97 protein-coding genes and 3 pseudogenes (2 of these 100 running past the window's edge) are annotated in these 115,343 nt (G+C 71.6%); 47 read left to right on the top strand and 53 right to left on the bottom strand.

Annotated features, from left to right (window positions below; translation table 11 throughout):
- A protein-coding gene (locus tag ABZ783_RS11185; RefSeq protein ID WP_357436250.1) for a P1 family peptidase crosses the window boundary here: on the top strand, positions 1 to 79 show its final stretch. 1,055 nt of this gene lie to the left of the window's left edge; the window shows 79 of its 1,134 coding nt (coding positions 1,056-1,134); its start codon lies off the left edge, out of view; it ends in the stop codon at positions 77 to 79.
- A 117-nt stretch (positions 80 to 196) separates the two neighbouring features.
- Complete coding sequence (locus ABZ783_RS11190; protein ID WP_357436252.1) at positions 197 to 949, top strand: alpha/beta hydrolase; 753 nt, start codon at positions 197 to 199, stop codon at positions 947 to 949.
- Positions 950 to 1,028: 79 nt separating this feature from the next.
- Here the strand turns inward: ABZ783_RS11190 and ABZ783_RS11195 are convergent, their stop codons facing one another.
- Positions 1,029 to 1,577, bottom strand: a complete 549-nt coding sequence (locus ABZ783_RS11195; RefSeq protein ID WP_357436254.1) for an alpha/beta hydrolase — start codon at positions 1,575 to 1,577, stop codon at positions 1,029 to 1,031.
- A gap of 255 nt (positions 1,578 to 1,832) precedes the next feature.
- Between ABZ783_RS11195 and ABZ783_RS11200 the strand changes: the two genes are divergently transcribed.
- Positions 1,833 to 3,236, top strand: a complete 1,404-nt coding sequence (locus ABZ783_RS11200; RefSeq protein WP_357436255.1) for an N-acetylmuramoyl-L-alanine amidase — start codon at positions 1,833 to 1,835, stop codon at positions 3,234 to 3,236.
- A gap of 79 nt (positions 3,237 to 3,315) precedes the next feature.
- Here the strand turns inward: ABZ783_RS11200 and rho are convergent.
- A pseudogene (gene rho / locus ABZ783_RS11205) lies at positions 3,316 to 4,422 on the bottom strand (transcription termination factor Rho); the annotation flags it as partial.
- Between the two features lie 748 nt (positions 4,423 to 5,170).
- Positions 5,171 to 5,875, bottom strand: a complete 705-nt coding sequence (locus tag ABZ783_RS11210; protein ID WP_357436257.1) for an SH3 domain-containing protein — start codon at positions 5,873 to 5,875, stop codon at positions 5,171 to 5,173.
- 109 nt (positions 5,876 to 5,984) lie between these two features.
- On the opposite strand from ABZ783_RS11210, the gene ABZ783_RS11215 reads away from it, so the two are divergent.
- The 3 genes from ABZ783_RS11215 (at position 5,985) to ABZ783_RS11225 (ending at position 10,568) form a co-directional block, all read left to right on the top strand.
- Complete coding sequence (locus ABZ783_RS11215; protein ID WP_357436492.1) at positions 5,985 to 6,713, top strand: NBR1-Ig-like domain-containing protein; 729 nt, start codon at positions 5,985 to 5,987, stop codon at positions 6,711 to 6,713.
- A 383-nt stretch (positions 6,714 to 7,096) separates the two neighbouring features.
- Positions 7,097 to 8,482: an FAD-binding protein gene (locus tag ABZ783_RS11220; RefSeq protein WP_357436258.1), complete on the top strand. Its 1,386-nt coding sequence runs from the start codon at positions 7,097 to 7,099 to the stop codon at positions 8,480 to 8,482.
- 226 nt (positions 8,483 to 8,708) lie between these two features.
- Complete coding sequence (locus ABZ783_RS11225) at positions 8,709 to 10,568, top strand: potassium transporter Kup (RefSeq protein WP_357436260.1); 1,860 nt, start codon at positions 8,709 to 8,711, stop codon at positions 10,566 to 10,568.
- A gap of 122 nt (positions 10,569 to 10,690) precedes the next feature.
- Here the strand turns inward: ABZ783_RS11225 and ABZ783_RS11230 are convergent, their stop codons facing one another.
- Complete coding sequence (locus ABZ783_RS11230; protein WP_357436262.1) at positions 10,691 to 11,779, bottom strand: hypothetical protein; 1,089 nt, start codon at positions 11,777 to 11,779, stop codon at positions 10,691 to 10,693.
- Positions 11,780 to 12,234: 455 nt separating this feature from the next.
- On the opposite strand from ABZ783_RS11230, the gene ABZ783_RS11235 reads away from it, so the two are divergent.
- From ABZ783_RS11235 to ABZ783_RS11245, 3 genes are all read left to right on the top strand, one after another.
- Positions 12,235 to 12,573, top strand: coding sequence for a hypothetical protein (locus ABZ783_RS11235; RefSeq protein ID WP_357436263.1), 339 nt, complete (start codon positions 12,235 to 12,237; stop codon positions 12,571 to 12,573).
- Positions 12,570 to 14,210: an amidase gene (locus ABZ783_RS11240; protein ID WP_357436265.1), complete on the top strand. Its 1,641-nt coding sequence runs from the start codon at positions 12,570 to 12,572 to the stop codon at positions 14,208 to 14,210. Before ABZ783_RS11235 ends, ABZ783_RS11240 begins: the two co-directional genes overlap by 4 nt.
- 465 nt (positions 14,211 to 14,675) lie before the next feature.
- Positions 14,676 to 17,159, top strand: coding sequence for a M14 metallopeptidase family protein (locus ABZ783_RS11245; protein WP_357436267.1), 2,484 nt, complete (start codon positions 14,676 to 14,678; stop codon positions 17,157 to 17,159).
- Positions 17,160 to 17,229: 70 nt separating this feature from the next.
- On the opposite strand, the gene ABZ783_RS11250 is transcribed toward ABZ783_RS11245, so the two are convergent.
- A complete protein-coding gene (locus ABZ783_RS11250; RefSeq protein WP_357436268.1) occupies positions 17,230 to 17,664 on the bottom strand; it encodes a methyltransferase domain-containing protein in 435 nt (144 codons plus the stop codon).
- A 97-nt stretch (positions 17,665 to 17,761) separates the two neighbouring features.
- The gene (locus ABZ783_RS11255) at positions 17,762 to 18,634 is read right to left on the bottom strand and encodes an LLM class F420-dependent oxidoreductase (RefSeq protein ID WP_357436270.1); all 873 of its coding nucleotides are present in this window, start codon (positions 18,632 to 18,634) and stop codon (positions 17,762 to 17,764) included.
- A 166-nt stretch (positions 18,635 to 18,800) separates the two neighbouring features.
- Here ABZ783_RS11255 and ABZ783_RS11260 point away from each other — a divergent pair, with 166 nt between their 5' ends.
- Entirely contained in the window at positions 18,801 to 20,177 is a 1,377-nt protein-coding gene (locus ABZ783_RS11260; RefSeq protein WP_357436271.1) for a transaminase, read from the top strand.
- A 112-nt stretch (positions 20,178 to 20,289) separates the two neighbouring features.
- Positions 20,290 to 20,652 carry a nuclear transport factor 2 family protein gene (locus ABZ783_RS11265; protein ID WP_357436272.1) on the top strand — a complete coding sequence of 121 codons (363 nt, stop codon included), beginning with the start codon at positions 20,290 to 20,292 and terminating at the stop codon, positions 20,650 to 20,652.
- Between the two features lie 51 nt (positions 20,653 to 20,703).
- On the opposite strand, the gene ABZ783_RS11270 is transcribed toward ABZ783_RS11265, so the two are convergent.
- The 3 genes from ABZ783_RS11270 to ABZ783_RS11280 all read right to left on the bottom strand — a co-directional run bounded on the left by ABZ783_RS11270 (position 20,704) and on the right by ABZ783_RS11280 (position 24,877).
- Entirely contained in the window at positions 20,704 to 21,927 is a 1,224-nt protein-coding gene (locus tag ABZ783_RS11270; RefSeq protein WP_357436274.1) for an epoxide hydrolase family protein, read from the bottom strand.
- A 291-nt stretch (positions 21,928 to 22,218) separates the two neighbouring features.
- On the bottom strand, positions 22,219 to 23,130 hold the full coding sequence (locus tag ABZ783_RS11275) for a GNAT family N-acetyltransferase (protein WP_357436276.1): 912 nt from the start codon (positions 23,128 to 23,130) through the stop codon (positions 22,219 to 22,221).
- A gap of 55 nt (positions 23,131 to 23,185) precedes the next feature.
- Entirely contained in the window at positions 23,186 to 24,877 is a 1,692-nt protein-coding gene (locus tag ABZ783_RS11280) for a right-handed parallel beta-helix repeat-containing protein (RefSeq protein ID WP_357436277.1), read from the bottom strand.
- Positions 24,878 to 25,288: 411 nt separating this feature from the next.
- On the opposite strand from ABZ783_RS11280, the gene ABZ783_RS11285 reads away from it, so the two are divergent.
- The 3 genes from ABZ783_RS11285 (at position 25,289) to ABZ783_RS11295 (ending at position 30,531) form a co-directional block, all read left to right on the top strand.
- Positions 25,289 to 25,420 carry a hypothetical protein gene (locus ABZ783_RS11285; RefSeq protein WP_357436279.1) on the top strand — a complete coding sequence of 44 codons (132 nt, stop codon included), beginning with the start codon at positions 25,289 to 25,291 and terminating at the stop codon, positions 25,418 to 25,420.
- Between the two features lie 246 nt (positions 25,421 to 25,666).
- Positions 25,667 to 27,436, top strand: coding sequence for a thiamine pyrophosphate-dependent enzyme (locus ABZ783_RS11290; RefSeq protein WP_357436281.1), 1,770 nt, complete (start codon positions 25,667 to 25,669; stop codon positions 27,434 to 27,436).
- Complete coding sequence (locus tag ABZ783_RS11295) at positions 27,433 to 30,531, top strand: FAD-binding and (Fe-S)-binding domain-containing protein (RefSeq protein ID WP_357436283.1); 3,099 nt, start codon at positions 27,433 to 27,435, stop codon at positions 30,529 to 30,531. The genes ABZ783_RS11290 and ABZ783_RS11295 overlap by 4 nt, the downstream gene beginning before the upstream one ends.
- Positions 30,532 to 30,574: 43 nt before the next feature.
- Here the strand turns inward: ABZ783_RS11295 and ABZ783_RS11300 are convergent, their stop codons facing one another.
- Positions 30,575 to 32,368: a glycoside hydrolase family 15 protein gene (locus tag ABZ783_RS11300; protein WP_357436285.1), complete on the bottom strand. Its 1,794-nt coding sequence runs from the start codon at positions 32,366 to 32,368 to the stop codon at positions 30,575 to 30,577.
- Positions 32,369 to 32,498: 130 nt separating this feature from the next.
- Between ABZ783_RS11300 and ABZ783_RS11305 the strand changes: the two genes are divergently transcribed.
- Positions 32,499 to 33,518, top strand: coding sequence for an SDR family oxidoreductase (locus ABZ783_RS11305; RefSeq protein WP_357436286.1), 1,020 nt, complete (start codon positions 32,499 to 32,501; stop codon positions 33,516 to 33,518).
- A gap of 252 nt (positions 33,519 to 33,770) precedes the next feature.
- Here ABZ783_RS11305 and ABZ783_RS11310 read toward each other — a convergent pair whose 3' ends face one another.
- Entirely contained in the window at positions 33,771 to 34,502 is a 732-nt protein-coding gene (locus ABZ783_RS11310) for a methyltransferase domain-containing protein (protein ID WP_357436288.1), read from the bottom strand.
- 185 nt (positions 34,503 to 34,687) lie between these two features.
- On the opposite strand from ABZ783_RS11310, the gene ABZ783_RS11315 reads away from it, so the two are divergent.
- Complete coding sequence (locus ABZ783_RS11315; RefSeq protein WP_357436289.1) at positions 34,688 to 35,809, top strand: DUF3103 family protein; 1,122 nt, start codon at positions 34,688 to 34,690, stop codon at positions 35,807 to 35,809.
- 171 nt (positions 35,810 to 35,980) lie between these two features.
- Here the strand turns inward: ABZ783_RS11315 and ABZ783_RS11320 are convergent, their stop codons facing one another.
- Both ABZ783_RS11320 and ABZ783_RS11325 read right to left on the bottom strand, forming a co-directional pair.
- The gene (locus ABZ783_RS11320; RefSeq protein WP_357436291.1) at positions 35,981 to 36,541 is read right to left on the bottom strand and encodes a snapalysin family zinc-dependent metalloprotease; all 561 of its coding nucleotides are present in this window, start codon (positions 36,539 to 36,541) and stop codon (positions 35,981 to 35,983) included.
- Positions 36,542 to 36,607: 66 nt separating this feature from the next.
- Positions 36,608 to 37,531 carry an aminoglycoside phosphotransferase family protein gene (locus ABZ783_RS11325; protein WP_357436293.1) on the bottom strand — a complete coding sequence of 308 codons (924 nt, stop codon included), beginning with the start codon at positions 37,529 to 37,531 and terminating at the stop codon, positions 36,608 to 36,610.
- 218 nt (positions 37,532 to 37,749) lie between these two features.
- Between ABZ783_RS11325 and ABZ783_RS11330 the strand changes: the two genes are divergently transcribed.
- Genes ABZ783_RS11330 through ABZ783_RS11340 form a run of 3 tightly spaced genes read left to right on the top strand, consistent with a single transcriptional unit; the run spans position 37,750 to position 39,358 of the window.
- The gene (locus ABZ783_RS11330) at positions 37,750 to 38,178 is read left to right on the top strand and encodes a hypothetical protein (protein ID WP_357436295.1); all 429 of its coding nucleotides are present in this window, start codon (positions 37,750 to 37,752) and stop codon (positions 38,176 to 38,178) included.
- Between the two features lie 11 nt (positions 38,179 to 38,189).
- Positions 38,190 to 38,396: a helix-turn-helix transcriptional regulator gene (locus ABZ783_RS11335; protein ID WP_357436493.1), complete on the top strand. Its 207-nt coding sequence runs from the start codon at positions 38,190 to 38,192 to the stop codon at positions 38,394 to 38,396.
- Positions 38,393 to 39,358 (top strand): NAD(P)-dependent alcohol dehydrogenase, encoded by a 966-nt coding sequence (locus ABZ783_RS11340; protein ID WP_357436296.1) that lies wholly within the window; start codon positions 38,393 to 38,395, stop codon positions 39,356 to 39,358. Before ABZ783_RS11335 ends, ABZ783_RS11340 begins: the two co-directional genes overlap by 4 nt.
- 45 nt (positions 39,359 to 39,403) lie before the next feature.
- Here ABZ783_RS11340 and ABZ783_RS11345 read toward each other — a convergent pair whose 3' ends face one another.
- Entirely contained in the window at positions 39,404 to 40,024 is a 621-nt protein-coding gene (locus ABZ783_RS11345) for a maleylpyruvate isomerase family mycothiol-dependent enzyme (protein WP_357436298.1), read from the bottom strand.
- Here ABZ783_RS11345 and ABZ783_RS11350 point away from each other — a divergent pair.
- Genes ABZ783_RS11350 through ABZ783_RS11360 form a run of 3 tightly spaced genes read left to right on the top strand, consistent with a single transcriptional unit; the run spans position 40,017 to position 41,268 of the window.
- Positions 40,017 to 40,562, top strand: a complete 546-nt coding sequence (locus ABZ783_RS11350; RefSeq protein ID WP_357436299.1) for a hypothetical protein — start codon at positions 40,017 to 40,019, stop codon at positions 40,560 to 40,562. The two genes, ABZ783_RS11345 and ABZ783_RS11350, sit on opposite strands and share 8 nt — an antisense overlap.
- Before the next feature lie 10 nt (positions 40,563 to 40,572).
- A complete protein-coding gene (locus ABZ783_RS11355; protein ID WP_357436301.1) occupies positions 40,573 to 40,776 on the top strand; it encodes a rhodanese-like domain-containing protein in 204 nt (67 codons plus the stop codon).
- A gap of 3 nt (positions 40,777 to 40,779) precedes the next feature.
- Positions 40,780 to 41,268: a CBS domain-containing protein gene (locus tag ABZ783_RS11360; RefSeq protein WP_357436303.1), complete on the top strand. Its 489-nt coding sequence runs from the start codon at positions 40,780 to 40,782 to the stop codon at positions 41,266 to 41,268.
- Positions 41,269 to 41,309: 41 nt separating this feature from the next.
- On the opposite strand, the gene ABZ783_RS11365 is transcribed toward ABZ783_RS11360, so the two are convergent.
- Complete coding sequence (locus ABZ783_RS11365) at positions 41,310 to 41,645, bottom strand: TraR/DksA C4-type zinc finger protein (protein ID WP_357436305.1); 336 nt, start codon at positions 41,643 to 41,645, stop codon at positions 41,310 to 41,312.
- A 190-nt stretch (positions 41,646 to 41,835) separates the two neighbouring features.
- Positions 41,836 to 43,098: an FAD-dependent oxidoreductase gene (locus ABZ783_RS11370; protein ID WP_357436307.1), complete on the bottom strand. Its 1,263-nt coding sequence runs from the start codon at positions 43,096 to 43,098 to the stop codon at positions 41,836 to 41,838.
- A 135-nt stretch (positions 43,099 to 43,233) separates the two neighbouring features.
- Between ABZ783_RS11370 and ABZ783_RS11375 the strand changes: the two genes are divergently transcribed.
- The gene (locus ABZ783_RS11375; RefSeq protein ID WP_357436308.1) at positions 43,234 to 44,790 is read left to right on the top strand and encodes a helix-turn-helix domain-containing protein; all 1,557 of its coding nucleotides are present in this window, start codon (positions 43,234 to 43,236) and stop codon (positions 44,788 to 44,790) included.
- A gap of 115 nt (positions 44,791 to 44,905) precedes the next feature.
- On the opposite strand, the gene ABZ783_RS11380 is transcribed toward ABZ783_RS11375, so the two are convergent.
- The 8 genes and pseudogenes from ABZ783_RS11380 to ABZ783_RS11415 form a co-directional block, all read right to left on the bottom strand.
- The gene (locus ABZ783_RS11380; protein ID WP_357436310.1) at positions 44,906 to 45,715 is read right to left on the bottom strand and encodes a rod shape-determining protein; all 810 of its coding nucleotides are present in this window, start codon (positions 45,713 to 45,715) and stop codon (positions 44,906 to 44,908) included.
- Between the two features lie 232 nt (positions 45,716 to 45,947).
- Entirely contained in the window at positions 45,948 to 46,262 is a 315-nt protein-coding gene (locus ABZ783_RS11385) for a hypothetical protein (protein WP_357436311.1), read from the bottom strand.
- 9 nt (positions 46,263 to 46,271) lie between these two features.
- Positions 46,272 to 47,723, bottom strand: a pseudogene (locus ABZ783_RS11390) (alpha/beta hydrolase).
- A gap of 155 nt (positions 47,724 to 47,878) precedes the next feature.
- Positions 47,879 to 48,232 carry a hypothetical protein gene (locus ABZ783_RS11395; RefSeq protein ID WP_357436312.1) on the bottom strand — a complete coding sequence of 118 codons (354 nt, stop codon included), beginning with the start codon at positions 48,230 to 48,232 and terminating at the stop codon, positions 47,879 to 47,881.
- Positions 48,233 to 48,258: 26 nt separating this feature from the next.
- Positions 48,259 to 49,494, bottom strand: coding sequence for a Cmx/CmrA family chloramphenicol efflux MFS transporter (locus ABZ783_RS11400; RefSeq protein ID WP_357436314.1), 1,236 nt, complete (start codon positions 49,492 to 49,494; stop codon positions 48,259 to 48,261).
- A gap of 283 nt (positions 49,495 to 49,777) precedes the next feature.
- Positions 49,778 to 51,184: an aminobutyraldehyde dehydrogenase gene (locus ABZ783_RS11405; protein ID WP_357436316.1), complete on the bottom strand. Its 1,407-nt coding sequence runs from the start codon at positions 51,182 to 51,184 to the stop codon at positions 49,778 to 49,780.
- A gap of 9 nt (positions 51,185 to 51,193) precedes the next feature.
- On the bottom strand, positions 51,194 to 52,633 hold the full coding sequence (locus tag ABZ783_RS11410) for an FAD-dependent oxidoreductase (RefSeq protein ID WP_357436318.1): 1,440 nt from the start codon (positions 52,631 to 52,633) through the stop codon (positions 51,194 to 51,196).
- Complete coding sequence (locus ABZ783_RS11415) at positions 52,630 to 53,925, bottom strand: nucleotide disphospho-sugar-binding domain-containing protein (RefSeq protein ID WP_357436320.1); 1,296 nt, start codon at positions 53,923 to 53,925, stop codon at positions 52,630 to 52,632. Before ABZ783_RS11415 ends, ABZ783_RS11410 begins: the two co-directional genes overlap by 4 nt.
- A 117-nt stretch (positions 53,926 to 54,042) precedes the next feature.
- Here ABZ783_RS11415 and ABZ783_RS11420 point away from each other — a divergent pair, with 117 nt between their 5' ends.
- On the top strand, positions 54,043 to 54,693 hold the full coding sequence (locus ABZ783_RS11420) for a TetR family transcriptional regulator (protein ID WP_357436495.1): 651 nt from the start codon (positions 54,043 to 54,045) through the stop codon (positions 54,691 to 54,693).
- A gap of 24 nt (positions 54,694 to 54,717) precedes the next feature.
- On the opposite strand, the gene ABZ783_RS11425 is transcribed toward ABZ783_RS11420, so the two are convergent.
- From ABZ783_RS11425 to ABZ783_RS11440, 4 genes are read right to left on the bottom strand one after another with little or no spacing between them, the layout of a single operon-like run.
- Positions 54,718 to 55,785, bottom strand: coding sequence for an ABC transporter ATP-binding protein (locus tag ABZ783_RS11425; protein ID WP_357436322.1), 1,068 nt, complete (start codon positions 55,783 to 55,785; stop codon positions 54,718 to 54,720).
- Positions 55,782 to 56,552 carry an ABC transporter permease gene (locus ABZ783_RS11430; RefSeq protein WP_357436324.1) on the bottom strand — a complete coding sequence of 257 codons (771 nt, stop codon included), beginning with the start codon at positions 56,550 to 56,552 and terminating at the stop codon, positions 55,782 to 55,784. Before ABZ783_RS11430 ends, ABZ783_RS11425 begins: the two co-directional genes overlap by 4 nt.
- Positions 56,545 to 57,468 carry an ABC transporter permease gene (locus ABZ783_RS11435; protein WP_357436325.1) on the bottom strand — a complete coding sequence of 308 codons (924 nt, stop codon included), beginning with the start codon at positions 57,466 to 57,468 and terminating at the stop codon, positions 56,545 to 56,547. The genes ABZ783_RS11430 and ABZ783_RS11435 overlap by 8 nt, the downstream gene beginning before the upstream one ends.
- Complete coding sequence (locus tag ABZ783_RS11440; RefSeq protein WP_357436327.1) at positions 57,465 to 58,580, bottom strand: spermidine/putrescine ABC transporter substrate-binding protein; 1,116 nt, start codon at positions 58,578 to 58,580, stop codon at positions 57,465 to 57,467. Before ABZ783_RS11440 ends, ABZ783_RS11435 begins: the two co-directional genes overlap by 4 nt.
- Before the next feature lie 112 nt (positions 58,581 to 58,692).
- On the opposite strand from ABZ783_RS11440, the gene ABZ783_RS11445 reads away from it, so the two are divergent.
- The 6 genes from ABZ783_RS11445 to ABZ783_RS11470 all read left to right on the top strand — a co-directional run bounded on the left by ABZ783_RS11445 (position 58,693) and on the right by ABZ783_RS11470 (position 74,188).
- Positions 58,693 to 59,781: a hypothetical protein gene (locus ABZ783_RS11445; RefSeq protein ID WP_357436328.1), complete on the top strand. Its 1,089-nt coding sequence runs from the start codon at positions 58,693 to 58,695 to the stop codon at positions 59,779 to 59,781.
- Between the two features lie 14 nt (positions 59,782 to 59,795).
- Positions 59,796 to 60,773 (top strand): SIS domain-containing protein, encoded by a 978-nt coding sequence (locus ABZ783_RS11450; RefSeq protein WP_357436330.1) that lies wholly within the window; start codon positions 59,796 to 59,798, stop codon positions 60,771 to 60,773.
- Between the two features lie 121 nt (positions 60,774 to 60,894).
- Positions 60,895 to 62,505, top strand: coding sequence for an FAD-dependent oxidoreductase (locus ABZ783_RS11455; RefSeq protein WP_357436332.1), 1,611 nt, complete (start codon positions 60,895 to 60,897; stop codon positions 62,503 to 62,505).
- 269 nt (positions 62,506 to 62,774) lie between these two features.
- Positions 62,775 to 65,582, top strand: a complete 2,808-nt coding sequence (locus ABZ783_RS11460; protein WP_357436334.1) for a family 78 glycoside hydrolase catalytic domain — start codon at positions 62,775 to 62,777, stop codon at positions 65,580 to 65,582.
- 77 nt (positions 65,583 to 65,659) lie between these two features.
- On the top strand, positions 65,660 to 70,318 hold the full coding sequence (locus tag ABZ783_RS11465) for a family 78 glycoside hydrolase catalytic domain (RefSeq protein WP_357436336.1): 4,659 nt from the start codon (positions 65,660 to 65,662) through the stop codon (positions 70,316 to 70,318).
- 21 nt (positions 70,319 to 70,339) lie between these two features.
- Positions 70,340 to 74,188 (top strand): family 78 glycoside hydrolase catalytic domain, encoded by a 3,849-nt coding sequence (locus ABZ783_RS11470; RefSeq protein WP_357436338.1) that lies wholly within the window; start codon positions 70,340 to 70,342, stop codon positions 74,186 to 74,188.
- A gap of 136 nt (positions 74,189 to 74,324) precedes the next feature.
- On the opposite strand, the gene ABZ783_RS11475 is transcribed toward ABZ783_RS11470, so the two are convergent.
- Positions 74,325 to 75,353: a LacI family DNA-binding transcriptional regulator gene (locus ABZ783_RS11475; protein ID WP_357436339.1), complete on the bottom strand. Its 1,029-nt coding sequence runs from the start codon at positions 75,351 to 75,353 to the stop codon at positions 74,325 to 74,327.
- Positions 75,354 to 75,679: 326 nt separating this feature from the next.
- Between ABZ783_RS11475 and ABZ783_RS11480 the strand changes: the two genes are divergently transcribed.
- The 12 genes from ABZ783_RS11480 to ABZ783_RS11535 all read left to right on the top strand — a co-directional run bounded on the left by ABZ783_RS11480 (position 75,680) and on the right by ABZ783_RS11535 (position 88,573).
- Positions 75,680 to 77,203: a sugar ABC transporter ATP-binding protein gene (locus tag ABZ783_RS11480; protein WP_357436341.1), complete on the top strand. Its 1,524-nt coding sequence runs from the start codon at positions 75,680 to 75,682 to the stop codon at positions 77,201 to 77,203.
- The gene (locus ABZ783_RS11485; RefSeq protein WP_357436343.1) at positions 77,200 to 78,261 is read left to right on the top strand and encodes an ABC transporter permease; all 1,062 of its coding nucleotides are present in this window, start codon (positions 77,200 to 77,202) and stop codon (positions 78,259 to 78,261) included. The genes ABZ783_RS11480 and ABZ783_RS11485 overlap by 4 nt, the downstream gene beginning before the upstream one ends.
- Complete coding sequence (locus ABZ783_RS11490) at positions 78,251 to 79,312, top strand: ABC transporter permease (protein ID WP_357436345.1); 1,062 nt, start codon at positions 78,251 to 78,253, stop codon at positions 79,310 to 79,312. The genes ABZ783_RS11485 and ABZ783_RS11490 overlap by 11 nt, the downstream gene beginning before the upstream one ends.
- Positions 79,313 to 79,347: 35 nt before the next feature.
- Positions 79,348 to 80,430 carry a rhamnose ABC transporter substrate-binding protein gene (gene rhaS, locus ABZ783_RS11495; RefSeq protein ID WP_073838427.1) on the top strand — a complete coding sequence of 361 codons (1,083 nt, stop codon included), beginning with the start codon at positions 79,348 to 79,350 and terminating at the stop codon, positions 80,428 to 80,430.
- A 64-nt stretch (positions 80,431 to 80,494) separates the two neighbouring features.
- The gene (locus ABZ783_RS11500; protein ID WP_357436346.1) at positions 80,495 to 80,848 is read left to right on the top strand and encodes an L-rhamnose mutarotase; all 354 of its coding nucleotides are present in this window, start codon (positions 80,495 to 80,497) and stop codon (positions 80,846 to 80,848) included.
- Positions 80,845 to 82,026 carry an L-rhamnose isomerase gene (gene rhaI / locus ABZ783_RS11505; RefSeq protein ID WP_357436347.1) on the top strand — a complete coding sequence of 394 codons (1,182 nt, stop codon included), beginning with the start codon at positions 80,845 to 80,847 and terminating at the stop codon, positions 82,024 to 82,026. Before ABZ783_RS11500 ends, rhaI begins: the two co-directional genes overlap by 4 nt.
- 36 nt (positions 82,027 to 82,062) lie before the next feature.
- Complete coding sequence (locus ABZ783_RS11510) at positions 82,063 to 84,096, top strand: bifunctional aldolase/short-chain dehydrogenase (RefSeq protein WP_357436349.1); 2,034 nt, start codon at positions 82,063 to 82,065, stop codon at positions 84,094 to 84,096.
- Between the two features lie 29 nt (positions 84,097 to 84,125).
- Entirely contained in the window at positions 84,126 to 84,332 is a 207-nt protein-coding gene (locus ABZ783_RS11515) for a LuxR C-terminal-related transcriptional regulator (protein WP_073838431.1), read from the top strand.
- Positions 84,329 to 85,759, top strand: a complete 1,431-nt coding sequence (locus ABZ783_RS11520; protein WP_357436352.1) for a rhamnulokinase family protein — start codon at positions 84,329 to 84,331, stop codon at positions 85,757 to 85,759. The genes ABZ783_RS11515 and ABZ783_RS11520 overlap by 4 nt, the downstream gene beginning before the upstream one ends.
- Before the next feature lie 2 nt (positions 85,760 to 85,761).
- Positions 85,762 to 86,535, top strand: coding sequence for a (Fe-S)-binding protein (locus ABZ783_RS11525; protein ID WP_357436497.1), 774 nt, complete (start codon positions 85,762 to 85,764; stop codon positions 86,533 to 86,535).
- A gap of 17 nt (positions 86,536 to 86,552) precedes the next feature.
- Positions 86,553 to 87,953 carry a lactate utilization protein B gene (locus ABZ783_RS11530; RefSeq protein WP_357436498.1) on the top strand — a complete coding sequence of 467 codons (1,401 nt, stop codon included), beginning with the start codon at positions 86,553 to 86,555 and terminating at the stop codon, positions 87,951 to 87,953.
- Positions 87,950 to 88,573, top strand: a complete 624-nt coding sequence (locus ABZ783_RS11535; RefSeq protein WP_357436354.1) for an LUD domain-containing protein — start codon at positions 87,950 to 87,952, stop codon at positions 88,571 to 88,573. Before ABZ783_RS11530 ends, ABZ783_RS11535 begins: the two co-directional genes overlap by 4 nt.
- Before the next feature lie 12 nt (positions 88,574 to 88,585).
- Here ABZ783_RS11535 and ABZ783_RS11540 read toward each other — a convergent pair whose 3' ends face one another.
- From ABZ783_RS11540 to ABZ783_RS11580, 9 genes and pseudogenes are all read right to left on the bottom strand, one after another.
- Positions 88,586 to 89,518, bottom strand: coding sequence for an ion transporter (locus tag ABZ783_RS11540; RefSeq protein WP_357436356.1), 933 nt, complete (start codon positions 89,516 to 89,518; stop codon positions 88,586 to 88,588).
- A gap of 217 nt (positions 89,519 to 89,735) precedes the next feature.
- The gene (locus ABZ783_RS11545; protein WP_357436358.1) at positions 89,736 to 90,710 is read right to left on the bottom strand and encodes an ABC transporter permease; all 975 of its coding nucleotides are present in this window, start codon (positions 90,708 to 90,710) and stop codon (positions 89,736 to 89,738) included.
- 67 nt (positions 90,711 to 90,777) lie between these two features.
- Positions 90,778 to 92,430 carry a transposase gene (locus tag ABZ783_RS11550; protein ID WP_357436360.1) on the bottom strand — a complete coding sequence of 551 codons (1,653 nt, stop codon included), beginning with the start codon at positions 92,428 to 92,430 and terminating at the stop codon, positions 90,778 to 90,780.
- Positions 92,431 to 92,459: 29 nt separating this feature from the next.
- Positions 92,460 to 92,929, bottom strand: a pseudogene (locus tag ABZ783_RS11555) (hypothetical protein).
- 60 nt (positions 92,930 to 92,989) lie between these two features.
- Positions 92,990 to 93,139 (bottom strand): hypothetical protein, encoded by a 150-nt coding sequence (locus ABZ783_RS11560; protein WP_357436362.1) that lies wholly within the window; start codon positions 93,137 to 93,139, stop codon positions 92,990 to 92,992.
- Positions 93,140 to 93,223: 84 nt separating this feature from the next.
- Positions 93,224 to 93,532, bottom strand: a complete 309-nt coding sequence (locus ABZ783_RS11565; protein ID WP_357436364.1) for a BON domain-containing protein — start codon at positions 93,530 to 93,532, stop codon at positions 93,224 to 93,226.
- Positions 93,526 to 94,149: an STAS domain-containing protein gene (locus ABZ783_RS11570; RefSeq protein WP_357436365.1), complete on the bottom strand. Its 624-nt coding sequence runs from the start codon at positions 94,147 to 94,149 to the stop codon at positions 93,526 to 93,528. Before ABZ783_RS11570 ends, ABZ783_RS11565 begins: the two co-directional genes overlap by 7 nt.
- Positions 94,146 to 94,505: a hypothetical protein gene (locus ABZ783_RS11575; RefSeq protein WP_357436367.1), complete on the bottom strand. Its 360-nt coding sequence runs from the start codon at positions 94,503 to 94,505 to the stop codon at positions 94,146 to 94,148. Before ABZ783_RS11575 ends, ABZ783_RS11570 begins: the two co-directional genes overlap by 4 nt.
- A 30-nt stretch (positions 94,506 to 94,535) precedes the next feature.
- Positions 94,536 to 94,958 (bottom strand): STAS domain-containing protein, encoded by a 423-nt coding sequence (locus ABZ783_RS11580; protein WP_357436369.1) that lies wholly within the window; start codon positions 94,956 to 94,958, stop codon positions 94,536 to 94,538.
- 152 nt (positions 94,959 to 95,110) lie between these two features.
- Between ABZ783_RS11580 and ABZ783_RS11585 the strand changes: the two genes are divergently transcribed.
- From ABZ783_RS11585 to ABZ783_RS11600, 4 genes are all read left to right on the top strand, one after another.
- Positions 95,111 to 95,785, top strand: a complete 675-nt coding sequence (locus tag ABZ783_RS11585; RefSeq protein ID WP_357436371.1) for a response regulator transcription factor — start codon at positions 95,111 to 95,113, stop codon at positions 95,783 to 95,785.
- Positions 95,782 to 97,134, top strand: a complete 1,353-nt coding sequence (locus ABZ783_RS11590; RefSeq protein WP_357436372.1) for a HAMP domain-containing sensor histidine kinase — start codon at positions 95,782 to 95,784, stop codon at positions 97,132 to 97,134. The genes ABZ783_RS11585 and ABZ783_RS11590 overlap by 4 nt, the downstream gene beginning before the upstream one ends.
- A complete protein-coding gene (locus ABZ783_RS11595) occupies positions 97,131 to 97,694 on the top strand; it encodes a GerMN domain-containing protein (protein ID WP_357436373.1) in 564 nt (187 codons plus the stop codon). The genes ABZ783_RS11590 and ABZ783_RS11595 overlap by 4 nt, the downstream gene beginning before the upstream one ends.
- A 691-nt stretch (positions 97,695 to 98,385) precedes the next feature.
- The gene (locus ABZ783_RS11600) at positions 98,386 to 99,972 is read left to right on the top strand and encodes a DHA2 family efflux MFS transporter permease subunit (RefSeq protein ID WP_357436374.1); all 1,587 of its coding nucleotides are present in this window, start codon (positions 98,386 to 98,388) and stop codon (positions 99,970 to 99,972) included.
- Between the two features lie 261 nt (positions 99,973 to 100,233).
- Here ABZ783_RS11600 and ABZ783_RS11605 read toward each other — a convergent pair whose 3' ends face one another.
- Positions 100,234 to 100,890: a TMEM175 family protein gene (locus ABZ783_RS11605; protein WP_357436375.1), complete on the bottom strand. Its 657-nt coding sequence runs from the start codon at positions 100,888 to 100,890 to the stop codon at positions 100,234 to 100,236.
- Between the two features lie 163 nt (positions 100,891 to 101,053).
- On the bottom strand, positions 101,054 to 101,569 hold the full coding sequence (locus ABZ783_RS11610) for a DinB family protein (protein ID WP_357436377.1): 516 nt from the start codon (positions 101,567 to 101,569) through the stop codon (positions 101,054 to 101,056).
- A gap of 235 nt (positions 101,570 to 101,804) precedes the next feature.
- Here ABZ783_RS11610 and ABZ783_RS11615 point away from each other — a divergent pair, with 235 nt between their 5' ends.
- Complete coding sequence (locus tag ABZ783_RS11615) at positions 101,805 to 102,638, top strand: alpha/beta hydrolase (RefSeq protein WP_357436379.1); 834 nt, start codon at positions 101,805 to 101,807, stop codon at positions 102,636 to 102,638.
- A 171-nt stretch (positions 102,639 to 102,809) separates the two neighbouring features.
- Here ABZ783_RS11615 and ABZ783_RS11620 read toward each other — a convergent pair whose 3' ends face one another.
- The 13 genes from ABZ783_RS11620 to ABZ783_RS11680 all read right to left on the bottom strand — a co-directional run.
- Complete coding sequence (locus tag ABZ783_RS11620) at positions 102,810 to 103,586, bottom strand: Stf0 family sulfotransferase (protein ID WP_357436380.1); 777 nt, start codon at positions 103,584 to 103,586, stop codon at positions 102,810 to 102,812.
- A gap of 56 nt (positions 103,587 to 103,642) precedes the next feature.
- Complete coding sequence (locus ABZ783_RS11625) at positions 103,643 to 104,548, bottom strand: helix-turn-helix domain-containing GNAT family N-acetyltransferase (protein WP_357436381.1); 906 nt, start codon at positions 104,546 to 104,548, stop codon at positions 103,643 to 103,645.
- A gap of 299 nt (positions 104,549 to 104,847) precedes the next feature.
- Complete coding sequence (locus ABZ783_RS11630; RefSeq protein ID WP_357436382.1) at positions 104,848 to 105,534, bottom strand: DNA alkylation repair protein; 687 nt, start codon at positions 105,532 to 105,534, stop codon at positions 104,848 to 104,850.
- 91 nt (positions 105,535 to 105,625) lie between these two features.
- Positions 105,626 to 106,654 carry an alcohol dehydrogenase catalytic domain-containing protein gene (locus ABZ783_RS11635; protein ID WP_357436384.1) on the bottom strand — a complete coding sequence of 343 codons (1,029 nt, stop codon included), beginning with the start codon at positions 106,652 to 106,654 and terminating at the stop codon, positions 105,626 to 105,628.
- Positions 106,641 to 107,291 (bottom strand): GntR family transcriptional regulator, encoded by a 651-nt coding sequence (locus ABZ783_RS11640; RefSeq protein ID WP_357436386.1) that lies wholly within the window; start codon positions 107,289 to 107,291, stop codon positions 106,641 to 106,643. The genes ABZ783_RS11635 and ABZ783_RS11640 overlap by 14 nt, the downstream gene beginning before the upstream one ends.
- Complete coding sequence (locus ABZ783_RS11645) at positions 107,288 to 108,148, bottom strand: 2-deoxy-5-keto-D-gluconate 6-phosphate aldolase domain-containing protein (RefSeq protein ID WP_357436388.1); 861 nt, start codon at positions 108,146 to 108,148, stop codon at positions 107,288 to 107,290. Before ABZ783_RS11645 ends, ABZ783_RS11640 begins: the two co-directional genes overlap by 4 nt.
- The gene (locus tag ABZ783_RS11650; RefSeq protein ID WP_357436500.1) at positions 108,145 to 109,134 is read right to left on the bottom strand and encodes an alcohol dehydrogenase catalytic domain-containing protein; all 990 of its coding nucleotides are present in this window, start codon (positions 109,132 to 109,134) and stop codon (positions 108,145 to 108,147) included. Before ABZ783_RS11650 ends, ABZ783_RS11645 begins: the two co-directional genes overlap by 4 nt.
- 5 nt (positions 109,135 to 109,139) lie before the next feature.
- Positions 109,140 to 109,955 carry a carbohydrate ABC transporter permease gene (locus ABZ783_RS11655; RefSeq protein WP_357436390.1) on the bottom strand — a complete coding sequence of 272 codons (816 nt, stop codon included), beginning with the start codon at positions 109,953 to 109,955 and terminating at the stop codon, positions 109,140 to 109,142.
- Positions 109,952 to 110,905, bottom strand: a complete 954-nt coding sequence (locus ABZ783_RS11660) for a sugar ABC transporter permease (RefSeq protein ID WP_357436391.1) — start codon at positions 110,903 to 110,905, stop codon at positions 109,952 to 109,954. The genes ABZ783_RS11655 and ABZ783_RS11660 overlap by 4 nt, the downstream gene beginning before the upstream one ends.
- 5 nt (positions 110,906 to 110,910) lie before the next feature.
- A complete protein-coding gene (locus ABZ783_RS11665) occupies positions 110,911 to 112,206 on the bottom strand; it encodes a sugar ABC transporter substrate-binding protein (RefSeq protein WP_357436393.1) in 1,296 nt (431 codons plus the stop codon).
- Between the two features lie 11 nt (positions 112,207 to 112,217).
- Positions 112,218 to 113,321, bottom strand: a complete 1,104-nt coding sequence (locus ABZ783_RS11670; protein ID WP_357436394.1) for a 6-phosphofructokinase — start codon at positions 113,319 to 113,321, stop codon at positions 112,218 to 112,220.
- A gap of 2 nt (positions 113,322 to 113,323) precedes the next feature.
- Positions 113,324 to 114,775, bottom strand: a complete 1,452-nt coding sequence (locus tag ABZ783_RS11675; RefSeq protein WP_357436395.1) for an aldehyde dehydrogenase family protein — start codon at positions 114,773 to 114,775, stop codon at positions 113,324 to 113,326.
- Positions 114,772 to 115,343: the 3' portion of a mandelate racemase/muconate lactonizing enzyme family protein gene (locus tag ABZ783_RS11680; RefSeq protein WP_357436397.1), read on the bottom strand. It continues 556 nt past the right edge of the window; 572 of the gene's 1,128 nt are visible here — the last part of the coding sequence; its start codon lies off the right edge, out of view; its stop codon occupies positions 114,772 to 114,774. Before ABZ783_RS11680 ends, ABZ783_RS11675 begins: the two co-directional genes overlap by 4 nt.

The raw sequence follows: 115,343 nt of genomic DNA on the forward strand, positions 1-115,343 counted from the left end.
GACCGGCCGCGACGGGCATTTCGTACCCGGGCTCCCACACCGGCGAGTGGCGGAACTGCTGCGCACCGCCGCCCGCTGACCGGCCCCAGGTCCCGCGACTGACCGCAGTGGGGAACTGCCAGGCCGAGGTGCTCCTGGCCGGCCGCTCGCCCAATGGGGACAGCGTCCACCGGCCCCTATGTGCCAGACTCTGATCATGGAAGAGGTGCCCGGTTACCTTCGCCCCTTCGTGCTGAGCCCGGCCGATTGTCGACACGAGCGCGAGTCGAACCTCGACTGGTACCTACCGGAGAGCGGCGAGCCGCAGCCCGCCGTGATCCTCGTCCATGGCGGCCCGCTCCCGCCCGAGCTTCATGCGACACCGCGCGACTGGCCCGTCTATCGCGGCTACGGCAACCTGCTCGCCTCGCTCGGCCTGGTCGCGGTCACCGTGGAGCGCCGGATGCGGGTGGTTGCCACCGCGCAGGGCCCGGCCACTGATTGCGCTACCGCTGTCCTCGACGTCGCCTCGGCCGTGGAGCGGATACGTGCCGACCCGCGCGTCGACCCCGAACGCATCGCCCTCTGGTTCTTCTCCGGCGGGGGTCTGCTGAGCACGGACTGGCTCCGCGAGCGGCCCGCGTGGTTGCGGACCGTCGCGCTGACGTACCCGGTCCTCGCGCCGATGCCGGGCTGGGGCGTCGACCCGCGATTCGAGCCGTCCGCCGCGATCACCGAGCCGGGTACGCCCGTACCGCCGCTGCTGCTCACCCGGGTCGGCCTGGAGGCGGACGCGGTGGCCGGGACGGTCGCGGTGTTCCTCAAGGCGGCGGCCGACACCGGCGTGCCGGTGGAGGTGATCGACGTACCGAACGGGCACCACGCGTTCGACATGCTGGACCACACCGACGAGTCTCGGCGGGCGGTCGAGCAGGCGGCCAACTGGGTCTCGGCGAGACTGACCCGGTGAGTGCTCCTGCCGGCCCGGTCCAGGACGGACCGACCGGCGGGGCAGCCGCTGTCGGTTGAGCGCGGGAGCGATGCCGCGGCTACCGCCGCTCGTCGGGCCAGAGAACCCGGTCGAGGAAGCCCTCCACCGCCGTGGCCAGCTCGCCCAGCACCGCTGCCGACCGCGCAAGTGGTCCCGGTACGCGCAGCCCGTGATCCGCACCGTCTGCTTCGAACACGTGCGGGGACAGTTCGCGGGCGAGACCCGGACGCCAACTGCTGTCGGCCGTGCCGCCGATCAGCAGGCAGGGTGCGCTGGCCCGGCGAAGGCCCTCGACGACCTCCGGGCGGTGCAGCAACGGCGTGATCCAGATCGCGGGCAGTCCTTGGTCGGCGGCGAGACCGGCGGCAACGGTGCCCAGCGAGCTGGCGATGATCAACGGTCTCGGTAGTCCACGCAGCGCCGCTGCTATCTGTTCGGCCGCCCATGGTCCCCGCGCCTCCGGCGCGGTCGGCACCTCGCCGCGCCACGACACGTGCTGCAGCTGCGCACCACGAAGCCGCGCCGCATCGGCCGCGAACAGCTGGTGGGGCAGGTGCCAGCAGCCACCGCTGCCCGGGATGACCAACACCGCGCGCTGTGCCGGCACGACATCCTCCCGCCTGTTGAACCGTTGGCCACAAGCCGTCCTGGCAGGCCGTGGAACGCCTCGCCAACGGCAACCTACCCGTCGGGCGGCCGGTGGGTTGTCCCTCGCGTCGAGGTACAACCGGGCCTGATGGAAGTTTTCGCCGGGATGATCGACATGATCGCAAGAACTATACATCGACGACCGTCACAGTGTACGGTGCGGCCACCCGGCTTTCCCGGCCGGAAACGTCCGGTCATCCGGAAAGGAGCTACTGTGCGCCTTCGGTTCCCGCTGCGCCGACCGAATCGCCTGGTCGGCACCATGCTGATCCTGACCCTCGGTCTGTCCGCCCCGCCCGTCCTGGCCGCCGGGCCCGCCTTCGCCGCACCGGGCGGCGCCGCGGCCAGCCCGCTGAGCGCCGCCTTCGCCACCGCCGCCGCCCGCTACGACGTGCCACGGGATCTGCTCGTCGCGCTCGGCTACGCCGAGACCCGGCTGGACGGGCATGGCGGCACCCCGAGCGCGTCGGGTGGCTACGGCCCGATGCACCTCACCACCAACCCGTCCGTGCACACCCTCGACGAAGCAGCCACGCTGACGGGACTCGAACGCGCGGCACTGCGCACCGACCCGGCCGCGAACATCACCGGCGCCGCCGCCGTGCTGCGGTCGTACGCCGACCGCGCCGGCCTGACCGCCGCCGACCGCAAGGACATCGGCCGGTGGTACGGCTCCGTCGCCCGGTACGGCGGCGCGACCGACCCGGCAGTCGCCCGGCTCTACGCGGACACCGTCTACGACCTGCTCGCCGCCGGATTCACGCCCACCAGGGAGGGCACGGTGACGGTCACCGGCCGGCGGGTCGTGCCGCAGCGGGGCGAACTGGCCCGGGTGCCGGCCCTCGGCACGGGCGGCGTCGGCACCATGAGCACCGACTACGGGCCCGCCGCCTGGGCGCCCGCCTACTCCGGCAACTACACCGTGGCGAACCGCCCCTCCGACTACCGGATCAACTACGTGGTCATCCACGTCACCCAGGGCTCCTACGCCGGGTCGATCAGCTGGTTCCAGAACCCGTCGGCCAAGGTGAGCGCGCACTACACGTTCCGGTCCTCCGACGGGGCCGTCACCCAGTCGGTCCGGGAGAAGGACATCGCCTGGCACGCCGGCAACTGGACCTACAACACCCAGTCCATCGGCATCGAGCACGAGGGTTACGTCGACGACCCCAGCTGGTTCACGGACGCCATGTACCGCGCCTCGGCGGCGCTGACCCGCAACGTGGCGAACAAGTACGGCATCCCGAAGGACCGGGCGCACATCATCGGCCACATCGAGGTGCCCGGCGCGACGCACACCGATCCCGGCCCGAACTGGAACTGGACGTACTACATGCAGCTGGTGAACGGCGTGACCGGCATCGGCACCGGCACGGTGAACACCGGCGGGGGCGGGACCCTCAACGTCCGCTCCGGACCCGGGACCAGCTACGCCATCGTCGGCTCCGTCGCCAACGGCGCGAGTGTCAGCATCTACTGCCAGACCACCGGCACCACCGTGACCGGCACCTACGGCACGAGCAACATCTGGAACCGCATCGGCACCAACCGGTACATCGCCGACGCGTACGTGCTCACCGGGTACAACGGCTTCATCCCCAACGTGCCACGCTGCTAGACCGGCCTGCCCGTCCGTCGCCTCGGCAGCGAAGCGCCGAGGCGACGGCCACGCCCGCCACCACTCGGGCTGCTGAGCTCTAGCCACGAACGACGGTGCCCAGCCGGCCGAGGAAGGCCAGGTTGTCAGGAGTAGCGGCCAGTTGATGAAGCAGTTGGTCGAGGGCCGGCTGGCGATCCAGTTGGGACAGCGCGGACCGCAGGCCGCGCAGCACGTGCCGCTCGCCGTCGCCCAGCAGCAACTCGTCGCGTCGGGTACCGGAGGCGCGGACGTCGACGGCCGGATACGTACGCCGGTCGGCGAGCGTCCGATCCAACCGCAGCTCGGCGTTGCCGGTGCTCTTGAACTCCTCGTAGATGAGCGTGTCGGCGGCGGAGCCGGTCTCCACCAGCGCGGACGCGAGCATGGTCAGCGAGCCGCCTTCTTCGGCCTTGCGGGCAGCGGCGAGCAGCCTTTTCGGCGGGTTGAGCGCGGCGACGTCGACTCCACCCGAGAGCGTACGGCCGGCCGAGCGCACGGAGAGGTTGTAGGCGCGGCCCAGCCGGGTCAGTGAGTCGAGCAGCACGACCACGTCGTGCCCCAGCTCGACCAGGCGCTTCGCCCGCTCGATCGCCAGCTCCGCCACCGTGGTGTGGTCCTGCGGCGGACGGTCGAACGTGGCCGCGATGACCTCGCCCTTCACCGACCGCTGCATGTCGGTGACCTCTTCCGGCCGCTCGTCGACCAGCACCACCATCAGGTGGCACTCCGGGTTGTTGCGGGTGATCGCATTCGCGATCGCCTGCAGCACCATCGTCTTACCGGCCTTCGGCGGCGAGACGATCAACGCCCGCTGACCCTTGCCGATCGGCATCACCAGGTCGATCACCCGGGTCGTCAGGATGTGCGGCTCGGTCTCCAGCCGCAGCCGCTCCTGCGGGTACAGCGAAGTGAGCTTGTAGAACTCCGGCCGGCGCTTCGCCTCGTCCGGCTCCATCCCGTTGATGGTGTCCAGCCGGACCAACGGGGCATGTCGGCCCCGGTGTGGTGCGGTGGCGGCCGCGCCGGTGATCAGGTCCCCGCGACGTAGGCCGTAGCGGCGCAGTTGGGCGGCCGTGACGTACGCGTCGGCGGCGGAGGGCAGGTAGCCGTCGACCCGGAGCAGGGCGTGGTCGTCGACGGTGTCGAGGATGCCGCTTACCGGGACCGGTGAGGTTGACACGGTGTTCATCGGGTGCCTTTCGGTGTGGTGGGTCCGGTCGCCCGCCGGAGACTGGCGGCGACGGGCTGAAACGCCGGGTTCCGGGCGTGCCGGTGCCAAGGACGGCGCGACGGTCCCGGCGGTTGGTGAGGGTGAGCAGCCGGGAGCGGAAATGGATGCTGTGCGAGCGGGGAGCGCACCGGCGGACGCTGGCGGGAGCGGGGCTCCGGCCACACCTGGTCGCCACCTCGCCGGCCCGCGGTCAGCCGCCTGATCCGCGAGATGCGGGCGCTGCCCGCCTGCTTCGCCACTAGCGGGCGTTATGCACAGCGACGAATCGCTGGGGCTCCCGGATCGGCTGCGGCTCAGAAGTTCGGGCCGAGGCGTCCGCGGTGTGGCGGGCGGTGCGCCGGCGGGAAAGTGCGGAGATCAGACTCCGGGTGGCGCTGCGCGCCGGCATCCGGGCCCGTCGGAAGGCTAACCCAGGGCCGCCGGGCTGGGCAAGCAGGTTGCCCAGGTGGACGATCCCTGCAGTGCGGGACGCGCCGACGGGGACACGAGCTCCGTTGGCTGGACGCGGCGTCCGCGCTGGGGCGCGCCGCACCCGTCCGTCGCTGGTCGAGCGCGGGTCGGCTACCGGCCCGGCGCCGCTACCTCGAGGCGTCGGCGAGGCAGAACAGGCCGCCGTTCCCCAGGGATCTGGTGGGACGGCGACGGGACGGGCGGCGGTTCGGCCCGCCGCCCGTCCACCAGGTCAGAAGTTCGGCCAGCTCCAGCCGAGGTAGTTGGCGTAGTAGGGCAGCCGGGCGGAGCCGATCCGCCCGTTCACGCTGGTCGCCACGAAGCTGCCGTCACCACGGGAGATGCCGACGTGCCCGTACGGGGCGCTGATGTTCCAGAAGACCAGGGCGCCGCGGGGCGCGTTCAGGTCGCCCCGGTGGGCGGTGCCGCGAGCCACGGCGTCGTTCCAGTCCGCCATCGCGGAGGCGTAGATGCCGGTCCGGCCGTACGCGTTCTCGGCTGCCATCTCGCAGTAGCCCTCGTACGCGGTCGACCCGAACCGGGCTTCGTACCAGGCGACCGCGTTGTCAGCCCGACTGCTGGTACAACTTGGCGCGACCTGGCCGTTGCTGCCGGTGTAGACGAAGCCGTCGGAGACGTACCCGCCGTTGTCCAGCCGGTCCCAGATGTTCGTGGCGCCCCAGTTGCCGTTGATCCACTCGCCGGTCGTCTGGCAGGTGATGTTTACCGTGGCGCCGTTGGCCACGCTGCCGACGACCGAGTAGCCGGTGCCCGGACCGGAGCGGACGTAGAGGCCGCCGGATGCCTGGACAGTGCCGGTGGCGGCGAGCGCCGGCGCGGCCAGGCCAAGCGTGGTGGCGGTGGTGACGACCAGTGCCAGGACGGTGCGGGCGAGCCAACGGGTGGTACGTCTTCTCGGCCTCTCCAGCAGTGTCATGCCCTTCCCCCAGATCCATTGATTCCTATATAACGGGCCTGTCTGCCGAGGATCGGGGACGGGTCGCCGGTTGGCGAGGTAGGCAACGGTCGGGGAGGGCGTGACGCACATGCGGGCGGCGCAGGCGCGTGAGGTGATCGGGGCGCGGATGCGGGAGCTGCGTGAGTCGGCGGAGACGTCCCTGACCCGGGCTGCGGACCTGTCCGGGTGGGGAAAGGGACACCTGTCCCGGGTGGAGCGAGGGCTGACCAAGCCCAGCCGTGGCCTGGTGGAGTGGTACGACGCGACGTTCGGGGCGGGGCAGGCCCTGCTCGGCCAGTTCCTGGATCTGGAGGCGGCGGTCCGGGTCGGCCGGGAGACGTCGCTGCGGGACGCCCGGCTACGCCAGTTGGGCGGCGTCGCCTGCTTTCCGGCGGTGGCCGGGGGCAGTGTGCCGGTCGACCACGATCCGGCCGACTGCTGCCTGCTCATGGCCGAGGATCCACCGGACGGCACGGTGTTGTCGGTCGGCCAGGCGTTCGACAAGACCTGGACGGTGCGCAACGTCGGCCCGGTGCCCTGGCGCGGGCGGTGGCTGACCCGGCAGGGCGCACCGGGGGTGGCCGGCTGGCTCCAGTCGCCGATCCGGGTGCGACTCGGCGAGGTGGATCCTGGCGCCGAGGCGGTGATCCGGGTTCGGCTGCGCGCACCGCACGTCGAGGCTGCCTGCACGGCATACTTCAAGATCACCGACGCGACGGGACGGCTCTACTATCCCGGTTCCCAGTCGCTGCCGCTGCACTGCACCATCTACGCCGTGCAACCGGACACCCGTCGCGACAGCCGATGGTCACCCTGACGACGACGGTGCTCGACGGCCGGTTCGAGAGGTCCTGCCAATTTGACGGGGTGCTGACCGTTCGTCTCCGCGGGCAGTTGCCTTTACGCCTTTTCGAGGTGCCTGATCGGCCGGGTCGCCCTCTCCTCCTTTCGGTGAGCTGATAGCCGGCAACTACTGACCGGTAGACGACTGAGATGTCGGTCACCACGCCCGCCGCGAGGTCCATCGTTGCGGGCTGAGCAGCGATTTTGTCCGCCGGAAATCGATCGGTCGACAGATCGGAAAAGGTGGGGCTGCTGACGGGAAATTCACTGTCAGCTAGCCGTCCGCCAATTCGCTTTCCCTGCGGCGACGCTGTGCCGCTGACTGTAGACATCCATTTGATTGAAACGGAGTCAACCGTGTCCACCACCAATGAGACCGGGCGGGCGGTCGTCCTCGGCGGCAGCATCGGCGGTCTGCTCACGGCGCGGGTGCTGAGCGAGTCGTACGCGAAGGTGACCGTCTTCGACCGGGACGAGTTGCCGGCGGAGGCCGCCGACCGCAAGGGTGTGCCGCAGAGCGGGCATTCGCACGGCCTGCTCGCCCGGGGCCGGCAGATCCTGGAGGAGCTCTTCCCCGGTCTGACCGTCGACCTGACCGCCCAGGGGGCCGTCGCCATCGACATCCAGCGGGACTGCCTCTGGATCAACGACGGCCACCGGATCCCGCGGGTCGCCTCCGGGCTGCAGGGACTCTGCGTCAGCCGGCGCGCCCTGGAGGCGTACGTCCGGGACCGGGTCCGTGCCCTGCCCAACGTGGAGATCCGGGACAGGTGCGAGGCGTTGGGGCTGCTCGTCGACGCCGACGGCGGCAGCGTCACCGGCGCCCGGATCCTGCCTCGAGGTGGGCGGGAGGAGCGCCGCGCAGCCGACCTGGTCGTGGACGCGACCGGCCGCGGCAACCGCGGCCCCACCTGGCTCGCCGAGCTCGGCTACCAGCCGCCCGTCGAGGACCGGGTGGACCCCCACACGGTGTACGTCTCCCGCGACTACCGCCGCACCCCGGGCGAGGCCAACTTCGCCGCCTTCGTCAGCAGCCCGTCGCCGGCCGTCCCGTACGGCGGGGTGGCCATCTCGGCCGAGGGCGACCGGTGGATGGTCACGCTGTTCGGCGTCGGCCCGGACCAGGCCCCGCCGATCGATCCCGAGGGTTACCTCGCCTTCGCCGGGCGGCTGCCCACCCCGGAGCTGCACGCGCTGCTGAGCCGGGCGGAGCCGTTCGGCCCGCCGAAGCGGATGCGGCTGCCCACCAGCGTGCGCCGCCGCTACGAGCGCCTCGCCCGCCTGCCGGAGGGCTTCATCGCGTTCGCCGACGCGATCTGCAGCTTCAACCCCGCGTACGGGCAGGGCATGACGGTGGCCGCGGCGGAGGCGCTGGTGCTGCGCGACTGTCTCCGGCAGGGCCGGCGGGAACTGCCCCGCCGTTTCTTCGCCGGAGCGGCGAAGGTGGTGGACGTGCCGTGGGACATGGCCGTCGGCGCCGACCTGCGCTACCCGGCGGTCGTCGGACCGCGCAGCCGCCGGACCCGCTTCCTCAACGGGTACGTCACCCGGCTGCATGCCGCCGCAGCGCGGCACCCGGTCGTCGGTCGGCGCTTCCTGAGCGTGGCCAACCTGATGACGCCACCGCCGGGGCTCTTCGGGCCGGGCATCGTCGCCCGGGTGTTGTGGTCCGGCCGGCGCACCACGCCTCAGGTGGTCCACCGCGAACCGGCGGCGCAGGTCGAGGAGTTGGTCGCCGGGTGAACTGGCGTCCATCCCACCGAGTTCGGAGGGCGAAAGAAAATCACGTCCGTGCAGTTCCGGTTTCCCTGGTAGGCGGCGGCGTGCGGGTTGGTATGCCTGTGGGGTGTCGGAGCAAGCGAACAACGAGCAGCCTGCGGTAGGTGGCACCGAGCCGACGGAAGACGGTGGAACGGCGTCCCAGACATCGCTGGCGGGCCCGGCGACGGGAAAGGCGGCGGGGGCGACCTTGCTGCTAGGCGCGTTGGGTGTGGTGTACGGCGACATCGGCACCAGCCCGCTGTACGCGCTGAAGACCGTCTTCACGCTGGACCGGGGCCTGGACCCGGGCTCCCGCGACGTGTTCGGCGTGATCTCGCTGGTCTTCTGGTCGATCACCCTGATCGTGTCGATCAAGTATGTGATCTTCATTCTGCGAGCCGACAACCACGGCGAGGGCGGGGTGATGGCCCTGGCCGCCCTCGCCCGACAGGCGCTGCGCAACGCCAACGGAAGGCGCGCCGCCAGCGTGCTGGCGCTCGGGGCGCTCGGCGCCGCCCTGTTCTACGGCGACAGTGTGATCACTCCGGCGATCTCGGTGCTGTCGGCAGTGGAGGGGCTGGAGGTCACGTCCCCGCAGTTGGCGGTGGTCGTGCTGCCGGTGTCGGCAGCGATCCTCACCGTGCTGTTCGCCGGGCAGCGGTGGGGCACCGGACGGGTCGGGAACATCTTCGGGCCGGTCATGCTGCTCTGGTTCGCTTGCCTGGGCGTGGCCGGCGCGGCCGAGGTGTTCCGTCGCCCGAGCATCCTGGGCGGCCTGTCGCCGACGTATGCCGCTCTGTTCGTCGTCGATCACCCGATGATCGCGTTCGTCGCGATGGGCGCGGTGGTGCTGGCGATCACCGGCGCCGAGGCGCTCTACGCCGACATGGGCCACTTCGGGCGCGCCCCGATCCGCCGGGTTTGGTTCGCCATCGTGTTTCCCGCGCTGACCCTCAACTATCTGGGTCAGGGCGCGCTGATCTTACGAGCACCGGACAGCCGGGCCAATCCGTTCTTCCTCCTGATGCCGGAATGGGCGCGGCTGCCGATGGTCGTCCTGGCCACCGTGGCCACCGTGATCGCGTCCCAGGCGGTGATCTCCGGGGCCTTCTCGGTGTCCCGGGAGGCCATGCGGCTGGGGTTCCTGCCGCACCTGCGCATCCGGCAGACGTCCCAGCGCGAGTACGGACAGATCTACCTGCCCGGAGTGAACTGGAGCCTGTTCGCGGCGGTCCTGGTGGTGGTGTTCGCGTTCGGCTCCTCGACGAAACTCGCCGCGGCCTACGGAGTGGCGGTCACCGGCACCTTCCTGATCACCACGACCCTGGTCCTGGTCGTCGCGCGGGCGCTGTGGCGCTGGTCCGCTCGGCGGGTGGTGCTGTTCGGGGTCGTCTTCGGCAGCATCGAGCTGATCTTCTTCACCGCGAACCTGGCCAAGGTCAGCCACGGTGGCTGGCTGACGCTGCTCATCGCGGTAGCCCTGTTCACGATCCTGGTGACCTGGCGGCGCGGAGCCGCGCTGGTCACCCCGCGACGGACCGAACGGGAAGGACCACTGCCGGACTTCATCGACACCCTGCACGCCGCGGACATCCCGCGGGTGCCGGGCACCGCGGTCTTCCCCCACCCGAACAAGGACACCACCCCGCTGGCACTGCGCGCGAACGTCGCGCACAACCATGTCCGGCACGAGCGAATTGTGCTCATTACCGGCCGTACCGCGAACGTCCCGCACATTCCATGGGATCAGCGGCTGACCCTCGATGACCTCGGCGACCCGAACGACGGCATCATCCACATCACCGCCGTGTTCGGCTTCCAGGATCCCACCGACTTCCCCGAGGTCCTGCGCCGCGCCGCCACCCACCCCCTCGCCAGCGGGATAGACCTCGACGACGTCTCCTACTTCGTCTCGAGGATCACCTTGCGGTGCACTCCACATCCCGGGCTGGCCATCTGGCGGAAACGCCTGTTCATCGGCCTCGCCCACAACGCCGCCAGTCAGGCCGAGTTCCTCCACCTCCCGGAGGAGAAGACCATCGTCCTCAGCGCCGAAGTCCCCGTCTGAACCTGTGTCGATCAGGAGTCTGAGCCTGTGTGTCGATCAGGCGGCGCGGTGCGCCAGGATCCGAGCGACCTGGATGACGGATGGCGCCGGGTCCGAGGCGGACCCGGCGCCATTCGGTCGCACTAGCTGGAGATGTTCCGGACCGTGTTGTACAGGTCGGCCACCTGGTTGCCGTAGTACGGCGAGAACATGTACTGCGGCAGGGTGTTGTACTTGAAGTCGTTGTGCCCGTTGAGGTAACCCCAGTTGCCATCGAACGACATCAGCCAGCCCCCGCCGGATGAACCACCCGTCATGTAGTTCACCATGTAGATGGTGCCGCCGCCCCCGTCGTAGGTCGGGCCGTTCTCCGCGGTGAGCACCTCACCGTTGAACGGGGACGCGGCCGGGTAGCCGAAGGCGTAGTCGTACTGGCCGATCGGGTAGTTCCAGGCGATTCCCTGTCCGCCGAGGTAGTCGGTGATCCGCCAGCCGTTGCTGCGAGCCATCACCGCCGACCCGACGTCGTTGGCGAAGTCACCGTTGTTGTTGAACCAGGCCGTGGTCGTCCACAACTGGGTGGCGTACCAGTAGCCGTAGGGGGCCGATCCGTTGTTGTAGTTCGGGACGAAGGTCCAGTTGGTCGCCCACGCCCGGTTGCCGGTGAGGCAGTGACCGGCGGTCCACACCTCGGACTTGCCCTCGGTGTTCACGATGGTCGCCGAGCAGACGTAGTTGCCGCCGTTGAGGGTGAAGTAGACCTTGCCGGACGTGCGGGCCACCGGGTGACCGACCGGGTAGTTGGGGTAGTAGGCCTGCGTCGACATGCCGGGCGAGGTGACGGTGGATCCGCTGGCCTTCGGTTCGACGGCGGGCGCGGCCGGGGCCACGCTGCCGGACGGCCCCTGCGGGCGGGTGGTGCTGGTCGCCCGGTTCCCGGCGCTGTCGCGCGCGGCGAGCGCCGCCTTCACCGCGGGAATCTCGGTGTCCGGCTTGGCCGCCTTCATTCGGGTCGGGGTCCAGTACGCTGCCAGGGCCCGCTGCCGGGCGTCGGGGCCGTTGCCCGTGGCGGTACGGGCCACCTCCGGGCTGAGCTGTGCGTAGCTTCCGATGACGGCGCTGTTCGACGTGCTGAGGGTGGCCGGGGCGGCGCCCGCGGTCCCCGCCGTGACCAGCGTAGCCGCGGTCGCCACCGCGAGAGCTGCCAGGCCGCGGAGCAGTCTTGTGGACATGTTCCCTACCTTTCGGATAGCGGGTCGGGAGCCCAAAGTACTGCCACAGAAGCATTGACGGTCATCACTTGAATATCAAGTAGGCAGATGAAGGAAAATGTAACGAAAGTAGCGACGTCTTCCCTCTGGCATTGACCCGCCTAGATGTGCGGGGCGTCGTGCCGCGTTCGTTGTAGCTCGCGGGAGAGCCGCGGCCGGGAATTGCGCGCAGATGGGTGCCGCCGGCTCGGGGTACGCCGGCGGCGGTGGTGGTCGTGGCATGGATGCGGCCAGCGCTCGGCGCGGCCAGAGCATCTCGACGTCGTGCCCTTGACTGCCCGGGCAACTCGTCACCCCCGGGGCTCGTCACCGTGGCGGCCTTCGTCCACGTCGGACGGGCAGACTCAAGAGTCCCTCAATTTCCATGTCTGAGGTGCCTCCAGGCAGTGTGGCCAGCCTAGGTTCGGCTCACTTCGATGGAACACGGCGACGTGCATCACCAGAGGAGCACCATGGCCCCTACTCCGCCCACCGATGCTGAGCTGAACACCCTGATCCGAGCTCGGCTGGCCACGCTCGGTATCGATCTCGATCAACTTCCGCCCGGAAGCGCCGCCGACCCGGAGACCGGCTCGCCGGGCCGGGATTCGGTGCTCGCCTCGCTGCGCTCGTTTCTGCGCGGCACCGTGGCGACGCTGGCCTCGTACCAGTTGCCCGCCCCCGACGCCACGGATCCCGAGGTCGGGAGGGCGCTGTCGCAGCAACATGTGCCGATTCTGTACCCCTCGAACAGCACAGAATGGCGGAAGGCATGACTGCCGAACCACTCGACCGTTCGATCGACCGCCGGGTGTTCCTGGCCCGCGCCGCCGCGCTGGCCATCGCCTCCGCGGCAGGGGCCACCGTCGCCTCGCCGTCGTTGGCGCTGGCGGCCGGCCCGCTGTCCGTGGACCCCGGAGCGGGGACCAGGAACCGGGCCCTGGACCAGCCCAACGCCTACACCCGGCCCCGGCCGGAGGCGGTCGCCGATCCGACCGAGCTGACCATCGCCGAGGCGGCCTGGCTCATCCGCGCCAACAAGCTGACCCCCGAACAGCTGGTCGAGGCGTACCTGGCGCGCATCTCCACGTACGACGGCACCTACCAGGCGTTCAACCTGGTGCTCGCCGAAGCGGCCACCGCAGCGGCACGCGCTGCCGTCCGCGCGCCACGACTCGGCGCGCTCCATGGCATCCCCCTGGCCATCAAGGACAACTACTACACCGAAGGCGTCCTGACGACCGCGAACTCCTTCCTGTTCAAGGACTTCGTGCCGCCGTACGACGCGACCGCGGTGGCCCGGCTCAAGGCGGGCGGCGCGATCGTCCTCGGTAAGACGCAGATGGGCCCGCTGGCCACCACCCGTGCCACCACCCCCGCCGGCGTGATCACCACGGTGAACGCCTGGACGCCGACCAACCGCAACACCGACCCCGGCGGATCATCCACCGGCACCGCCACCGCGGTGGCCGGCCGGATGGCCACCTCCGGCATCGGCACCCAGACCGGTGGCTCGATCACCGCACCCTCCAACGCCCAGAACCTGACCGGACTCAAGCCGACCATGGGCCGCGTCTCGGCGACCGGCGTCATCCCGCTCAGCTACACCCGGGACCATCCGGGCCCGCTGGCGCGCGATGCCAAGGACGCCGCCATCATGCTGACCGCGATGGCGGGCGAGGACCCGGCGGACCCGCGCAGCCAGGGACTGCCCGACGTGCCCGATCTCATCGACGCGGCCACCCCGGTCTACCAGAGGAACCGGGTCAGGTTGCGGTGGAACACCAGGATCGGTGTGCTGCCCGGCTTCACCAACGGCACCTCGGCCACCGCGGCGGCCCGCCAGGCGTATCTGGCCCAGCTCGCCGAGATACCCGGGGTGACGCTGGTGGACGTGTCCCTGCCGGACGGGTGGAGCCAACTGACCGGCAGCACCTTCAACAACATTCGGCTGCCGGAGCGCAGCGAGCCGTTCATGCCGTACCTGCGGACAGACCTGCGCGGTTTCGGCGTGTCGGTGACCAGTTGGCTGCAGGGAGCGTTGCTGGGTGGCAACGAGTTCCTCACCGGTCAGCGGGCCAAACTGCTGCTGATGGAACGGGTGCTCAACGACCTGTTCGACGTGTGCGACGTGGTGGTGCAGACCGACCCGGTGCCCTTCGACATCCTGGGTCTGCCGGAGATCGCCTTCCCGATCGGGTTCAGCGCCGCGGGCGTACCGATCGGCACCATCCTCGGCGGACTGCCGTACGCCGAGGACCGGCTGTTGTCGGTGGTGGCCGCCTACCAGGCGACGACGGACTGGCATCTGCGGCGGCCCGCCGACCCGCCCGCGGCGGCCAGGATGCGCGCTGAAGCTCCTGCGGAGGCGCTTCGGCTGACGGCTGAGCAGGTCGCCGAGCTCACCCAGTAGCCCAGACGGAGGGCGGGAGAGTGTTCCCGCCCTCCGTCATTTTCGACGGGTCGCGGGGCGAATATGTGTGCGGTCGTTGTGGAAACCTCGACCGCAATTCTGCCATGCCATTGAAACGTCTGCCTTCGTTCAATACCTCACCCGCCGACGAGCCGGACCGCGGACGCGAGGCCAATCACCCCGGACCAGGCTGTCCGGGGTCGGGTTCGGCAACATCAGCAAGGCTCAAGATTTGCTCAATTGCCGCCGAGAGCGTTCCTGAAAATGATCGAAGCCTGTTGAATCGATCTCATCCGATCTGGCGCGGCCGCCCCTGTCGGTCCCTTTTCCGTCGTGCAATGTGCTGTGAAGGGGTGTCAGGTGAAACGAAGACTGTCTCGGACTGCGGTGCCACTCGCCTGCGTACTGACGTTGATCGGTACGCCGGTGCTGACGTCGGGAACCGTCGCCACCGCAGGAGACCGGGTGCCGAAGCCGGAGTCCGTGATCGGCTGGGTGCCCTGTGCGGACTACAAGCTGGCCACGTACGAGCAGATCGCCGACTACTACCGTGCGCTGGACAAGGCCAGCGACAGGATGAAGCTGGTCGAGATCGGCAAGACCAGCGAGGGCCGGCCGCAGCTGATGGCCATCGTCTCCTCGGAGAAGAACCTCAAGGACAAGGACCTCGAGCGCTACCGGAAGACCTCGGTACGGCTGTCCCAGGGCGACGCGCTCTCCGCACCGGAGGCGCGTGACCTGGCGAAGAACGGCAAGGCCATCGCCTGGGTCGACTTCGGCATCCACTCCACCGAGGTGGCCGGTCACCAGACCGCCCCGCAGTTCGCCTACGACCTGGTGACCAGCGAGACGCCCGAGGCGCGCGCGATCCGCGACAACGTCATCACCCTGCTGGTGCCGAACGTCAACCCGGACGGCGGGACCAAGGTCGCCGAGTGGTACCGCCAGAACCTCGGCGGTCCCTACCAGGACGCCGGCTATCCGGAGCTCTACCAGAAGTACGCCGGGCACGACAACAACCGTGACTGGTACATGTTCAACCTGCAGGAGACCCAGAACGTCGGGCGTCAACTGTTCCACGAGTGGATCCCGCAGGTCATGCACAACGTGCACCAGACGGCGGTCTTCCCGGCGCGGATCAGCATCCCGCCGTACGAGGACCCGCTGAACCCGAACATCCACCCCCAGGTGGTCCGCGGCGTCAACCTCGTCGGCGACGCGATGGGGCAGCGGTTGGAACGGGAGGACAAGGGCGGCGCGCTGGCGCGCCAGTCGTACGACATCTGGTGGAACGGCGGCGCGCGGACCGCGCCGTACTACCACAACCAGATCGGCATCCTGACCGAGACGGCGCACGCCTCGGCGACGCCCCGGGTGTACGACCCCGCGACGTTCCCGAAGACCTTCGCGGACGGCACCTCGACCAGCGAGCCGTCGGTGTTCTACCCCAGCCCCTGGAAGGGCGGTGAGTGGCACCTCTCGCAGAGCTGCGACTACATCAAGACTGCCTCGTGGGCGATGCTGCGCGTGGCCAGCGACGACCGGGAGTCCCTGCTCTACGGGGCGTCGCAGATGGCCCGGGACGGCGCGCGTGACGGCGCCCGCACGACCTACGTGATCCCGGCCGACCAGGCCGACTTCCCGACCGCCACGAAGCTGGTGGACAAGCTGCGGTGGAACAACATCCGGGTCGAGCAGGCGGTGAGCTCGTTCACCGTGGGCAACCGCACCTACCCGGCCGGCAGCTACCTTGTCCGGGAGGCCCAGCCCTACCGGGCGGCGGTCCTGGACCTGCTCAACGCGCAGAAGTACCCGGACCGTCGGCTCTACCCCGGCGGCCCGCTGGAGCCGCCGTACGACATCACCGGTTACACCCTGTCGTTCCAGATGGGCGTCACCGTCGACAAGCTCGACCAGCCGGTCCCGGCCACCACCCGCCAGGTCGACTGGCCGGCCGTGCCGGCCGGGGTGGTGGCGGGCGCACCGAAGTACGCGTACGCCCTCGACCCCCGCGTCAACGACAGCTCGGTCGCGGTCAACTCGCTGCTCGCGGCGGGGGAGAAGGTCTCCCGCAGCGGCGGCGAGGTGGCCACCCGAACCGGCACCCTGCCGGCCGGGACCTTCCTGGTCACGCCCGCGGCAGGCACGGACGAGCGGGTGACGTCGCTCGCCACCCGGCTCGGGCTCAGCATCGCGGCGGTGGATGTGAAACCGGCGAAGGTGACCGCTCTCGCCGCACCACGGATCGGCCTGTACGACGGGTTCAACAACTACGACGAGGGTTGGACCCGGCTGATCCTCGACCAGTTCGGCTTCCGCTACGAGAAGCTGACGAACGCGGCGGTTCGGGCCGGCGACCTGCGGGCGAAGTTCGACACGATCGTGCTGCCCGACGCCACGTACAACTCGATGCGCAACGGCCGGGCGGCGGGATCGCTGCCGCCGGAGTACACCGGCGGGATGACCGACGCGGGCGTGGCCAAGCTCAAGGCGTTCGTCGAGGCGGGCGGCACGCTGGTGACCCTGAACAAGGCGGCCCAGCTGCCGATCAAGGCGTTCGGGGTGCCGGTCAAGGACGTCACCGAAGGGGTGGCCGACACCCGGTACAACATCCCGGGATCGGTGTTGAACCTCAACGTCGACTCGACCGACCCGGTCGGCGCCGGGTTCGCCTCGACCGCCTCGGCGTTCGTCGCCAACGGCCCCGCGTTCGAGGTCGAGCAGGGAGCCACCGGCGTCACGGTGGCCGCCAGCTGGCCGAAGACGAACCTGCTGAAGAGCGGTTTCCTCCTCGGTGACGACGTCATCGGCGGGAAGGGGGCCGTGGTCACGGCCAAGGTGGGCGACGGGCAGGTGGTGATGATCGGGTTCAAGCCGCAGCACCGCGCCCAGTCGCACGGCACCTACCGCCTGCTGTTCAACGCGATGTACCTCGGGGGTCAGGGCTGACCTGACCTCGATCCTGGTGGCCGGGCGCGCTGACGCGCCCGGCCACCACCGGCACCGCCGGCAGGAGCTCTCACGACCGCGGGATGGGTAGCTCACGAAGCGGGTCGCCGCCGTCGACGAAGAGGCGGGCGTCGGCCCTGGTAGCCAGGGCGATCCGCGACAACACCCGCTGACCCGCCTGGGGATGCCGCCCGTCGAGGGCGCCGACGCGGACGGCGAACACGATGTCGAACGGTTCTTCGCCGTCCTGCAGGACGAAATCCTCGGCCGCGACCTGGCGGACACTCATCCGGCCGGACGCGATCTCGGGCGCCGCGCCGGCCTCCGCCTGTGCGACGGCGCGGGCGGATCGGTCGACGGCCAGGATGTGGCCGGTGGTGAGCCGGGCTGCCACGGCTCGTGCGGCGGCCCCGGGCCCGCATCCGATCTCCAGGACGCGGGAGTGCGGCTGGAGGGGAAGGGCGTTCACGATCGAGGCGAGGCGGGGCGACAGCGATGCCGGCACCTCCGGAAGGATAGTTGACGATCGGCCCGGACGCCGGGGGCCCACGCGAGGGGATGGGTCGTCAGCGTTGGTTCGCCGCTGATCGGCCAGGGGTGGCTCAGGGGAGTTCGGCCAGCAGCGTCGCGACCTGCTGCTCGGCCAACTGCTGCGCGAACTCGACCGGGTGGCGGTCGGGCATCGTCTGCACCTCCGTCACGCCGAGCGCGGCGTACTCGGCCACCTCGGCCACGAACGCGTCGACATCGGCCAGGGGCGGCCGCATGACCAGCACGGTCTTCTCGATGCTGTCGTAGTCCCGGCCCTCCACGGCGCAGTGTTGCCGCAGGACGTCGAGCTTGTGCGCGACCTGGGCGGCGCTCTCGCCGAACAGGTTGCAGGCGTCGGCGTAGCGGGCCACGAGCCGCAGGGTCTTCTTCTCGCCGCCCCCACCGATCATGATCGGTGGGTGGGGCCGGCTGATCGGCGCCGGCACGCACAGCGTCTCGGCCAGCTGATAGTGCTTGCCGTCGAACGGGCCGTTGTCGGCGCTCCACATCTGCCGGCAGATCTGCAACGTCTCCTCGAGCCGTTCGAAGCGCTCGCCGACCGGGACGACCGGTACGCCGAGACCGCGCTGCTCGCGTTCGTACCAGGACGCACCGATGCCGAGCTGGGCGCGTCCGCCGGAGAGCACGTCCAGAGTGGTGACGATCTTGGCGAGCAGGCCCGGGTGGCGGTACATCACCCCGGTGACGAGGACGCCGAGTGTCATCCGTTCCGTCTTCGCGGCCACGTAGCCCAGGGTTGTGTAGGCCTCGACCATCGGCTCGTCGGCCGCCGTCGTGAACTCCATCTGGAAGTAGTGGTCCATGACCGTGAATGTCGAGACGCCGGCCTGCTCCGCGATCCTCGCGGTCTCCGCCAGGGCCGGGGCGATCTCCGCCGGGTCGGCGGGCGTGGAGAAGTTCCAGTAGTGCAGGCCAAGCCTCATGCCTCATCCCTCCAGTTCCTGGCGGCTCCTCCCATCATGCCGGGTGGAGGGCCGGTCCTCCGCTCATCCCGCGGACGGAAGGGGCCGTTGGGCTGGCCGGCGTGAGAAGCGGGAATCGGTCGCGCAGCTACTGGTTCGATGAGCACTTCGTTGGTACTGTCGCCCGATGCCGACGGATTTCGTAGCTGACGGGATTGACCGCGCGCGTCTCAACCGGCTCCTTGAGCGGGAACGGGCCGAGTTCGTCGACCGGCACCCCCGGTCGGCCGCCGCGTACGCCCGGGCCGAGCACCTGTTCGGCAGGGTGCCGATGACGTGGATGAACAAGAACGCCGCCGGCTTCCCGGTGTACGTGGACCGGGCCCGCGGGGCCCGACTCACCGACATCGACGGACACGACTACGTCGACTTCTGCCTCGGCGACACCGGCGCGATGGCCGGACACTCCCCGGCCCCGGTCGTCGCCGCGGTCACCCGTCGACTGGCCGAGCTAGGCGGAGCGAGCACCATGCTGCCCACCGAGGAGGCGGCGACGGTCGGGGCGGAGCTGAGCCGACGCTTCGGGCTGCCTGCCTGGAGCTTCACCCTGACCGCCACCGACGCCAACCGGTGGGCGATCCGGCTGCTGCGCGCCGTCACCGGCCGACCCCGCATCCTGGTCAACAGCTACTGCTACCACGGTTCCGTGGACGAATCGCTGATCGTGGTCGGGCCGGACGGGCGCCCGCGCAGCCGCGAGGGCAACGTCGGCGCCCCCTGCGACGTGACCATGACCAGCCGAGTCGCCGAATTCAACGACCTCGACGGCCTGGCCCGCGAACTCGCCCACGGCGACGTCGCCGCGGTGCTGATGGAGCCGGCGCTGACCAACATCGGCATCGTGCTGCCCGAGCCCGGTTACCTCGACGGGGTCCGCGCACTCACCCGGCAGCACGGCACCCACCTCATCAACGACGAGACGCACACCTTCTCCGCCGGGCCGGGCGGCGCGACGGCGGCCTGGGGGCTGACGCCGGACGTGGTCACGATCGGCAAGGCCATCGGTGGCGGCGTCCCGGTCGGCGCGTACGGCCTGTCCGCCGAGCTGGCCGCCGCGTTGACCGGCCGGGCGGACCTCGACCTGGTGGACATGGGCGGCGTCGGGGGCACCCTCGCCGGCAACCCGGTGTCGATCGCGGCCACCCGAGCCACCCTGCAGGAGGTACTCACCGACGACGCTTTCGCCGGCATGATCGACGTGGCGACCGTCTTCGCCGAGGGCATCCGCAAGATCATCGAGGGGTACGCGCTGCCCTGGTCGGTGAGCCAACTCGGCGCGCGGGTGGAGTACCGCTTCGCCGCGCCGGCTCCCCGCACCGGCACCGAGTCAGCGGCGTGCGCCGACGCCGACCTGGAGGACTACCTGCACGTCTACCTGAGCAACCGGGGTGTCCTGCTGACCCCGTTCCACAACATGGCGCTGATGTGCCCGCAGACCACCGTCGAGGACGTCGCCCGGCACCACGAGGTTTTCGCCGACGCGCTCGCCGAGTTGCTGGCCTGACCGCTCGCCGCAGGGCCGGTCCGGCCGTGACGGCCGCGGACGGCGACAGCCTCGTGCGTGGTTTGGGCGGACCTCGCCACCTGACGTCGGTCAGCTGGCAAGCTGGGTACTTGTGGATCGGAAGCAGGTGACGGGCTGGCTCGCGGCCTACGAGCAGGCGTGGCGCACGCCGGGGACCGAGCTGCTCGCCACGCTCTTCACCGAAGCGGCGAGCTACCTGCAGGGGCCTTACCGGGCACCGCTCATCGGCCTGCCGGCGATAGCCCGGATGTGGGAGGTCGAGCGCGACGGCCCCGCCGAGGTGTTCCACCTGACCAGCGAGATCGTCGCGGTCGAGGGCGACACCGCGGTCGCCCGAGTGGAGGTCCGGTACGGCGACCCGGTCGAGCAGGAGTACCGCGACCTGTGGATCATGCGGTTCGCCGAGGACGGGCGCTGCCGATCGTTCGAGGAGTGGCCCTTCCAGCCGGCGTAGCCGACCGTCTCCGGTCCGGTGGACGCTGATGTCGCCGGTCGGCTCACCCGGTCATCGCAGCGACCGGAAGGCCGCTCGAAGCTCCTCCGCGAACAGCTGGGGCTGCTCCCATGCCGCGAAGTGACCGCCCCGGTCGACCTCGTTGAAGTAGTTGAGCTGCCGGTATGCCTGCTCCACCCAACTCCTCGGCGCACGGTAGATCTCGCCTGGAAACACGGTCACCCCCACGGGGAGCGAGATCTCCGCTGTCTGCTGTGACGCGGCGCTGAAGTAGTCGTACTTGTTCTCCCAGTAGAGCCGCGCGGAAGAGACGGCGGTGTTCGTCAGCCAGTAGAGCGAGATGTCGTCGAGGACATCGTCCCGGGTGAGGTCGCCCGCGGGTTTCCCTTCGAGCACCCGCTGGAACGCCCCGGCCGGCTGGCCATAACCGTCACCGTGGTCAAGAAGCCAGGCTGCCAGGCCGACGGGCGAATCCGTGATTCCGTAGCCCACGGTCTGTGGTCGGGTTTGCATCATGACCCCGTAGGCGGCGTTCTTCAGGAAGAAGCCGCTCAGCGTCTCGAAGGCCCGCTTCTCGTCAGCGGACAGCCCGGCCGGGGCCGGATCGCCACTCATGATTACCTTCGCCAGGTCGCCCGGCACCGTCGCCGGCATGTTCACATGGATGCCCAGAAGCCCTGGCGGCGCCTGGCGCGCCATCGCATGCGCGACAAGTGCTCCCCAGTCGCCGCCCTGGTGCACATAGCGTTCGTATCCCAGGCGCCCCATCAGCTCGGCCCAGGCGCGCGCGATTCGGTCGGGATCCCAGCCCGTATCCTGCGGTTTTTCCGAGAAGCCGTGTCCGGGCATCGAGGGTATGACGACGTCGAAGGCGTCCTCCGCCCGGCCACCATGAGCCGGCGGGTCGGTGAGCGGACCGATGGCCTTCAGGAACTCCAGGATCGAGCCGGGCCAGCCATGGGTGATGATCAGCGGAAGGGCGTTCGGATGGGGAGAGCGGACGTGGATGAAGTGGATGTCGAGGCCGTCGATGTTCGTCATGCACTGCGGCAGGGCGTTGAGCCTCGTCTCCACCTTGCGCCAGTCGTGGTCCGCCGCCCAGTACCGGGCGAGCTTCTGAAGGTGGCTCAGCTGCACGCCCTGTGATTGATCCGGAACCGTCTCCGGATCGGGCCACCGGGTCGTCGCCAGGCGTCGGCGAAGATCGACGAGATCCCCCGCTGGGACGTCAACGCGGAACGCGCGTACTTCTGTCGCCATCGTTGCTGTCGCCATCGGAATCCTCTTTCCGCCGACTACCTGGCGCGGTCCGGGCGGACGCCGACCTGCCTGCGACCGGAGGCGGTCGAGCGTGGCCACAACACGCAAGCCGGCCAATGCGCCGGCTGGCCAGAGCATGGGAATCTCCCTGGCGCCGACCGAGGCGCCAAGGTTCAGCCTAAGTTCCGGGCTGGGACGTGCGAGCCGGAACGCCAACTTGACGGCCGGCGCTCTCGCCGTGACGACGGGCTGCCGGTCGCGGTAGGCCGGGCTGGCACCCGACCGTACCGCCGAGCCGGTACCGCGTCAGCGCACGATGACGAGGTTGGCCATGTCGACCACCGGGCGGTAGCCGAGCCTCGCGTAGACCTTGTTCGAGGCCGGGTTCGCCTGGTCGGTGAACAGGCACACCCGCGCACCCTCGGCCTGGAGCCGCCGCGAAACCTCGGCGACCGCGTTGCTGGCCCAGCCGCGCCCACGCTGCGCCGGGGGCGTGTACACCGGACCCACCCGCGCGACCCCGAACGACGGTGGGTTGGCGCCCGTCAGGTGCACCGGCTGCCCTTCCTCGTCGACCCAGAACCACATCCGCCCGGCCCGGAGCCGGCGCAGCAACTCCGCACGCTCGGGCACCTCGTGCGCGCTGGCCCCCCGCGGACGGCCCGCCTGTTCGTCGGCATCGCCCATGAACGCGCCGAACCACTCCGTGACCAGGTCCACGTCGTCCTCGGTCGCGACCACCAGGCCGCCGGGCGCGGGCTCCGGCCAGACCAGCTCGCCGAGCTCGTGCAGCCGCGTGTGTTGGCTGACCTGCACCCGCCCCCCACCAAGCCGGGTCAGCTCGGCGGCGCACAGTTCGACGGCCGGAAGAGCCCCGTTGATCGCGAGCACCTCCTCCCCGCGCTCGTGCAACATGCGGGCCAAGGCCACGGCCGCCTCGTCGGGCATCGGCAGCAGGAACGGCGGGTAGGGCGCGAACGGAGCCGTGCGCATCCCGGCGCCGACCACGGCGCCGAACTCGTCTCTGACCACCAACCACCAGTCGCGGTCGGGCTGCGCGATCCCGTCGGCCTGCTGCGCCGACCGCCGGTGCGCGAAGCTGGCCACCACCGTACTGATCACCGGATCGGCGGCCAGGTGGTCACCGGCCGCGGCGAGGAACTCGCCGGGATCGGTGTGGAACTGCAGGTGCGAGGTGGCCATCGGGACAGCGGTCATCTGGGCAAACTACCCACCGTGGTGCCACACCGGCAGCGGAATTTCCACGCTGTGGTCAGGGCGCGGGGCAGTCAACCAGGCCGATGTTGTGGTACCAGCACCCGCCGGACGGGGCGGTGTCGAAGCGCACGGCCGCGACGGCGTTGCCTTCCAGGTGGTTGTCGTGGACCCACCCGGATTCGCAGGTGCCGACGGTGGTGATCTGGAGGCCGTGGGTCTGGGTCCGGTGGGGCTGGCTGTCCCAGACCCGGTTGTTGTGGATGGTGGGGTGGTACGTGGCGGCGGCCACGGTGATGCCGGCCCGGGTGGGCGGGGCGCCGGGTATCTCGTAGGGGGTCCCCGGCGGTGGGGTGCGGTCCGGCCAGGCGGTCATTGCGCCGGGGCGGCGCGGCGCGAGCACCAGCTTGGTCGCGGTGTTGCCCATGACGATGACCCGGTGCCCACCGGCGGTGATCCACTTGCCGCGGTGGCCGTCCGGCACCCAGTTCGCGGACGTGTCGGTGAGGGACCGTTCGGTGTAGGAGACGGTGTCGCCACTGCCGGACGAGGCGGGTGCGGTGCGCCGGCCGTTGTTGCGGATGCGGTTGCCGGCGATGGCGACGTCGGCCAGCGAGGAGTCGGCGAGGATGCCATCGAGGGCGTTGTCCCAGAACTCGTTGTCCTTGATGATCATGTCGGTGGCGGGCGCCTGGGGTCCGCCGGCGAGGTTGTGCTGCCAGTAGCCGTAGCGGCCGTTACGGCTGATGCGGTTGCCTTCGACGGTGTAGGGGCCCGGGGTGTTGCCGATGGCGACCCCGTCCCAGACGTTGTCCTCGATGACGCAGCCGGTCACGATGCCGCCCCGCCCGGCGACGCCCGTGGTGCCGAGCGAGGACACGTCGTAGCCGGCCTGGTGGTTGCCGATCAGGGTGCAGCCGGAGACGATGAGCCCGTCGGCGCCCCAGTCGGAGATGCCGAACCGGTTGCCCTCGGCGTGGCAGCCGATGACGCGGATCCCCCGAGGCGGGGTCCAGTCCCTGCCCTGCAGCTCGAAGAAGATGCCGTTGGTGCCGTTGCGGATCGTGGTGCACGCGCTGACCGTGCACCGCTCCACCGGCCCCCAGCCGCCGATGCCGATGCCGATGCCGGCGCCGCCCATCCACTCGCCGTTCTCCAGCCGGCCGCAGTGCTCGATCAACAGACTGTCGACGAACGTGTCCTGCAGGAAGTCGCAGCCGAAGCCGGTGGCCGCCGTGTCGTGGATATACAGGTCGTGGAAGCGGCCCCGCCACACGTACTGCATGCCCAGTCCCTTGGCGAGCACGTCGTACTCGGGCAGCCGCACCCCGGAGCCGTCGATCTCGAAGTACGCGAAGGTGCAGTCGGCGATGTGGTTGTCGCGGCTGGCGCCGTGTTCCCGGGCGGTGAAGTAGGCCAGCGGAGTGGGGGAGCGCGGATCGCCCGGATTGGCCAGCACGAACCGGGTGGCGGCAGCCCCCGCGCCGATCAGCGAGACACCGCTTCTCCACACGGTGCCCTTGTCCCTGATCGAGTACACCCCGGACGGGCAGTAGATGGTGCGCGGCTGACCGTCGTGGGCGTAGGCGGCGCCGAGGTGGTCGACCAACCGCTGGAGTGCCGGCTGGTCGTTGGTGGTTCCGTCGCCGGTCAGGCCGTGATCGCGGGCGTTGCAGACGAAGGGATCCGCCGCGGCGGGCCCAGTCGTGGTCCCGGCGCGGGGTGGACGCCTGCCTTGCGGCTGGTGCATCGGGCCTCCTGTCCGCGAGGCAGGCCGCCGCCGGCGGCGGGCCCGTGCCGTGGTGGGCGTACGCCGCAGCGCCGGCCAAGGGCGGATCGTGGTCGCGCGGGCGGCCGGAACGTCCGCGGCTCGCTGGCGCCAGCAGGAGGAGTATCCCACCGGCTCGGGCATTCTTGACCCCGCTTTGCCGTAGGGACGCGAGCTGGACAGCCGAGCAGCAGGGCTGTCAGCTCCCACCCGACAGCCACGTGGCCGACCGAGCCGGCCGGCGCGACCGGTTGGCCGCCCGGGCCGGAGCCGCCCGTTTGGCGCCCTGAACGGCGGGTACGGGCGGTAAGTGGAGCGGGCAGGAGAGGTGGCGGGCGATGAACAAGAGCCGGTTCAGTGACGTGGTCGTCGGCGCGGCCGGCAACGTGGCCGGTGCGATGGATCGTCGACCCCCGCGAGGGATTCACCCGGCTCCGGGCGGTGGCCACCGGCCGCACCCTCGCCACCGTGGCCGCCGGGCTGGTCATCGGCTATCTGGCGGCGCGACTCGGTCGCCGCAGGTGACTTCCAGGCAACGCCGGGGTGGCCCGGCCGGGGAGCAGAGCGGCCATTTGCCGGTTCGCCGGCACGGGCCCGGGTAGCTGCCGGAGACTCGGGACATGCCGGTGACACCCCGGGACGCGAGCACCAGGCCCTGCCGCGGCCCAGCTGGCACGAGGGGCGGCGGCCGGCGCCGGGACTGCGCCGCGCTCCAGTGGCCGGCACCTGCGGGCGCCAGACCGCGACAACTCCAGGATCAGGAGGCGTGACGTGCAGGAGATCGTAGGCGAGAGCCTGGCGCGACGGCTGGTGGATTGGGGTGTCGACACGGTCTTCGGTCTGCCCGGGGACGGCATCAACGGGCTGATGGAGGGCTTCCGCCGGCAGCGGGACAAGCTGAGGTTCGTGCTGGTGCACCACGAGGAGGCGGCGGCCTTCATGGCCACCGGCTATGCGAAGGCGACGGGGCGAGTCGGGGTGTGTGTCGCGACATCCGGGCCGGGGGCGATTCACCTGCTCAACGGCCTCTACGACGCCAAGCTCGACCACGTGCCGGTGTTGGCTATCACCGGCATGCAGGAGACGTCGGTGCTGGGTTCGCACTATCAGCAGGAGGTGCACGCGGCGTTGCTGTATCAGGATGTGGCGGAGGCCTACAACCTGATGGTGACGAATCCACAGCAGGTGCCGGGGGTGGTGGACATCGCCATCCGGCACGCTCTGGCCCGGCGCAGCGTCGCACACCTGTCCTTCCCCAATGATGTGCAGGTCGCCGCGGCTGGGGAGGATCCGTATCGGCATGTCAGCCCGGGGAAGCCGCCGATGAGCAGCCCGGTGGTGTCGCAGCCGGCGGTGTCGGCCGCGCAGGCGGATCTGGCCCGGGCGGCTGAGGTGCTCAACGCCGGGAAGAAGGTCGCGATGCTGGTCGGCGTCGGCGCCCGCCGTGCGCGGGACGAGGTCCTCGCGGTGGCCGACGCGCTGGCCAGCCCGATCGTGAAGACATTGTCGGGCAAGATGGTGGTGCCGGATGACCATCCGCTCACCACCGGCGGGCTGGGCCTGCTCGGCACCAAGCCGAGCGAGGAGCTGATGGAGGAGTGCGACACCCTGCTGATGGTGGGCACTTCTTTTCCGTACGGGAAGTACCTGCCCTCGCCGGGGCAGGCGCGGGTGGTCCAGATCGACATCGACGCGAGCCTCATCGGTCTGCGCCTGCCGATCGACGCGGCCGTCACGGCGGACGCCAAGGTGGCCTTGCAGCAACTGCTGCCGATGCTCCAGGCCCGATCGGACCGGTCCTTCCTGACGAAGTACCAGCAGGCGCGGGACGCTTGGCGCGCGGACATGGAAGCGTTGGAGGACCCGGGCCGTGACCCGATCGCCCCGCAGTATCTGATCAGCTGCGTCGACGAGGCCGCCACTTCGGACGCCATCCTCACCTGCGACTCCGGCACCATCGCCACCTGGGCGGCGCGGCACTGGACCATCCGCGGCAACCGGGAGTTCTACCTGTCCGGCAACCTGGCCACCATGGCGCCGGGCCTGCCGTACGCGGTCGCCATGCAGCACGCGTTTCCGGGGCGGCAGGTGATCGCGTTCGTCGGTGACGGCGGGTTCGCCATGCTGATGGCCGAGTTCCTCACCGCCGTCCGCCACGAACTGCCGATCAAGGTGGTGATCAACAACAACAACGCGTACGGGCAGATCCTGTGGGAGCAGATCATTCTCGGCTACCCGGAGTACGAGGTGCGGCACGGGCAGCCGGAGCCGGACTTCGCGGCCTGGGCGCGGGCCTGCGGCGGATACGGCGTCAAGGTCACCGACCCGAAGTCGCTGTCCGGGGCGGTCCGGGAGGCCCTGGCGCATCCGGGGCCGGCGCTGGTGGACTGCGACGTCAACCCCAACGAGCCGCCCATGCCCGGCAAGGTCCGCTACGAGCAGGCCAAGCACTTCACCGAGGCGTTCCTGCGCGGTGAACCGCACAAGAAGGCGACGCTCGCTACCGTGGCCCGGGACAAGATCAACGAGCTGCGGTCATGACCCGGGTCGCCCCTGCGCCGGTCAGACTGCCCGACCCGGTGACCCGGGCTCCCGCTCCCGCCACCGACGTGGACCTGGCCGCCCTGGCCGCCCGGCTGCGCCCCGTGGTGGACGGCGAGGTCCGGTTTGACGCCGGGTCCCGGGGCGCCTATTCCACCGACGGCTCCAACTATCGTCAGGTCCCGCTCGGTGTGGTGGTGCCGCGCACCGTCGACGCGGCCGTCGCCACCATCGAGGTGTGTCGTCAGCTGGGCGTCCCCGTCCTGTCCCGCGGCGGCGGCACGAGCCTGGCCGGCGAGTGCACGAACACCGCTGTGGTGATCGACTGGTCGAAGTACTGCAACCGGCTGCTCGAGGTGGACGCCGAGGCGAAGACGTGCCTGGTGGAGCCGGGCATCGTGCTCGACACGCTCAATGAGCTGCTGGCCCCGTACCGGCTGGAGTTCGGCCCGAAGCCGTCGACCCACAACCACTGCACCATCGGCGGGATGATCGGCAACAACTCCTGCGGGTCGACCGCACAGCGCACCGGCAAGACGGTCGACAATATCGTCGAGATGGAGGTGCTGCTCTACGACGGCACCCGGATGTGGGTCGGCGAGACCAGCGACGAGGCGTACGCCGAGATCCAGCGCCGGGGCGGCCGGCCGGCCGAGATCTACCGCCAGTTGCGCGCGCTGCGCGACGAGTACCTGACCGACCTCCGCACCCGCTACCCGCACATCCCCCGGCGGGTCTCCGGCTACAACCTGGACAGCCTCCTGCCGGAGAAGAACTTCCACGTGGCGCAGGCCCTGACCGGCTCGGAGAGCACCCTGGTCACCGTGCTGCGGGCCCGGCTGAAGCTGGTCCCGGTGGTGCCTTGCAAAGCGATGGTGTTCCTTGGCTACCCGGACATCGCCGCCGCGGCCGACGACGTGCCGCGCATCCTGCCGTACAACCCGATCACGCTCGAAGGCCTCGACGACAAACTGATCAACTTCGAGAAGCGTAAGCACCTGCACCCCGCCGCGCTGCACCTGCTCCCGCAGGGCGGCGGCTGGCTGATGCTCCAGATGGGCGGCGACACGCCGGAGGAGGCGGAGGCCGCCCTCGCCCGGCTGCTCCACGCGCTGCGGCGGGAGAACGGGCCGACCGTGCACCGCTTCGACGACGAGGCCCACGAGGAGCAGATGTGGGGGGTCCGCGAGTCCGGCCTCGGTGCCACCGCCCGGGTACCGGGTGAGGCGGACACCTGGGAGGGCTGGGAGGACTCCGCGGTCCCACCGGAGCGACTCGGCGACTACCTGCGCGATCTCGACAACCTGTACCGGGAGTACGGCTTCGAGCAGGCGTCCCTGTACGGGCACTTCGGGCAGGGCTGCGTCCACACCCGCATCCCGTTCAAACTGACCACGGCCGAGGGCGTACGCCAGTACCGCTCCTTCATCGAGCGCGCCTCGGACCTGGTCGTCTCCTACGGCGGCTCCTTCTCCGGCGAGCACGGCGACGGCCAGGCCCGGGGCGAACTGCTGCCGAAGATGTTCGGCGAGCGACTGATCCGCGCGTTCGGGCAGTTCAAGGCCATCTTCGACCCCGCCGACTGGATGAACCCGGGCAAGATCGTCGCCCCCTATCCGCTGGACAGCCACCTCCGGCTGGGGGTCGACTACAACCACGGCGACGTGCAGACCCACTTCCGCTACCCCGACGACTCCGGCAGTTTCGGCCGGGCCGTGCTGCGCTGCGTGGGTGTCGGCGAATGCCGCCGACCGCACGGCGGGGTGATGTGCCCGTCGTACATGGCCACCCGGGAGGAGGAGCACTCCACCCGGGGCCGGGCGCGGCTGCTCTTCGAGATGCTCGACGGGACGGCCCGGGGTGGCGCCATCGCCGACGGGTGGCGGTCGAACGCCGTCCGGGACGCCCTCGACCTCTGCCTGGCCTGCAAGGGATGCAAGGCCGACTGCCCGGTCAACGTGGACATGGCGACGTACAAGGCGGAATTCCTGTCCCACCACTACCAGGGCCGGCTCCGCCCCCGCGCGCACTACTCGATGGGCTGGCTGCCCGCGGTGGCCACGGTCGCCGCGCGGGCACCACGCATGGTGAACGCGCTGGCCCAGGCGCCCGGGCTGAGCCAGCTCGCGAAGCTGGTCGGCGGGGTCGACCAGCGCCGGGAGATCCCGGTGTTCGCCACCGAGAGCTTCCAGCGCTGGTTCGCCCGGCGAACCCCGGGCGGCGACGGCTCGCGGGGCGAAGTCCTCCTGTGGCCGGACACCTTCACCAACCGCTTCCACCCCGGCATCGCCCAGGCCGCCGTCGAGGTGATGGAGGCGGCCGGCTGGCGGGTGCGGGTGCCCGACCAGGCGGTCTGCTGCGGCCTGACCTGGATTTCCACCGGGCAGCTCGGCGTCGCCAAACGGGTGCTCCGGCGGACCGTCGACGTGCTGCGCCCGCACCTGCGGGCCGGTACTCCCGTGGTGGGCCTGGAACCGAGCTGCACGGCGGTCTTCCGCAGCGACGCCCGCGAACTCTTCCCCGACGACGAGGACGTCTCCCGGCTGCGGAAGCAGACCGTCACCCTGGCCGAACTGCTGCACGACCACACCCCGGGGTGGCAGCCGCCGCAGCTGCCCGCGCACACCCTGATCCAGACCCACTGCCACCAGCACGCCATCCTCGGCACCGCCGCAGACCAGGCGGTGCTCGCCAAGGCTGGGGCCCAGCCGGAGTTCCTCGACTCCGGCTGCTGCGGCCTGGCCGGCAACTTCGGTTTCGAGGCAGGGCACTACGAGGTCTCCGAGGCGTGCGCCGAACGCGTGCTGCTACCGGCCGTCCGGGACGCCGCCGACACCGACGTCATCCTGGCCGACGGCTTCAGCTGCCGTACCCAGGTCGAGCAGGGCGCGTCCGCGGGCCGGACCGCGATCCACCTCGCCGAGTTGCTCCGGGCCGGCCTGCACGGCGACCCGGTGACCGCCCGTCCGGAACGACAGTGGGCACGGCGCCCGGAGCGGCCGTCCCGCGCCACCCGACTGCTCGCCACCGGAGTCGTCGGCCTGGCCGCGCTCGCTCCGGCCGTCGCGCTCGCCGCCTGGCGCCGGAGGCGGTGACGGCGGCGCGGCGCGCGGGCGACGGCGCGGGCACCACCGCCGGTCAGCCGGGCGGCGAACAGGGGATTGCCTGACCGAGCGTCACCGCGGTCTCCAGCATCAGCGCGTGCACGAACGCCTGCGGCAGGTTGCCGCGCAACTGTCGCTGCTGCACGTCGTACTCCTCGGTGTACAGCCCCGGTGGGCCGCAGGCCGCGCGGCTGCGTTCAAACCACCGGTTCGCCTCGACGACGTCACCGGCCTGCCACGCGGCCAGCGCCGCCCCGTAGCCGCAGAGCAGGAAGGCGCCTTCCGCGTCCCCGAGCGGCCGGAGGTCGGGGCGGAACCGGTACAGGTAGCCGTCACACTCCAACTCCCGCAACACCGCCCGGCGGGTCGCCTCGGTACGCGGATCCCCCTGCGGCAACGCACCCCGGATCCCGGGGAACAGCAGCGACGCGTCGACCCGCTCGTCGTCGTACGCCCGTTGCCAGCGCCCGGACTGGTGGCGGCCGTGCGCCGCCGCGTCGGCGAGGACGGCATCGGCGAGGGCCGCCCACCGCCCGGCCAGCCCGGCCGGCGCGACCCGGGCCGCCGCCCGCAGCCCGGCCACACACATCAACTTCGAGTGGGTCCACGGGCGCGGCGCCAGCTCCCAGATGCCCGAGTCCGGCTGGCTCCAGCGGTCGCCGATCACCCGCGCGGTCAGCTCCATCGCCCGCCGCGCGGCGTCGTCCAGCCGGTCGTGCCGCCCGGCGATCGCCAGCAGCAGCAGGACCTCCCCGAAGACGTCGAGCTGGAACTGCCCGCCGACCCAGTTGCCGACCCGGACCGGCGCGCCCGGATAGCCGGGCAGAAACGCCAGTTCCTCCTGTGGTGGCACCGGGCGGCCGTCGATCGTGTAGGCGGGGGCGAGCCGGTCCCCGTCCGTCAGCACCCGCTCGGTGACGAACGCCACCGCGTCGTCGAGCAGGTCGTACCGGCCGACCAGCGCACCGGCCCGGCCGGCGAAGGACTGGTCGCGGAGCCAGGCGTAGCGGTAGTCGTAGTTGCGGCCGGCCAGCGCCCGCTCCGGCAGCGACGCGGACGCCGCCGCCACCATCCCACCGTCCGGCTGGGTCAGGCCGCGCAGCACCGCGTACGCGAACACGGCGTCCCGCCGCGCGTGGCCGCCGGCCAGGCCCGGCACGGCCTGCCGCCAGGCCTGCTCGGTGGTCCGCCACAGCGCGGCGGGCTCGGGCGGCGCCTCGTCGAGCGGCCGTCCGGCGATCTCCAGCACCAGGTCGTGCCGGCCGCCGGCCGGCACGCTCAGCTCGCCGCACAGTAGGCCATCGCTGGTCTGCCCGAGCATCTCGCCACCGGAGTGCCGCAGGTACAGACCGCCGGTGCGGGCCAGCCAGTGCCGCCCCGCCCGGCGCACCTCGCGCACCGGCTCCCGGCCGAAGTCGGCCCGCGGATCCAGCCGGACGTGCACGACCGCGTCACCGTCCACGGCCTGGATCTGACGCAGCAGCACGATCCGGTGCCGCTCGCCGGGAAACAGCAGCGCCTCCCGGCACTGGATGATCCCGTCAGTGGTCACCCAACGGCTCACCCACACCAGCGAGGCCGCCTCGTAGTGGCCGCCCCACACGAACCGCCGGTTCGCCGGCGTTACCAGGTAGTCGCCCCGCCCGCCGACCAACCGGCTGAACACCGGGGGATCGGCCCAGCCGGGGGCGCACAGCCAGGTGACGTTCCCGTCCGGGCCGACCAGCGCGCCCCGGCGCCCGTCGGCGATCAGCGCGTACTCCCGCAGCACACTCGGGCCCCGAACATCCTCACCCGTCGGTCGGCCCGGCCCCACGTCCTGATCCACCGCCGCACCTCCCCGCAGCGTTGCACGGCACTACCCGCCCCACTCCGCCCTACACCTCACCCGCCGCGCGCGGTTATCTCGGCCGCCGCCGGGGTAGCCAGTACGGGACAGGCGACGCTGGGAGGGCGACATGCGGCGAACCAGACGGCAGGCACAGGTTGCGGTGATCACCGGCGCCAGTGCCGGAGTGGGCCGGGCCACCGCCCGGCTGCTCGCCCGGCGCGGCATCGCCATCGCGCTGCTGGCCCGGGGCCGCACCGGACTAGACGCCGCCGCCGCCGAGGTCCGCGCGGCCGGCAGCCGGGCCCTGCCCATCGAGGTGGACATGGCCGACTACGACCAGGTCGTCGCCGCCGGGCAGCGGGTGGCGGACGAACTCGGCCCGATCGACCTGTGGATCAACAACGCCTTCAGCTCCGTCTTCGCGCCCTTCCAGGAGACGAGGCCGGAGGAGTTCCGGCGCGCGATGGAGGTCACCTACCTGGGGTACGTGCACGGCACCCGGGTCGCGCTCGCCCACATGACGCCCCACGACCGCGGGACGATCGTGCAGGTCGGATCGGCGCTGGCGTACCGGGGGATCCCGCTCCAGGCCACCTACTGCGGGGCCAAGCACGCGATCGTCGGGTTCACCGAGTCGCTGCGGTGCGAGCTGATGCACGACAAGAGCAAGATCAGACTGACCATGGTCCACCTGCCCGCGGTCAACACACCCCAGTTCGACTGGCTGCTGTCCCGGCTGCCCCGCAACGCCCAGCCGGTACCGCCGATCTACGAGCCGGAGGTGGCGGCCCGGGCCATCGTGGGCGCCGCGGACCGGCCGGGCCGCCGCGAATACTGGGTCGGCGCCTCCACGGCCCTGACGATCCTGGGCAACCGCATCGCGCCGGGCCTGCTCGACCGCTACCTGGCCCGGACCGGCTACCGCTCCCAGCAGACCGACCAGTCGGCCGACCCGCACCGGCCGACGAACCTGTGGCAGCCGATCGACGGGCCGGGCGGACACGACTTCGGTGCCGAGGGCAGCTTCACCGGGCGCGCGCACAGCCACAGCGCCCAGGCGTGGCTGTCCCGGCATCGGCTGGTCGCCGCCGCCGGCCTGACCGTGGCGGCGGGTGCGGTCGGCGCCCTGGTCGCCGCCCGCGACTGACCATCCGTCAACCTGAGCGGCGGTCGTTGCCAGCGAGTCCGCCGGACGGCAGGGCAACCTCCGGCGTCCCGGCTACCACGTCACCGGCAACGCCGTCGGGCCGAGGATGGCGTGCCCGGGCTTCCACCGCACCTCGTTCTCATCCTGATCGTCGCCGTGCAATTAGTTGATCACCCCGCGTCATTTCCGTTCGGGCGGGTGATCCGGGAGTGGTGACCGTCCGACCAGGACGCAGACGAGTCGCGGGAGGCGTTAGCGAAGGACCAGCAGGTCCAGGGCGTCGATCACCGGGCCGTGCTCCGAGCGGGCGGCCCGGTGGAGCCGGGCCAACCCGGCGGCGTACTCGTCGTCAGTGATCAGTTGCAGCGGCGTGTGAGCCTCCCGGCGCAGACTGGTCGCGCACTCGCTCAGCGACGACGCGGTCGTCTGCGGGACCTGTTCGAAGGCGGTGACGGTGAACCCGCACGCGCCGAAGGCCGCCTCGACGTCAGCCACACTCGGAAACGTGTCCAGGACCCGGATGGTCTCCGGGAAGAACCGGAACAGCGTGATCGCCTCGTGTCGGCCGGCGAAAGCTGACCGGATCAACACCGAGCCGCCGCCGCGGACCACGCGACGCAGTTCCCGCGCCGCGGCCGCCAGATCCGGTACGTGGTGGATCACGGTCGACAGCCAGGCCGCGTCGACGCTGTGGTCGGGCAGGGGAATGTTGGCGGCGTCGCCCGGCAGCACCCGGGGATGAACGCAGCGGGCCCGCATCGCCGCGGACGGCTCGACGGCGATGACGTCCAGGTCGTCGTACCAGTCGGTGAAGGCCGCCGCCCACCTGCCCGTACCCGAACCGAGGTCGAGCACCCGCGCGCCGGGCCTGGGGTCCAGATGCCGGGTGACCGCCGCACGCCACGTGGCCAGCCCCTGATCAGGGACGTGGCGGGTGGCTTCGAACGCCGCGGCGGCCTCGTCGTCGTATGCGATGCGTGCCATGGTGTCGACCCAATCAGTCGCCTGACGTTGCGACAAGGATGGATGCCGTGAGTCACATCCGGGGCCCGCTTCCGATCTTTCCTGGCCGTTCGTCATTGACGAGTGCCTATATAAGGATGCGATCATCTGGCAAGAGCCGGCTGCGCCGGCCATCAGCCAACGCCGCGACCGCAGAGGAGTTGCCCGTGCATCCACGTACCTTCCGGCATGCCGTGTTGTCCCTGACCCTGGCGGCCGCCGCCGTGCTCGCCTCGACGGCGGCGCCTGCCCAGGCCCGTCCGGACGACGCACGGCAGACCACTCAGGCGGCTCCGTCCGGGGTGGGTCCTGTCTTCCCGGCCACCGACCGGCTCGCCCGCGAGGTCGCCGCCGCGCTCGCCGACCCGGTCAGCCGCAACCGGGTCGTCGCGGCCGTCACCGCCGGACCGGTGGACCTGCTGACGGCGAGACTCAACTCGCGGGCCGACCGTGCCGTCCAGTCGACAAACCGGGCGGTGCTGGGGGCGAAGGGGCTGCCGCCGGCCACCGGGTCGGTGCTGCAACTCCGGCTCGGGCACGAGGACATGGCGGCCGCGCTGAGCCGCGCCGAGATCCCCCTCGTGGCGGCGGCGTCCACCGACGACGCCGTGACCAGCGTGGTCGGCTACGACCCGGCCGGTGGACAGGTCCTCCTGGACCCGGTCCGGCTCCCCGACCGTCCGGTGCTCGTGGTCGAGGTCAACGTGGCCAAGGCGATGCGGTGGGGCCTGGCGCAGCTCCGGGAGGAACTGACCGTACGGGACTTGACCAGCGTGAAGGCCGCGGTCACGACGCAGGCCGGCTACTGGGCCACCAAGGTCAACGCCATCCGGCTGAACGATGACAAGGAGCCGTGGGTCAAGGGCGGCGCCGAGATCTTCAATGTCGTCGGCGGCTTCGGCCTCGACGGCAAGGCCACGGTCAACATCGTGGAGATGCCCTACCTCGACAACGACGGCACGGTCTACTACCCCAACCAACTGCTGGTCCACTTCAACAACTACAAGTACAACCTTGCCGACGTGGTGATGTGGGAGGACGACGGTGACACCAACTACCGCGACCTCGCCAAGGCGCTGATCACCGCGCTGCTGACCATCGTCGACTACGGCACCTACACCCCGCTGGTCAACGCGCTCATCGACGCGATGCCGGACAGTTGGTGGACCGACGACCCGGACTACGTGGACTCGTGGTACACGCTCAGCACCGGAAGCTCCGGCCGGCTCCACGGGGCGGCTGCCAACGGTTGGATGGACGTGGCACCGTACTGGGTGCAGCAGCTCTGAGCGGGTAGCCGGAGCGCCAGGGCTCGGTGCTCGCCCACCACATCAACGCGCCGATCTACGGCGTCGGGCCGAACAACTGACGGGCCCGCTGGCGGAGCTGGTTCTGATATCACCGGGCCGGCCGGGTCGGCGAACCGCCGACCCGGCCGGAGTGTCACCGTTGGCGCGGTGTCAGCGCAGCGCGCCAACGGGTGCCGGCCAGCTCCCGGTGAAGACCTGAGCCGTCGTCGCGCTCCGGACGGTGGTGCGGAAGTACGAGTCGACCGCGGCGGCCTCGCCGGCGCTCGGGTACGGGTTGGTGCAGCTGGTGCCGGCGCTGCCGCCGGACATCAGGATGGCGCAGTTGCCGTTGTAGTTGTCGGCCAGGCCGAGGATGTGCCCGATCTCGTGGGTCATGATCCGTAGCGGGGAGTACTGCTGGGCCTGGTAGTAGTCGATGACCACGTAGCCGTTGCCGAGGCTGTTGCGGACGGCGTAAGAGCCGCCGCCGTAGGTGTAGTAGATCATCAGGTTCGAGCCGCACTGGGCCATGTTGATGTTGTTCGTGGCGTTGTTCCAGATCGTGGCGGCCTGGTTGGCGTACCCGGCGAACGGCCCGGCCTGGCTGGTGTTGTAGCAGACGTTGCGGACGGCGGCGGAGGCCGGCGCGGAGCCGACGGTGACGGCGCCGAGCGCCGCCATCGTCGCGGCGGCGAGGGTGGCGAGGATCCGGGACATCCTGGGCAGACGCATCGTTCACGCTCCAGACTGGATGGGTCGAGCGGGGACCCCCAGCCTATAAATTGGCGCATGTCGATATCAAGGACCATCTATATGATTGCCCTGGGGGTGGCGTGGCGTCACGCCCGCGTCGGCCGAGAACCACCGTTGTGCGAGCTCGCGGGTTCTCCGGCGCACGCGGGCGATTCCCTCCGGGGTGTTGAACGCCGCGAAAGCCGGCCACAGAAAGACGAAGACGGCGAGTTCCTCCGCCAGAAGCGCGCGCTGCAGCGTCCGGCGGTCGCACGCCCGGGTGTCCAGGTATGCGTCGACCAGCGCCGGGGGGACGGTGGTGCCGGTGGGCGTGGCGCGGACGCTGAGAAAGGCCAGATCGGAGGCCGGTCGGCCGATGCCCGCCGCCTGCCAGTCGCAGAAGACGATGGCGCCGGCGGAGTGCACGAGGTTGGCCGTGTGGCAGTCGCCGTGGACGAAGGCTGGCGGCACTGCTCGGGTCTGCTCCATCAGTTCGACCCGCCGGGCCAGGAGTTCACCGAGGTGGGGGAGCGTTGGGGCCCAGAAGGAGTTGATCTCGTCCAGGTTCGGGTCGATGAGCGCTTCCTGCAGCGCATCGGGGTGCTGCCAGTCCGCACCCGTCGGGATCGCCATGCTGTGCAGGCCGGCCAGGTCTCGACCCAGGTCCGCCCACATGCCCGTGGTCCAGGCGGACGCCTGTCGGGTCTCGCCCGCCGCCTCCAGCAGCACCGCCACGCCGCTCTCGGCGTCGAGGTAGTCGAGCAATCGCGGGGCGCGTACCGGCGCGATCGGCGCGACCTCCGCGTAGAAGCGCAGCTCCCGCCGGGCGGCGGCGATCGCCGGCGCGCCCAGCGTGGCGGGAGTGACCTTGAGGTACGCGGCGTGCCCGTCGCTCGCGCGCACGGCACGGACGCCGGCGCCGGACCGGGATTCGAGCCGCGCGTCGGGCTCCTGGCCGGTCACCCGGAACGTGTCGAGAACCATCGTCATGAACTCATGTGGCACGAGAGCAGCCACCCTCCGTGACCCGGACCGGCCGGATGGCCGAGCCGTCATGATCGCATCGCCTTGACGGTGCGGCGTACGTCGGGCCCCGTTGGGAGCGGCCGGGGTCGACCTCCTTCGGAGGGGTAAAGAATCCTTGACATCATGTCGGCCGTGCTTGACACTCGACCGTGTCAAGAATTCTTTACCTCGGGGAGGGGTCGATGGCGTTCGAGGAGAAGCGCGCCTGGATCATGGGGCTGGTGGCGGTCGCCGCCTATGCCGCGTACGTGGTGATCGTGCTCGGGCGCGCGGACGGTGACCCACTCGCGGACGTCTCCTACGCGGGCCCGCTGCTGGCGACGGTGGCCGGGTCGATCGTGGCATCGATCGCGCTGCACATCGTCGTCTCCGCCGTCTCGCCCGAGGGCGCCAACGAGAAGGACCAGCGGGACCGGGAGATCCACCGGCTCGGTGACCACATCGGCCAGTCCTTCCTGATCGTCGGCGGCGTCGCGGCGCTGGCCATGGCCCTGGCCGACTGGGACCAGTTCTGGATCGCCAACGTCATCTACCTGGGCTTCGTGCTCTCCGCGGTGGTCGGCTCGGCCGCGAAGATCGTCGCCTACCGGCGGGGGTTCCAGTCGTGGTGAAGCCGACCCGGATCACCAACTCCATCCGGGCGTTGCGGTTCGCGCACGACGAGATGACCCAGGCCGAGCTGGCCCGCCGCATCGGCGTCACCCGGCAGACCGTCATCGCCATCGAGCAGGGCCGCTACTCGCCGTCGCTGGAGATGGCCTTCCAGATCGCCGCCGTGTTCGGCGTGCCCCTCACCGACGTGTTCGAGTATCCGCAGGAGGAATCGTGAAGGCGATCGTGCAGGACCGCTACGGCTCGGCCGGCATGCTCCGCCTCGCCGACATCGACGTACCGTCGGCCGGCGCCGGCCAGGTGCTGGTCCAGGTCCGCGCGGCCGGCGTCGACCCGGGCGTCTGGCACCTGATGACCGGCCTGCCCTACCTGGTACGCCTCGGCTACGGGCTGCGTCGACCCCGCAGCCGCGTCCGCGGCATGGACCTGGCCGGCGTGGTCACCGCCGTCGGACCCGGAGTCGCCGGGTTCACCCCCGGCGACGAGGTGTTCGGCACCGGCGCCGGCTCGTTCGCCGAGTACACCGTCGCGTCGGCCGGCCGGCTCGCCCCGAAGCCCGCCGCCCTCAGCTTCGCGCAGGCCGCCGCTGTCCCGGTCTCCGGGCAGACCGCACTCACCGCCGTCCGCGATGCCGCCCGGGTACGCCCTGGACAGCGCGTCCTGGTCATCGGCGCCGGCGGCGGCGTCGGCTCCTACGCCGTCCAGCTCGCCAAGGCCGCCGGCGCGCACGTCACCGGCGTCTGCGGCCCCGCCAAGCTCGACCTGGTACGCGGACTCGGTGCCGACGAGGTCGTCGACTACACCCGAGCCGACCTTCCCGACCGCCGCTACGACGCCGTCATCGACACCGCCGGCAACCGACCGCTGTCCCGGCTGCGCCGGGTGCTCGCCCCGAAGGGCTCACTGGTCCTCGTCGGCGGCGAGGCGCGCGCCGGGAAGTGGCTGCAGGGCTTCGACCGGCAGCTGCGGGCGCTGGCCCTGTCGCCGTGGGTCGGGCAGCGGCTGGTGCCGCTGGTCGCGAAGGAGGGCAGCGACAACCTGGCGGCCCTGACCGAGCTCGTCGACGCCGGCCGGCTCACCCCGCTCGTCGACCGGACCTGGCCGCTCGCCAGCGTTCCCGACGCCATCCGTCACCTCAAGGGCGGCCACGCGACCGGGAAGGCCGTGATCATCATCTGACCGCCGGCCGCTGCCAAGGCCGATCCCGACCGCTGGCCCTGTTGGTCAGTCGCGCTCGCGGAGAACGGCGACGCCGTCGCCGGTGAGGTCATTGAGTGCGGCCTTGCGGCCAGTCATGGCCATGAGCAGCGCGATGACCGGCCCGCTGACCTCGGGGCCGCTGCCGTGCTGCCAGTCGGTGTCGGTGGCCCGCAGGGTGACGCCGCTGATCCGGCTCTTCGCGCCGATGAGCAAATTGCTGCTCTTGTAGAAGTCGGCCACCGCCACCACATGCTCGGCCGGGTGTTGGTGTGCTATGCCGACGGCGCGGAAGATGTCCTCGCCGTGCACGATCGTCTCGCCGAGCCACGACAGGGTCGGGCCAGGTGGCGCCGTGCGCGCATCGACGCGTGAGCGCAGCAGGTCCACCAGTTCGGCGTTGGTCCTGCCGGCGGTGACCTGTGCGATGTCCTTGCGGACCATGTTCTGGAAGCTGAAGCCGTTGCCGACGAGCTTGGCGAAGAACTTCGGCGGTGTCATGTTCGCGGTGGCCACGAGATGAGCGACGACCTCGCGCACCGTCCAGTTCACGCACAACGACGGCTGGTCCCAGTCGGCATCGGAGAGCTTGTCCAGCGCGTCGACCAGCGACGCGCGTTCCGCCTTGATCATCTGCCAGGTGTCCATGGTTCCCCAATCGGTGATCGTCGCGGAAGCTGTAGCAGATCACAGTGACCGTCGCCATCAGGCGAAACGCTCAGTGTTCACGCCCGGCCGGGGCGCGTCGCCGGACCCTGGTGACTGCGTCGCCGATCCGGTACGCGATGGGCGCGTTGCCACTAAAGTCGGGTCCGCGGGGCGATGCCGGCAGGCCGGCGAGAAGGGCGGGCACCTGAAGGGGAGGGCGAGCGTGATCGAGGTGTGGTACTTCGACGGCTGCCCGAGCCACGAGGCCCTCGTGCCGCGCCTGCGGGCGCTGCTCGACGCCGCTGGCATTGACGATCCGATCCACGAGCAGGCGGTGGAGACTGACGTCGACGCCCAGGCGCACCGGTTCCTCGGCTCGCCGACGCTGCGGATCGACGGCGTGGACGTCGACCCGACAGCCGCGCACCGCACGGACTACGGCCTGCAGTGCCGGCTCTATCCGACACCGGATGGTGTTCGTGGTACCCCGCCCGATGAGTGGATCCTGGCCGCCCTGCAGCGCCGGGGGCCGCGTTGACGGCCGACTGATGGTCACCCGGATCGAGTTGCCGCGGCTGCGTGCGCTGCTTGACGCGGGCGCCCAGCTCATCGAGGTGTTGCCCGCGGCCGAGTACGCCGACCAGCATCTGCCCGGGGCGCGCAACATCCCCCTCAAGACCATCAGCCCCCACACGACCGCAGGCCTCGACCGCGCCCGCCCGATCGTCGTCTACTGCTGGGACGGCCTTTGAGACGTGAGCCCACGAGCCGCGTGTCGGCTCGAGTCCCTCGGGTTCACCGACGTCTACGACTATGCGGCCGGCAAGGTGGACTGGCTTGCGCACAACCTGCCCATCGAGGGCGCTGCGGCCAGCTCACCTACCGCGGGTAGCTGCCTGCGCCAGGACGTGCCCACCGCCCGACCGGAGGAGGCGATCGCCGCCGTTCGTGCCCGCGTCGACGCCTCTCCGTACCGATTCGCCTTTGTTGTCGCCGGTGACCGTACTCTGCTCGGTCGACTCCGGCACGCCGCCCTCGAAGCCGCCCCCGGCACCGCGGCGGCCCACGAGGTGATGGAGTCCGGCCCCTCGACGCTGCGTCCCCAGGTACCCCTGGCCGCCGTCGAGTCCCACCTGCGCGACCACCACCTCACCTACGCGATCATCACCGATCCGGAAGGCCACTTGCTGGGTACGGTTCACCGAGATGACCTGACCGGAACGACCGGCTCACCCTCTCGCTGATGCGCGGAATCTGCCTCCGCCGCCCGCGAGCGACGCGCCTGCTACGGGCGGCCTTGGTGGTGAGGTTCGGGTTGGCACGTGGTGCAGAACCGGGTCGCCGGCCGGAGCGCGAGCCGCTCGATGGGGATGTCGCCGCGGCACTCCTCGCAGGTGCCGTAGCGGCCCTGTTCCAGGTAGTGCAGCGCCCGGGCGATGTCGCCCAGCGCCCGTCGCGACGCGGCGGTCAACGCGGACGCGGCCTCAAGGTCCGTCCGGTCACCGGGCAGCTGGCGGGCCTGCCGGGCCAGCAGTGCCAGCTGGGTGCTGTGCCGCTCATACTGCTCCTCGAGGACGATGCGCAGCACACCGAGCTCGTCCTGCCGGCTCACCACGTACACGATCGCTTCCTTTCAAAATGAAAGCGGGCGGAGCGCCGTGGCGCTCCGCCCGCTGGGGCCGGTCATCAGCTTGTCGGCCGTCGTGATGGCGGGCGGCGCCGGGCGCGCTGCCACCGGGTCGGCGGCGCGGCGATCGGCGTGACCGTGCCCCGGCGGCCGCGACCGACCGCCGACACGACGAGGTGACCCATCACCGCAGGGGGTCGAAGGGGTCCAGCTCGGCGGGCTGGCGGCCGGTGGTGATCTGCTCGGCGAGCAGGTCGCCGGTGAGCGGGCCGAGGGTGATGCCCCACATGCCGTGGCCTCCGGCGGCGAAGACCCGCGGTGACCGGGTCCGGCCGATCAGCGGCAGCCCGTCCGGGGTGCACGGGCGCGACCCGACCCACTCGTCGGTGCGGGCGTCCAGGTCGGCGCCGCGCAGCAGCGGTCGTGCCGCCTCCGCGATGGCCAGGACCCGGCGACGGTCCAGGGGCGCCTCGGCGCTGCGGAACTCCATCATCCCCGCGACGCGCAGCCGGTCGCCCAGCGGCGTGCACGCGACGCGCTGCGCCGGGAAGTACACCGGACCGGACGGAACGTGCTCGATCGGGATGCTGAAGCTGTAGCCGCGACCGGCCTGCACGACGGTCCGGACCCCGAACCGCCGGCCCAGCTCACCGAGCCAGGTGCCGGTTGCCAGCACCACCGCGTCATAGCGCTCGTCCGCGCCGGCGGAGGTCACCACCCGGACCCCCGACCCCTCGTCGTGCACGCCGACGACGGCCGACCCGGTCACCAGCGACGCTCCCCGAGCGCGAACGGAGTCGGCGAGCGCGTGCACGTACTCGCCGGGGTTGATGAACCGCTGGCCGTGCAGGCGGATCGCGGCGCCGATGGTGTCGGACAGCGAGGGCTCCACCTCACGCGCCTCGGCCCCGGTCAGGACGTCGAACTCGATCTCCTGCCCGGCGGAGTGGATGTGCCCCAGCTCGTCCAGCAGGACCGACCGTTCGGCCTCGGTCCGGTAGGCCGCGACGAACGACTTCGCCTCGTGCGTCATCGACTGGACCCCGCCGGCCGCCAGGGCGTCGAACGCCTCGAACGCGCGCCGGTTCATCGGAATGTAGGCCCGCATCGCGGTCCGCCACTTCGCGGCGGTGCTGTGCCGGGTGAAGCCCGCCAGGAACCGCAGGAGCCGGGCGTCCGCGCGCGGCGGCACGTAGACCGGCGACGACGGGCTCAGGACGGCGCGCAGCCCGTAGCGGAGTACCGCCGGCTCCGGCAGGGGAGTGGTGATGCCGGGGGTGAGCCAGCCTGCGTTGCCCCACGACGCGCCGGCCGCCACGCCCGTCCGGTCGAGCACGGTGACCTGGACCCCCCGTTCCTGCAGGAACCAGGCGGTGGCCAGCCCGACCATCCCCGCGCCGATGACGGCGACGCGTTGAGGGGCGGGCGTGGGCTCGATGGCGGGCATCGTTGTCTCCTTCACGGCAATGGGGGGGGTCGGCGCCAATCCTGGCCGTGCCGCGCCGGGACGTCATTGTTCTGTCAGGCCAATGCCGGTCCTGACGATTGGGCGAAACGAACAACGCCGAGGCACAATCGGGTGATGATCACCGTGGCTGGCATCGTGGACGCGGTCGGCGCCGCGTTGCTCAAGGTCGTCATCCCCGCCGGCGAGGCGGAGGTGCGCGACGTGACCCTCGCCGAGCTCGACGAAACACCGACCGGCCAGAGCGGGGACCTCGTCCTCGGCGCGGGCGTCGCCACCCCGGACCAGGCGCTCGCCGTCATCGACCGCTGCGCGGACGCCGCGGCGGCCGGCCTCGTCCTCAAGCCTCCGCTGGCCGCACACCCCGACGTCACGTCGTCCGCCGCCGAGCGCAAGGTGACCCTGGTCGAGCTGCAGAGCCACGGATCGTGGGCCCAGCTGGTCTGGCTGCTCCGCGGGGTGATCGACAGGGCCGCCGCGCCGGGCTCGCCGGAGACCGGCGAAACCGGGGTGTACGACGAACTGTTCGCCCTCGCCGACGCGACCGCCGCCATCGTCGACGCGCCCGTGACGATCGAGGATGCCCAGTACCGGGTGCTCGCCTACTCGTCGCGGCAGGACCGCACCGACCCGGCGCGCGTGTCGACCATCGTCGGACGACGCGTCCCCGGCGATGTGATCGCGCACTTCCGGTCCCGGGGCGTCTTCCGCAAGCTCGCCACGGGCAGCCAGCTGGTCTTCGTGCCGCAGGGCCCGGACGGGACGCTGCCCCGGCTCGTGATCCCGATCCGCGCCGGAGGTGAGCTGCTGGGCTCGATCTGGGCCGTCGTGGAGGGGCCGCTGCCGGACGAGCGCCTCCGCGATCTCCAGGGCGCGGCGTCCGTGCTGGCGTTGCACCTGCTCCGCCTCCGGGTGCAGGCCGACGTCGCCCGCCGGGTGTCGGCCGACCGGCTCAGGGCCGCACTGCGGGCCCCGGCCCGGACGGGGCGGGAGGAAGTGGGCCTTCCCGCGGGGCCGTGGCGGGCGGTCGCGCTCGGGGCGCACGGCGGGACCGGGGAGATGGTGCACAACCTGGCCCTGTGGGAGTCGATCAGCCGCCGGCACGGGTGGCGCCAGCCACTGCTCGCGGACGTGGGAGACGTCCTGTTCGCGGTCGTGGTCGACCAGGGCGCGCTGCCCGGCTCCTGGCGGTGGCTGGAACGGCTGATCCGCGACATCGCCGTGCACGACCCAGGGCTGCGCGCGGCGTCCGGCGGCGTCGCCACGGAGCTGGCCGACCTGCCGCGATCACGCGCCGAGGCGGCGGAGCTGCTCGCCCTGCACGGCGCGACCCGGCAGCGAGGATCCGTGCTGCGGTTCGAGGACGTCTGGGCCGAGGTCGTCGTACACCGCGTGGTCAGCACCGTGCCGCAGGAGGACCTGCTGGTCGGCGGGCCGCTGCCCGACCTGGTGGCCCACGACCGCAAGCACGGCACCGACTACGTCGCCACGGTCGCCGCCTGGCTCGAACAACAGGGTGACCCGAGGAAGGCCGCCCAGCAGCTGCACGTACACCCCAACACGCTGCGGCACCGCCTGCGCCGCCTCGCCGAGGTCGTCCACCTCGACCTCGAGTCGCCACGAACCCGGCTGGCGCTGCAGATCCAGCTCGCGGCGCTGCGCCCCGGATCCTGACCGCCGGCTCCAGGCGCGGTGTCGTCACCCTGGCGGCCGGGAAACGAGTCGCCGCGCGCTGAGGTTCACCTCCCTCCCTGGCCCCGTCGCATCCGGTCCGGGCACAGCTGCGCCGTCACTGCCCGGGCGGGCCGGGTGTGCTGCCCGTTGGGTCCTGCCCGGTGGTCAGGAGCATCGTGAGCCCCTGGATGGTGGCCAGCCGAACGTTCGCCGGCATGGTGACGGACCGGTTGGTGAGGGCGGCGAGGCGGGCGGCCACGCCGGGGATCGCCCCGCCGCCGGTGATCAGCAGCCGTCGGGGACCAACCCGGTGCGCCCGTGGGGTGAACCGGCGGACCACCGCGGCGATGGCGGGCACCTGATCGACCGCGTTGGCGACGTCGACGCGCTCGGCGGCGGTCACCGTGCCGCAGGCGACACGGACGACTTCGGTACGGCCGTGGCCGATGTCGACGACGACCACGTCGTCGGTCCTGGCGAGGTCGACCCGGCAGGCGAGCGCCGCCGCCAGGGGTTCCTCCACCACGGTGACCCGGCCACCGGTCGCCCGGCGGACCGCTGCCCGGACCAGGTTCTGCTGCCGCAGCGTCGCCGTGGCCGGCACCCCCACCAGCACCGGCGTGTGGGGACGGCAGACCAGGTCGTTGGCGGTGACCAGGACGCGCAGCAGATGCACGCAGGCCGGGTAGTTGTCCATGACGCCGGCACGCACCGGCCATACGAGGGGAGCGTCGTCATGGGTGGCCCGGTCCAGGGCGGCACGCCCCACGGCTCGTCGCGAACCGGGCGGTCCCCAGGCCACCACCGTGGGCTCCTCGATCACCTGCCCGAGGGTGGGCGACCAGAGGCGTACGGTCGCCGTGCCCAGGTCGATGGCGAGCATGTGCCGCAGCCCGCGACGGGCGTATGCGCCCGGGGTCAACATGTCACCACCCCTCGAGAGTGGTGACGTCGCCCGCAGGCGCATGGCGACCGTCGAGCCGGTCCGGGCTCACGGCGAGGCGCCGGGTGACGGAGCTGGTCACCTGACGCCGCCGGAGCACCGGCGGACAGGCGCGGCGGATCGGGCGATCAGCCGTCAGACAGGCAGCGAGGGGCGCGGACATGGTGCCTTCCAGGAAAGGTGCCGGTCCCGGACCGGCAGGGTGTCGGGGAGATCAGGCGATGCCGAGCACGCGCGGCGGCGCCCGATCGGCCGACCACACCGGCACGCATCCCGGGACCGACCGCTTCGCCAGCCGGAAGACGATGCACATTCCGACGACGCGGTCGGTGGCAGACACCAACGCGGCGAGCACGGCGGCCACGACCAGGATCGGCAGCCTGCGCTGCTCGACCACCTGTCGCCCGTCATGGACCCGCATCGCGACACCATAGCCCAACACGCCACCGTGCCCGTCGGACCACGAGCGATCCCGAACGCCGTCGTGGCGGCTCCGCCCGTTGGTGCGCCGCCGGTTGGCGATCCGCACCGCCGCCGATCAGGGCGCGACCGCCGGGCAGGTCGTGCCGGGGGCCGGCGGACGCACCGAGATCAGGTAGTCGTCGACCACGCCGGTGGTGCAGGCGCTGCGGGTGTAGGCACCGTGGCCCCAGCCCTCGTACGTCACCAGCACGCCACGGTCACCGAGCTGCCGCTGCACGTGCAGCGCCCAGTTGTAGCCACTGGCCGGGTCGTGCCGGCTGTTGATCATCAGGAGCGGCGGGGTGCCGCGTGCCGTCAGCCGGTGCTGGGGATTGGCGACCGGCTGCGGCCAGCCCAGGCACGCGGCCACCGCCCACAGTGCCGCCGGATACCGCATGTCGGGCGCGACCCGGGCGGCCCGGCGCAACAGGTCGGCGTACTGCCGATAGTCGCGCACCGGGAGACTCCAGTCGGCGCAGAAGGCCGCGGTGGCCAGCGGCGGGAACCCGGCGACCGCCGCCGGACCGCCGGCGCTCATGACGGCGATCCGGCTTGCCAGGTCCGCCCAGGCCGGGCCGACGAACCCGCCGTGCGCGGTCACCACGAGATCGAACGGGGTCACCGGGACGGCCGGGTCGGCGGCGCTGCGCAGCTCGCCGCGCTCGGCACGTGCCATCAGATCGGCCCAGACCGCCCGCACGTCCCGGCCGTGCAGTGCACATGCGGCGACGCGGTCGCACCAGGCCACGAACTCGTCGAACGAGTCCTGCACCGCGGCCGCCTGGGTGGTCACGAAGCCCCGAGTACCGAGGCTGTGGTCAACGGCGCTCTCCAGCACCAGCGCCCGCACCCGGTGCGGGAACACCTCCGCGTACTGCTCGCCCAGCAGCGTGCCGTAGGAGCTGCCGTGGAACGTCAGCCGGTCCTCGCCCAGGGCGGCCCGGATCGCGTCCAGATCCCGCACCGTGCTGCGCGTGTCGGCGTGGTCGAAGACCGGCCCGGTCCGGGCCCGTTAGTCGTCCCGCAGCCGCCGGTTGTAGGCGAGCAGTAGGTCGAACTCGGCCTGGCTGGCCAGCGCGGGCGACGGTCGGCCGGCGAGCAGCTCCGGCGAACAGATCACTGGGTTGCTGCGGCCCACTCCGCGCGGGTCGAAGCTGACGATGTCGAACCGGCGACGCAGTTCCTCGCTGAACCGGCCGATGCCGGTCACCACCCGCGACACGCCGGAGTCCCCCGGTCCGCCCGGACCGAACACCAGCGTGCCGATCCGGGCCTGCGGGTCGGTGGCCGCGCGACGTGCCACGGCGAGATCGAACCTCGGCCCCGCCGGGTCGGCCCAGTCGACCGGTACCGACAGAGTGCCGCATTCGGCGGTGGCGTCCGGTGCGCACGGAGCCCAGGCGATGGCCGGCGTGCGGCCGGCGGCCGTGGCCGGCCGGGCCACGCCGGTGGCACCGGCCATGACGGACAGGACGCCAACGGCGAGGAACGCGCCCCAGCGGACGCGGCGGGTGGAGGACCGTGTCATCGAATTGCTCCCTGACTGGTTTGGGAAACAAGCCACTCGATGGTCGTTTGGTGCCGAGTTGGTCAACATCCGGGAACACCCGGAAACCTTCCCCTACCTGGCGTCCACTCTGTCCAACGGCGGTGATGACGGCCGGCCGTCGCCGCGTCGGCAGGTCAGGCGGTCTCGCCCGCGGTGAGGTGGCGATAGCCGGGAACGGTCTCGGTGAGCCAGCCGGTGACACTGGCCAGGCCGCGCTCGTTGATCTGGGCGTCGTGAATGGTGTACGCGTGGCGTGGCCGGATCGCCTGGGCGAACTCGATCGCCTCGCCGACTCGCATCCAGGATGCCTGCCCCGGGATCAGCAGGGTCTGCACCGGCTCGTCCGGCACGTGCAGCGCGTCGCCCGGGTGGTAGAGGCCGTCACCCACCAGGTAACCAAGGTTGGCGCAGCCGGGCTGGCCGTCGTGCACGGCCGCGTGCCGGCCGCCGACCGCCGTCACCGGTAAGCCGGCGGCGGTGAACCGCATTCGACGACCCTAGTCCGTCGCCCGACCTACTGATGGTCACAGCTCGCTTGCCGGTCGGGAGGAGTGGAGAGCGATGTTGCGCCGTCACCGGGCTGGCTCGTCGGTCGGCCACTCGCGATCACCCGCCGGAAGGGCAGAGCGAGGAGAAGTGCCACCGTGACCAGGACGCTGCTCGCCCAGAGCGGACCACGTTCGGCGAAACCGGTGTTCAGCGTGGCCGCGGCGATGAGTGGTCCTGCCGCGGCACCGACGTTGAGTGCTGCGGTGGCGTACGAGCCGGCCATGCTCGGGGCTCCGGCGGCCTCGTACAGCACGCGGGCGATGAGCGTGCTCCCGAGCGCGAACGAGAGCGCCCCCTGGACGAAGGCAAGGACGAGCAGGGCAGCTGGGTAGGTGGCGGAGACGGCCAGGGCGACCCAGCCGAGCAGCAGAAGGGGGCCTCCGACGGCAACGACGAGACCGGGCCGATGGTCCGACAACCGTCCGGCGGCGGTCACGCCGACGAAGGATCCGAGCCCGAACAGCACCAGCACGGCGGAGACCCAGAGGGATCCCAGTCCGGCGGCATCGGTGACGATGGGGGCGAGGAAGGTGAAGGTCCCGAATGTTGCCGCATTCACCAGCGCGCCGAGCAGCATGACGAGGGCCAGTCGCGGACGTCCCAGCTGAGCGAGTTCACCTCGAAGGACCGGTCCGGTCGGCCGGTCCGGCCGTCCCGCTTGTGCGGGGATTCCCCGCAGCACACCGAGGGTCGCGGGCAGGCACAGCAGGGCCACTGCCCAGAAGGTGGCGCGCCAGTCGAGCAAGGTGCCCAACAGGGCGCCGGCGGGGACTCCGGCGATGGTGGCGACGGTGGTGCCGGACAGCAGTACCGCCAGGGCGCGGCCCTTCCGGTCCGGTGGGACCAGCCCTGCGGCCGCCGTGAGTGCGACCGCCAGGAATCCCGCGTTGGCGAGCGCTGCGACGACCCGAGTCACCAACAGAACGGCGAAGCTGTTGGTGACGGCACCGAGGACGTGTGCCGTCAGGAACAGCCAGATGAATCCGAGCAGCGCCGAGCGTTGCGGCCACTGGCGGGCGAGCGCGGCCATCAACGGCGCGCCGACGATCATGCCGATCGCGAAGGTTGAGGTGAGCAGACCTGCCGTTCCGACGGGAACGTCGAGGTTTGCGGCGATGCTCGGCAGCAGGCCGGCGAGCATGAACTCTGAGGTGCCCATGGCGAAGATGGCCACGGCAAGCAGATAGAGAGGGAACGGCATCGAGTGACTCCGAGGTGTCGAGAAATCGGGTGAGACGTCTCGTCACCGCGGTCAGCGGCCCAAGGAACTCCTGACATCCCCCGACCAGCGCGGCGGGGGCAGGGCTATGGCTTCAGTGGTTCAGGGGGCTGACGGGTGACCGAAAGCCCCCACCCTGGATGCCTCTGGGCTCGACATGGCCCACACGATACTCAACCCACCCGACTCCGGGCACCTCGTTTCTTCGCAGGACGAGACGTGGCAGTCTCCTCCCCGCGCCGGCGTTGCCGTGGACGCTTGGCGGTCAGGCTGGCCGGAAGGAGTCGCGGGCGGCGGGCGCCGCGTGCTTGATCATCAGGTGTCGGGTGACCGAGTACTCGGCGACCGCCTCCTGGCTCATGTCCTTGCCGAAGCCGGAGCCCTTGACGCCGCCGTGTGGTGCCTCGGAGGCGATCGGCAGGTGGTCGTTGATCCAGGTGACGCCGACGTCGAGGCGGTGACTGACCCGCAGGGCCCGCGCGACGTCGCGGGTCCACACCGACGAGGCGAGGCCGTACTGGCTGTCGTTGGCCAGCCGTACCGCATCGTCCTCGTCGTCGAAGGGAAGCACCACGACGACCGGCCCGAACACCTCGCCCTGCACGATCTCGCTGCGCTGGTCGGCGTCGACGACGAGGGTGGGTGGGAAGAAGAACCCGGGCCCGTCCGCAGGGGCACCGCCGAGCGCGACGGTGGCGCCGTCGGCCGCGGCGCGGGTCACGAAGTCCGCCACCCGGCCGCGGTGGTCGGCGGAGATGAGCGGACCGATGTCGGTCTCGGCCGACCAGGGGTCGCCGGTGCGTACCGTGGCCAGCGCCGCCTCGAGCGCGTCGACCGCGTCCCGGTAGGCGGACCGCTGGACGTAGACCCGGGTGGCGGCGGTGCAGTCCTGGCCCGTGTTGTACGTCGCGCCCATGGCCACGCCGGCCGCCATCTCGGACAGGTCCGCGTCGTCGAAGACGACCGCCGGGGCCTTCCCGCCGAGTTCGAGGTGTACCCGTTTGAGCCCGGCCACCGCGCCGCGCATCACCTCCCGGCCGGTCCGGGTCGATCCGGTGACGCTGACCATGTCCACGCCCGGATCCGCGACCAGGGCGGTTCCCACCTCGGCGGCTCCGGTGACGACCTGCACCAGGCCGGCCGGCGCGCCCGCCTCCTCGATCAGTCGCGCCAAGGCGAGGGTGGTGCGGGGGGTCTGCGGTGCGGGCTTGATGACCACCGCGTTGCCGGCCGCGACGGCCGGAGCGATCTTCCAGATCGCCATGATGAGCGGGAAGTTCCACGGCGCGATCGAGCCGACGACGCCGACGGGCCGGCGTACCAGCAGGGACGTGTAGCCGGCGGACAGGGTGCCGGCGCCCGTCCCGTCCAGCGAGCGTGCCGCACCGGCGAAGAATCGTAGGTTGTCCACGCCGAACGGCAACTCGCCGTCGCGCATGACCGACGCCGGTTTCCCGGTCTCCTCCACCTCCAGGCGGGCAAGTTCGTCCGCGTCCCGTTCGACGAGGTCGGCCAGGCGCAGCAGGACCCGCGCGCGGTCCGCCGGGGTGGCGTCCCGCCAATGGTCGAACGCGGTCCGGGCGGTGGCCACCCGCTTCGCGACGTCTGCGGGATCGGTGTCCGCGATCTCGCCGATGACGGCGCCGGTCGCGGGGTTGGTCAGGATGGCCACGGTCGCTCCTCAGCTGTTGAAACCGACACCGAAGCGGTCCAGGAGCCGTAGCCACGGCCCCCGGCGCCCGTCGTGCGCGTCTGCCGCGGCGAGTGCGCGGCGGGTCAGCTCCACCACCGGGTACCGCAGTGGTTCGGGCGGGAACGGCACCGGCCGGCGCCGTACCATCTGCAGCCGGGTCCGGTCGGTGTCCCGGCCAGCCAGCAGGTCCAGCGCCACCTGCGCGCCGAAGCGGGATGCGGCCACGCCGAGTCCGGTGTAGCCGACGGCGTAGGCGATCCGCCGGTCGCGGGTGGTGCCGAAGATCGGGGTGAACCGGGTGGTGGAGTCGATCACCCCGCCCCAGCGGTGGGTGAACCGGATCCCGTCGAGCTGGGGGAAGGTCTGCGCGAAGTGCTCGGCGAGCAGCAGGTGGGTGGCGTCGCGCTGGTCGAGGGCCGGGTCCACCCGGTTGCCGAACCAGTAGATGGCGTCGTAGCCACCGAACAGGATCCGGTTGTCGTCGGTGAGGCGGTAGTAGTGGAACTGGTTACCGGCGTCGGTGAGGCCCTGCGCCTCGGGCCACCCCAGCTGCGTCCGCTGCGCGTCGCTGAGCGGTTCGGTGACGAGGACGTAGTCGTAGACCGGCAGGATCCAGTGCCGCAGTCGCCGCAGCGGCGGGGGATAGGCGTTGGTCCCGATGACCACCTGGCGACAGCTGACCGGTCCGCCGCTGGTCCGGACCACGACGCCGGCGCGGGAGCGGTCGAAGCCGGTGACCCGGGTGTCCTCGTGGATCGTCACCCCGAGCGACTCGGCGACCCGCGCCAACCCCCAGGCCAGTCGGGCCGGGTCGACCAGGCCGCCGGCGCCGCGCAGCCGTACGCCCGCGAGGTAGGTGGGTGAGGCCACGTCGGCGCGTACCTGGCCGGCGTCGAGCAGCGTCACGTCGTCCCCGTACGCCCGGTGCAGGTCGGCCAGCGCGGCGAGCTCGGCCACCTGGTGGGGGGCGACCGCGACGGTCGTCTTGCCGCACAGTCGCAGCCCGGCGTCGATGCCGAACTCCTGCACGGTCTCGGCGATCGCGGCGAGGTTGTCCCGGCCGAGGCGGACCAGCGAGTCCATCTCGGTGGGCCACCGCGACCGGCCGTGGGACAGGCCGTGCGTGAGCGAGTCCGCGACGAACCCGCCGTTGCGCCCGGAGGCGCCGAAGGCGATCCGTTCGGCCTCCACCAGCACCACGTCGGCGGCGGGGTTGTCCTGTTTGGCCAGGATGGCGGTCCACAGGCCGGTGAACCCGCCGCCGACCACCGCCAGGTCGGCGGTGCCCGGGCCGGTCAGCCGCGCCCGCGGCACCGGCCGGTCCGGCCGGTCGGTCCAGAAGCTCGCCGGCGCCGCGTCGGTGATCGCCTGCCGGGCCCACGCCCGTGCCGCGGTGGCGGTGCGGGCCGGTGCGTACCAGTTCGTCAACGACGGGCCCCGGTGCTACCCAACCGCTCGATCGCGTCGGCGGCCTGGCGCAGGCCGTCGGCGGCCCGGATCGCCGCGCCGTGCGCCGCGAGCCGGCCGCGCAGGTCCTCGTCGCCGAGCAGGCGCTCGATGGCCTCGCGCAGCTGCTCGTCGGTGAACCGGTACGGGTCGAGGCGTACCCCGAAGCCGAGTTCGTCGACCCGCTGCGCGTTGTCGTACTGGTCCCAGAACAGCGGCAACACGATCATCGGCTTGCCGAAGTGGAACGCCTCGGTGGTGGTGTTGTTGCCGCCGTGGGTGATGACCAGGTCGGCCACCGGGATGATCTTCGTCTGCGGCACGAACTCCGCACCCCACATGTTCTCGGCGAGGTCGATCTCGGCGTGCAGCGGGCCCTTGGACACGATGTAGCGGTGCGGCGTCTTGGCCAGCGAGTCGATGACCCGGCGCATCAGCTCGACGTCGGCGGAGCCGAGCGAACCGAGGCTGAAGTAGATCAGCGCGCCGTCCCGGTCGGCGAGCTCGGCCGGCATGCTGAACTCCTCGTCGGTCTCGCGGACCGACGACTCGAGCCGTTGCCAGGTCGGGCCGAGCGGCCGGGTGTCGGTGTAGTCGGCGATGCCCGGGTAGACGTAGAGGTTGAGGTCGCCGTCGTGGATGAACTCGAGGTCGGGCAGGCCCGGTGCGCCCTGCTCACGTACCCAGGCGTCGAACTCCTCCCACACGGGACGGTGGACCCGGTCGTACTCGGCCCGGAACGCCGCCCAGCCCGACCGGTCCGCGGCGGGGTATCCGGAGAAGACCGGGGCGATGTCCTGGCCCTTCATCTCCAGCGGATTGCAGGAGACGATCCGTACGAAGGGCACCCCGGCGGTGTTGAGCGCGGGGAAGGCGACCACGTTGTCCTCGACGATGACGTCCGGCCGTACCCGGTCGATGATGTCCAGCAGCCGGGGCTGGCAGTACTTCGCGCCGTTGATGAGCTCGACCCACACCGGCTTGACCCAGGTCTCGAGCTGCTCGATCGTCGGCTTGCGGAACTCGGGCGCGGTGTCGCGGATGAAGTCCTTCCAGAACTGGCCGGCGTCCTGTTCCTCGGCGTTCTCCGGCGGCGGGGCGAGGTCGACCAGGTCCTCCTCGAAGCCGAGCGCGGTCAGCTTGCCCCGCCACGACGCCTCGGCCGCGAACACCACCCGGTGCCCGCGTCGGCGCAGCACGTCGCCGATGCCGATGCAGTTGTTGGTGGGGCCGTAGGCGCTCTCGGGCATGAACAGAACCGTCAGCTGAGACATCGACTCTCCCGGGGGTGACTGTTGAATCGAAATTCAACAAGGTCCTCGCTCGGCCGTCAATACGCAGGCACTATGGTGTTCGGGAGAGTGTTGACGTCGTACCTCGGATCGGTGCCCATGAAGACCCGCAAGTCCCGCGCCCAGCGCCGCCAGGACCTCATCGAGGCCGCGCGCCGGGCCATGATCCAGCATGGGACCGACACGGTGCTGCTCAACCAGGTGGCCGAACAGGCGGGCCTCACCTCCGGCGCGGTCCTCTACCACTATCCCGACCTGCGGGACCTGCTGCTCGAGGCGCACCACGCCGGCATGGAACGCTTCTATGAGCTGCGGGTGAAGCGGATCGCCGGCATTTCCGACCCGGTACGGAAGCTGGTGGTGACGATCCGCTCCGGGCTGCCCACCGACGCCGAGGACGCCGACGTGCGCCTGCTCTGTGAACTCGGCGGGGCGGCCGGCCGCAACCGGGTCTACGCCGCCCTGCTGACCACGCTCTACGACCGACAGGTCTCCATGTTCCAGACGATCCTCGAACTCGGCGCGGCCCACGGCGTGTTCACCCTCGCCGTGCCGTCGGAGGCCATCGCCCGCAACCTGGTGGCGCTCGAGGACGCCTACGGCTACCGGATCGTGGCCCGGCACCCGACCCTGCACGCCGCCGAGGCGGTCGAGCTGATCCTGTCGTACGCCCGGCTGGTCACCGGCAACCCGCTGGACGTGCCGGAGGAGCCGGCCAAGCCCCCGCGCGCCCGGAAGGCCACGGCGTAGCGCGGACGGCATGGCGCCCGGCGGTCAGGCCCGGTCGAGCAGCACGGCGTCGGTGCCCGACCAGTCCACCCGGGTCTTGTCGCCGAGTCCCACTGCGGCGGCGCCGGCGACCGTGGCCAGCAGCGGCCGGTCGAGCCCGGTCACGTCCACCGCCACCCGCGTGGTGCCACCGAAGAAGGTCACGTCGCGCACCACCCCGACCAGGCCGCCGTCGGCACCCAGCCGCACCCGCTCGGGACGCACCGCCAGGGTCGCGGTGGCCCCGACGGCGTCCGGGGCGGCGGGGCAGGGCAGCACCCCGACGTCCGGCACCCGCAGCCCGTCGGTGGTGACCACGCCGGTGATCAGATTGTTGGCCCCGATGAAGTCCGCCACGAACAGGTCGGCGGGCCGCTCGTACAGGGGCACCGGCGCGTCGATCTGGCGCACCCGGCCCTCGCTCATCACGGCGATCCGGTCGGCCAGCGACATCGCCTCCTCCTGGTCGTGGGTGACGACCACGAAGGTGATGCCCACCTCGTGCTGCAACCGCTTGAGTTCCAGCTGCATCTCGGCGCGTACCTTCTTGTCCAGCGCCGACAGGGGCTCGTCGAGCAGCAGCAGCCGGGGCCGCTTCACGATCGCCCGGGCCAGTGCGACGCGCTGCCGCTGGCCGCCGGAGAGCTGGTGCGGGCGACGGCGGGCCAGTCCGGTGAGGCCGACGGTGGCGAGCACCTCGTCCACCCGCTCGCGGATCTCCCGCCTCGGCACCCCTTCGCGCTCCAGCCCGTACGCGATGTTCTTGGCCACGCTCATGTGCGGGAACAGCGCGTAGGACTGGAACATCAGGTTGACCGGCCGCCGGTGCGGCGCCACGGCGAGCAGGTCGGCGCCGTCGAGGGTCACCGAGCCGCTGTCCGGGTGCTCGAAGCCGGCGAGGATCCGCAGCAGGGTCGTCTTGCCGCAGCCGCTCGGGCCGAGCAGGGCGAAGAACTCGCCCTGGCGGATCTCGAGACTGACCTGCTCCAGGGCGCGGACGTCGCCGAAGCGGCGGCTGACACGCTGGATGCTGACCAGGGGTTCGCCGGCTGGCGCACCACGATGCTCGCTCATAGGGACTCCGTGAGGCGGGACAGGCGCTGGGCCGCGATGACGAACGTGAAGCTGACCGCCAGCAGCAGCGTGGCCAGGGCGTTGATTTCGGGGGTGACGCCGAAACGCACCATCGAATAGATCACGATGGGCAGCGTCGGGTCCTGCGGGCCGGCGGTGAAGAATGCGATGACGAACTCGTCGATGGACAGGGAGAAGGCCAGCAGCGCACCGGCGATGATGCCCGGGGCGAGCGACGGCAGCGTGATCCGGACGAAGGTCTGCACCGCCGTGGCGCCCAGGTCACGGGAGGCTTCCTCCAGGGACCCGTCGACGTGGGCCAGCCGGGTGCGGACCACCGCCGCGACGAAGGCCGTGCCGAACACCGTGTGCGCCAGCAGGATCGAGTGCAGGCCGAGCGTGAACTGAACGGCGGTGTAGAACGCGAGCAGCCCGATGGCGAGCACGATGTCGGGCAGCACCGCCGGCGCCACGGCGATCGCGTCGAGCAGCTTCGACCGCGTGTGCCGGGCGAGGCCGACCGCGAGCAGGGTACCGAGGACCGTGGACAGCGCGGTGGCGCCGGCCGCGACGACCAGCGTGTTGATCAGCCCCTCGCGCACCGCCCGGTCGTCGAACAGGCGCCCGTACCAGGCGGTGTCGAACCCGTCCCACCGGTACGGGGTTTCGGCGGCGTTGAACGACATGACCACGAGGACCACGATCGGCAGGTAGAGGAAGAGGTACGTCATGCCCGCCGGGACGTACAGCCAGCTGAATTTACGCACGGTTGCCACCTGCCAGCCGTCGCGCCGCCCACGCCTGGACCATGAGCAGCAGGACGAGCAGGGCGATCACGACGAGCGCCAGGGTCGAGCCGAACGGCCAGTCCCGCGCCTTCAGGAACTGGTCGCGGATGAGGTTGCCGACCATCACCGTGCGACCGCCGCCGAGCAGTTCGGGGACGACGAAGTTGCCCAGGCTGGGCACGAACACGAACACACAGCCGGTCAGCACACCGGGCAGGGTGAGCGGCAGGGTCACCGACCAGAAGGTCCGGGCCGGCCGGGCGCCCAGGTTCGCCGACGCCTCGCGGAGCTGGGGGTCGAGCCGTTCGATCGCCGAGTACAGCGGCAGGACCATCAGCGGCAGGTAGGCGTAGAGCAGGCCGCCGACGACGGCGCCGGGGGTGTAGAGCAGCTCCAACGGCCGGTCGATCGCCCCGATCCCGGTCAGCGTCCGGTTGATCACGCCCTCGCTGTTGAGCAGGATGATCCACGCGTAGGTGCGGATGAGGAAGTTGGTCCAGAACGGCAGGACCACGAGGACGAGCGCCACCGTGCGCCAGCGGCGGGGGAGCCGGGCGATGAGGTACGCGGTCGGATAGCCGAGCAGCAGCGCGAGCAGTGTGGTGAGCCCGGCCAGCTTCACCGAGGTCCAGATGACGCCCAGGTAGAGCCCGTCGGCGACCCGGGTGAAGTTGTCCGTCGAGGCCTCGTACACGATCCCGCCGAAGCGGCCCCGGTGGAACAGCGTGTAGCTGAGCACGAGCGCGAGCGGCACGAGCAGGAAGACCACCAGGTAGCCCAGCCCGGGTCCGAGGGTGGCCAGCCGCCCGGCGAGGCGCTCCCGTCGGGCGGCGCGCCGCCCGCGCGGACCGACGTCCGTGCGGGCGGCGCGCTGGGGGGTGAGAGTTGAGCTCACTTGCTGGCCGACACCTCGGTCGCGATCCGGGTGTACGCCGGCGCGGCGTCACCCAGGTCGACCGGAACCTCGCCCTTGAGCAACTCGGCCGGGGGCGTCTTGAGCTCCGGGTGGGTGTCCAGCAGCTTGGCGTCGACCTTGGCCATGGCCGCGGCGTTCGGCACCTTGTAGAGGATGTTCTCGACGGCCCAGGAGTGGTTGCCCGGGTCGAGGATGTAGTTGATGAAGGCGTGCGCCGCCTCCTTGTTCTTCGACGTCTTCAAGACCACCATGGTGTCCACCCAGAGGTCGCTGCCCTCCTTGGGCACCACGAACTTGATCTTCGGGTCGTCGGTGGGGCACCAGCCGTCCCACGCCTCGACCAGGGCGGCCTCGCCGGACTTGAGCCGGTCGCCGAAGGTGGTGTCGTCGTAGGCCAGCAGCGTCTTCTTCGCGGTGAGCAGCTTCTGCTTCACCTGCTCCAGCTGCTCGGCGTCGGTGGTGTTCGCCGAGAAGCCGAGCACCTTCTGGGCCGGCAGCATGAGCCACCGTTCGGTGGCCATCATGGTCACCTTCTTGGCCAGCTGCGGCCTGGGTGAGAGCAGGTCGTCCCAGCTGTCGGGGGTGTAGCCGGTCAGGTCGGTGCGGTAGCACAGGCCGGTCGTGCCCCAGGTGTACGGCACGGAGAACTTGTTGCCCTTGTCGTACGCCAGTTGGCCGGCCTCCGGGTAGAGGTTCTTGAGGTTGGGCACGAGATCGGTGTGGATCGGCTCGAGCAGGCCCTGCTCGGCCAGCGCCTGGGCGAATTGTCCGGAGACGAACGCGACGTCGATGCCGCTGTCCGCGCCCGCGGTCAGCTTCGCCATGATCTCTTCGTTGGTGGCGTGCTTGGTGACGGTGACCGCCGGACCCTTCGCCGTCTTGAACTTCTCGGGAAGATCCTCCGGCATGTAGCCGTCCCAGTTGGAGACCGTGAGCTTCTGCTTGCTCAGGTCCGCGTTCGGGTCGAGGGCATCCGGGCCGGCGGCGCCGGCGTTGTCGGAGCCACCGCCGCACGCCGCCACGGCGAGCACGAGGCCCGCCGCGAGGGCGGCCGAAACGGCGGTACGCCGGGCACTTCTGAACGGCAACACTCGGCACTCCCGTCGAGAGTCGAGACAGTGCACCGGAGTGTTGCAATGCAAGTCAACGTACGCAAGACTCGTGCCGCCTTTTGTAGCCGACTTTTTACGCCGGAAACTGAACTTGGATTCAACACACGCCCGAGTGCCGCCCGGTGCCTCCGCCGCGCTCGTCGAGGCCCTCGCCACCGGAGGCGCGATCACCGGCCTACGGATGCGTCGCTTCGTCCCGCTCGCCCGAGGTCCCCTCGGGGAACGACTGATCACCGTCGACCAGACCAACACCTCGGTCGTGGTGGGCGAACGCGTCGTGGTCAAGTGGATGCGTCCCGCTGAGGCGCCCGACCGGGCTCCCGACCTGCTCGCCCACCTGGTGGCCGCAAACTTCACCCGTACGCCCACCCCGTACGCGGCCGTCTACCGGGACGAGCCGGACGGCGGCCTGGCGGCGGTCGTGACCGGCTTCCTGCCGGACGCCGCCGACGGGTGGGACTGGTGCGTCGACGCCCTGCTCCACCAGCTCGACGGGGGACCGCCCGCCGACCTGGCCGGCGACCTCGGGGTGCTGGCCGCCGAACTGCACTGCGCCCTGGCCACCCCGTCCGAGACCATCCCGGCACCCGTGGCGGTCAGCCACCGGGACTGGGCGGCCGACGGCCTGGCCGTCCTCGACCAGGCACGCCGGCTCGTCGCCGCGGCGGACGACGAGGACGCCCGGTGGTTCACCGCCCGGATGCCCCGGCTCGCCGCCGACATCTGGCAGTCCCGCGAGGTGGACCGGGCGTACGTCATCCAACCGCACGGCGACCTGCACGTGGGACAGGTGCTGCGCTGGCGTGACGGCCTCGCGGTGACCGACTTCGACGGCAACCCGACCCTCGCGGCACCCGCCGGCGGCATCCTCACCGAACCGGCCGCGCGGGACGTGGCGCAGCTGCGTACCAGCCTGCTGCACGTCGGGCAGATCGCCAACCGGCGGACCGAGGGCCGGCACCGGCCCGCCGTCGCCGACTGGTGCCGGCGCGGCGTCGACGACCTGCTCGCGGCCTACCTCCGCACCCTGCACGGTCGCGGCATGGCGCACCTGTTCGACGAGCGGCTGCTGCGACCGTTCGAGGTCGAGCAGGAGTGCCGCGAACTGTGCTACGCCGCCCGTTTCCTGCCCCGCTGGCGGTACGCCCCGATGGGCGTCCTGCGCAGCTGGTACGACTGACCCGAGGAGAAACCGTGGACCCCCGCCTGTTCCTGGCCGACCTGGAAGCCAAGCCGGAGTCGCTGCGCCGCCTGGCCGCGACGCTCACCGACGGCGACCCGTGGCACGGGCTGCCCGACCGGGTCGAGCGGGTCCTCCTGCTCGGGATGGGCAGTTCCCGCTACGCGGCCGAGATGGCCGCACTGCGGCTGCGTGCCGCGGGTGTCGACGCGGTCGCCGAGTACGCCTCGGCCGCCACCGGCTGTCCGCCCGGGCCGCGGACCCTGGTGGTCGCCATCTCCGCCACCGGGACCAGCCAGGAGACCCTCGACGCCACCAGCCGCTACCAGGGGGCGGCCCCACTCGTCGCGCTGACCAACGTGCCGGACTCGCCGCTGGCGAAGGTGGCCGACCTCGTCGTGCCGATGCACGCCGGCGTCGAGGCCGGCGGGGTGGCCTGCCGGAGTTTCCAACACACCCTGGTGCTGCTGCTGGATCTGGTGGCCCGACTGGCCGCGCAACGGGACATCCCGGGCGACCGCCGGCAGGACATCGCGGGCCTGGCCCGGCGCGCCGCGGACGCCACCGAGGATCTGCTGACCCGCCGGGACGAATGGCTGCCCGTGGCCGCCGAAGTCCTGGACGGCCCGCACGGCGTCTACACCCTCGCGCCGGCCGAGCGGCTCTCGTCGGCGATGCAGTCGGCGTTGATGGTCCGCGAGGGTCCCCGCCGTCCCGCCGACGGATGCGAGACGGGGGACTGGTCGCACGTCGACGTCTACCTCACCAAGACACTCGACTACCGCGCCCTGCTCTTTCCCGGCTCCCGCTACGACGCGCCGGCGCTGGACTGGCTGCGGCAGCGGGCAGCCACGGTGCTCGCCGTCGGCGCCGAGGTGACCGGTGCCGCGGCGACGGTCCGCTATCGCGGCGACGAGGAGCCCGCCGTACGCCTGCTCACCGAGACGCTGGTCGCCGAGCTGGTGGCCGCCCGGTGGTGGGCCGACTCCTGAAAGTGAGATCAGCTCCAACGGGCTGCGGTGTTCCAGGCCAGTGAACTTCTTGACTGTCTAACTGAATCCTGCTTTAAATGTCGGGCACGCCAGCTCAGGCGTTCGCGACCGGAGGTCAGTCATGAGATCCAGAGGTCGAACACCACTCACCAGCCGCCTGCGTGCCACGCTCGCCGCGCACGCCGAATCCGAACGGACCGGCATCCCGGTCGACGAAGTCATCGAGATGCAGGCCGCGGGGCTGTCCCGCCGCAAGCTGCTCGGCGGCGCCGCCGCCGTCGGGGCCGCCGCCGTCGCCGGGGCGGCCGGCCTGCCCCGCCCCGCCAGCGCGGCCGCCGCACCCGCCGCGCCACCGTCGGTGACCATCGTGGGAGCGGGTCTCGCCGGCATCCGCGCGGCCCACTGGCTCTACAAGGTCAAGGGGATCCGGGCCGCCGTCTACGAGGGCAGCTCCCGGATCGGCGGCCGCTGCTACACCCTGCGGAACTTCTTCGACGGCGGCGTCGTCGTCGAGCACGGCGGGGCATTCATCAACACCGAGCACAACACGATCCGCAACCTCGCCAACAGCCTCGGACTCAGCCTCCGGGACGTGGGTGGCGGCAACCAGCCACCCGGCGGGGACAAGTACTGGATCGACGGAGCGGACTACCCCTACAGCGCGGCGAACACCGACTGGGGTCAGGTCTACCAGGCGTTCAAGGCGGCACAGCAGGCGGCGCCGTGGCCGCAGCGGTACGACAGCTACACGGCGACCGGGCTGGCGCTGGACAACCAGACGGTCAACCAGTGGCTGGACGCCAACATCCCGGGTGGCCTCTCCAGCCGCTTCGCCAAGCTCATGCAGAGCAACGTCGTCGCCGAGTACGGCATGGACCCGGACCAGCAGTCCGCGCTCAACCTCATCTACCTGCTCGCCTGGAACTCGCAGAACTCGCTGAACCCGCTGACTGGGGGCGACGAGAAGTACACCATCATCGGCGGCAACGACCAGCTGCTGACCGCCATGGTCGGCCAGCTGCCGGCCGGCACCGTGACGCTGGACCGCAGACTGGTGGCGGTCAAGGCGAACACCAACGGGTCGGTGACCTGCACCTTCCAGGCCGGCAACAGGTACGTCGACGTGACCTCCGACAAGGTCATCCTCGCCCTGCCCTTCACCATGCTGCGCGAGTGCGACCTGTCCAGGGCCGGGTTCTCGACGGTCAAGATGCGCTCGATCAACGAGTTCGACCTGGGCAGCAACGCGAAGATCCACGTCCAGTTCACCAGGCGGCCCTGGGTGGCGCAGGGCTACGGCGGCGCCACCTACACCAACGTCACCGGATTCCAGTGCGCCTGGGACGACGCGGTCAACCAGGCGACCACCACCGGCGTGCTGTGCGAGTTCCCGGGCGGCAGCCAGACGAAGGTGTGGACGGGAGCGCCGTTCGGCGCGGCACCGGCCGCCGAGGTCACGTCGTTCCTGACCCAGCTGGAACCCATCTACCCGGGCATCACCGCCGCCTACAACGGCAAGGCGTACCGGGACGCCTGGCCGCTCAACCCCTGGTCGAAGGGCGCCTACTCGAGCCTCAAGCCGGGCCAGTACACCCGCTTCTTCGGCATCGAGGCCGCCCGCGAGGGCAACGTCCACTTCGCCGGCGAGCACACCTCGATCGAGTACTTCGGCTACCTCAACGGGGCGGTCGAGTCCGGCGAGCGCGCCGCCAAGGAGGTCACCGGCCCGTAGTCCGACGGGGCACCAGCGGCAGCGCGTGACGGTGCTGCCTCAACGGGGGTGCCGCCGGCGGGCATGAGGCAGCACCACACGCCTGGCTTCCGCTCAGCCGGATCTGCGCGCGAGTTCCGCGATCAGCGCTTGCGAACGATTCAATGGAACTGGCTTGCGCGAGGCGTCGCTGGACCTGCTGGATGGCCGGATCCGGCCATCGTGGATGTCTTCACAGGACGGACACGAGCACGTAGCCTGCCTGAAACGATTCATGGGCGGAGGCAGGCGTGACACCTCAGACTCCCGGATCCCCGCTGCTCGCCAGGCGCCGGACGGCGTTGACCCTGGCGGCGGCGACCGCCGTCGCCACGGTCGTCGCCGGGGCCCCACCGGCCTCGGCCGCCCGAGGTCACGCCCCGGGCGCACCGGCCGCGCTGGCGGTCGACGACCGGGCCCGCCCGCTCAACGTCGAGGGCAGCCCGCGCTTCGGATGGCTGCCACAGGACGCCGACCCGGGGGAGACGCAGACGGCCTACCGGATCACCGTCAGCGAGTCCGGCGGCGACCTGGTGTGGGACTCCGGCAAGGTCGCCTCGGACCAGCAGTCCTACGTGCCCTACGGCGGGCCCGCCCTGCGCGCCGGCGCGGCGTACCAGTGGTCGGTGCGCACCTGGGACCGCACCGACCAGCAGTCCCCGCCCGGCACCGGCGCCTTCGAGACCGGCATCTCCGACACCCAGTGGGAGGGCGCCGCCTGGATCCGCCGCACCACCACCGAGGCCGACGACTACACCCTGGCCCGCACCGAGGTGCGCCCCAGCGCCAGCCCGGTGGTCCGGGCCCGCTCCTACACCGCCGCCGACCACACCTACGAGCTCTACCTCAACGGCACCCGCGCCGACCGGGGCACCTCCTTCGGCTACCCGGGCGAGGACTACTACCAGGCCGCCGACGTCACCGACCTGGTGACCGCCGGCGAGCCGCTGGCCATCGGGGTGCGCTACCACTGGTACGGCAGCGGCCAGGGCCGCCCCGCCGGCGCCCGGGGCCTGCTGATGAAGCTGGTGGTCGAGCACGCGGACGGGACCCGGGAGGTGTTCGTCACCGACGGATCGTGGCGGGTCGCTCGGGACACCCAGTTCGTCGTGAACGCCGAGCGTCGCAACGGCGAGGGCGACCGGGTCGAGCGGCAGGACGGCCGCGCCGAGGTGACCGGCTGGACGCGGCCCGGCTACGACGACAGCGTCGCGCCGTTCACGGCCGCCGAGGTGGTCGGCGCGCACCCGAACGCGGCGTACCCGCGCCTGATCGGGCAGGAGACCCGGCTGGCCGAGACCACGGTCGCTCCGGTGGCGCTGCGTACCGCCGATGACGGCACGGTGGTCGCCGACTTCGGGGTGGTCATCCCGGCCCGCCCCGCCGTACGGTTCGACGCCGGCGTGGCCGGTCGCACAGTGACCGTGCGCGCCGGCTACACCCTCACCGACACCGGCCGGGTCGCCACGTCGACCCTGCAGTCGCAGGGCACCAACATGAGCTTCCCCTACCTGCAGAAGGACGGCCCGCAGCAGTTCCGCGCCTTCACCCACCTCGGCTTCCGCTACCTGGAGATCCCCGACGCGGGTGAGGAGATCGCGCTCGACGACATCTCCGCCGTGGTGGTGCACAGCGACGTCCCCGCCGGCCGAGAGGCCAGCTTCGCCAGCTCGGACGCCACCCTCGACGCGGTGTGGACGATGATGAAGCGCTCCGCGCTCTACTCCGTGCAGGAGGCGTTCGTCGACACGCCCACGCGGGAGAAGGGCCAGTTCCTCGGCGACGCCGCCAACATCTCCTACGCCACGATGGGTGCCTTCGGTGAGCGTGACGCCACCCAGCAGGCCATCCGCGAGTTCCTCCGCTCCGCCGCCCGCTACTGGAACGCCGGCAACGACCGGGGGCGGTACAACGCCGTCTACCCCAACGGCGACGGCAAGCGGGACATCCCCGACTACTCCCTGATGTTCGTCGACTGGGTGTGGCGGTACTGGACCGAGACCGGCGACCGGGCGCTGCTGGCCGAGGCGTACCCGGCGATCCGGGACACCGCCGACTACGTGCTGCGCCACATCCCGGCCACCGGCCCGACGGCCGGCCTGGTCACCGAACTGGCCGGCGGCAGCGGCGCCTACCGCTACGGCATCGTCGACTGGCCGGAGCCCGGCCGGTTCGGGTACGACATGTCCGCCGCCGCCCGCACCACCATCAACGCCCAGGGTGTCGACGTGCTGCGAACGACCGCCCGGATGGCCGAGGCGCTCGGCCGCCCCGCCGCGGAGGTCACCTCCTACGACAGCCGGGCCGCCGACCTCGCCGCGACGATGAACGCCAAGCTGCGCCGCGCCGACGGCAACTACGTCGACGGGCTGTCGGCCACCGGCGCGCAGAGCGGTCACGCCGGCCAGCACGCCACCTCGTACGCGATCGCCCACGGCGTGGCCCCGCAGGCCGACCTGCCGGCGCTCGCCGACCACCTCACGGCCATGGGCATGAAGCAGGGGCCGATGACCGCACACTGGCTGCTGGCCGCGCTCGCCGACGCCGGCCGGCCCGAAGCGGTGCTGCGGCTGCTGACCAGCCCCGACGACCTGGGCTGGGCGAACATCCTCGCCCAGGGCGGCAGCTTCACCTGGGAGGCCTGGACCCTCGACCCGGGCACCAACTTCAGCCAGTCCCACGGCTGGGGCGCGCAGGCCGTGGTCGACGTGCAGGAGACCCTGCTCGGCGTCCGCACCGCCGCCCCGGGCGCCGCCGTGGTGGACGTGGCGCCGCCCGCCGTCGGGCTCGACCACGCGTCCGGTGTCGTGCCCACCCAGCGCGGGCCGGTGCGCCTCGACTGGCGGCGCACCGGCGCCGGCCTGCTGGTCGACCTCGAGGTGCCGGTCAACGTCACCGCCCGGGTGGCCCTACCGGTCACCGAGGGTCGGTCCTACCGGGCCGCCGGTCCGAGCAAGGCCACCTTCATCGGGATCGAGAACGGCCGGGCCGTGTTCGAGGTGGGCTCCGGCCGGTCCAGCTTCCACCCGGTCGCCGACTCGGCCGCCCAGCCCCGCTGATCACCCGTCCGGCGCCCATCGGCCCGGACGTCGCCCACGAAAGTCGGTGCGGACCGCCGCACAGAAGGGTTTGGACCATGAAGCTCACGAAGCGGCGCCGACCCGTGCTCTCCGCGGTCGTCGCACTGCTCCTCGGGCTGACGCCGGCGGTGGTGACGGCGGCCCCGGCCGCCGCCGCACCGGAGGCTCCCCAGCTCACGGTGACCGGCCTGACCACTGAGCGGGCGACCGACCCGATCGGGCTCGACGTGGCGCAGCCCCGCCTCGGGTGGCGGATCGAATCCGCCGCCCGGGGCGTGCTCCAGGAGTCGTACCAGGTCCGCGTCGCCACCAGCCAGGCCCGCCTCGACGACGCCGACGTCTGGGACAGCGGCCGCGTGACGTCCCGGCGCAGCACCCTCGTCCCGTACACCGGCCCGGCACTGCAACCCCGCACCCGCTACCGCTGGCAGGTCCGGGTGTGGGACACCGCGGGCCGCGCCTCCGGGTGGAGCGCCCCGGCCTCGTGGGAGACCGGCTTGCGGGGCGCCGAGGGCTGGCGGGCCGACTGGATCGGGCTGCCCCCGCCCACCGAGTCGTGGCGCGACTACACCGTGCAGACCACGGTGCGCCTGGAGCGCGACGCGGCCGGGATCTATCTGCGCGCCCACGGCCCGACCAACGCCTACATGTGGCAGTTCTCCAGCACCGGCGGCACCGCCAAGCTGCGCCCGCACGTGCGGGTCAACGGCGCCTGGACGGTGCTCAAGGAGGTGCCGCTCGGCGCGGTCGTGCCGCCCGACAAGCTCACCGCCCCGCACACCCTGCGGATCACGGCGGCCGGCGACACCATCACCACCTGGGTCGACGGCACCCAGGTCGACGTCACCCGCGACACCCGGCACCAGGGCGGCTCGGTCGGCCTGCGCACCGACGGAGCGGAGACCGGCGTCTTCTCCGACTTCTCCGTGACCAGCGGCGCGGACACCCTCTTCGCGGCCGCGCTCACCGACGGCGAGAACCCGTTCGGCGGCGGCACCCCCACGTCGAGCGGGCTGCGGGTCACCGGCAACACCGAGGCCATGCTCACCGCCCTGGACGCGAACCCGCTGCTGCGCCGCGGCTTCCGGGTCGACGGGGAGGTCGCCCGCGCCCGGATCTACGCCACCGCCCTCGGCGTCTACCAACTGTCGCTCAACGGGCAGCGCGTCGGCGACCACGAGCTGGCACCCGGCTGGACCGACTACCGCAAGCGGGTGCAGTACCAGACGTACGACGTGACCCGCCAGCTCCGCCAGGGCGACAACGCGCTCGGCGCCCTGCTTGGCGACGGCTGGTACTCCGGCACCATCGCCTGGTTCGGCACCGACAACTACGGCTCCCGCCCGCACCTGGGCGCACAACTGGTCGTCGACTACGCCGACGGGCGCACCGAGACGGTGCGCACCGACGGCTCCTGGCGCGCCACGCCCGGGCCGTTCCTGCTGAGTGACCTGATCCACGGCGAGACCTACGACGCGCGCCGGCTGCCGGCCGGCTGGGACCGGCCCGGCTTCGACGACGCCGGCTGGTCGGCCGCCACCGTCGACGCCCCCGGCGCGACCGGCCCGATCGTCGCCCAGGTCGACCCGCCCGTGCGGGTCGCGCAGGAGCTGCCGGCGCGGGCGCTGACCCAGCCCACCCCCGGCACCTGGATCTTCGACCTCGGCCAGAACATGGTGGGCAAGGTGCGGCTCAAGGTCGACGGGCCCGCCGGCACCACCGTGCGGATCCGGCACGCCGAGGTGCTCAACCCCGACGGCACCGCCTACACCGCCAACCTGCGGTCGGCCCGGGCCACCGACCACTACACCCTCCGCGGCGGCGGCGCCGAGGTCTACGAACCCACCTTCACCTTCCACGGCTTCCGCTACGTCGAGCTGACCGGCTACCCGGGCACCCCCGACCGCTCCACCGTCACCGGCCTGGTCATGCACACCGACGGGGAGCTGACCAGCGAGTTCGAGACCTCCAACGCGATGGTGAACCAGTTGCACAGCAACATCACCTGGGGGCAGCGCGGCAACTTCCTGTCCATCCCCACCGACACGCCCGCCCGGGACGAGCGGCTCGGCTGGACCGGCGACATCAACGTCTTCGCCGAGACCGCGACGTTCAACATGGACAGCCTGACGTTCCTCACCAAGTGGCTGCAGGACCTGCGCGACGCGCAGTCCGCCAACGGGGCGTACCCCGACGTCGCACCCCGCGCCTGCTGCGGCGACGGCGCGACCGGCTGGGCCGACGCCGGCATCACGGTGCCGTACACGCTCTGGCAGCGCTACGGGGACACCCGGGTGATCGAGGAGCACTACGCGTCGATGGTGCGGTACGCCGCCTGGCTGCAGAGCACCAGCGCCGGCAACCGGCGCACCAACGCCGGCCCGTACCTCGACTGGCTCAACCTCGACGACCCGACGCCCGCCGGCGTCATCGGCACCGCGTACTACGCGTACAGCGTCCGGCTGCTCGGGGAGATGGCCGCGGCCATCGGCCGGGACGCCGACGCGGCCCGTTACGCGGCGCTGGCCAAGGACATCGGCAAGGCCTTCGTCGACGCGTACGTTTCGGCCGACGGCACCGTCCAGGGCGACAGCCAGACCGGGTACGTGCTGGCCATCGGCATGGACCTGCTGCCCGAGCCGCTGCGCGGCAAGGCCGCCGACCGGCTGGTCGACAACGTCCGCCGGCACGACTGGCACCTGTCCACCGGCTTCCTCGGCACCCCGGACCTGCTGCCGGCGCTGAGCGACACCGGGCACCTCGACGTCGCCTACCGGCTGCTGCTCAACGACACCTACCCGTCGTGGGGCTACGAGATCGCCAAGGGCGCGACCACGGTCTGGGAGCGCTGGAACTCGATCATGCCGGACGGCAGCTTCGGCGACGTGTCGATGAACTCGTTCAACCACTACGCCTACGGCGCCGTCGGCGACTGGATGTACCGGACCGTCGCCGGCATCCAGCCCGACTCCGGCAATCCCGGCTACACCCACCTCACCTTCGCGCCCCAGCCGGGCGGCGGCCTCACCTCGGCCCGGGCGTCGTACCGCGACGCGCAGGGCGTGATCGGCAGCGACTGGAACCTCGACGCCCGCGGCGACCTGCGGCTACGCGTCACCGTCCCGGCGAACACCACCGCGACCGTGCGCATCCCGGCACCCGGGCGGCACGCGGTGACCGAGGGCGGCCGGCCGGCGGACCAGGCCGACAGCGTGCGGTTCGTCCGGATGGACGGCGGGACCGCCGTCTACGAGATCGGTTCCGGCGCCTACTCCTTCGCCGTCGACCGGGTGCTGGGCGACCTGGGCGACACCGCCGACGCGGTGCAGGCGCTGTCGGCGCTGACCGACGAGCTTGCCGACGACCTGGGCCGACCGGTGGCCGCGCACCTGCGGGCCCAGCTGCGGAAGCTCGCCGACGAGACGACCGCGGCGCGGACCGCGTACCTGGCCGGCGACAGCGCTGCCGCCGCCGGCGAGGTGCACCACGCCCTGGCCACCGCCGCCGACCTGAACCGTTGGCTGTGTACCCAGGTCGGCGTCGGCCGCGTCGCCGCGGCCCACACCGACCGGTTCACCACCCTGCTCACCCGGGTCGACCAGCGGCTCTCCGCGGCGTCGTCGGCCCTGGTCGGCGCGGTGGTCAAGCTGGACCTGCCGGTGGGTGAGCGGCTGCCCGGCGACGTCGTCCGGGCCAGCGTCGTGATCGCCAACGGCGGCACCGCACCGATGACCGGGGTGACCTCCGACCTGCGCGTTCCCGCCGGGTGGACGGTGACCCCGGTCGGCGACCGGCCCACCACCGTCGCCCCGGGCGCCACCGTCAGCCACCGCTACGACCTGCGCATCCCCGTCGGCCAGTCGCCGGCCGACGTGGTCGTCGACGGTTCGGCCAGCTACCGCCTGCAGGGCGGCGCCGCCACCCTGCCCGTCGCGGGCACGATGACCACGGCACCGGCCGTGGTCATCGAGTCGGCGTCCGCCACCCCCGCCGCCGTGGCTCCCGGCGCCGCGACCACCGTCGGCGCCGTGCTGCGCAACCGGGCCGCCGTGCCGGTGACCGGGCAGCTCACCACCACGGCGCCCGACGGCTGGCGGGTGGCGTCGCCGACCGCCCGGTACGACCTCGCACCCGGCGCGGAGACCACCGTGTCGACCGTCGTCACCGCACCGGTGACGGTGACGGAAGGGCCGGCGGAGCTCACCATGGCCACCGGCGGCACGGACGCCGAACGGCGCACCCTCGCGGTCCCGGTCCGGTTCACCAACCCGCCGGCCGGCGCGTACGACCACGTCGACCTCGGCGACGCGGCCTCCGAACAGGCGCACCACCTGACCGCCTCGACCCACTCGGGCACCAACACCGAGGCCGGGCTGACCCGCCGCTACACCAACGTCAGCTACCCCGACGGCTGGTTCGAGTTCGACCTCGCCGTCGCACCCGGCGAACCGTTCGTGCTGCGCGCCGTCGAGACGTACGACCAGGCGCAGCTGAAGGACTACGAGATCGTCGTCGACGGGGTGGTGGCGCACGCCCGCTCCTGGCGGCGCACCGCGGGCGGGGCCGGCACGGTCAGTTACCAGTTCGTCGTCGACCTGCCGGCCGCGACCCGCGACGGGGTGGTGCGGGTGCGGTTCCGGGACACCGGTGACGGCTACGACCCGTCGATCGCCGACGTCTGGTCGGCACCCCTGCCCGCCGGCTCGCCGTCCTGACCCGACATCGAGGAGACACCCATGGCCCAGACACCACCGGTCCCGCCACCGGGGACCGAACTCAGCCGCCGATCCCTGCTCGGTTGGGGCGTCGCCGGCGCCGGAGCCGTCGCGCTCGGCGCGGGCATCGCCGAGCCGGCGGCGGCCGCACCGCCGGCCGGGGTTGGTGCCGGCCCGCTCTCGGTCGGCCGCCCCCGCACCGAGTACGCCGACCAGCTTCTCGGCACCGACGTCGCCCAGCCCCGCTTCTCCTGGACCGGCACCGCCCCCGGCCACGGTGCCACGCAGAGCGCGTACCAGGTGCTGGTGGCCAGCCGCGCCGACCGGCTCACCCCGGACGCGGCCGACGTCTGGGACTCGGGCCGGGTGGCCTCGGCGCGGTCGGTCGGCGTGCCGTACGCCGGCCCGCCCCTGGCCCCGCGTACCCGCTACCACTGGACGGTGCGGCTGTGGGACGGCGCCGGCCGGGAGACCGGGTGGAGCACGCCGACCTGGTTCGAGACCGGCCTGCTGGACGAGGGCTTCGGCGCGGCTCGCTGGGTCGGCGCGCAGCCGGACGTCGCGCAGGCACCGCTCGACTTCGCCGGGGCGTCGTGGATCTGGTCGCCCGGGGCCAGCTCGAGCAACGCGCCGGCCGGTACCCGCTGGTTCCGGGGCCGGCTCGCGGTGCCCGCCGGGGTCGAGATCGCCGCCGCGCACCTCGTCGTCACCGCCGACGATGACTACACCGCCTACCTCGACGGGCGTCAGGTGCTGCACGCCCCGCAGCAGACCGACGGCTGGAAGAGCGCCGAGCTCGCCGACGTCACCGAACTGGCCCGCACGGCCGTCGGCCGCACGCTGACCCTGGCCGCGGTGGCCACGAACCGGCCCGGCCCGTCGGTGAACCCGGCCGGCCTGCTCGCCAAGCTGGTGCTGGTGACCGCCGCCGGGCAGCGGCTCGTGCTGGTCACCGACGGCTCCTGGCGCAGCTCGGACACCGAACGGCCGGGCTGGCAGGAGGCCGGGTACGACGACGCCGGCTGGGCCGGCGTGGCCGTGCTCGCCCCCTACGGGCAGGGGCCGTGGGGCGGCAACGTCACCGTGCCCCAGCCCCGGTCCCTGGACCTGGCCGGCGCCTCCTGGGTGTGGGGGCCGGGCGCGACGGTGAACAACGCGCCCGTCGGCCCGCGCTGGTTCCGCGGCCGGCTGGCCCTGCCCGCGGGGCTCGACGTCGCCTCCGCCCGGCTGATCATGAGCGCCGACGACGACTTCACCGCGTACCTGGCCGGTCGGCTCACCCTGTCGGCGCCCCAGCAGACCGACGGCTGGCGCACCGCCCGGGTCGCGGACGTCACCGAGCTGGCCCGCCAGGCCGTCGGCGGTGACCTGGTGCTGGCCGCGATCGCCACCAACCGGGCGGGTGCGTCGGTCAACCCCGGTGGCCTCATCGTGAAGCTCGTCGTGCGCACCGCCGACAGCCGGGAACTGGTGCTGGTCACCGACGGCGGCTGGCGGACCACCGGCACCGTCGAGTCCGGCTGGGAGCAGCCGGGCCACGACGACTCGGCCTGGTCGCCGGTGGTCGTGCTCGCTCCGTACGGGCAGGGACCGTGGGGCAGCGGCATCGAGCCGCCGGTGGAGGAGCGACCCGCCCCGCTGCTGCGGCGCGCGTTCCGGCTGACCAAGCCGGTGGCCCGCGCGCGGCTGTACGCCAGCGGCCTCGCCTACCAGGTGCTGCACGTCAACGGGAAGCGGGTCGGCACCGCGGTGCTGGACCCGGGATTCACCGACTACGACGACACCGTCCTGTACGTGACGCACGACGTCACCGACCTGCTGGCCGAGGGGCAGAACGTCCTCGGCGCCGAGCTGGGCCGCGGCTTCTACGGCATGACCACCCGCAACGTGTGGCGCTGGCACCAGCCACCCTGGCACGGCGAGCCCCGGCTGCTCGCCCGGCTTGTCGTGGAGCACCCGGACGGGTCGCGCACCGAGATCGTCAGCGATGACGCCTGGCGGATCACCGCCGGCCCCACCCTGTCCAACTCGCTGTTCGCGGGGGAGACCTACGACGCCCGGCAGGAGCCGGCGGGCTGGTCGACCGCCGGGTTCGACGACGCCGGGTGGGCCCGGGCGAGCGTCCTGGACGCTCCGGCCGGCACGCTGCGCGCCCAGGAGCACGAGCCGATCCGGGTGGTCGAGTCCGTCGCCCCGGTCGCCCTCAACTCGCCGCGCGCCGGTGTCTGGGTGGCCGACTTCGGCCGGACCACCGCCGGCTGGGTCCGGCTGCGTGTCACCGCCCCGGCCGGCACCACGATCCGCATCCTGTACGGCGAGAAGCTGCGCGCCGACGGCACCGTCGAGGCGTCGAACGGCAACGTGCAGAGCGCCCGCTTCCAGCAGGACGAGTACGTCGCCCGGGGCGGCGGCGAGGAGGTGTGGGAGCCGCAGTTCTCGTACAAGGGCTTCCGCTATGTGCAGCTCGACGGCCTGCCCGGCGCGGCCACCACCGACACGGTCACCATGCGGGTGGTGCACTCCGACGTCCGGGACGTCGGCGAGTTCCGGTGCAGCGAACCGCTGTTCGAGCAGTTCGAACGGATGATGCGCCGCACGGTGCGCAACAACCTGCACGGCATCCCCACCGACACCCCGATGTACGAGAAGAACGGCTGGACCGGCGACGCGCAGGTGGCCGCGCCCACCATGGCGGGCCTGCTCGACCTGTCCCGGTTCTTCACCAAGTGGCTCGGCGACCTGCGCGACAGCCAGGTCACCTCCGGGCAGGTGCCGGTGATCGTGCCCAGCGGCGGCTGGGGCTACCAGGAGCTCGCCCCGGCGCCGGAGTGGACGACGGTCTACCCGTTCCTGCTGCGCGAGATGCACCGCTGGTACGGCGACGACCGGCTGCTGCGCCAGCACTGGCAGCCGGTGGTCGACTATCTGGACTGGGAACTGGGACGGCTGCGCGACGGGCTGGCCGTGACCGCGCTCGGGGACTACCTGTCGCCCGGCACCGGCGGCAACCCGCCCGAGGACACCCGGCTCACCGCGACCGCGTACCTGCACCGGGCGCTGGTGGCCACGGCCGAGGTCGGCGAGCTGACCGGGCAGGACGGGCCGGCGGCCCGGTTCCGCACCGCGGCCGCCGGGCTGCGGGACCGGCTGAACGAGACGTTCCTGGACCGGACGCGCGGGTTGTACCGCACCGACCGCGATCCCGGCTACCGGCAGACCTCCAACGCGGTGCCGCTGGCGTTCGGGCTGGTGCCCGACGACCTGGTCGGGAAGGTGGCGGACAACCTGGTCGCCGACATCCGGGAGCGGGGCTGGCACCTCAACACCGGCTGCCTCGGCACCAGCGTCCTGCTGCCGGTGCTGACCGAGCACGGCCACGCCGACGTGGCGGCCCGGGTGGCCCGGCAGCGGACCTACCCGAGCTGGGGCTACTGGGTGGACAACGGCGCCGACACCATGTGGGAGATGTGGCCGACGTCGACCCGCTCGCGCCAGCACTACTTCCACGGCACCGTCGTGCAGTGGCTCTACGAGCACGTGGCCGGCCTGCGGCCGGTCGCGGACGGCTGGGCGCGCATGGTGGTCCGACCGGACGCCCGGGCCGAGGTGTCCGCCGCATCGGCGGCGGTGGACACGGTCCGCGGCCGGGCGTCGTCGGCCTGGCGGCGCCGGGACGGCGGGTTCGAGCTGACCGTGCAGGTGCCGGTCGGCGCCACCGCCGAGGTGCACGTGCCCGCGGCGCGGGCCGAGGACGTCGAGGCGTCACCGGGTGGGCTGGTGACCGCCCGCCGGATGGTGGGCGGCTACCTGGTGCACACGGTGGGCGCGGGTACCTGGCGGTTCGTCAGCAGCTCCGCGTCGACCGGCTGAGGACGGCGACGGCGCCGGCCGCGCGGGGGAGCGCGGGCCGGCGCCGTCGCGCTGTGGCCGTCGTGGCACGCGATCCTGCCTCCAGGGCCCGGCGGGCGGGCGACCATTCGCCGGCGACGCCTGCGCGGGCCCGAGGTCAGCGCCGGGTACGCCGGGGCTGCTCGCTGGAGCGGCGGACGACCAGCTCCGGCTGGAACACCACGTGCCGGTGCCGGTGCGTCTCGCCGGACCGCGCCTCCTCCAGCAGCAGTTGGGCCGCCGTGCGGCCGAGCTGTTCGCGGGGTTGACGCACCGACGACAGCGGCACCGCCGCCGCGCCGGCGAACTCGATGTCGTCGTAGCCGACGATGGCCACGTCGGCGGGCACCCGCAGGCCGCGCTCGGTCACCTCCTGCAGCACGCCCAGCGCGATCAGGTCGTTGGCGCAGAACACGGCGGTGGGTCGCTGCCGGGCCGGCAGGGCCAGCAGGTCCTCGGCGGCGCGCCGCCCGGCGGCGACGGTCAGGTTGGTGGTGGTCGCCACCCGCAGCTCGGCGCCGCCGCGTTCCTCCAGCGCGGCCGCGGCCCCGGCGTGCCGTTCGGCGACCTGAGCGATGGAGAACGGGCCGCCGAGGTACGCGATGCGCCGGTGGCCCTGGTCCAGCAGGTGGTCCATGGCCAGCCGGCCGCCGAGCACGTCGTCGACGGCCACCGAGCAGCGGCTGGCCCGGCCGGAGCCGCGGTCGACGAGCACCACCGGGATGCCCCGGTCGATGAGCTTGTCCAGGTTGGGTTGGGGGCCGTGGCCGACCGGGGTGATGAGCACCCCGCGGACCCGCTGCTCCTCCAGCAGTTCCAGGTGCCGGCGTTCCCGGGCGCTGTCCTCGCCGCTGTTGCAGACGACGAGCATCGCGCCGGCCTCCTCGACCACCTGTTCGGCGCCGCGCACCACGTCGGTGAAGAACGGGTTCGCCACGTCCAGCACGACGATGGCGACGGTCCGGCTGTGCCCGGCGCGCAGTTGGCGGGCGGAGTCGTTGCGGACGTAGCCGAGTTCGGTGATGGCGTCGAGCACCCGCTGCCGGGTGGCCGGGGCGACCGTGTCGGGTCGGTTGAGCACGTTGCTCACCGTGCCGAGGGAGACGCCGGCGTGCCGGGCCACCTCCTTGATGTTCGCCGCTGCCATGGCTCCCCTGACGATCGGTGCGGTGGGTGGTTGCGGCCCGCTCTCGGGTGCGGGCGGGGGTCGCGGTGCTGCCGCGGCCGTACGGGGCGTGCCGGCCGGAACGGGCCGACCGGGCGACGACGGGGAGTCTATAGCGTCTAAAACGTTTCATCCAGTCGGCGGAGCCGGCCGGCGTGCCTCCGTCGCAGGCCTGGGACGTGTTGCCGCACGACGCGGCCGCCCCCGCTGGCAACAGTCTAGAAATCGCCGGGAAACCCTTGACGGTCACGAATGTCGACCCCTACCGTCCATGCAACAACACGTGAAACGATTCAGGAGGGGATCGGATGAGCCCCGGCGCACCGGGCGCGGAGAGCGCTCCGCTGCTGGAACTGGACGGCGTTACGAAGTCCTTCGGGGCCGTCGCCGCCCTGCGAGGGGTGCACCTGGCGCTGCACCCCGGAGAGGCCCACGCCCTGGTCGGGGAGAACGGGGCCGGCAAGTCCACCCTGGTCAAGACCCTCGCCGGAGCGCACGCCCCGGACGCCGGCCGGATGACCCTCGACGGCCGACCGCTGCAGCTGCGCGGCCCCGCCGACGCTCGCGCCGCCGGCATCGCCGTCATCTACCAGGAGCCGACCCTGTTCCCGGACCTGTCGGTCGCGGAGAACATCTTCATGGGCCGGCAACCGCTGCGGGGTCTGCGGCGCATCGACACCCGGGCGATGAACCGGGACGCCGAGCGGCTGTTCGAGCGCCTCGGTGTCCGGATCGACCCCGCCCGCCCCGCGCGCGGGCTGTCCATCGCCGACCAGCAGCTCGTCGAGATCGCCAAGGCGCTCTCCTTCGACGCCCGCATCCTGGTCATGGACGAGCCCACCGCCGCGCTCTCCGGCGTCGAGGTGGAACGCCTCTTCGGCGTCGCCCGGTCGCTGTGCGAGCGCGGCGCCGCCGTGCTGTTCATCTCGCACCGCTTCGACGAGGTCTTCGACCTGTGCCAGCGGATCACCGTGCTGCGCGACGGCGCGTGGGTCTCCAGCGACCGGGCCGCCGACCTTACCGTCGACGAGGTGGTGCGGCGCATGGTCGGCCGCGAGGTGTCCTCGCTCTACCCGAAACAGGACGCGCCGCTGCGCGACACCCTGCTGGAGGTGCGCGGGCTCAGCCGGGCCGGCGTCTTCTCCGACGTGTCCTTCTCGGTTCGCGGCGGCGAGATCGTCGCCCTGGCCGGGCTGGTCGGCGCCGGACGCAGCGAGGTCGCCCGCGCCGTCTTCGGCGTCGACCGCTACGACGCCGGTGAGGTACGCGTGGCCGGCCGGGCCCTCCCGCCCGGCAACGCGGGCCGGGCGATCGCCGCCGGCATGGCCCTGGTGCCCGAGGACCGCCGCCAGCAGGGCCTGGTCATGGAGCTGTCGGTGGAGCGCAACGCCACCCTCGCCCGCCGCCGGGCGCTGAGCCGGCTGGGCCTGCTCCTCGGTGGCGCCGAGCGGGCCGAGGCCCGCCGCTGGACCCGTCGGCTGCAGGTCAAGGCCTCCCGCCTCGCCGCGCCGGTGGCCACCCTCTCCGGCGGCAACCAGCAGAAGGTGGTGCTCGCCAAATGGCTCGCCACCGAACCCCGCATCCTGATCATCGACGAACCCACCCGCGGCATCGACGTCGGCACCAAGGCCGAGGTCCACCGGCTGCTGTCCGAACTGGCCGGCGAGGGGCTGGCCATCCTGATGATCAGCAGCGAGCTGCCCGAGGTGCTCGGCATGGCCGACCGGGTGCTGGTCATGCACGAGGGACGGGTGGTCCGCGAGCTGCCCCGGGCCGAGGCCGACGAAACCTCCGTGATGTTCGCCGCCACCGGCCAAGGAGCCGTCTCATGAGCCTCACCGACGCAGGGGCACCCACGCAGGCGGCCGAGAACCCGCCACCCGGCCCCGGCCGGCGGCGGCGCGGCCTCACCGAGCGGCTGCTCGCCGTACGCGAACTGAGCCTGCTGCTCGCCCTCGGCGCGCTGATCCTGGTCACCACGCTGCGCAACGACCGGTTCCTCAGCGGCCAGAGCATCAAGGACCTGCTGCTCGGCTGCGCCATCCTGGTCATCCTCGCGGTCGGCCAGACCCTGGTCATCGTCACCCGCAACGTCGACCTGTCCGTCGGATCGATCCTGGGGCTGGTCGCCTTCGCCACCGGCGAGCTCTTCCTCGCCGCACCCGGCACCCCCTGGCCGGTCGCCCTCCTGCTCGGCGTCGCCCTCGGCGCGGTCTGCGGAGTGGTCAACGGCGGGCTGATCGCGGTGGCCAAGGTTCCGGCCCTGGTCATCACCCTCGGCACCCTCTACGCCTTCCGCGGCGTCGACTACTACTGGGCGGCCGGCCGCCAGATCAACGCCGCCGACATGCCCCGCTCGTTCCTGCGGCTGGGCAACCAGACGGTGCTCGGCGTACCCGTGCTCTTCCTGGTCGCGCTCATCGTCGTCGCCGCCGTCGGCTTCTACCTGCGCTCCTACCGCAGCGGCCGCGAGCTGTACGCCATCGGCTCCGAGCCGGCCGCCGCCCGGCTGTCCGGCGTCCCGGTCGGCCGGCGCGTCTTCGCCGTCTTCGTCGCCAACGGCGCGCTCGCCGGCCTCGCCGGGGTGCTCTACGCCGCCCGGTTCGGCACCCTCGACGCGGCCGCCGGCACCGGCCTGGAACTGCAGGTCGTCGCCGCCGCGGTGGTCGGCGGGGTGGCCATCTTCGGCGGCAGCGGCAGCGCCTACGGCGCCGCGCTCGGCGCCGTCCTGCTCACCACGATCGGCAGCGCGCTGGCCGTCCTGCGCATCGACCCGTTCTGGCAGCAGGCCGTGGTCGGCGCGCTCATCCTCGCCGCCATCGGCCTGGACCGGCTCCTGGCCCTCCGGATGGCGGCCCGGCTCCGAGGGAGAAGCGCCCATGGCGCATGACAGCCTGTACGCCGCACCGCCGTCCGCCGCGGACCCCGAGCGGGAGGCGGGCCGCCTGGCGGGCCTGCGCGGTGCGCTCGGCTCCTGGGACGCGGCGATCGTGGCCGCCCTGGCGGTGGCCGTACTGCTGGCCGGCCTGTCGGTGCCGAACTTCGCCACCGGCCGCAACGCCCAGTTCCTGCTGCTCGACCTGGTGCCGCTGGCCCTGCTCGCGCTGCCCATGACGCTGATCGTCATCACCGGCGAGATCGACCTGTCGGTGGCCAGCATGGTCGGCCTGGGCAGCACGCTGATGGGGCAGCTGTGGCTGTCCAGCGGGCTGTCGCTGGAGCTGATCTGCGTGCTGGTGGTGCTGCTCGGCGCCGCGCTCGGCGCGGTCAACGGCCTGTTCGTCACCGGGTTCGGCCTGCCGTCGCTGGCGGTGACCATCGGCACCCTCGCCCTGTACCGGGGACTGTCCTTCGTCGTGCTCGGCGACCAGGCGGTGGCCGACTTCCCGGCCAGCTGGACCGCTGCCGCGGTGCAGACCATCCCGGGCACGTCGATCCCGGCCGCGGTCGTCCCGGTGCTGCTGCTGGCGCTGGTGTTCGGCGTCGTGCTGCACGCCACCCCGGCCGGCCGGGCGCTGTACGCCATGGGCAACAACGACGAGGCCGCCACGTTCGCCGGCGTGTCGGTGGCCCGGACCAAGTTCTGGCTGTTCGTGGTCTCCGGTGCGGTCTGCGGGCTGGCCGGGGTCTTCTGGACCCTGCGCTACGCCAGCGCCCGCGGCGACAACGCCACCGGCCTGGAGCTGACCGTGGTGACCGCGGTGCTGCTCGGCGGGGTGTCCATCTTCGGCGGCCGCGGCGGGCTGCTCGGCGTGGTGGCCGGTGTCCTGCTCCTCGGGGTCCTGCGCAACGCCCTGCAGCTCGCCGATGTGGACGCCAACGCGCTGACCATCGTCACCGGAACCCTGCTGATCGTCTCCGTGGTACTGCCCAACGCCGTCGCGGAACTCCGCGCCCGGCTGCACCGCCGACGGCGACGCGCGCACCTCACCGCGTCGTGACCGTCTCCGCACCCCACCTCCCTGGAAGGATAACGATGTCCACGTACAGACGGCTCCGCGTCGGGGCCACCGCCGTCACCCTCGCCGCGCTGCTGCTCGGCTCCGCCGCCTGTGGCGGCACCACCCGGGAGAACTCCGGCAACGACACCGGCGGCGGCGCGCAGGCCAGCGGCGCCGCCAACCCGGACGCCAAGCTCAAGGAAGGGCTCAAGATCGCCTTCCTGCCGAAGCAGGTGAACAACCCCTACTTCACCACCAGCGACAACGGTGGCAAGGAGGCGATCACCGAGATCAAGGGCGAGTACAAGGAGGTCGGCCCCTCCGAGGCCAGCGCCTCGTCCCAGGTCAGCTACATCAACACCCTGTCGCAGCAGGGCATGGACGTGATCGTCACCTCGGCCAACGACCCCAACGCGATCTGCGGCGCGCTGAACCAGGCGAAGGCGGCCGGTGCCAAGATCGTCACCTTCGACTCCGACACCAAGCCGGAGTGCCGCCAGATCTTCGTCAACCAGGTGACCGCCGAGGGCATCGCGGAGAACCAGGTCAAGCTCATCTCCGAGCAGATCGGCGGCGCGGGCGAGATCGCCATCCTGTCCGCCACCGCCAACGCGACCAACCAGAACGCCTGGATCGCGCTGATGAAGGAGGAGCTGAAGAAGCCCGAGTACAGCAAGCTCAAGCTGGTCACCGTGGCCTACGGCAACGACGACGACCAGAAGTCCTTCCAGGAGACCCAGGGCCTGCTGCAGTCCTACCCCAACCTGAAGGGCATCATCTCGCCGACCACGGTCGGCGTCGCCGCCGCCGCCCGCTACCTCAGCGGGTCGCAGTACAAGGGCAAGGTCAAGCTGACCGGCCTGGGCACCCCGAACCAGATGCGCGAGTACGTCAAGGACGGCACCGTCGACGGGTTCGCCCTGTGGAACCCCGCCGACCTCGGCTACCTCGCCGCGTACGCCGGCGCGGCCCTCGCCTCGGGCCAGATCACCGGCGCCGAGGGCGACAAGTTCAAGGCCGGCAAGCTCGGCGAGTTCACCGTCGGCAAGGACGGGGTGGTCGTCCTCGGCCCGCCCACCGTGTTCGACAAGAACAACATCGACCAGTTCCAGTTCTGACCGCCCTGGCGGTGCCGGCGCCGGTCGCGCCGGCACCGCCCCGGGGGCGCCCGACGGGAGAACCATGCCCCGCATCTGCTTCACCCTGCAGGTCGACCCGGCCCGCCTCGACGAGTACCGCGCCCGGCACGAGCGGGTCTGGCCGGAGATGCTCGCCGCCCTGGCCGAGTGCGGCTGGCACGACTATTCGCTGTTCCTGCGCGAGGACGGCCTGCTCGTGGGGTTCCTGGTGACCGACGACTTCGCGGCGGCCCAGGCCGCCATGCAGGCCCGTGACGTCAACGCCCGCTGGCAGGCGGAGATGGCGTCCTACTTCCTCGACCTCGACCAGGGCACGGCCGACCGGGCCATGCGGCCGCTGGACGAGGTCTTCAACCTCGAGGCGCAGCTCGCCGCCCAGACGGGAGAGTCACGATGACCCAGTCCGACGCGCAGACCCACGACCGGGTCAAGCAGGCCCTGCGCACCCAGCGCATCGAGACCCCGTCCTGGGCGTACGCGAACTCCGGCACCCGGTTCAAGGTCTTCCCGCAGGAGGGCGTGCCGCGCAACCCGTACGAGAAGATCGCCGACGCGGCGGTGGTGCACCGGCTCACCGGGGTGGCGCCCACGGTCGCCCTGCACATCCCGTGGGACCGGGTCGACGACTACGCCGACCTGGCAAAGTACGCCGCCGACCAGGGCGTCGCCCTCGGTGCGATCAACGCCAACGTGTTCCAGGACAACGACTACAAGCTCGGCAGCGTCACCAACCCGGACCCGGGCGTGCGCCGCAAGGCGATCGACCACCTGCTCGAGTGCGTGGACATCATGGACCGCACCGGCTCCCGCGACCTCAAGCTCTGGTTCTCCGACGGCACCAACTACCCCGGGCAGGACGACATCCGCGCCCGGCAGGACCGGCTCGCCGCCGCGCTGCGCGAGACGTACGACCGGCTCGGCGACCACCAGCGGCTGCTGCTGGAGTACAAGCTGTTCGAGCCGGCCTTCTACACCACCGACGTGCCGGACTGGGGCACCGCGTACGCGCACTGCCTCGAACTCGGGCCGAAGGCGCAGGTCGTCATCGACACCGGGCACCACGCGCCCGGCACCAACATCGAGTTCATCGTGGCGTTCCTGCTGCGGGCCGGGAAGCTGGGAGCCTTCGACTTCAACTCCCGCTTCTACGCCGACGACGACCTGATGGTCGGCGCCGCGGACCCGTTCCAGCTGTTCCGCATCATGTACGAGATCATCCGCGGCGACGCGCTGCGCCCGGAGGCCGGGATCGCGTTCATGCTCGACCAGTGCCACAACATCGAGCCGAAGATCCCCGCGATCATCCGGTCCGTGCTGAACGTGCAGGAGGCCACCGCCAAGGCGCTGCTCGTCGACGCCGCCGCGCTGGCCGCCGCGCAGCAGGCCGGTGACGTGCTCGGCGCCAACGCGGTGCTGATGGACGCCTACCACACCGACGTGCGGCCGCTGCTCGCCGAGCTGCGCGCCGAGCTGGGCCTGGACCCCGATCCGATGGCGGCGTACGCCCGCTCCGGCTACTTCGACAAGATCCGCGCCGAACGCGTCGGCGGCCAGCAGGCCGGCTGGGGCGCCTGACCACCACCGAGAACGCAGACAGGGGACATGAGGACGATGCATTCCGAGGTTCAGGCGCTCATCGCCCGCAGCAACCGGCTCGGCGCCGACCCGACCACCACCAACTACGCCGGTGGCAACACCTCGGCCAAGGGGGAGGCCACCGACCCGGTGACCGGCGGCCCCGTCGAGCTGCTCTGGGTCAAGGGCTCCGGCGGCGACCTCGGCACCCTCACCGAGGCCGGCCTGGCCGTGCTCCGGCTCGACCGGCTGCGCGCCCTCGTCGACGTCTACCCCGGCGTCGAGCGGGAAGACGAGATGGTGGCCGCCTTCGACTACTGCCTGCACGGGCGGGGCGGGGCGGCACCCTCGATCGACACCGCCATGCACGGCCTGGTCGACGCCGCCCACGTCGACCACCTGCACCCCGACGCCGGCATCGCGATCGCCACCGCCGCCGACGGGCCCGAACTGACCAAGGAGATCTTCGGCGACCGGGTGCTGTGGGTGCCGTGGCGGCGCCCCGGCTTCCAGCTCGGGCTCGACATCGCCGCCGCCGCGTTGGCCAACCCGCAGGCCATCGGCGTCATCCTCGGCGGGCACGGCATCACCGCCTGGGGCTCAACCAGCGAGGAGTGCGAACGCCACTCGCGGGAGATCATCCGCACCGCCCAGGCGTACCTCGACGAGCACGGCCGTCCCGAGCCGTTCGGCCCGGTGATCCCCGGCTATGAGCCGCTGCCGCCGGAGGAACGGCGCGCCCGCGCGGCGGCGCTGGCGCCGATCATCCGGGGCCTGGCCTCCACCGACCGCCCCCAGGTGGGGCACTTCACCGACAGCGACGTGGTGCTCGACTTCGTCACCCGCGAGCGGCACCCCGCCCTCGCCGCGCTCGGCACCTCCTGCCCGGACCACTTCCTGCGCACCAAGGTCCGCCCGCTGGTGCTCGACCTGCCACCGACCGCCCCGCTGGCCGACACGGTCGCCCGGCTCCGGGAACTGCACGCCGCCTACCGCGACGACTACCGCGCCTACTACGAGCGGCACGCCACCGGCGACAGCCCGCCGATGCGCGGCGCCGACCCGGCCATCGTCCTGGTGCCGGGCGTGGGCATGTTCAGCTTCGGGGCCAACAAGCAGACCGCCCGGGTCGCCGGGGAGTTCTACGTCAACGCCATCAACGTCATGCGCGGCGCCGAAGCCGTGTCCCGGTACGCCCCGATCGACGAGGCCGAGAAGTTCCGCATCGAGTACTGGGCCCTCGAAGAGGCCAAGCTGGCCCGGATGCCCAAGCCGAAGCCCCTCGCCACCCGGATCGCCCTGGTCACCGGCGCCGGCTCCGGCATCGGCCGGGCCATCGCCCACCGGCTGGCCGCCGAGGGCGCCTGCGTGGTCGTCACCGACCGGGACACCGCCGCCGCCGAGACGGTCGCCGGTGAGCTGGGCGGCCCGGACGTCGCGGTGGCCGTACCGGTGGACGTCACCGACGCCGACGCGGTGGCCGACGCGGTCCGCGCGGCGGTCCTGGCCTTCGGAGGCCTGGACCTGGTGGTCAACAACGCCGGACTGTCGCTGTCGAAGTCGCTGCTGGAGACCACCGAGGCGGACTGGGACGTGCAGCACGACGTGATGGCCAAGGGCTCCTTCCTGGTCTCGCGGGAGGCCGCCCGGGTCCTCATCGACCAGCAGATGGGCGGCGACATCGTCTACATCGCCAGCAAGAACTCCCTGTTCGCCGGACCGAACAACGTCGCCTACGGCGCGGCCAAGGCCGACCAGGCGCACCAGGTCCGCCTGCTCGCCGCCGAACTGGGCGGCCACGGCATCCGGGTCAACGGCGTCAACCCCGACGGGGTGGTTCGCGGCTCCGGCATCTTCGCCGCCGGCTGGGGCGCCCAGCGCGCCGCCGTCTACGGCGTGCCGGAGGAGAAGCTGGGCGAGTTCTACGCCCAGCGCACCCTGCTCAAGCGGGAGGTGCTGCCCGAGCACGTCGCCAACGCCGTCTTCGTGCTCACCGGCGGCGACCTGTCACACACGACGGGTCTGCACATCCCGGTGGACGCCGGCGTCGCCGCGGCCTTCCTCCGCTGATCCGGCCCGGTGCGGGAATGAGGACGACGATGCTCGTGGAGAATCCGGTGCTCGACGAGGAGGACCTGCGGCTGCTGCGGTTGCTGGCCACGGGCGTGCCGCTGGAGACGGTGGCGCGGCGGTCCGGGCTGTCCGAGCGGACCGTGCGCCGCCGGATCCGGGCCATCTGCGACCGGCTCGGCGTCACCGCCCCGATCCAGGCGGTGGTGTGGGCGGCCCGGCGAGGGATGCTGTGACCGACCTCCACCTCGCCGCCGTCGACCTGGGTGCGTCCAGCGGCCGGGTCATGCTCGGCCGCGTCGCACCAGGCCGACTGGACCTGACCGAGGTGCACCGGTTCCCCAACGAACCGGTGCGCCTCGGCGACACCCTGCACTGGGACGTCCTCGCGCTGCACCGGGGCGTCCTCGACGGCCTGCGCGCCGCCGGCCCGGTGACCAGCATCGGCATCGACTCCTGGGCCGTCGACTACGGGCTGCTCGACGACACCGGGGCGCTGCTCGGCAACCCGGTGCACTACCGTGACGCCCGCACCGACGGCGTCGCCGAGCGGGTCATCAAGCAGCTCGGTGCGGAGCGGCTCTACCGCACCACCGGGCTGCAGCAGTTGCCGTTCAACACCCTCTACCAGCTCGTCGCGGCGGCCGGCACGCCGCAGCTGACCGCGGCGCGGTGGCTGCTGCTGATCCCCGACCTCATCGCGTACTGGCTCACCGGCGAGGTCACCGCCGAGGTCACCAACGCCTCCACCACCCAGCTGTACGACCTGCGCCGCCGGGCCTGGGCCACCGACCTGATGGCCGACGCGGGCATCCACGCCGACCTGTTTCCGCCGCTGCGTGAGCCAGGCACCAGGATCGGCCCGGTGCGGCCCAGCCTGAGCCTGCCCGGCACCCCCGAGGTGGTGGCGGTCGGCTCCCACGACACCGCATCGGCAGTGGTGGGCGTGCCGGCGGCGGGGGAGCGCTTCGCCTACGTCTCCTGCGGCACCTGGTCGCTGGTCGGCGTCGAGCTCGACGCCCCGGTGCTCACCGAGGCGAGCCGGCAGGCCAACTTCACCAACGAATCCGGCGTCGACGGGACGATCCGCTACCTGCGCAACGTCATGGGCCTGTGGCTGCTGCAGGAATCGCTGCGCACCTGGGGCGCCAGCGACCTGCCCGACCTGCTGCGCCGGGCGGCCCGGGAGCCGGCCTTCCGCTCGGTCGTGGACCCCGACGACCCGCGGTTCCTGCCGCCCGGCGACATGCCCACCCGCATCGCCGATGCCTGCCGCCGCGCCGGCGAACCGGTACCCGCCACCCCCGCCGCGACCGTCCGCTGCATCGTCGACAGCCTGGCCCTGGCCCACCGCCGCGCCGTACGCCAGGCGCAGCAGCTGTCCGGCCGGCACGTCGACGCCGTGCATGTCGTCGGCGGCGGCGCCCGCAACGAACTGCTCTGCCAGCTGACCGCGGACGCCTGCGGACTCCCGGTGTTCGCCGGGCCGGTCGAGGCCACCGCGCTCGGTAACATCCTGGTGCAGGCCCGTGCCGCCGGCGCCGTCACCGGCGATCTGGCGGCCCTGCGGTCCGTGCTGCGCGACACTCAGCGCATCGTGCGGTACGAACCGCGCGGCGACGAGGCGGCGTGGCGGGCCGCCGAGAATCGGATGGGCGGTTGAGGATGCGGATCGCGCTGTTCGTCACCTGCCTCGCCGACACGCTCTTTCCCGAGGCGGCGAAGGCGACGGTGCGGCTGTTGGAGCGCCTCGGCCACGAGGTGGTCTTCCCGGCGGACCAGACCTGTTGCGGGCAGATGCACGTCAACACCGGTTACCCGGACGACGCGCTGCGGCTGGTCCGCCGGCACGTCCGGGTCTTCGCCCCGTACGACGTGGTGGTCGCCCCCTCCGGTTCCTGCGTCGGCTCGGTTCGGCATCAGCACGCGATGGTGGCCCGCCGGGCGGGGGACGAGCGGCTGGCCAGCCGGGCGGAAGAGGTCGCCCGCCGCACCTACGAGCTGTCGGAGCTGCTGGTGGACGTGCTCGGGGTGACCGACGTGGGGGCGTACTTCCCGCACCGGGTGACCTACCACCCGACGTGCCATTCGCTGCGGATGCTCCGGGTGGCGGACAAGCCGCTGCGCCTGCTGCGGGAGGTCCGTGGCCTGGAGCTGGTGGAGCTGCCGCAGGCGGAGCAGTGCTGTGGGTTCGGTGGCACGTTCGCGGTGAAGAACGCGGACACCTCCACGGCGATGCTGGCGGACAAGATGCGCAACGTCCTCGCCACCCGTGCGGAAATGTGCACGGCGGGGGACTCGTCGTGTCTGATGCACATCGGCGGCGGGCTGTCCCGGCTCAGGGCCGGCGTGCGGACCGTGCACCTGGCGGAGATCCTGGCCAGCACCGAGGGGGCCGAGACCGCGGGGGAGCGGGACCGGTTGGAGGTGGGGTCGTGACGCGGACGTTCCTGGGCATGCCGGCCACCGCCCCGCGCGGGGTGGGCAATCTGCGCGGCGAGGAGTCCTTCCCGGCGGCGGCCCGCCGGGCGCTGGGGGACGCGCAGTTGCGCCGTAACCTGCGGCATGCCACCACCACGATCCGCGCCAAGTCGGCAGCGGTGATCGGCGAGCTGCCCGACTGGGCGCAGCTGCGCGCCGCCGGCTCCGCGATCAAGACCGACGTCATGGCCCGCCTGCCGGAACTGCTCGAGCAGCTCGAAGCCGCGGTTACCGCGGCCGGCGGCACCGTGCACTGGGCCGCCGACGCGCTGGAAGCCAACCGCATCGTGACCGACCTGGTCCGGGCCACCGGCGCGCAGCGGGTCATGAAGGTCAAGTCGATGGCCACCCAGGAGATCGGCCTGAACGAAGCCCTCGAGGCCGCCGGGATCGAACCGGTGGAGACCGATCTGGCGGAGCTGATCGTGCAGCTCGGCCGGGACCGGCCCAGCCACATCCTGGTTCCGGCCATCCACCGCAACCGGGCGGAGATCCGGGAGATCTTCCTGCGCGAGATGCCCGGCGTCGACCCCGCCCTCACCGACGAGCCGGCCGTCCTGGCCGCCGCGGCGCGCCGGCACCTGCGCGAGACCTTCCTCAGCACCCGAGTGGCCGTCTCCGGGGCGAACTTCGCCGTCGCGGAGACCGGCACCCTGGCCGTGGTCGAGTCGGAGGGCAACGGCCGGATGTGCCTCACCCTGCCGGAGACCCTGATCACCGTGATGGGCGTCGAGAAGGTCATCCCCACCTGGGCGGACCTCGAGGTGTTCCTGCAGTTGCTGCCCCGCGCGTCGACCGGGGAGCGGATGAACCCGTACACGTCGATGTGGACCGGGGTCACCCCCGGCGACGGGCCGCAGCAGGTGCACCTGGTGCTGCTGGACAACGGCCGCAGCGCGGTGCTCGCCGACGCCGTCGGCCGGCAGGCGCTGCACTGTATCCGCTGCTCCGCCTGCCTCAATGTGTGCCCCGTGTACGAGCGCACCGGCGGGCACGCGTACGGCTCGGTCTATCCGGGGCCGATCGGGGCGGTGCTGTCCCCGCAGCTCACCGGGGTGCCGGACAACGCCTCCCTGCCGTACGCGTCGTCGCTCTGCGGCGCCTGCTACGACGCCTGCCCCGTGATGATCAACATTCCGGAGCTGCTGGTGCACCTGCGCGGCCAAGCCCCCCACCCGGCCGGCGAGAAGGCCGCGATGGGCGCCGCCGCGTACACCATGGACCATCCCCGGCTGTACGCGGCCGCGCAGCGCGCCGCGGGCCTGGCCCGGCTCGCCGGCCCTGCCCTGCCCCCGCCGCTGAACGGCTGGACCGCCAGCCGTGACCTGCCGGCCGCGCCACCCCAGACCTTCCGCCAGTGGTGGGCCGAGCGGTGACCGCACGTGACCTCATCCTGGGCCGGCTCCGGGGCGCCCTCGGTGAGCCGCCGGCGGACCCGGCCGCGGTGCCCCGGGACTACCGGCCGGCCGGTGCCGTCGCCGTCGACCTCGACCTGCTGGTGCACCGGCTCACCGACTACCGGGCCACCGTGCACCGGTGCGCGGACGCCGACGTCGCGCAGGTCGTCGACGAGGTGCTCGGCGGCCGGCGCGTCGTGGTCCCGCCCGGGCTGCCCCGGCACTGGCTGCCCGCCACCGTCGCCGCGGTGACCGACGAGAACCTCACCGCGGCGCAGATCGCCGCCGTGGACGGGGTGGTCACCGCCGCGGCCGTGGCCGTCGCCGAAACCGGCACCATCGTGCTCGACGCCGCCCCGGACCAGGGCCGGCGGGTCATCAGCCTGCTGCCCGACGTGCACGTGTGTGTGCTGCGGGCCGACCAGGTCGTCGCCACGGTGCCGGACGCCGTCGCCCGGGTCGACCCGCGTCGCCCGCTGACCTGGATCAGCGGACCCTCGGCCACCAGCGACATCGAACTCAACCGGGTGGAGGGCGTCCACGGCCCTCGACATCTGCACGTGGTCGTCGTCTCGGCGGATGCGGCGCCTAACGGGTGACGGGCCGCCGCGTCACCGGTCCCGGGTACCCGCTCTGGACTGCCCGGCGTCGCGGTCGATCCGCAGCTCCCGCTCCAGGTCGGTCACCAGCGCCCGCAGGTCGTCGAGCCGCTGGCTGATCATGATCCGGTCGATCTCGTCCGGTACGCCGTCGCGGTCCTCGTCCACCGCCATCCGTTCGGTCATCTCCAGCCGGCGAGCCTCCTCCATCGAGTTGACGATCACCGCGATGAGGATGTTCACCAGCAGGTTGACGGTGATGAGCACGAAGCTGACGTAGTAGACGAGGGTCCACGGCGACAGTGCCATGCCCTGCTCGATCAGGTCGGGCAGCGTCTCCAGGGACAGCAGCACGAACAGGGTCAGCGCGGCCCGCCCGATCGTGCCGTAGTCGTCGGGATACGCCTCTTTGAAGATGAGCCACCCGGCCATGCCGTACACGTACAGGGTCACCAGGGCGAGGGCGAGGAACCCACCGACCCCGGGAAGGCTGCGCAGCAGCGCCGTCACGATGGTGCGCAGCCCGGGCGAGAAGCGCACCAGCCGCACCACCCGGGCGATTCGGATCACCCGCAGCCCAGCCGACTCGCCGTGCAGGCCGGGGATGAACGCCGCCGCGGTCACCACGAAGTCGAAGACGTTCCACCCGCGCCGGAAGAAGTCCTGGGGCCGCCGACCGTGCGCCAGCAGCCGGATGGCGATCTCGACGATGAACACCGTGCGGAAGAACCACTCCAATGCCCGCAGCAGTGTCCCGAGCGACCCCGGGTGCGGGTAGGTCTCGACGCCGAGCACCACCGCGTTCGCCCCGATGACGACGACGATCGCCACCTCGAACCAGCGTGAACCCTCGACGCGGGCACACCACAGCGCTACCCGCGACCGGCGCGACGCGGACGGCGGCGGGACAGCCCGCTGCCCGGGTACGGGCAGCCCGCTCACCACAGCGCCCTCGCCGCGCCCGCTCCGGCCGCTGCCACGACGGACCGCCAGGCGGCCGCACCGCCCTTCCTTTCGAACGGCACGTCGGGCGACCGGCGACGTGCCGCGGTGTCGACGAGGCGCGGCGTAAAGATCACCGGCACAGCCTACGAGGACCGACGCCGCGCCTCGACCCGGCTACGGGTCCGCCCAGGCCGACGCCGACGCCGATCGCCCGCGGTCACCGCAGTTTCGGGTCGAGGGCTTCGCGGACCGTCTCGCCGAGCATCACGAAGCTGAGCACGGCGGTGACGAGGAACGCGGCGGGGAAGAGGAGCAGGTACGGCGAGACCCGGATGTAGTTCTGCGCCTCACTGATCATGATGCCCCAGGACACGACCGGGGTCTTCAGGCCGATGCCCAGGAAGGACAGGGTGGCCTCGGCGCCGATGAAGGAGCCGATCATGATCGTCCCGTACACCAGCAGCGGTGCGACGCAGTTCGGCAGCAGGTGCTTGAGGACGATTCGGCCGGTGCCGGCACCCAGGGCCCGGGCGGCCAGGATGTAGTCGGCCTCCTTGGTGGCCAGCACGGAGGAGCGCATCAACCGCATCACCACCGGCCACAACAGGACCACGAGCGAGACGATTACCAGGCCCATGATCTGCGACTCGCTGTTGTCCGTGCCCGAGCCGTTGAACGTGGTCAGGATGACGATGGCGCCGAGCATGAACGGCAGGCCGAAGAAGACGTCCGCGATCCGGGAGAGCAGACTGTCGACCCAGCCGCCGCGGTAACCGGCGACCGTGCCCATCGCGCCGCCGATGAGCAGCGTGCCGATGGTGGAGAGCAGTGCCACCAGGATGGAGGCCCGGGCACCGTAGATGGTGCGGGCGTAGACGTCGCGCCTCTGTACGTCGTAGCCGAACCAGGCGGACGCCGAGGGTTCGGCGCGGCTGTGTGCCAGGTCGCCGTTGATCGGGTCGCCGGAGGTGAACAGCCAGGGGAAGGCCGCCATCAGCACGAAGACCAGGATCAACGTGGCGGAGATCCAGAACAGCGGCTTGCGGCGCAGATCCCGCCACGCGTCACCCAGCAGGCCACGCGGCTGCTGCTGTCGCGCGGACTCCGGCGGGCCGGCGGCGGCCGGTGCCCCGGTCTCGCCCGGCTGCTCGGGACGCGGGGTGCTGACCAGCGAGGCACTCGGATCACTCATCGCGAATCCTCCGGTCCAGGCCGGTGGCGTGCCGCTACACCAGCAGGTCGTCGAGAACAGCCGAGCGTCAGGAATCGACCACGATGACCACACGGTAACGGCGTAGGGCACGCTGCGCATCGGACAAACGTTTGACAACCATCACTGGGCGTCCTGTCAACTGCGAATGCGTATCGAATTGCCGGGTGGACTGTGCCTCGCCGCGCGACCTGTGCGGTCCGCCAGTCCCTGTATCGCCAACCTGTGCGTCCTCGGCTCGTCCGCAAAGGACGCCCTGCGTGCCCAATCCGTCGCCATCAACGTCACCGGAGCGATCCTGGTCAACTGCTTCCTCCTTGTTGCTCATAACTGAGCGGTTCGGATGTTTCGCTCTCCGCTCGGCCGTGGTGGTCGGGCTGGAGTCCTGGACCGGCAGTCTGGTCCGGTGGCGATCGGTCCGGTCCTGCAGGATCTGCTTCACCCGCTGGTGTGGGGTGTGCAGGGCGATGTCGGGGTCGCCGGCTCGGTGCAGGATGTTGATCGCGGCGTTCACGTCGGCTTGCCACACCACCCCGCATCGGGTGCAGTGAAACCTGTTCCCGTCGCGGCGGCCGAAGTCGCCGCAGCGGTGGCAGGTTTGTGAGGTGTAGGCGGCGTTGACGGGAACGTGCGCAGAACCTCTGCGCTCCGACACGCTTTTCAGGGCCTCAGCGGTGACTCCTTTGGTCCATGCCGCGAGACGCCGGTTGATGTTCTTGGGAAGCTTCTTTCGCTCGGCGAAGCGTTTGGTGAGGTCCTCGGCGACCACGGTGGCGGCCTTGTCGACGACCTCGTGCACGGCGGTGAAGATCTCCGTACGCACCCGGGCGCGGTGGCGGGCGGCCTGCCGGTCCCGCTTGATGGTGCCGAGGTTGTTCGCCTTGATCCGCTGCGCCTTGGCGTGGTCACCGCGCAGGGCGGCGGTGTTGGCGATCGAGCGCAGCTTCGCCCGGCGCCGGTTGCGTTCCTTCGACCGATCCGACTCACGGGCTAGCAGTTCGCCGAGCTGTTCACCGTGGGGCTGGCCGTCGGAGTCGGTCAGCGCTTCGGTGTAGCCCTTGTCCACACCCAACGTCTGGTCACCGCAGGGCCGCTGCGACGACCGCATTCCCGCCGCGTCGATCTGGTAATGCACCTCGACCCGGCCGCCGCGCAGAATCAGCCGTAGCGTGCCCGTCGGGGCGACAGTGGTCGACAGTGGGATTCGGACCATCCGCCGAGGTTCGAGGCCGGGAACGGCCAACCATAACCGGCCACGCCCATCGGTGAGGGTGTTGTAGTTGTCGGCGCGCACGACGATCTGATCGTGGGCGCGGTTGTGGCCACGCTTCCAGTGCTGGCGCATCTGCCGCGCCAGGAAAGGATCACTGGCCCACCGGCCGGCCTTCAGCGCGGTGAACATGCGCTTGCGCTCGGCCGGGTCTTTGGTGCGCCGACCGATGGCCCGCCGGACCTCGACCTTGGCCGCCTCGAGGTTCGCGGCGATGTCGGCCATCGTGTCGCGGACGGTTTCCTTCCACGCATTCGCCAACACAGCAAACGATGCGTGGGTGCCGTCGGCCAGCCACCGGTCGCGCACCTGCCGGTCCCGCAGCCCGGATCCGACACCGTTGATTGACCCGTATCGCTGCCACACCTCACTACGAACCCGACCCAACCGACGGGCCTGCTCCACCAGGGCGGCGTACTTGCCCGGGTTCATCCGGGCCGACTAGGCAATGCGAGTGACCTTCACTGATCATCCCCCACGGTCCCGTCCGCCCCTTCGAGTTCCTTCTCATAGCGGCGCAGCCTGTCCAGCCGCCAGGAGAAGGAGTGCACGATTGCAAGCAGGTCCTCCACTACTTCCTGCTGTGCGGATAGTGATTCCTGGTTGGCGACGATTTCGCAGCCGCCACGTGCCCCAGAAGTCGAAACCGAACCGGACCAGCCTGCCCTGGTGCGGACCACCAGCCTGCCAACCTCCCCCCGTCCACGCCCCAGCCCACGGGCTAAACAGAACTGCTGCATCACCCTCACTTGCGAGGCCAAGTCAGGCTTCTGAACCGGCGACGAGACACGGTAATACACCACGACTTTCCGTCGGCCGCCGTCGAAACCCGGCTGCAGCACCTCACGCATATCGGATCCATCTAGGTACCGCTGACCCGCTGGCTAGCGGCGGGCCACACTCGACCCTCTGCCTCCCACCGACGCACCATGCTCACCGAGCTGCCCACCGCTCGGCCACACACCGATCCGATACACGCTACCCACGACAATCAATTGTCGATAGCTCTACAGGGGAAAGCAACCACCAGTCGCTGCTCCACCAGCAGCGAGGCGGCACTGGCCGGCGGCGAGTCGGGCACCGCATTCATCACCGCCACCACCATCGGTGGGCCGGCCCGCCCGCCGGCTTCGCCGTCCACAACACAAGCGCGTTCAGCCCGGCACCGGCCAACCAGTCCGCCGGGACCGTCCCTACACGCAGCGCGATGGCTGAGCGGCCTCGCTCAGCGGCGGCTCCGCCGCTGACCGTACAGCTGCAGCGCGTTGCAGACGTCGACGACGCCGGGAACCTCCCACGCCAGCTCGCCCGCCGCCCGGCGGGTCTCCACGTTGGCCACCATCCCGGCGAGGATCACCACCCGGTTCTGCACCGTGATGGTGATCTGCTGGCGCCGGGTGATCCAGTCGATGCTCAGCCGCTGCGCCACCAGAGCCGCGAGGCGGAGATCCTCGCTCTCCGGCGCCGACTCCTCGTTCGTCGGCTGGGACGGGTTGTCGTCGGGGAACGGCGGAAATGCCCAGGGCATCACCATGGCGACTCCTTGACTGTCGAGGGTGCAACTGCCTCGCGGCCCACCGGTGCCGTGCCGGCCGACGCGGGGTCGGCCAGGTCGCGCAGGGCGGCCGCGCGGCTCTCGTAGAGCGGAAAGACGTCGTCCAGCCGCATGGTGTGCAGCACCGTGAGGACGAACCGGGTGGGCGCCACCAGACACAGCACCGCGGCCCGCTGCCTGGCCTCCTGGTGCGCCCGGACCAGCAGACCGAGCCCGGCCGGGTCGACCACCTCCACCTCGCTGAGGTCCACGAGGACGTGGTCACCGAGGTGGATCGCCTCCGCCAGCGCTCGGCGCACCGCCTCGGCCGGATCGGCGGCCCGCGCGGCGGGTGCGGCAGCGACCTCGTCGAGGTAGTCGATGCCCAGGCCGGCCGTCGACCTGCCGGCACCGTTCGCGCCGCCCAGCTCGGCAGCGAGAGCGCAGCGGGGGCAGTGGTGCGGGCCGGAGGCGAAGGGCGAGCCGACCCAGCCGTTGTCGAACACCAGCGTCCAGACGACCTCCGCGTCGGGCAGGACACTCGCCGCCGCGGTGACGGTGTCACCGCAGCCGTCGCAGATCAGAGTCATCAGGTGATCGGCCGGTACGACCGTCATAACCCATCCTCTCGTTCTCTCCGCTCGCCGGCGGCGCTGGAGGGCGGCGGCGCCGGGGCGGACGTGCGGAACAGCGGTGCGTATCCGTCACGCCGCGACTGCCGCTCGGCGGCGACCACGGCGAGGACCACCGCGACACCTGCGAAGCCCGACTGCGCGACCAGCCGCAGGACCGTGAGTTCGGCCAGGTCGGCGCCGAGGAGGCGGATGACGACCGAGCCGAGCAGCGCGGCGGCCACGCCGAGCGCGACCGTCAGCCAGACCGGCGCCACTCTGCGCCCCGGCACGAGCAGCCGACCGGCCAGGCCGACGGCGAGCCCGATGGTGAGTGCGCTGATGAGCGCGCTGCCACTCACTGCTGCCTCCTCGCCGGGCGCACGCCGGCCTCAGGAACGTACGGTGACCGTCGCTCGTCCTTGAGCGACCGGAACCCCCGCCGGGCGCTGCGTGGTCGGGTCCTGGTCGACCACATCCGAGCGGGACCGCCCGGGCGGATCCAGGATCGGCAGGACTTGGTCCAGCCGGGTCGTTTCCAGGATTCGACGGATGCGCGGGTTGGGGCTGCGCAGTTTGACCGCGCCCTGTCGACGGAGCATGCGCCGGTGCACGTCGAGCAACAGTCCGATGCCCGCGGCGTCGATGTGCCGGCACCCCGACAGGTCGATCACCACCGCGGCGGGTCGCAGAGACAGGATTCGATCGAGGACGTGACTGACCTCGGAGAGGCGCGCCAGGTCCAGTTCCTCGGTGATCTCCACCTCGACCAGCGGCACGGCGCATTCCGGTGGAGGCGGTTGCGGCCCGGTCATGTCTCCTGCTTTCGTGCGCGTTGTCCGGCTGGTTCACCAGCCTGTGCGGCGACCTTGGAGGGGAGCCCGCAATTTCATGACAGTTGTGTGACAAAACCCGGGAACGGCTGACACGGTTGGGCCACGGCCACCGGTCCGTGGATGATGCCCGTATGACGGCCGTACTGGTGATCGAGGACGACGACCGGATCCGGCTCGCGCTGCTGCTCGCCCTGGAGGAGGAGGGTTACACCGCGCACGGCGCGGCGACCGCGGAGGAGGGACTGCGGCGGCAGCGGGAGAACCCGGCCGACAACGTGCTCGTGGACCTGATGCTGCCGGGGCTCGACGGCTTCGAGTGCATCCGGCAGATGCGCCGCGACGACGACGTGCCCATCGTGGTCGTGAGCGCCCGGGACGACACCCACGACATCGTCGCCGCGCTGGAGGCGGGCGCCGACGACTACCTGGTGAAGCCGGTGGCGATCAAGGAACTGTCGGCCCGGCTGCGGGCTTTGCGGCGGCGGGGACGGGCGCTCGTGGCGCCGGTCCCCGCGCAGGTCTTCGGTGACCTGGAGATCAGCCCGGACGCCGGCGAGGTACGCCGGTCAGGCCAGCGGGTGGCGGTGACCCGCACCGAGTTTCGGTTGCTCTGCGAACTGGCCGAGCACGCCGGTCGGGTGTTGTCCCGGCAGCAGTTGCTGCAGCGGGTCTGGGGATACGACACGGGCGACGAGCGGCTGGTCGACGTGCACGTGGGTCGGCTGCGGCAGAAGATCGAGGCCGACCCGGCGAACCCGCGGCACCTGGTCACGCTGCGTGGCCTTGGCTACAAACTTCAGCGATGACCCGGCTCGGACTCCGCGCCCGGGTCACCGCCGCCTTCGCGGTCGGCGCGTCGCTGCTCGCGGCGTCGATGGCGTTGTTCTCCTACGACCTGACCCGCCGGTCGCTGCTGGACGAGCGGGAACGGGCGGCGGTGCGGGCGGCCTACTTCGACGCGGCCGTGGTGCGGACCGGGCTGGACACCGACGCCCCCGACGTGGTGGAGGTGCTGCGCTCCCTGGACACCGGCAGCATCCGCCGCCCGCTGCTGCACTTCAACGGTCGCTGGTACGGCCGCTCGGCGGACATCGGCGCGAGTTCGGTCCCCGGCGAGTTGCAGCAGCTGGTCCGCTCCGGGGAGGCGGGCGTGCAGCGGGTACGCCTCGACGGCCAGCCCACCCTGCTCGTCGGAGTTCCCTTGTCGGCGTCCACCGGCTATTACGAGCTCACGTCGCTGCGCGAGGTGGAGCAGACCTTCCAGGTGATGGCGCTGACCCTCACCGCGGTCGGCATCATGGTCGCCGGCGCCGGCGCCGCCCTCGGCTGGTACGCCACCCGCCACAGCGTGCGCCCGTTGACCGCCGTCGCGGACGTCGCCGAGCGGATCGCCGCCGGTGACTTCACGACCCGCCTCGACCCCACCACCGACCCGGACCTGACCCGGCTCTCCACCTCGTTCAACGACATGGTCGACCAGCTGGTCCGGCGGATCGAGCGGGACCGCCGGTTCGCCGCCGACGTCAGCCACGAACTGCGGTCGCCGCTGCAGACCCTGGCCGCCGCCGCGGACGTGCTCACCCGCCGCCGCGACCACCACGACGAGCGCACCGCCACCGCGGCCGGCCTGGTCGCCGACGAGGTCGCGCGCTTCCAGCGTCTGGTCGACGACCTGATGCAGCTGGCCCGCACCGAACGGCCCGCGCAGCGCGAGACCGTCGACCTGGCGGCCCTGGCCGGGGAGGCGTGCCGCAGCCGCTCCCTGCCCGGCGACCTGGTCCGCATCCCGCCCGGCACACCGAGCCGCTGGCTGGTCGATCGGCGCCGGGTTGAGCAGATCCTGCTGAACCTGCTGGACAACGCCGTCCGCTACGGGGGCGGCCCGGTCGCCGTGCACCTGCGGGTGCAGGACGGCACCGGGGTCATCGAGGTCGACGACGAAGGCCCCGGCGTGCCGGTGCAGGATCGCGAGATCATCTTCGACCGCTTCGTCCGCGGCCGCGCGGCCCACGCCCGGGCGGACACCAACGGCACGGGTCTCGGCCTGGCACTTGTCGCCCAGCACACCGCCGCGCACGGCGGCCGGGCGAGCGTGACGGACCGGCCGGGCGGCGGCGCCCGGTTCCGGGTGGAGCTGCCCGGGAGCCTGCCGTGAGCCGGGCGTCGCGAGCCCTGCTGCTCGTCGTGGTCCTGCTCGCCGGGTGCGGGGTGCCCATCGACGAGTCCCCCCGCCCGGTGCAGGCGCCGCGCGGACGGCTGCCGGCACCGGTGACCGGCACCCCGACCGGATCGGTGGGCCGGGTGGACGAGACGCTCTGCTTCGTCCGCGACGACCGGCTGTACCCGATGGTGCGCCGGATCGACGCGCTTCCCCCGGTCGACGTCCACCTGCAGCACCTGCTCGCCGGGCCGTCGAGCACGGAACGGGACAGCGGAGTGACCAGCGCGCTGCCAGGCACGGTCGTGGTGGCCGGGGCCCGGGTGAACGGCCGACTCGTCGAGGTCGACATCCAGGAGGCCGTCGACGAGACGGGTCGGAGCGACGAGATCCTCGCCTTCGGTCAGATCGTCTGCACGCTCACCAGGCGGCAGGACGTGGACGGGGTGTCCTTCCAGCGGGCCGGGCGGCCGTTGGACGTGCCCCGCGCGGACGGTTCCCTGTCCCGACAGCCGCTCACCGCCGCCGACTACCTGCCGCTCACCCGGCAGCGGTGACCCGCGCCGGGACGACCTGACCGGCGGAGCTGGCGGCCGGTCGGCCGACCCCCTGCCGGGCGGACGGTGGCGGCGGACCGGCGGCACGGGGACGGCGCTGGTATCCGACGAACCGCCGCTGTGCTGAGGATCACGGTGCCGGTGTCGCCCCGGTATCCGGCGGGACAGGGGCGCGCGCTCGGTCGCCCCGCCCGCCTTCCGCCCCGCGCCGTCGGCCGCGAACGGAGACCTGAGGCGCCGCGCCGGCCGTGGCCCGCGACCGCGCGCACCCCGGCCGGGCCTGCCTCCGGCGCCGGGCCGAGGCTGCCGGGGGCGGTGCAAACAGCGCTCTGACCAGCGCGGTTTGCCACCGATGCGCGGCGGGCCCGGACGACACGGCAAGGCCCGGCGTCGATGTCTCACAGCCAGCGCGGAGCACGATACGGCGGACGGCTGCGGGTCCGCCGCGGTACGGCGCCGGCCCGCGGTGGGGCGTCCAGACCCGCGGGCGCGGCGACGCGCAGGGCGTGGGCTCGCCGGTGGCCGGCGCTGACGGGGCCAACCAGTGTGGGTGGTCACGGAGAATCCGAGCGCGAATTGTCGCCCGCAGTCGCTACTGTGCCAGCGGACGTCGCCCCTCCTCGTGACTTCCCGTGCTCGCCAGCGCGGTGCCGCCACCGCCCCCGATCAACACGAACCCAGGAGACTGTTAGTGACCCAGCAACCCGCCGCGACATCGGACAAGCTCGACGCCGCGGTTCTCACGGTGGCGGGAGTCGTCGTTCTCGGTGCGATCATGTCGATCCTCGACGTCACCGTCGTCAGCGTCGCGATTCCGACGTTCCAGAGCGAGTTCGACGCCACCTACGCCCGAGTCGCGTGGACCATGACCGCCTACACGCTCGCGCTGGCCACGGTGATCCCGCTCAGCGGCTGGGCCGCCGACCGGTTCGGCACCAAGCGCCTCTACATGATCGCGCTGGCGCTGTTCACGATCGGGTCCGGGCTGTGCGCCACCGCCGACTCGATCAACCAGCTGATCGCCTACCGCGTCCTTCAGGGGCTCGGCGGCGGCATGCTCATGCCGCTGGGCATGACGATCATGACGAAGGCCGCCGGTCCGCACCGGATCGGCCGGCTGATGGCCGTCCTCGGCATCCCGATGCTGCTCGGCCCGATCGGCGGTCCGATCCTCGGCGGCTGGCTGATCGACACCGCGAGCTGGCACTGGATCTTCCTGATCAACCTGCCGATCGGCGTCATCGCGCTGATCTACGCGCAGCTGGCCCTGCCGAAGGACAACCCCGAGCCGTCCGAGTCGTTCGACTTCATCGGCATGCTGATGCTCTCCCCGGGCCTCGCCCTGTTCCTCTACGGCATCTCCTCGCTGCCCGAGGCCGGCACGATCGCCGAGACCAAGGTGTGGGCGCCGATGCTCGTCGGCGCCGCGCTCGTGGTGGGCTTCATCGTCTACTCGTTCAAGCCCCGGCACCCGCTGGTCGACCTGCGGTTGTTCGCCAACCGCAACCTGACCATCGCGTCGGTGACCCTGTTCGTGTTCATCATCGCGTTCATGGGTGCCGGCCTCCTGTTCCCGAGCTACTTCCTGCAGATCCGCGGCGAATCGACGCTGACCGCCGGGCTGCTGATGGCGCCGCAGGGCATCGGCGCGATGCTCACCATGCCGATCGCCGGGATGCTGGCCGACCGGGTGCCCGTCGGCCGCACCGTGCCGTTCGCGCTGGTGCTCATCGCCGCCGGGTTCTTCACCTTCACCCAGATCGACCCGCACACCTCATACTGGCTGCTCTGCGGTTCGCTGTTCGTGATGGGTCTGGGCATGGGCGGCACGATGATGCCGATCATGACCTCGGCGTTGAAGACCCTGCACGCGCAGGAGGTGGCCCGCGGCTCCACGCTGGTCAACATCCTCCAGCAGATCGGCGGGTCCGTGGGCGCCGCGGTGATGTCGGTGATCCTCACCAGCGAGCTGAACGGCTCCCAGCCGATCCCCGGTGCGGTGGACCCCACCAGCGGCAAGCCGGTCACCGAGTCCGGGCTGGCCATCGCGGCGCAGCTGCAGCCGGAGCTCCTCCGGCAGTTCCCGGTGCCCGCGCAGCTCATCGAGCGCGGGCTGGACTTCGCCGCCAGTTCCTTCGCCACCACGTTCTGGGTCGGGTTCGCGCTGGTGCTGACCACGTTCATCCCGGCCGCGTTCCTGCCCCGCCGGCGCAAGCCGGCGCAGCCGCTCGACGGGCAGCAGACGGAGCAGACGCCGGCGCCGGTCGTCATCCACTGATCCGCCGTCGGGCCGCCCGGCACTCCGGGTGGCCCGACGGCTGGGCATGAGCCACGCTGCGGCCGGGGCTGCCAGGGATTCCTGGCAGCCCCGGCCGTCTTCACTGTGCGGCTGCCGGCGAGCACGGCTTGGCCCCGGTGGCTCGACGCGATGGCGGCGTGCCCGGTGGCGTGGGGCCCAGCACGGACCGGCGGCGCATGGTCGCATCGGCCCGCTGATCGTGGCCGGGACGGATTCGCCCGCCCGATCCCGCCGTCGCGCTCAGCCGCCCACCGACCTGCCGAGCCGGGCGGCCGCGAACTGCACCACCGGCACGAGGAAGATCAGGAGCAACCCGGCGATCGGCGAGACGACCGCGGCCAACGTCGCCACCGCGAAGACCACGGACAGCGCCACGGGCGGTAGCAGTGCCGGAGCCGTCTCCGGCCCCGGGGACGTACGCAGCTGGGGGCGGCGACCGATCCACCAGGTCTGCGCGAGCGCGAGGAGGCTGATGGCCAACATGTTGGCGACATAGAAGGCCGCGGAGTCGGCGCGCAGGCGGGTCTCCACGAACAGCCGCGCGGTGGGAAACGGCAGGAAGACCACCAGCATGATCCAGATCGTGTTCAACACAACGAGGACCTCGTCGTAGTCGACGAGCCGTTCGTACAGTTGCCGGTGCGTTCGCCAGAACAACGCGATGACCAGGAACGACACGGCGAAGGAGAGAACGTCGCCGAGATGTTGGTGGACCAGGTCGGCCACCGACTGCCGGGCGCTGCTCTGGTCGGCGAAGTCGACGAGGGGGAGCGCCAGCAGGGTCAGGGCGATCGCCACGGCCGCGTCGGTGAACGCGATGACCCGTTGCAGCGTACTCCGGCGTTGATCGCCGTCCACGGACTGCCGTCGACCGGCTTCGGCTGGCTCCTGGTGCATGCCCTGATTCTGGCGAATCCGACCGATTCCTCGGGCCGGCCTCGGCGAACCCGGCGACGTGCTCCGGGCCCGCGTCGGCAGCCGTGGTCGACGACCACCGTCGCGACTCGGGAAACGGGCCCGCCGATTTCCGGTCCGGCCGGGCGGTGGACGGGGGAGCGGCTCAGACCTGGCCGGCGGCCTGGGCCCGGGCGGCCCGGCGGATGTCGAGCAGGTGGTGTTCGCCCTCGTGGATCGTGTGCTGGCCGAGCCAGAGCAGCGTCCGGGCCTGCGGCTGCGGCCAGGGGTAGCCGCCCGTGCGGGCCAGCTCCGACGGACCGAGCACGCCGAACCGGGCGGCCAGGTCGTCGGCCGCCGCGGCCAACTCGTCGAGCACCACCGCCGGGTCCTGCTCGTTGTACGCGTCGGCGACGGCGCGCTCGTCCCGCCCCATCGGCGTGAACTCCGGCGCCTCGACGGTGAGGGCCAGCGCCAGTCGCTCACCCTGGATGCGGAGCACGTCCCGCACGTGGCAGGTGTACTCCAGCGGCGACCACACCCCCGGGGCGGGTCGCCGGCGCAGGTCCGGCACCTCGCTCAGCGCGGCCGCGTACCGCGCTCGCAACTCGCGCAGCAGTCCCGGCAGCTCCTGGGCGGACACGCTCGCGTAGACGAATGTGCACTCGTCGCACCGATCCACCGGCCCAGCGTACCGGCGTCTCCCGCCACGCCGCGGGGCGCGAGCGGTGCGGGAACGGCCGGCCAGCGCGCGCCATCGGCAAACGGCGGACGGCGCCGCCTCCCCCCATGCGCGGCGGCGCGTGCGTAAGGTGAGGTGACCGCCTGCGCCGGAAGCCTGTCGATCGGCCCTTTCCGAGCCTGCCGGGCGGACGGACATCCGCACCGCACCCAGTAGCCAGGACGGAAGGATCACCGTGACCGCCACCGAATGGACCACCGAGGCCAAGGGCGCTGGCCAGTACGCGGAAGTGAACGGCATCAACCTCTACTACGAGACGCACGGGTCCGGGCGACCGCTGATCCTGCTGCACGGCGGCCTGGGGTCGGGCGAGATGTTCGGAGCGGCCCTACCCGTGCTGGCCGCGCGCCATCAGGTCATCACCGTCGACCTGCAGGGGCACGGCCGGACCGCCGACATCGACCGACCCCTCGACATCTGGTTCATGGCCGACGACATCGCGGCGCTCATCGACCACCTCGGGCTGGAGAAGCCGGACCTGGTCGGCTACTCGCTCGGCGGTGGGGTGGCGCTGCGCGCCGGAGCCCGATACCCGGGCAAGGTGGGCCGGCTCGTCGCCGCCTCGGCGCACATCCGGTCCGACGCGATCTACCCCGAGATGCGGGCACAGCAGGGACAGGTGAGCGCCGCCGCCGCCGAGTTCATGAAGGACACGCCGATGTACCAGCTCTACCAGCGGGTGGCGCCGCGCCCCGAGGACTTCCCCCGGCTGCTGGACAAGATCGGCGAGGCCATGGCGCAGGATCTCGACCTCACCGAGGACATCCGCGGCCTCCAGGTGCCGACGATGATCGTCGCCGCCGATGCCGATATGGCGCCGCCGAGCCACTACGTCGAGGTCTTCAAGCTGCTCGACGGCGGTCTGCGCGACGGCGGGTGGATGGGGGAGGGCCGGCCGAAGGGCGGGCACGCCCTCGCGATCCTGCCCGGCCTGACCCACTACAACATCTTCAGCTCGCCGCTGTTCGCCGAGGTCGCCCTCGCCTTCCTCGACGATCAGCGAGGCTGACGGAGGAGAGGCACGACCGCACGGCCGCGAGGTCGGGGCGCTACCGCGTTGTCGAGGTGAGCGACCGCCCTCACGACCGGGTGGTGTTGGCCCGCTCGCCCGCCGGGGGCGCGGCGGTGGGCGGGCCAACAGCATGGGGCGCCGTCCGGCCGCACGTCGCGGACCAGCAGGTCAGCGTTCTGCCACCGCCGCGCGGTACCGCTTGATCCACTGTCGGTTCAGGTCGTCGGCCTGCCGGTGATGCTGGGCAGTGATGGGGCGTCCGGCCTCAGGACGGTCGAGGCCGAGAAAGCCGAGGATGCCGCGTGTGGTGGCGACCATGTCCCGGTCCAGGTCCTCGTAGCGCACGACGTGCGGTCGGATTCCCCACGAGGCGAACCACGCTTCCCAGGCCGCGTTGTGCTGCCGGATCACGGTGAGGTAGTGCGTGATCCCGTCCGCGTCGAAGTGGGGTGGGGCGCCGGTGCCGGTGTTGCCGCTGATCTCTCCGTTCCCGCCCTTGAACCAGGTGCCGGTCTGTTCGGCGCATAGCCAGGACACCGCCTGTGCCAGGACGTCCTTGCGTCGTAGGAAGACGAAACGGGTGCGGCCGAATGCCCGGCCGAGCAGCGTGACCGGGCTGCCGTGAAGGCCGGGATACGTCGCCGCAAGCTTGTCGACCAGTTCGTCCAGCGTCCCCCACATGAGTTTCGCGCCGAACACGCCGTTGTCCGTCCGGCCCGCGGCGAGCGCGGCCTGCACGTAGGCCACGTAGTCGAAGCGGCCCTCCGCGGTGCGGGGAATCCCCCACCGGTCGGCCCACAGCGGCTCGTCGGGCGAGCGGAAGTAGGCCTGAGGGTTACCGGCGAGGCCCGTGGACGCGAGCAACCCCAGCAGAAGAGAGCTGCCGGTGCGAGGGGTCGCGCAGACGAAGTACGAGTCGACCCCGTCGGCGCGGCCCGTGAGCATGACCGTAGGCAACCGCACTGCCCGCCAACCGGCAACTGAATTGCGTACCAGCGGCGTCAGGTGCGGTCAGGTGCGAGTTTCTTCTCGAACCAGTGGTGGGCGTAGTGCTCCGTGTTGTAGGGCTCGATCTCGTGGTAGCCGGCGGCGCGGTAGAGCGCGATCGCCTCGGTGAGGTTGCGATTGGTGTCCAGCCGGACGGCGCTCCAGCCGCGGTCGGCGGCATAGCGTTCCAGTTCGCCCAGTATCCGGCGGCCGAGCCCGAGCCCACGCACCGCGTCGGACACCCAGACGCGCTTGATCTCGGCGGGTGCGCCGCGGTGGAGTTTCACCGCGCCGCAGCCGACGGGCTCGTCGTTGAGCGTGGCGAGCAGGAACACGCCGGCGGGTGGGACGAGCGCGTCGTCGTGGACGGGATTGCTCCGGGCCGGGTCGAAGCCGTCGTCGAACCGTCGCGCGACTTCCCGGGCATAGGCCCGCACGCACGCCCTGGCTCGCGGGTCGCTCGGCGGGCACGGTGCGATCACCACCATCGACGCGACGAGCAGCCGCTCGACCTCGGCCATCGCTGCGACGAGTCGCTGGCGGCGGTGCGGGGTGAGCGGCTCGAGGATGGTCCAGGCGAACTCGTCGGAGCGTTTGTCGAGCTCCGTCCACTCGGCCCGGCCGGTCTCGGTGAGCGCGGCGACCCGTACCCTCCCGTCGCCGCCGATCTGGTCGGCCGGCCCCACGGTGACGAGCCCGTCGCCCTCGAGGGTGCGCAGGAGTCGGCTCAGGTGACCCGAGTCCAGGCCGAGCCGCGCGCGCAGCGCGGCGACCTCGGCGCCGCCGGGGCCGATCTCCCACAGCAGGCGCGCCTGCGCGAGGGGACGTCCGCGGGCCATGTACCCGTCGTCGAGCGCCCCCACCCGCTGGGTCACCGTCCGGTTGAACCGCCGTACGGCGGCGATGAGCTCGGCATCCATATACCTGACCTTAGTCAGGTATCTCCGGCGTCGCCAGCGTGGACCATCAGACCTCGGGGAACTCATCGACCATCGGGACCAGCGACTCCGCCCGCTGGGGACGGTCGTATGCGTCATGCCGGGCAGGATCGCCAGCCGGCACGCCGGCAACTCACCGAGGCCAGCACCAGCCGGCCGACCCACGACGCGTAGTCGGCGCCGAGCCGCGACGCCACCATTGCGCCCATGCGCCAGCGGCCGGTTCGTATCGGGTGCCGCGTTCTGACGGAGGAGCGGCCCGAGCGCGAGCGCGAACCTTCCTACTTGTCGTGCGCTCGGCGCACCATCTCGTTGATCCAGATGGGCGCGAACGGGGACGTGCAGCCCGGGGACGTCGGATAGTCCTTGAGCACCTCCAGACGCTCACCGATGTCGACTGCACGGGCGCGGTACTCGGCATGCTCGATCCCGATATGACCCAGGCACTCGTTCATGGCCCACTGCAGGCGATCCGGGGCGTCTTTCATCTCCGCCTCGATGACGTCGAGCAGTCCTGCGAGGTCGAGGCCCTCGGGCGTCTTCGTCACGCGTTCGGTGGTCAGCGCCCAGCCGGCACTCGCGATTACGGGATCCGGATCGGCGGACCAGGCCAGGCGCAGCTCTTCGGAGTGCGGGTTCTTCTTCACCACGTAGTTCACGAGCCAGTCGTGCACCTTGGGGGTGCGCGCCTCGCGCAACATGACGTCCAACTCGTCACGCCCGAACGCCTTCGGGCGGCAGATCAGGACCGCCAGCAGTCTCGCCGCGGTGTCATCCGTCTCCCAGAGCCGGCACGCGAGTTCCTGCTGCGTCTTCAGCCGCTTCGCGAGCGCGCGCAGCTTGCTGAGGTTCACACCGTGATCGTCACCGTGCTTCTCGTTCACCTCGCGTGTCTTCGGGTCCTCGAGCTCGACCAACTCGGCCATCACCTTGGCCACCATCGTCTCGGTCAGCGTCGTCTCGGCCACCTCAGCCTCCCGTCCATCACGTGGCGAGCCTACGACGGGCTCAGCCCCTGCGAGACGGGTGGCGCCGCCAACATGTTCGACCGCTTCCTCGTCAGCCCTTGGCTGCCGCGATTCCGTGCGGGGCGATGAACACCTTGTCAGCCGTGCCGTTCCGCTGCGCTTCGAGGGCCTCCGGTAGCTGGTCCAGGCCGTAGAAGGCCGGACGCAGCCGGTCCAGGCCCAGGGTTGGCAGCATCTGCACCGCGCGGTGGTGCGTGTACGGGTTGATCACCGCACCGACGAGCGTCAGCTCCCGCGCGAAAATCTCGTTGGGGCGTACCCGGGCCTCGTCGTCGGGCCGGGCAACCCCGAAGACGAGAATCCGACCACCGCGCGACGACGCGGTGATCGCCGATTCCAGGATCCGGCCCGAGCCGACCGCGTCGATCACGTGCGGAAAGCCGAGCCCGTCGGTCAGCGCGATGGCCTCGTCCAGCGACGCCGGGTCGAGGGCGACGTCCGCGCCCATCCGCAGGGCGGCCTCCCGCCGGTCGGCGCGCGGGTCCAGCACCACGACCGGTGCGAGCCCGCGCGCCTTGGCGAGGGCGATCATCATCGCCCCGGCCGGTCCGGCGCCGAAGATGAGGATCGGCAGCCCGGAGCGCGGGTTCAGCTGATCCATGCCGTGCAGGCAACAGGCGAGCGGCTCGGTCAGCGCCCCGATCCACGGCGGCGTCGCGTCCGGCAGCCGGTAAGCGATCCGCGCCGGCACCGTCATCCGCTCGGTCATGCCGCCGTCAAGCTTCACGCCATACCCCCGCTTGCTGTCGCAGAGGTGTTCCTGGCCGAGGCGGCAGTAGGTACACCGGGTGCAGTAGTCGTGCGGTTCGACGGTGACCAGGTCGCCGACGGTGAGCCCGTCGACCGCGGCACCCACCTCGGTGATCCGGCCGCACACCTCGTGGCCGAGCACGACCTGGGGCGCGGCGGCGAAGCTGCCGGCGACGATGTGGCTGTCGGTGCCGCAGACGCCGACCGCGAGGGGCGCGATCGCCACCTCCGTCGGGCCGAGCGGCGCCGGCTCGGACTTGAGCAGCCGTACGTCGCCGGTGCCGAAGAAACGGGCCTCAGTCAGCAGCACTGAGTAACTCCTTCAGTCGGTGGATGTGTGCGCGGGCGGCTTCCTCGGCGGCTTCCGGGTCGCCGGAGCCGATGGCCTCGAAGATGGCCTGGTGGTCGTGAACGGCCTGGACCATGCCGCCGGTCAGGCTGGTGGAGCGCATCGCCACCAGGACCCGGCTCTGGACGCCGTCGAGCATCCGGGCCAGCACCGGGCTCTTCGCCGCCTGCCGGATCTCCCGGTGGAAGGCCGCGTCCAGTTCGAGGTGGCGGGCGAAGTCGCCCTGCTCCGCGACCGTGCGGTGCTCGGTGAGCAGCGCGAGCAGGCTACGCCGCAGCGCGGCGTCGTACTTCTCCGTCGCCAGCCTGGCCACCGCTCCTTCCAGGACCTCGCGGGCCTCGTAGAGGCTGACCAGTTCGGCGCGGGAGATGCGTGCGACCTCCGCGCCGCGGTTCATCGTCTCGGCGGCCAGGTTCTCCTGGACGAGGCGGATCACCGCGTCCCGGACCGGGCTGCGGCTGACCCGGAACTCCTCGGCGAGGGCCGGGACGCTCAGCCGTGTGCCCGGCCGCAGTTCACCGGAGATGATCCGGTCGCGAAGGGTCTTGTAGAGCACTTCACCGACGCGCTGCGGGTCGGCCTGGAGAGAGCTGGTCACTGAAGGAACGTCCCTGCGAAGTGGCGGTAGTTGGCAGCGACCGCCGCGATCGCCTCGGGCCGCGTCAAGTCGCCGGCCAGAAGTCCGCGCAGCGAGTCCCACCAGATGCTACGGCCGATCGCGAAGCCGGTGAACCCGTTGGCGGCGGCGTCGCTGAGCCAACCATCGACTGTGGCCCTCGGCGCGTTCGCGCCCAGCAGGATGCATTCGCCGCCGGTCTGCGCGGCGAGGTCGGCGGCGGTCCGGTAGTGCTCCGGCGCGCCCAGGTGCTCCAGCTTCCAGACGTCGACGGGTACCTCCTCGACGATCTCCGCCATCGCCCGGTGGATGAGCCCAGGCCGCACCTCGGTGTCGAACACCTCGCTCGGGATGTTCCGCTGCTCGGGTGTCGGCGGCACGAGCAGCTCGAAGAGGAACCGGCCCCCGGAGTCCCGGACCGCCTGCGACACCTTGGCCAGCCGGGACCGCTGTTCGCGGTTGTCCGACGCCGACCCCTCGACGTTGTAGCGGACCAGCACCTTGGGGAACTCGGGTCGGAAGTGGGCGAGGAACGCCGGCAGATCGGCTGGTTCGGTCTCGTACACGTCGCAGCCACCGCGCTCGACCGGCATGCTCAGCGTGACCTGATGGGCCCGGGCCCGCTCGGGTACACCCGCTCCGAGCTGCTCGTCGACCAGGATGCCGGCGTGCGCGGCCAGGCGGGGCTCGGCTTCGAGAGCGGCGAGCAGTCCTTCGAGAACCATGTGCTTGCCGTCGGTGATCGCCGCGCGCTCCGCGGGCAGCGCGGTCGCGGTGTGGCCGTACAGGGCCTGGGTGAGCCAGGGACGCTGGTCGACGGCGAGGATCAACAGGCTCATCGGGCTACCTCCGACACGAGATGGGCATCCGCCGACACGATGCAAGGCTTGACGTAGTCGCCGGCCACGAAGCGGGCGAACGCCTCGGGCAGCTCGGGCAGGGTGAGGGGCTTGACGATGAGGTCACGCAGCGACGCGCCCATGACGCGCAGCAGGTCCCAGTTCGCCTCGACCTCGTTGACAGGGAAGTAGAAGGACCGGACGGTGTAGCAGTCGGTCCGCCGCCAGCGCGGCGTAGCGGGCATCGTGTACGGCTGGTTCGACTCGCCGAGCGCGACGACCGTGCCGCCGGGCCGAACCACCCGTTGTGCCGTCTCCCGGGCCGCGTTCGCGCCGCTGACCTCGACGACCATGTCGTACTGGTTCTCGGCGGTCAGGTCATCGGCGGGCGTCGCGCCGAGTGCCGCCGCGGTCTCGAGGCGAGTGGGATTGGGGTCGAAGGCGTCCACGGCGATCCCCATGGCCTGGGCGACCGCGACGACACCGAGGCCGAGCGGCCCGGCGCCGACGACCAGCGCCCGGTCCACCGTGTCCTGCGTCCGCAGCGCCAGGCGCAGGGCGTGTGCGGCAGTGCCGACCGTGTCCAGCCCGAGGACCGCGACCGACAGCGGGATGTCGTCCGGCACCGGCAGGACGCACCGCGCCGGGACGTCCACGTGTTCGGCGAATCCGCCGTCACGCTGCCAGCCGATCAGCTGCGACAGGTTCAGGCACTGGTTCGTACGGCCGGCGGCGCAGCGTGCACACGTCCCGCAGAAGACCGGAATGTAGACGATGCCGCGCGTACCCTCGGGCAGCGCTCCGCCGACGACGGTGCCCCCGATCTCGTGGCCCGGAACGACGGTCGAGCCGCTGTGCAGCAGCCGCTTGTCCGACCCGCAGAGCGCGCAGACGTCGACCCGCAGGCGCACGTCGCCCTCGGCGACGTCGCCGAGCGCGACCTTCTCGAAAGTGATCTCGCCGTTGCCCTGGAAGCGGGCTTGCATGGACGTCACTTGACGGCTCCTCCGGTGATGCCGCGGACCAGCCAGCGCTGTGCGAAGACCGTCAGCAGCAGGGCGGGTGCGGAGATGAGCGTGCTCGCGGCCATCAGGCCGCCGAAGTCGTTGGATCCCTGGCCGATGAAGTTGAACGCGATGACGGTCAGCGGCAGCGTCCGCTCGTTGGCCAGGGCCAGTGCGAAGAGGAAGTAGTTCCAGCTGAAGATGAAGCTCAGCGTCAGCGCGACCGACAGCCCGGGCAGGGCCAGCGGCAGCGCGATCCGAAGGAACCGCTGCCAGGCGTTCGCGCCGTCGATCAGCGTCGACTCCTCGATGCTGATCGGGATCTCCTCGAAGAACGGCACCAGCAGCCAGATGCACAGCGGCAGCGTGATGATCAGGTGCGCGACGATCAGCAGCGCGTAGTTGAGTGCCACGCTGTCCGGGCCACCGATGCGGATCGAGAGCACGAACAGCGGCAGCACGAACAGCACGCCGGGCGCCATGCGGGCCAGCAGGGTGACGAAGCCCAGCGCGGCCAACTTGCGGCGCACGATCACGTACGCGGCCGGCGCACCGAGGACGAGCCCGAGGATCGTCGACCCGCCGGCCACGATGAAGCTGTTGGCGATGTAGCGGCCGAACGCGAAGCGTTCGAAGAGGTTGGTGAAGTTCTCCAACGTCAGCGGTGAGCCGATGTTGAACAGCGAGCCGGTGATGTCGACGTTGTTGCGCAGTGACGACCAGAGCATGAAGAGCACCGGGCCGAAGAAGACGATCGCGAAGACGAGGTATGCGGCGTACACGCCGCTGAGCCGCTTGGTCATCGCGAGGCCCGCTGCCGGAACCAGGTGAACCCGCCCGCGATCATGATCACCAGGACGAGCAAGGCGACCTGCAGGGCCGCCGCGTAGCTCGGCTCGTGGTCGACGAAGCCGGCGTTGTAGCCGTACACGTTGAGGGTGTTCGTGGAGTTCACCGGGCCCCCCTGGGTCATGATGTAGATCGTGTCGAAGAAGCGCACGAGGTCCACCGTGCGCAGCAGCATCGCCACCGTGAGGACCGGGCGCAGGAGCGGGAGGCCGATGTTCCAGGCCGTCCGCCAGCCGCTCGCCCCGTCCAGCGCGGCGGCCTCGAACGGCTCCTCGGGCAGCGACCGGATCCCGGCCGAGATGATCAGCGCCATGAACGGCGTCCACTGCCAGATGTCGACCAGGGCGATGGACCAGGGCGCGATGTCCGGGTCGCCGAGCCACACCACCGGGTCGATACCCACCTTGGCGAGGATCTGGTTGGCCGCGCCGAGCGACGGGTCCATGATCAGCAGCCAGACCAGGCCGACCGCGACCGACGCCGTGATCGCCGGGACCAGCATCATGCCCTGGAAGATCCGCCGACCCGGCACGTCCAGGCTCATCACGTAGCCCAGGGCCAGCCCGAGGAGGGTTTCCACCAGCAGGCAGACCACGAAGAGGAACAGCGTGATCTTCAGCGAGTTCCAGAACTGCGGGTTGTCGAACATCTCGGCGTAGTTGGCGAACCCGAGGAACCCCGAGTTCGTCCCGTCGGACTGCCGGTCACTGACGGAGAGCCAGATCGTGTACGCGATCGGCACCAGCACGAGCACGGCCGTGACCAGCACGGCCGGCAGCGCGAACGGCCACACGCCCCGGGCCGTCGGGTCGACCCGGCGGCGACGCGGGGGCGGCGCCCCCGCCCCCGGCCCCGCGTTGGCGGAGCCGGAGGCGGTGGGCGACTTCGTCATCAGGTCGCTCATGAGACTTATCCGGCGTTCTTCGCCAGCAGCGGAGTGAGGCCGTCCTGGATCTCCTTGGCTGCGGCGTTGGCGTCCGCCTGGCCGAGGATCACCTTGCCGACGGCGTCGCCGACGACCTTGCGCATCTCAGGGGCGGCGACACCGACCGGGCCGACCTCCGTGGAGCCGTTCGCCTGCACGTTGGCGAGCGCCCTGCTCCACTCCTTCAGCGTCTCGGTGTTCAGCGTGTCGGTGTACGCCTTGTCCTGCGCGACCGAGGTCCGCGGCGGAGCGATACCGTCCGCGGTCAGCTTGAGCTGGGTGGCCTTGCCGGTCGCCCACTCGATGAACTTCCAGGCCGCGTCCTTGTGCTTCGAGTACGAGGACATGGCGATGCCCCAGTTCAGGACGGTCGACTTCGAGCCCGCCGAGCCGGCCGGGAAATCCAGCACGCCGATCTTGCCGACCACCTTCGAGGTCTTCGGGTCGTTGATGCTGCTGACCTCGTTGCTGGACTCCAGCTCCATCGCCGCGTTGCCGGCCGCGAAGAGCGCCGAGGACTGGGTGAAGGTGTTGTTGACGACGCCGGGCGGGCCGTAGTCCTTGGCGAGGCTCGCGTACCGGTTGATCGCGTCCGCGGCGCCGGGGTTGTCGAAGTTCGGGGTGCCGTCCGGCTTGGTCCACTCCAGGCCCTGGGAGTGCAGGAACGGGCCGAAGGTGAACGGCAGGGCGGCGGACTGGCCGCGCAGCGCGATCGGGGTGACCTTGCCCCCGGACTTCTGCTTGATCGCGGCGGCGACGGTGGGCAACTCGTCGAGGGTCTTCGGCGGCGTGATGCCGTACTGCTTGAACAGGTCCGTCCGGTAGTAGAGGACAACACCCTCGACATTCACCGGCGCGGCGATCATCTTGTCCTGGATCGTCATGCCGGTCTTGACCGCGGCCGGGAAGTCGGCGGCGTCGTACGCGGCGGACTTGCTCATGTAGTCGTCGAGCGGAGCGTAGTAGCCGGCCTTGCTGAACTGCAGGCCCTCGCGCGACGGCAGCGTCATGAAGACATCCATGGAAGAGCTGCGCGACTGCAGGTTCAACGAGATCTTGTCGCGCGCCTGCTGCTCGGCGAAGGTCTGCACCTTCACCTTGACGCCCGAGGCCTTCTCGAACTCGGGGATCAGCGGCTCGATGGCCTTCTGCCAGGGGTGGTTGGACATGACGAGGGAGATCTCGTTGGCGCTGCCGCCCGAGTCGCCGCCGCCGCAGCCGGCGGCGAGCCCGCCGACGAGGGCCAGGGCGAACCCGGCACTCAAGATCTTGTTTCGCATCTTTATGCCTTTCAGTTCTGACCGAGGAGTGGAGTGAGCCAGTCGTGGAAGTCGCCGAGGTCGGCGGGATTGGTACTGCGCCACTGCGGGGGTACGGGCCGGGTCCGGCCGGCCACCTCCGCGAGCGGCACCGGGTCGTACACGGTCTCGCCGGCGCTGCGGTGCAGGCCGACCATCAGGCCGGTGGCACGGTCGGCCAGCAGCTTCGCCGCGTGCCGTCCCGCCTCCGCCGCCTCCGCCCGGTCGACGTCGCTGGCGAGCGCGCCGCTGCTGCGCTGGGCCATGCCGAGCACTTCGCCGCGGGCGGCGACACCGAGCTCGGTGCTCACCAGCCCGGCGAGCGCCCTGGAGACGCCGCCGAGGATGATCCGGGTGTGGTTGACCGCCTCGAACGGATCGTCGGTCAACTCGCTCGCCGCGCCTTCGCTGACGACCACGAACGCCCGCCCGTGGGCGCGCAGGGCATCCTGCACGGTGGTGAGGAACGCCGCCCGGTCGAAGGCGAGCTCCGGGATCAGCACCAGGTGCGGCGCGTACGCCGGATCGTCGCGGTGCCAGGTCGCGGCGAGGGCCAGCCAGCCCACCGAGCGGCCGAGGGTCTCCACGATGCGGACCGGTTCGATGCCGGACATCGCCTCGTGGTCACGGGCCAGGTCCGGGACGACCTTCGTGAGGTAGCGCGCCGCGGACCCGTATCCGGGGCAGTGGTCGATGCCGACCAGGTCGTTGTCCACGGTCTTCGGGATTCCGACGACGCTCAGCTCCCGCCCGGTCGCGGCGGCCCGGTTCGCGAGGGCGTGCAGCAGCGCCATCGTCCCGTTGCCGCCGATCAGCGCCACGCCTTCGACACCGTTCGCGGCCAGGACGTCGAGTGCGGTGTCGAGGTCCCCTTCGGTGACCGCCCGCCGCCCGGCGCCGAGCCAGGATCCGCCGTGCCGGGCCGCGACGGCCGGCACGTCGGCGGCGGTGACCGGGGTGAGCCGGCCCTCGACCAGGCCGTCCGGGCCTCCCCGCAGCGCCAGCACGTCGTGATCCGCCGCCGCCTCGAGGAAGCCGCGGAGGCTGGCGTTGACGACGCTGGTCGGTGCGCCGGTCTGTCCGATGAGCAGGCGCATCGTCACACCTGCGCCTTCGAGCCGACGGACAGGAAGGTCTGGAAGGCCTCCAGGCCGGGGCGGCCGCCCTCGTAGCCGAGGCCCGAGTCCTGCACGCCGCCGAACGGGATCCACGGCGTGTTCGGGGTCCCGGTGTTGATGCCGACGATCCCGGCGGAGAGGCGGTCGGCGACGGCGTGGGCGCGGTCGAGGTCCGCGCTGCAGACGTAGCCGGCCAGGCCGTACCCGGTGGCATGGTGCAGGGCCAGCGCGTCGTCGAGGTCGTCGTAGACGTGGATCGGCGCGATCGGCCCGAAGATCTCGTCGGTCATCACCCGGCTGTCGACGGGCGCGTCCAGCAGTACGGTCGCCGGGGCGAAGTGGCCCTTCTCGGGGACGGCGCCGCTCGTGACCTTCCTCGCGCCCTTGCTCACCGCTTCCTCGACGAGCGAGGCCATCCGGGCCGGGTCCGAGGCCGGAGCGAGGGGACCGAGGTCGGTGGCCGGATCCGTGGGGAGGCCGACGACCATCTTCTCGGTCGCCGCGACGAACGCCTCGGTGAACTCGGCCGCCACCTCGCGGGCCACGAGGATCTGGTTCGCGGCGATACAGGACTGGCCGTTGTTGCGGTACTTCGCGACCAGCAGCGTCTGCGCGGCTGCCTGCGGATCCGCATCCGGCAGCACGAGGAACGGTGCGCAACCGCCGAGCTCCATCACCGTGCGCACGAAGCGCGGCGCGGTGGCGGCGGCGACCAGCCGCCCCACCCGGGTCGACCCGGTGAAGGAGACGACGCCGACGCTCCTGTCGGCGAGCCACGGGTCGACGACGTCGGCGGGTGTGCCGAGCACGGTCGACAGGACGCCTGCGGGCACGTGCCGTTCGACGACGGCGGCCAGCACCATCGACGACAGCGGCGTCAGCTCGGAGGGCTTGAACAGCACCGGGCAGCCCGCCGCCAGCGCCGGCGCGATCTTGCGAGCCGGGATGGAGACCGGGAAGTTCCAGGGAGTGAGGACCGCGGCGACACCGGCGGGCCGCGTGGTCACCCGGTGCGTGATCCCGGGTACGACGGACAGTTGCTCGGTCTCCTGCCGGTCCAGCAGGTCGGCCATGATCCGGAAGTAGGCGACGGTCAGCCCGAGCTCGGCCGCCGACTCGGCGAGCCGTTTGCCGCTCTCCCGAGTGATCAGTGCGGGCCACTCGGGCTCCGCGGCGAGCGCCTCGACGTCTGCGGCGATGGCCCGCAGGGCGGCCGACCGGGCAGCCCGCGGCGTACCCGCCCACACCGGCAGGGCCTGCTGCGCGAGATCGAGTGCCGCCGTCGCGTCGGCACCATTACCCGTGCTGACCTCGGTGAACGGCTCGCCGGTGGCCGGGTCGAGCACTGCGAGCCGCGGTCCGCCCGCCGTCCGGCCGGTCACGCGCACGGCAGTGGCGGCCGAGAGGATGTCGTTGACGATGGGGTCGGTCACGGTAGCTGCTCCTCGTACGCGTCGAGCTGGTCCTGGTCGAGATCAATGCCGAATCCGGGCCCGTCCGGCACGCGGACCGTGCCGTGGGCGGTGAGCAGGCCGTCGGCGGCCTGCCGCAGCGGGTTGGAGCGGATGTCCCACTCGATGAGCCGGGTCGCCGACGAGATCGCGCCGGCCTGGACGGTCGTGGCGGTGGCGACCGCGCCGTTGTAGAGGTGTGGGTTGACCGTCCGTCCGGCTGCTGCCGCGGCCGCCAACACGTCGAGGTACTCGGTGACGCCGCCGACCTTGCCGAGGTCGGGCTGGAGGATCTCGACGGCCTCCAGGTATGGGGTGAACGCCGCGGCGCCGTAGAGGTTCTCCCCGGTGGCCAGCGGCATCGCGGTGCGGCGGCTCAGCTCGGCCAGCTCTGCGGGGCGGTCGCCGGCCAGCGGCTCCTCGACCCACGCGACGCCGAGGTCGGCCAGCGCGCGGACCATCTCCAGCGCCTCGGTCAGCCGCCACGCCTGGTTGGCGTCGGCGAAGATCTGCACCTGGTCGCCGAGGATCCGCCGGGCGGTCCCGACGT

It is taken from the genome of Micromonospora sp. NPDC047738, from assembly GCF_040642675.1.
Classification (GTDB): Bacteria; Actinomycetota; Actinomycetes; order Mycobacteriales; family Micromonosporaceae; genus Micromonospora.

Coding starts and splice junctions, on each gene's coding strand:
- ABZ783_RS11190 (WP_357436252.1), top strand. CDS start 197: ATGGAAGAGGTGCCCGGTTACCTTCGCCCCTTCGTGCTGAGCCCGGCC.
- ABZ783_RS11210 (WP_357436257.1), bottom strand. CDS start 5,875: ATGACACTGCTGGAGAGGCCGAGAAGACGTACCACCCGTTGGCTCGCC.
- ABZ783_RS11215 (WP_357436492.1), top strand. CDS start 5,985: ATGCGGGCGGCGCAGGCGCGTGAGGTGATCGGGGCGCGGATGCGGGAG.
- ABZ783_RS11230 (WP_357436262.1), bottom strand. CDS start 11,779: ATGTCCACAAGACTGCTCCGCGGCCTGGCAGCTCTCGCGGTGGCGACC.
- ABZ783_RS11235 (WP_357436263.1), top strand. CDS start 12,235: ATGGAACACGGCGACGTGCATCACCAGAGGAGCACCATGGCCCCTACT.
- ABZ783_RS11240 (WP_357436265.1), top strand. CDS start 12,570: ATGACTGCCGAACCACTCGACCGTTCGATCGACCGCCGGGTGTTCCTG.
- ABZ783_RS11255 (WP_357436270.1), bottom strand. CDS start 18,634: ATGAGGCTTGGCCTGCACTACTGGAACTTCTCCACGCCCGCCGACCCG.
- ABZ783_RS11260 (WP_357436271.1), top strand. CDS start 18,801: ATGCCGACGGATTTCGTAGCTGACGGGATTGACCGCGCGCGTCTCAAC.
- ABZ783_RS11270 (WP_357436274.1), bottom strand. CDS start 21,927: ATGGCGACAGCAACGATGGCGACAGAAGTACGCGCGTTCCGCGTTGAC.
- ABZ783_RS11275 (WP_357436276.1), bottom strand. CDS start 23,130: ATGACCGCTGTCCCGATGGCCACCTCGCACCTGCAGTTCCACACCGAT.
- ABZ783_RS11280 (WP_357436277.1), bottom strand. CDS start 24,877: ATGCACCAGCCGCAAGGCAGGCGTCCACCCCGCGCCGGGACCACGACT.
- ABZ783_RS11295 (WP_357436283.1), top strand. CDS start 27,433: ATGACCCGGGTCGCCCCTGCGCCGGTCAGACTGCCCGACCCGGTGACC.
- ABZ783_RS11305 (WP_357436286.1), top strand. CDS start 32,499: ATGCGGCGAACCAGACGGCAGGCACAGGTTGCGGTGATCACCGGCGCC.
- ABZ783_RS11310 (WP_357436288.1), bottom strand. CDS start 34,502: ATGGCACGCATCGCATACGACGACGAGGCCGCCGCGGCGTTCGAAGCC.
- ABZ783_RS11320 (WP_357436291.1), bottom strand. CDS start 36,541: ATGCGTCTGCCCAGGATGTCCCGGATCCTCGCCACCCTCGCCGCCGCG.
- ABZ783_RS11325 (WP_357436293.1), bottom strand. CDS start 37,531: ATGACGATGGTTCTCGACACGTTCCGGGTGACCGGCCAGGAGCCCGAC.
- ABZ783_RS11330 (WP_357436295.1), top strand. CDS start 37,750: ATGGCGTTCGAGGAGAAGCGCGCCTGGATCATGGGGCTGGTGGCGGTC.
- ABZ783_RS11345 (WP_357436298.1), bottom strand. CDS start 40,024: ATGGACACCTGGCAGATGATCAAGGCGGAACGCGCGTCGCTGGTCGAC.
- ABZ783_RS11355 (WP_357436301.1), top strand. CDS start 40,573: ATGGTCACCCGGATCGAGTTGCCGCGGCTGCGTGCGCTGCTTGACGCG.
- ABZ783_RS11370 (WP_357436307.1), bottom strand. CDS start 43,098: ATGCCCGCCATCGAGCCCACGCCCGCCCCTCAACGCGTCGCCGTCATC.
- ABZ783_RS11375 (WP_357436308.1), top strand. CDS start 43,234: ATGATCACCGTGGCTGGCATCGTGGACGCGGTCGGCGCCGCGTTGCTC.
- ABZ783_RS11380 (WP_357436310.1), bottom strand. CDS start 45,715: ATGTTGACCCCGGGCGCATACGCCCGTCGCGGGCTGCGGCACATGCTC.
- ABZ783_RS11395 (WP_357436312.1), bottom strand. CDS start 48,232: ATGCGGTTCACCGCCGCCGGCTTACCGGTGACGGCGGTCGGCGGCCGG.
- ABZ783_RS11400 (WP_357436314.1), bottom strand. CDS start 49,494: ATGCCGTTCCCTCTCTATCTGCTTGCCGTGGCCATCTTCGCCATGGGC.
- ABZ783_RS11415 (WP_357436320.1), bottom strand. CDS start 53,925: ATGTCTCAGCTGACGGTTCTGTTCATGCCCGAGAGCGCCTACGGCCCC.
- ABZ783_RS11420 (WP_357436495.1), top strand. CDS start 54,043: ATGAAGACCCGCAAGTCCCGCGCCCAGCGCCGCCAGGACCTCATCGAG.
- ABZ783_RS11425 (WP_357436322.1), bottom strand. CDS start 55,785: ATGAGCGAGCATCGTGGTGCGCCAGCCGGCGAACCCCTGGTCAGCATC.
- ABZ783_RS11455 (WP_357436332.1), top strand. CDS start 60,895: ATGAGATCCAGAGGTCGAACACCACTCACCAGCCGCCTGCGTGCCACG.
- ABZ783_RS11465 (WP_357436336.1), top strand. CDS start 65,660: ATGAAGCTCACGAAGCGGCGCCGACCCGTGCTCTCCGCGGTCGTCGCA.
- ABZ783_RS11470 (WP_357436338.1), top strand. CDS start 70,340: ATGGCCCAGACACCACCGGTCCCGCCACCGGGGACCGAACTCAGCCGC.
- ABZ783_RS11475 (WP_357436339.1), bottom strand. CDS start 75,353: ATGGCAGCGGCGAACATCAAGGAGGTGGCCCGGCACGCCGGCGTCTCC.
- ABZ783_RS11480 (WP_357436341.1), top strand. CDS start 75,680: ATGAGCCCCGGCGCACCGGGCGCGGAGAGCGCTCCGCTGCTGGAACTG.
- ABZ783_RS11485 (WP_357436343.1), top strand. CDS start 77,200: ATGAGCCTCACCGACGCAGGGGCACCCACGCAGGCGGCCGAGAACCCG.
- ABZ783_RS11490 (WP_357436345.1), top strand. CDS start 78,251: ATGGCGCATGACAGCCTGTACGCCGCACCGCCGTCCGCCGCGGACCCC.
- rhaS (WP_073838427.1), top strand. CDS start 79,348: ATGTCCACGTACAGACGGCTCCGCGTCGGGGCCACCGCCGTCACCCTC.
- ABZ783_RS11500 (WP_357436346.1), top strand. CDS start 80,495: ATGCCCCGCATCTGCTTCACCCTGCAGGTCGACCCGGCCCGCCTCGAC.
- rhaI (WP_357436347.1), top strand. CDS start 80,845: ATGACCCAGTCCGACGCGCAGACCCACGACCGGGTCAAGCAGGCCCTG.
- ABZ783_RS11510 (WP_357436349.1), top strand. CDS start 82,063: ATGCATTCCGAGGTTCAGGCGCTCATCGCCCGCAGCAACCGGCTCGGC.
- ABZ783_RS11515 (WP_073838431.1), top strand. CDS start 84,126: ATGCTCGTGGAGAATCCGGTGCTCGACGAGGAGGACCTGCGGCTGCTG.
- ABZ783_RS11525 (WP_357436497.1), top strand. CDS start 85,762: ATGCGGATCGCGCTGTTCGTCACCTGCCTCGCCGACACGCTCTTTCCC.
- ABZ783_RS11530 (WP_357436498.1), top strand. CDS start 86,553: ATGCCGGCCACCGCCCCGCGCGGGGTGGGCAATCTGCGCGGCGAGGAG.
- ABZ783_RS11545 (WP_357436358.1), bottom strand. CDS start 90,710: ATGAGTGATCCGAGTGCCTCGCTGGTCAGCACCCCGCGTCCCGAGCAG.
- ABZ783_RS11550 (WP_357436360.1), bottom strand. CDS start 92,430: ATGAACCCGGGCAAGTACGCCGCCCTGGTGGAGCAGGCCCGTCGGTTG.
- ABZ783_RS11565 (WP_357436364.1), bottom strand. CDS start 93,532: ATGGTGATGCCCTGGGCATTTCCGCCGTTCCCCGACGACAACCCGTCC.
- ABZ783_RS11570 (WP_357436365.1), bottom strand. CDS start 94,149: ATGACGGTCGTACCGGCCGATCACCTGATGACTCTGATCTGCGACGGC.
- ABZ783_RS11580 (WP_357436369.1), bottom strand. CDS start 94,958: ATGACCGGGCCGCAACCGCCTCCACCGGAATGCGCCGTGCCGCTGGTC.
- ABZ783_RS11585 (WP_357436371.1), top strand. CDS start 95,111: ATGACGGCCGTACTGGTGATCGAGGACGACGACCGGATCCGGCTCGCG.
- ABZ783_RS11590 (WP_357436372.1), top strand. CDS start 95,782: ATGACCCGGCTCGGACTCCGCGCCCGGGTCACCGCCGCCTTCGCGGTC.
- ABZ783_RS11605 (WP_357436375.1), bottom strand. CDS start 100,890: ATGCACCAGGAGCCAGCCGAAGCCGGTCGACGGCAGTCCGTGGACGGC.
- ABZ783_RS11620 (WP_357436380.1), bottom strand. CDS start 103,586: ATGCTCACGGGCCGCGCCGACGGGGTCGACTCGTACTTCGTCTGCGCG.
- ABZ783_RS11625 (WP_357436381.1), bottom strand. CDS start 104,548: ATGGATGCCGAGCTCATCGCCGCCGTACGGCGGTTCAACCGGACGGTG.
- ABZ783_RS11645 (WP_357436388.1), bottom strand. CDS start 108,148: ATGAGCCTGTTGATCCTCGCCGTCGACCAGCGTCCCTGGCTCACCCAG.
- ABZ783_RS11650 (WP_357436500.1), bottom strand. CDS start 109,134: ATGCAAGCCCGCTTCCAGGGCAACGGCGAGATCACTTTCGAGAAGGTC.
- ABZ783_RS11655 (WP_357436390.1), bottom strand. CDS start 109,955: ATGACCAAGCGGCTCAGCGGCGTGTACGCCGCATACCTCGTCTTCGCG.
- ABZ783_RS11660 (WP_357436391.1), bottom strand. CDS start 110,905: ATGAGCGACCTGATGACGAAGTCGCCCACCGCCTCCGGCTCCGCCAAC.
- ABZ783_RS11665 (WP_357436393.1), bottom strand. CDS start 112,206: ATGCGAAACAAGATCTTGAGTGCCGGGTTCGCCCTGGCCCTCGTCGGC.
- ABZ783_RS11670 (WP_357436394.1), bottom strand. CDS start 113,321: ATGCGCCTGCTCATCGGACAGACCGGCGCACCGACCAGCGTCGTCAAC.